The organism is Streptomyces antarcticus (genome assembly GCF_026627255.1).
Taxonomy (GTDB): Bacteria; Actinomycetota; Actinomycetes; order Streptomycetales; family Streptomycetaceae; genus Streptomyces; species Streptomyces antarcticus.
Map to the genome: position 1 here is coordinate 57672 of NZ_JAPNLM010000012.1, position 112958 is coordinate 170629.

103 protein-coding genes, 4 tRNA genes and 7 pseudogenes (2 of these 114 cut by a window edge) are annotated in these 112958 nt (G+C 71.4%); 56 read left to right on the forward strand and 58 right to left on the reverse strand.

The window, feature by feature from the left end; genetic code table 11:
- Positions 1–846, forward strand: partial view of a serine hydrolase domain-containing protein gene (locus OTB16_RS19340; RefSeq protein WP_267721497.1) — the 3' portion only. 540 nt of this gene lie to the left of the window's left edge; only the last 846 of its 1386 coding nucleotides appear in the window; its start codon lies off the left edge, out of view; it ends in the stop codon at positions 844–846.
- Between the two features lie 28 nt (positions 847–874).
- Here OTB16_RS19340 and OTB16_RS19345 read toward each other — a convergent pair whose 3' ends face one another.
- Genes OTB16_RS19345 through OTB16_RS19355 form a run of 3 tightly spaced genes read right to left on the reverse strand, consistent with a single transcriptional unit; the run spans position 875 to position 3493 of the window.
- Positions 875–2050 (reverse strand): winged helix DNA-binding domain-containing protein, encoded by a 1176-nt coding sequence (locus OTB16_RS19345; RefSeq protein ID WP_267721498.1) that lies wholly within the window; start codon positions 2048–2050, stop codon positions 875–877.
- Between the two features lie 58 nt (positions 2051–2108).
- Complete coding sequence (locus tag OTB16_RS19350) at positions 2109–2570, reverse strand: GNAT family N-acetyltransferase (RefSeq protein ID WP_267721500.1); 462 nt, start codon at positions 2568–2570, stop codon at positions 2109–2111.
- 17 nt (positions 2571–2587) lie between these two features.
- On the reverse strand, positions 2588–3493 hold the full coding sequence (locus tag OTB16_RS19355) for a GNAT family N-acetyltransferase (protein ID WP_267721501.1): 906 nt from the start codon (positions 3491–3493) through the stop codon (positions 2588–2590).
- Positions 3494–3584: 91 nt separating this feature from the next.
- On the opposite strand from OTB16_RS19355, the gene OTB16_RS19360 reads away from it, so the two are divergent.
- Together OTB16_RS19360 and OTB16_RS19365 are read left to right on the forward strand one after the other, a co-directional pair.
- A complete protein-coding gene (locus OTB16_RS19360) occupies positions 3585–4235 on the forward strand; it encodes an HAD family hydrolase (RefSeq protein WP_267721502.1) in 651 nt (216 codons plus the stop codon).
- A 229-nt stretch (positions 4236–4464) separates the two neighbouring features.
- Complete coding sequence (locus OTB16_RS19365; protein ID WP_420717743.1) at positions 4465–5559, forward strand: globin domain-containing protein; 1095 nt, start codon at positions 4465–4467, stop codon at positions 5557–5559.
- Between the two features lie 103 nt (positions 5560–5662).
- Here OTB16_RS19365 and OTB16_RS19370 read toward each other — a convergent pair whose 3' ends face one another.
- The 5 genes and pseudogenes from OTB16_RS19370 to OTB16_RS19390 form a co-directional block, all read right to left on the reverse strand.
- On the reverse strand, positions 5663–6142 hold the full coding sequence (locus OTB16_RS19370; RefSeq protein ID WP_267721503.1) for an NUDIX domain-containing protein: 480 nt from the start codon (positions 6140–6142) through the stop codon (positions 5663–5665).
- Positions 6143–6202: 60 nt separating this feature from the next.
- Complete coding sequence (locus OTB16_RS19375) at positions 6203–7108, reverse strand: LysR family transcriptional regulator (protein WP_267721504.1); 906 nt, start codon at positions 7106–7108, stop codon at positions 6203–6205.
- Between the two features lie 176 nt (positions 7109–7284).
- Positions 7285–8433 (reverse strand): cystathionine gamma-lyase, encoded by a 1149-nt coding sequence (locus OTB16_RS19380; protein ID WP_267721506.1) that lies wholly within the window; start codon positions 8431–8433, stop codon positions 7285–7287.
- Positions 8430–8920, reverse strand: a pseudogene (locus OTB16_RS19385) (low molecular weight protein-tyrosine-phosphatase). Before OTB16_RS19385 ends, OTB16_RS19380 begins: the two are co-directional and overlap by 4 nt.
- 11 nt (positions 8921–8931) lie before the next feature.
- A complete protein-coding gene (locus OTB16_RS19390) occupies positions 8932–9312 on the reverse strand; it encodes a phage holin family protein (RefSeq protein ID WP_267721508.1) in 381 nt (126 codons plus the stop codon).
- A gap of 89 nt (positions 9313–9401) precedes the next feature.
- On the opposite strand from OTB16_RS19390, the gene OTB16_RS19395 reads away from it, so the two are divergent.
- The 4 genes from OTB16_RS19395 (at position 9402) to OTB16_RS19410 (ending at position 11669) form a co-directional block, all read left to right on the forward strand.
- Positions 9402–9719, forward strand: coding sequence for a cupin domain-containing protein (locus tag OTB16_RS19395; protein ID WP_267721509.1), 318 nt, complete (start codon positions 9402–9404; stop codon positions 9717–9719).
- Positions 9720–9866: 147 nt separating this feature from the next.
- Positions 9867–10091: a DUF5326 family protein gene (locus OTB16_RS19400; RefSeq protein ID WP_267721672.1), complete on the forward strand. Its 225-nt coding sequence runs from the start codon at positions 9867–9869 to the stop codon at positions 10089–10091.
- 284 nt (positions 10092–10375) lie between these two features.
- The gene (locus OTB16_RS19405) at positions 10376–11122 is read left to right on the forward strand and encodes an IclR family transcriptional regulator (RefSeq protein ID WP_267721510.1); all 747 of its coding nucleotides are present in this window, start codon (positions 10376–10378) and stop codon (positions 11120–11122) included.
- 97 nt (positions 11123–11219) lie between these two features.
- Positions 11220–11669, forward strand: coding sequence for an SsgA family sporulation/cell division regulator (locus tag OTB16_RS19410; RefSeq protein ID WP_267721511.1), 450 nt, complete (start codon positions 11220–11222; stop codon positions 11667–11669).
- Between the two features lie 36 nt (positions 11670–11705).
- Here OTB16_RS19410 and OTB16_RS19415 read toward each other — a convergent pair whose 3' ends face one another.
- Together OTB16_RS19415 and OTB16_RS19420 are read right to left on the reverse strand one after the other, a co-directional pair.
- Positions 11706–11888, reverse strand: a complete 183-nt coding sequence (locus tag OTB16_RS19415) for a hypothetical protein (protein ID WP_267721512.1) — start codon at positions 11886–11888, stop codon at positions 11706–11708.
- 39 nt (positions 11889–11927) lie between these two features.
- Positions 11928–13295, reverse strand: a complete 1368-nt coding sequence (locus OTB16_RS19420) for a YibE/F family protein (RefSeq protein WP_420717744.1) — start codon at positions 13293–13295, stop codon at positions 11928–11930.
- A gap of 211 nt (positions 13296–13506) precedes the next feature.
- Between OTB16_RS19420 and thiC the strand changes: the two genes are divergently transcribed.
- Both thiC and OTB16_RS19430 read left to right on the forward strand, forming a co-directional pair.
- Positions 13507–15294: a phosphomethylpyrimidine synthase ThiC gene (gene thiC, locus OTB16_RS19425; RefSeq protein ID WP_267721514.1), complete on the forward strand. Its 1788-nt coding sequence runs from the start codon at positions 13507–13509 to the stop codon at positions 15292–15294.
- A gap of 69 nt (positions 15295–15363) precedes the next feature.
- Entirely contained in the window at positions 15364–15489 is a 126-nt protein-coding gene (locus OTB16_RS19430; protein ID WP_267721515.1) for a hypothetical protein, read from the forward strand.
- A gap of 131 nt (positions 15490–15620) precedes the next feature.
- Here OTB16_RS19430 and OTB16_RS19435 read toward each other — a convergent pair whose 3' ends face one another.
- The 3 genes from OTB16_RS19435 to OTB16_RS19445 all read right to left on the reverse strand — a co-directional run bounded on the left by OTB16_RS19435 (position 15621) and on the right by OTB16_RS19445 (position 19084).
- The gene (locus OTB16_RS19435) at positions 15621–16433 is read right to left on the reverse strand and encodes a hypothetical protein (protein WP_267721516.1); all 813 of its coding nucleotides are present in this window, start codon (positions 16431–16433) and stop codon (positions 15621–15623) included.
- 148 nt (positions 16434–16581) lie between these two features.
- Complete coding sequence (locus OTB16_RS19440; RefSeq protein WP_267721673.1) at positions 16582–17754, reverse strand: metallophosphoesterase; 1173 nt, start codon at positions 17752–17754, stop codon at positions 16582–16584.
- A 214-nt stretch (positions 17755–17968) separates the two neighbouring features.
- Entirely contained in the window at positions 17969–19084 is a 1116-nt protein-coding gene (locus tag OTB16_RS19445) for a LacI family DNA-binding transcriptional regulator (RefSeq protein ID WP_267721517.1), read from the reverse strand.
- Between the two features lie 361 nt (positions 19085–19445).
- Here OTB16_RS19445 and hisC point away from each other — a divergent pair, with 361 nt between their 5' ends.
- The gene (gene hisC / locus OTB16_RS19450; RefSeq protein WP_267721518.1) at positions 19446–20525 is read left to right on the forward strand and encodes a histidinol-phosphate transaminase; all 1080 of its coding nucleotides are present in this window, start codon (positions 19446–19448) and stop codon (positions 20523–20525) included.
- A gap of 137 nt (positions 20526–20662) precedes the next feature.
- Here the strand turns inward: hisC and OTB16_RS19455 are convergent, their stop codons facing one another.
- Complete coding sequence (locus tag OTB16_RS19455; protein WP_267721520.1) at positions 20663–21031, reverse strand: cyclophilin-like fold protein; 369 nt, start codon at positions 21029–21031, stop codon at positions 20663–20665.
- Positions 21032–21213: 182 nt separating this feature from the next.
- Here OTB16_RS19455 and OTB16_RS19460 point away from each other — a divergent pair, with 182 nt between their 5' ends.
- From OTB16_RS19460 to OTB16_RS19475, 4 genes are all read left to right on the forward strand, one after another.
- Complete coding sequence (locus OTB16_RS19460) at positions 21214–22719, forward strand: cytochrome ubiquinol oxidase subunit I (protein WP_267721522.1); 1506 nt, start codon at positions 21214–21216, stop codon at positions 22717–22719.
- Positions 22720–22737: 18 nt separating this feature from the next.
- A complete protein-coding gene (gene cydB / locus OTB16_RS19465; protein WP_267721523.1) occupies positions 22738–23739 on the forward strand; it encodes a cytochrome d ubiquinol oxidase subunit II in 1002 nt (333 codons plus the stop codon).
- 63 nt (positions 23740–23802) lie between these two features.
- The gene (cydD, locus tag OTB16_RS19470; RefSeq protein ID WP_267721524.1) at positions 23803–27354 is read left to right on the forward strand and encodes a thiol reductant ABC exporter subunit CydD; all 3552 of its coding nucleotides are present in this window, start codon (positions 23803–23805) and stop codon (positions 27352–27354) included.
- A gap of 23 nt (positions 27355–27377) precedes the next feature.
- On the forward strand, positions 27378–29114 hold the full coding sequence (locus OTB16_RS19475) for a sensor histidine kinase (RefSeq protein ID WP_267721526.1): 1737 nt from the start codon (positions 27378–27380) through the stop codon (positions 29112–29114).
- A gap of 57 nt (positions 29115–29171) precedes the next feature.
- Here the strand turns inward: OTB16_RS19475 and OTB16_RS19480 are convergent, their stop codons facing one another.
- Entirely contained in the window at positions 29172–30077 is a 906-nt protein-coding gene (locus OTB16_RS19480) for a Cof-type HAD-IIB family hydrolase (protein WP_267721527.1), read from the reverse strand.
- A 169-nt stretch (positions 30078–30246) separates the two neighbouring features.
- Here OTB16_RS19480 and OTB16_RS19485 point away from each other — a divergent pair, with 169 nt between their 5' ends.
- Entirely contained in the window at positions 30247–31152 is a 906-nt protein-coding gene (locus OTB16_RS19485) for an LLM class flavin-dependent oxidoreductase (RefSeq protein ID WP_267721529.1), read from the forward strand.
- Positions 31153–31201: 49 nt separating this feature from the next.
- Here the strand turns inward: OTB16_RS19485 and OTB16_RS19490 are convergent, their stop codons facing one another.
- The 3 genes from OTB16_RS19490 to OTB16_RS19500 all read right to left on the reverse strand — a co-directional run bounded on the left by OTB16_RS19490 (position 31202) and on the right by OTB16_RS19500 (position 36786).
- Positions 31202–34246: a tetratricopeptide repeat protein gene (locus tag OTB16_RS19490; RefSeq protein WP_267721530.1), complete on the reverse strand. Its 3045-nt coding sequence runs from the start codon at positions 34244–34246 to the stop codon at positions 31202–31204.
- Entirely contained in the window at positions 34243–36117 is a 1875-nt protein-coding gene (locus OTB16_RS19495) for an HSP90 family protein (RefSeq protein ID WP_267721531.1), read from the reverse strand. The genes OTB16_RS19490 and OTB16_RS19495 overlap by 4 nt, the downstream gene beginning before the upstream one ends.
- Positions 36118–36246: 129 nt before the next feature.
- Complete coding sequence (locus OTB16_RS19500) at positions 36247–36786, reverse strand: RNA 2'-phosphotransferase (protein WP_267721532.1); 540 nt, start codon at positions 36784–36786, stop codon at positions 36247–36249.
- Between the two features lie 133 nt (positions 36787–36919).
- On the opposite strand from OTB16_RS19500, the pseudogene OTB16_RS19505 reads away from it, so the two are divergent.
- Positions 36920–37636, forward strand: a pseudogene (locus OTB16_RS19505) (aquaporin); the annotation flags it as partial.
- Positions 37637–38013: 377 nt separating this feature from the next.
- Here OTB16_RS19505 and OTB16_RS19510 read toward each other — a convergent pair.
- From OTB16_RS19510 to OTB16_RS19525, 4 genes are all read right to left on the reverse strand, one after another.
- Complete coding sequence (locus OTB16_RS19510; protein WP_267721533.1) at positions 38014–38928, reverse strand: MerR family transcriptional regulator; 915 nt, start codon at positions 38926–38928, stop codon at positions 38014–38016.
- A 10-nt stretch (positions 38929–38938) separates the two neighbouring features.
- Positions 38939–39886 carry a metal-dependent hydrolase gene (locus OTB16_RS19515; RefSeq protein ID WP_267721674.1) on the reverse strand — a complete coding sequence of 316 codons (948 nt, stop codon included), beginning with the start codon at positions 39884–39886 and terminating at the stop codon, positions 38939–38941.
- Positions 39887–39975: 89 nt separating this feature from the next.
- On the reverse strand, positions 39976–41766 hold the full coding sequence (locus OTB16_RS19520) for an SDR family oxidoreductase (protein ID WP_267721535.1): 1791 nt from the start codon (positions 41764–41766) through the stop codon (positions 39976–39978).
- Complete coding sequence (locus OTB16_RS19525) at positions 41763–42620, reverse strand: M24 family metallopeptidase (protein ID WP_267721536.1); 858 nt, start codon at positions 42618–42620, stop codon at positions 41763–41765. Before OTB16_RS19525 ends, OTB16_RS19520 begins: the two co-directional genes overlap by 4 nt.
- Before the next feature lie 216 nt (positions 42621–42836).
- On the opposite strand from OTB16_RS19525, the gene OTB16_RS19530 reads away from it, so the two are divergent.
- The 5 genes from OTB16_RS19530 (at position 42837) to OTB16_RS19550 (ending at position 47154) form a co-directional block, all read left to right on the forward strand.
- Positions 42837–43880 carry an ABC transporter ATP-binding protein gene (locus OTB16_RS19530; protein ID WP_267721538.1) on the forward strand — a complete coding sequence of 348 codons (1044 nt, stop codon included), beginning with the start codon at positions 42837–42839 and terminating at the stop codon, positions 43878–43880.
- Positions 43870–44757 (forward strand): ABC transporter permease subunit, encoded by an 888-nt coding sequence (locus OTB16_RS19535; protein WP_267721539.1) that lies wholly within the window; start codon positions 43870–43872, stop codon positions 44755–44757. Before OTB16_RS19530 ends, OTB16_RS19535 begins: the two co-directional genes overlap by 11 nt.
- Entirely contained in the window at positions 44754–45665 is a 912-nt protein-coding gene (locus OTB16_RS19540; protein ID WP_267721540.1) for an ABC transporter ATP-binding protein, read from the forward strand. The genes OTB16_RS19535 and OTB16_RS19540 overlap by 4 nt, the downstream gene beginning before the upstream one ends.
- A gap of 14 nt (positions 45666–45679) precedes the next feature.
- Positions 45680–46399 carry an ABC transporter permease gene (locus OTB16_RS19545; RefSeq protein WP_267721541.1) on the forward strand — a complete coding sequence of 240 codons (720 nt, stop codon included), beginning with the start codon at positions 45680–45682 and terminating at the stop codon, positions 46397–46399.
- A 92-nt stretch (positions 46400–46491) separates the two neighbouring features.
- On the forward strand, positions 46492–47154 hold the full coding sequence (locus OTB16_RS19550) for a rhomboid-like protein (RefSeq protein WP_267721542.1): 663 nt from the start codon (positions 46492–46494) through the stop codon (positions 47152–47154).
- Between the two features lie 211 nt (positions 47155–47365).
- On the opposite strand, the gene OTB16_RS19555 is transcribed toward OTB16_RS19550, so the two are convergent.
- From OTB16_RS19555 to OTB16_RS19595, 9 genes are all read right to left on the reverse strand, one after another.
- Positions 47366–48178, reverse strand: a complete 813-nt coding sequence (locus tag OTB16_RS19555; RefSeq protein WP_267721543.1) for an HAD family hydrolase — start codon at positions 48176–48178, stop codon at positions 47366–47368.
- Positions 48175–49452: a serine--tRNA ligase gene (gene serS / locus OTB16_RS19560; RefSeq protein ID WP_267721544.1), complete on the reverse strand. Its 1278-nt coding sequence runs from the start codon at positions 49450–49452 to the stop codon at positions 48175–48177. The genes OTB16_RS19555 and serS overlap by 4 nt, the downstream gene beginning before the upstream one ends.
- Positions 49453–49977: 525 nt before the next feature.
- On the reverse strand, positions 49978–50913 hold the full coding sequence (pheA, locus tag OTB16_RS19565; RefSeq protein ID WP_267721545.1) for a prephenate dehydratase: 936 nt from the start codon (positions 50911–50913) through the stop codon (positions 49978–49980).
- 42 nt (positions 50914–50955) lie between these two features.
- Positions 50956–52314, reverse strand: a complete 1359-nt coding sequence (gene efeB, locus OTB16_RS19570; RefSeq protein ID WP_420717745.1) for an iron uptake transporter deferrochelatase/peroxidase subunit — start codon at positions 52312–52314, stop codon at positions 50956–50958.
- Positions 52239–54227: a copper resistance CopC/CopD family protein gene (locus OTB16_RS19575; RefSeq protein ID WP_267721547.1), complete on the reverse strand. Its 1989-nt coding sequence runs from the start codon at positions 54225–54227 to the stop codon at positions 52239–52241. The genes efeB and OTB16_RS19575 overlap by 76 nt, the downstream gene beginning before the upstream one ends.
- A gap of 22 nt (positions 54228–54249) precedes the next feature.
- Positions 54250–54717, reverse strand: coding sequence for a copper chaperone PCu(A)C (locus OTB16_RS19580; RefSeq protein ID WP_267721549.1), 468 nt, complete (start codon positions 54715–54717; stop codon positions 54250–54252).
- Positions 54714–55367, reverse strand: a complete 654-nt coding sequence (locus OTB16_RS19585; RefSeq protein WP_267721550.1) for an SCO family protein — start codon at positions 55365–55367, stop codon at positions 54714–54716. The genes OTB16_RS19580 and OTB16_RS19585 overlap by 4 nt, the downstream gene beginning before the upstream one ends.
- A 68-nt stretch (positions 55368–55435) precedes the next feature.
- Positions 55436–56161, reverse strand: coding sequence for a YcnI family copper-binding membrane protein (locus OTB16_RS19590; protein ID WP_267721551.1), 726 nt, complete (start codon positions 56159–56161; stop codon positions 55436–55438).
- Between the two features lie 114 nt (positions 56162–56275).
- Positions 56276–57100: a hypothetical protein gene (locus OTB16_RS19595; protein ID WP_267721553.1), complete on the reverse strand. Its 825-nt coding sequence runs from the start codon at positions 57098–57100 to the stop codon at positions 56276–56278.
- Positions 57101–57261: 161 nt separating this feature from the next.
- On the opposite strand from OTB16_RS19595, the gene OTB16_RS19600 reads away from it, so the two are divergent.
- Positions 57262–57609, forward strand: a complete 348-nt coding sequence (locus OTB16_RS19600) for an ATP-binding protein (RefSeq protein WP_267721675.1) — start codon at positions 57262–57264, stop codon at positions 57607–57609.
- Positions 57610–57774: 165 nt separating this feature from the next.
- On the opposite strand, the gene OTB16_RS19605 is transcribed toward OTB16_RS19600, so the two are convergent.
- Positions 57775–59241, reverse strand: coding sequence for an aminopeptidase P family protein (locus tag OTB16_RS19605; RefSeq protein WP_267721555.1), 1467 nt, complete (start codon positions 59239–59241; stop codon positions 57775–57777).
- Positions 59242–59333: 92 nt separating this feature from the next.
- Positions 59334–60863: a PP2C family protein-serine/threonine phosphatase gene (locus OTB16_RS19610; RefSeq protein ID WP_267721556.1), complete on the reverse strand. Its 1530-nt coding sequence runs from the start codon at positions 60861–60863 to the stop codon at positions 59334–59336.
- Positions 60864–61335: 472 nt separating this feature from the next.
- On the opposite strand from OTB16_RS19610, the gene OTB16_RS19615 reads away from it, so the two are divergent.
- Together OTB16_RS19615 and OTB16_RS19620 are read left to right on the forward strand one after the other, a co-directional pair.
- Positions 61336–62097 (forward strand): bifunctional DNA primase/polymerase, encoded by a 762-nt coding sequence (locus OTB16_RS19615; protein WP_267721557.1) that lies wholly within the window; start codon positions 61336–61338, stop codon positions 62095–62097.
- A gap of 110 nt (positions 62098–62207) precedes the next feature.
- Positions 62208–62780 (forward strand): hypothetical protein, encoded by a 573-nt coding sequence (locus tag OTB16_RS19620; protein WP_267721558.1) that lies wholly within the window; start codon positions 62208–62210, stop codon positions 62778–62780.
- A gap of 180 nt (positions 62781–62960) precedes the next feature.
- On the opposite strand, the gene OTB16_RS19625 is transcribed toward OTB16_RS19620, so the two are convergent.
- The 3 genes and pseudogenes from OTB16_RS19625 to OTB16_RS19635 form a co-directional block, all read right to left on the reverse strand.
- Positions 62961–63935 (reverse strand): DUF5926 family protein, encoded by a 975-nt coding sequence (locus OTB16_RS19625; protein WP_267721559.1) that lies wholly within the window; start codon positions 63933–63935, stop codon positions 62961–62963.
- A gap of 232 nt (positions 63936–64167) precedes the next feature.
- A pseudogene (locus OTB16_RS19630) lies at positions 64168–64772 on the reverse strand (ATP-binding protein).
- Positions 64773–64857: 85 nt separating this feature from the next.
- Positions 64858–65685, reverse strand: a complete 828-nt coding sequence (locus OTB16_RS19635) for a glycerophosphodiester phosphodiesterase (protein ID WP_267721560.1) — start codon at positions 65683–65685, stop codon at positions 64858–64860.
- Between the two features lie 199 nt (positions 65686–65884).
- On the opposite strand from OTB16_RS19635, the gene OTB16_RS19640 reads away from it, so the two are divergent.
- The 17 genes from OTB16_RS19640 to OTB16_RS19715 all read left to right on the forward strand — a co-directional run bounded on the left by OTB16_RS19640 (position 65885) and on the right by OTB16_RS19715 (position 81471).
- Positions 65885–67501, forward strand: a complete 1617-nt coding sequence (locus OTB16_RS19640; protein ID WP_267721561.1) for a S1C family serine protease — start codon at positions 65885–65887, stop codon at positions 67499–67501.
- Between the two features lie 90 nt (positions 67502–67591).
- Positions 67592–68497, forward strand: coding sequence for a LysR family transcriptional regulator (locus OTB16_RS19645; protein WP_267721562.1), 906 nt, complete (start codon positions 67592–67594; stop codon positions 68495–68497).
- A gap of 79 nt (positions 68498–68576) precedes the next feature.
- The gene (locus tag OTB16_RS19650) at positions 68577–69125 is read left to right on the forward strand and encodes a cysteine dioxygenase family protein (RefSeq protein WP_267721563.1); all 549 of its coding nucleotides are present in this window, start codon (positions 68577–68579) and stop codon (positions 69123–69125) included.
- On the forward strand, positions 69125–70174 hold the full coding sequence (locus OTB16_RS19655; protein WP_267721565.1) for a YeiH family protein: 1050 nt from the start codon (positions 69125–69127) through the stop codon (positions 70172–70174). Before OTB16_RS19650 ends, OTB16_RS19655 begins: the two co-directional genes overlap by 1 nt.
- Positions 70175–70389: 215 nt before the next feature.
- Positions 70390–71370 (forward strand): trypsin-like serine peptidase, encoded by a 981-nt coding sequence (locus OTB16_RS19660; protein WP_267721566.1) that lies wholly within the window; start codon positions 70390–70392, stop codon positions 71368–71370.
- A gap of 50 nt (positions 71371–71420) precedes the next feature.
- Positions 71421–71510 (forward strand) — tRNA-Ser (locus tag OTB16_RS19665).
- Positions 71511–71674: 164 nt separating this feature from the next.
- Positions 71675–71950 (forward strand): serine hydrolase, encoded by a 276-nt coding sequence (locus tag OTB16_RS39645; RefSeq protein ID WP_420717747.1) that lies wholly within the window; start codon positions 71675–71677, stop codon positions 71948–71950.
- Positions 71881–72072 (forward strand): hypothetical protein, encoded by a 192-nt coding sequence (locus tag OTB16_RS19670; RefSeq protein ID WP_267721567.1) that lies wholly within the window; start codon positions 71881–71883, stop codon positions 72070–72072. Before OTB16_RS39645 ends, OTB16_RS19670 begins: the two co-directional genes overlap by 70 nt.
- A gap of 429 nt (positions 72073–72501) precedes the next feature.
- Positions 72502–72918 carry a DUF6344 domain-containing protein gene (locus OTB16_RS19675; RefSeq protein WP_267721568.1) on the forward strand — a complete coding sequence of 139 codons (417 nt, stop codon included), beginning with the start codon at positions 72502–72504 and terminating at the stop codon, positions 72916–72918.
- Between the two features lie 666 nt (positions 72919–73584).
- The gene (locus OTB16_RS19680; protein ID WP_267721569.1) at positions 73585–73896 is read left to right on the forward strand and encodes a hypothetical protein; all 312 of its coding nucleotides are present in this window, start codon (positions 73585–73587) and stop codon (positions 73894–73896) included.
- Between the two features lie 202 nt (positions 73897–74098).
- The gene (locus OTB16_RS19685) at positions 74099–75271 is read left to right on the forward strand and encodes an acyl-CoA dehydrogenase family protein (protein ID WP_267721570.1); all 1173 of its coding nucleotides are present in this window, start codon (positions 74099–74101) and stop codon (positions 75269–75271) included.
- A complete protein-coding gene (locus OTB16_RS19690) occupies positions 75268–76335 on the forward strand; it encodes a bifunctional MaoC family dehydratase N-terminal/OB-fold nucleic acid binding domain-containing protein (protein ID WP_267721571.1) in 1068 nt (355 codons plus the stop codon). The genes OTB16_RS19685 and OTB16_RS19690 overlap by 4 nt, the downstream gene beginning before the upstream one ends.
- Entirely contained in the window at positions 76335–77360 is a 1026-nt protein-coding gene (locus tag OTB16_RS19695) for an acyl-CoA dehydrogenase family protein (RefSeq protein WP_267721572.1), read from the forward strand. The genes OTB16_RS19690 and OTB16_RS19695 overlap by 1 nt, the downstream gene beginning before the upstream one ends.
- Before the next feature lie 18 nt (positions 77361–77378).
- A complete protein-coding gene (locus OTB16_RS19700; protein ID WP_324290861.1) occupies positions 77379–77774 on the forward strand; it encodes a MaoC family dehydratase in 396 nt (131 codons plus the stop codon).
- Positions 77771–78937, forward strand: a complete 1167-nt coding sequence (locus OTB16_RS19705; RefSeq protein ID WP_267721574.1) for a lipid-transfer protein — start codon at positions 77771–77773, stop codon at positions 78935–78937. The genes OTB16_RS19700 and OTB16_RS19705 overlap by 4 nt, the downstream gene beginning before the upstream one ends.
- Positions 78938–79072: 135 nt before the next feature.
- Positions 79073–79606 carry a SigE family RNA polymerase sigma factor gene (locus tag OTB16_RS19710; RefSeq protein ID WP_267721575.1) on the forward strand — a complete coding sequence of 178 codons (534 nt, stop codon included), beginning with the start codon at positions 79073–79075 and terminating at the stop codon, positions 79604–79606.
- Between the two features lie 215 nt (positions 79607–79821).
- Positions 79822–81471 carry a long-chain fatty acid--CoA ligase gene (locus tag OTB16_RS19715; protein ID WP_267721576.1) on the forward strand — a complete coding sequence of 550 codons (1650 nt, stop codon included), beginning with the start codon at positions 79822–79824 and terminating at the stop codon, positions 81469–81471.
- 47 nt (positions 81472–81518) lie between these two features.
- Here the strand turns inward: OTB16_RS19715 and OTB16_RS19720 are convergent, their stop codons facing one another.
- The 3 genes from OTB16_RS19720 to OTB16_RS19730 all read right to left on the reverse strand — a co-directional run bounded on the left by OTB16_RS19720 (position 81519) and on the right by OTB16_RS19730 (position 85994).
- Positions 81519–82094, reverse strand: coding sequence for an antibiotic biosynthesis monooxygenase (locus tag OTB16_RS19720; RefSeq protein ID WP_267721577.1), 576 nt, complete (start codon positions 82092–82094; stop codon positions 81519–81521).
- Between the two features lie 13 nt (positions 82095–82107).
- The gene (locus OTB16_RS19725; RefSeq protein WP_267721579.1) at positions 82108–85443 is read right to left on the reverse strand and encodes a response regulator; all 3336 of its coding nucleotides are present in this window, start codon (positions 85441–85443) and stop codon (positions 82108–82110) included.
- 119 nt (positions 85444–85562) lie between these two features.
- Positions 85563–85994, reverse strand: a complete 432-nt coding sequence (locus OTB16_RS19730) for an SSI family serine proteinase inhibitor (RefSeq protein WP_267721581.1) — start codon at positions 85992–85994, stop codon at positions 85563–85565.
- 187 nt (positions 85995–86181) lie between these two features.
- On the opposite strand from OTB16_RS19730, the gene OTB16_RS19735 reads away from it, so the two are divergent.
- A tRNA-Ser gene (locus OTB16_RS19735) sits at positions 86182–86272 on the forward strand.
- 226 nt (positions 86273–86498) lie between these two features.
- Positions 86499–86571, forward strand: a tRNA-Arg gene (locus OTB16_RS19740).
- Positions 86572–86649: 78 nt separating this feature from the next.
- Here OTB16_RS19740 and OTB16_RS19745 read toward each other — a convergent pair.
- From OTB16_RS19745 to OTB16_RS39835, 4 genes and pseudogenes are all read right to left on the reverse strand, one after another.
- A pseudogene (locus tag OTB16_RS19745) lies at positions 86650–87906 on the reverse strand (site-specific integrase).
- A complete protein-coding gene (locus OTB16_RS19750; RefSeq protein ID WP_267721583.1) occupies positions 87903–88109 on the reverse strand; it encodes an excisionase family DNA-binding protein in 207 nt (68 codons plus the stop codon). The pseudogene OTB16_RS19745 and the gene OTB16_RS19750 overlap by 4 nt, the downstream one beginning before the upstream one ends.
- Positions 88106–88315: pseudogene (locus OTB16_RS19755) on the reverse strand (replication initiation protein); the annotation flags it as partial. The pseudogene OTB16_RS19755 and the gene OTB16_RS19750, both read right to left, overlap by 4 nt.
- A 323-nt stretch (positions 88316–88638) precedes the next feature.
- A pseudogene (locus tag OTB16_RS39835) lies at positions 88639–88827 on the reverse strand (hypothetical protein); the annotation flags it as partial.
- A gap of 222 nt (positions 88828–89049) precedes the next feature.
- Between OTB16_RS39835 and OTB16_RS19760 the strand changes: the two are divergent.
- Both OTB16_RS19760 and OTB16_RS19765 read left to right on the forward strand, forming a co-directional pair.
- A complete protein-coding gene (locus tag OTB16_RS19760) occupies positions 89050–89352 on the forward strand; it encodes a hypothetical protein (RefSeq protein WP_267721585.1) in 303 nt (100 codons plus the stop codon).
- Between the two features lie 484 nt (positions 89353–89836).
- Positions 89837–90202 (forward strand): PH domain-containing protein, encoded by a 366-nt coding sequence (locus tag OTB16_RS19765; RefSeq protein WP_267721587.1) that lies wholly within the window; start codon positions 89837–89839, stop codon positions 90200–90202.
- Between the two features lie 38 nt (positions 90203–90240).
- On the opposite strand, the gene OTB16_RS19770 is transcribed toward OTB16_RS19765, so the two are convergent.
- Positions 90241–91152: an SMP-30/gluconolactonase/LRE family protein gene (locus OTB16_RS19770; protein WP_267721589.1), complete on the reverse strand. Its 912-nt coding sequence runs from the start codon at positions 91150–91152 to the stop codon at positions 90241–90243.
- 107 nt (positions 91153–91259) lie between these two features.
- Between OTB16_RS19770 and OTB16_RS19775 the strand changes: the two genes are divergently transcribed.
- From OTB16_RS19775 to OTB16_RS19810, 8 genes are all read left to right on the forward strand, one after another.
- Complete coding sequence (locus OTB16_RS19775; protein WP_267721591.1) at positions 91260–91694, forward strand: Lrp/AsnC family transcriptional regulator; 435 nt, start codon at positions 91260–91262, stop codon at positions 91692–91694.
- Positions 91691–92575: a DUF2797 domain-containing protein gene (locus OTB16_RS19780; protein WP_267721593.1), complete on the forward strand. Its 885-nt coding sequence runs from the start codon at positions 91691–91693 to the stop codon at positions 92573–92575. Before OTB16_RS19775 ends, OTB16_RS19780 begins: the two co-directional genes overlap by 4 nt.
- Before the next feature lie 145 nt (positions 92576–92720).
- The gene (locus tag OTB16_RS19785) at positions 92721–93059 is read left to right on the forward strand and encodes an antibiotic biosynthesis monooxygenase family protein (protein WP_267721594.1); all 339 of its coding nucleotides are present in this window, start codon (positions 92721–92723) and stop codon (positions 93057–93059) included.
- Complete coding sequence (locus tag OTB16_RS19790; RefSeq protein WP_267721595.1) at positions 93043–93924, forward strand: amidohydrolase family protein; 882 nt, start codon at positions 93043–93045, stop codon at positions 93922–93924. The genes OTB16_RS19785 and OTB16_RS19790 overlap by 17 nt, the downstream gene beginning before the upstream one ends.
- Positions 93925–94086: 162 nt before the next feature.
- The gene (locus OTB16_RS19795; RefSeq protein WP_269288374.1) at positions 94087–94854 is read left to right on the forward strand and encodes a response regulator transcription factor; all 768 of its coding nucleotides are present in this window, start codon (positions 94087–94089) and stop codon (positions 94852–94854) included.
- A gap of 194 nt (positions 94855–95048) precedes the next feature.
- On the forward strand, positions 95049–96518 hold the full coding sequence (locus OTB16_RS19800; protein WP_420717748.1) for a sensor histidine kinase: 1470 nt from the start codon (positions 95049–95051) through the stop codon (positions 96516–96518).
- A gap of 25 nt (positions 96519–96543) precedes the next feature.
- On the forward strand, positions 96544–97818 hold the full coding sequence (locus OTB16_RS19805) for a bifunctional glycosyltransferase family 2/GtrA family protein (RefSeq protein WP_267721596.1): 1275 nt from the start codon (positions 96544–96546) through the stop codon (positions 97816–97818).
- Positions 97815–100088, forward strand: a complete 2274-nt coding sequence (locus OTB16_RS19810) for an ArnT family glycosyltransferase (protein ID WP_420717749.1) — start codon at positions 97815–97817, stop codon at positions 100086–100088. The genes OTB16_RS19805 and OTB16_RS19810 overlap by 4 nt, the downstream gene beginning before the upstream one ends.
- Positions 100089–100333: 245 nt before the next feature.
- Here OTB16_RS19810 and OTB16_RS19815 read toward each other — a convergent pair.
- Positions 100334–101902: pseudogene (locus tag OTB16_RS19815) on the reverse strand (MDR family MFS transporter); the annotation flags it as partial.
- Positions 101903–101989: 87 nt separating this feature from the next.
- Positions 101990–102427 carry a MarR family winged helix-turn-helix transcriptional regulator gene (locus OTB16_RS19820; RefSeq protein ID WP_383901123.1) on the reverse strand — a complete coding sequence of 146 codons (438 nt, stop codon included), beginning with the start codon at positions 102425–102427 and terminating at the stop codon, positions 101990–101992.
- A gap of 117 nt (positions 102428–102544) precedes the next feature.
- On the opposite strand from OTB16_RS19820, the gene OTB16_RS19825 reads away from it, so the two are divergent.
- A complete protein-coding gene (locus OTB16_RS19825; RefSeq protein WP_267721598.1) occupies positions 102545–102781 on the forward strand; it encodes a hypothetical protein in 237 nt (78 codons plus the stop codon).
- 178 nt (positions 102782–102959) lie between these two features.
- Here OTB16_RS19825 and OTB16_RS19830 read toward each other — a convergent pair whose 3' ends face one another.
- The 10 genes from OTB16_RS19830 to OTB16_RS19875 all read right to left on the reverse strand — a co-directional run bounded on the left by OTB16_RS19830 (position 102960) and on the right by OTB16_RS19875 (position 110109).
- Positions 102960–103790: a hypothetical protein gene (locus OTB16_RS19830; RefSeq protein WP_267721599.1), complete on the reverse strand. Its 831-nt coding sequence runs from the start codon at positions 103788–103790 to the stop codon at positions 102960–102962.
- A 49-nt stretch (positions 103791–103839) separates the two neighbouring features.
- Complete coding sequence (locus OTB16_RS19835; protein WP_267721600.1) at positions 103840–104679, reverse strand: RNA polymerase sigma factor SigF; 840 nt, start codon at positions 104677–104679, stop codon at positions 103840–103842.
- 230 nt (positions 104680–104909) lie between these two features.
- Positions 104910–105707: an RNA polymerase sigma factor SigF gene (locus tag OTB16_RS19840; protein WP_267721680.1), complete on the reverse strand. Its 798-nt coding sequence runs from the start codon at positions 105705–105707 to the stop codon at positions 104910–104912.
- Between the two features lie 504 nt (positions 105708–106211).
- The gene (locus OTB16_RS19845; RefSeq protein ID WP_167347253.1) at positions 106212–106373 is read right to left on the reverse strand and encodes a hypothetical protein; all 162 of its coding nucleotides are present in this window, start codon (positions 106371–106373) and stop codon (positions 106212–106214) included.
- A gap of 394 nt (positions 106374–106767) precedes the next feature.
- Positions 106768–107055, reverse strand: coding sequence for a hypothetical protein (locus OTB16_RS19850; RefSeq protein ID WP_267721601.1), 288 nt, complete (start codon positions 107053–107055; stop codon positions 106768–106770).
- A gap of 233 nt (positions 107056–107288) precedes the next feature.
- Positions 107289–107375: transfer RNA gene (locus tag OTB16_RS19855), tRNA-Ser, on the reverse strand.
- A gap of 48 nt (positions 107376–107423) precedes the next feature.
- A complete protein-coding gene (gene tadA / locus OTB16_RS19860) occupies positions 107424–107852 on the reverse strand; it encodes a tRNA adenosine(34) deaminase TadA (protein WP_267721681.1) in 429 nt (142 codons plus the stop codon).
- A gap of 107 nt (positions 107853–107959) precedes the next feature.
- Positions 107960–108511 (reverse strand): tRNA adenosine deaminase-associated protein, encoded by a 552-nt coding sequence (locus tag OTB16_RS19865; RefSeq protein WP_267721602.1) that lies wholly within the window; start codon positions 108509–108511, stop codon positions 107960–107962.
- 326 nt (positions 108512–108837) lie between these two features.
- Positions 108838–109032, reverse strand: coding sequence for a hypothetical protein (locus OTB16_RS19870; protein WP_267721603.1), 195 nt, complete (start codon positions 109030–109032; stop codon positions 108838–108840).
- A 135-nt stretch (positions 109033–109167) separates the two neighbouring features.
- Positions 109168–110109: a universal stress protein gene (locus tag OTB16_RS19875; protein ID WP_267721604.1), complete on the reverse strand. Its 942-nt coding sequence runs from the start codon at positions 110107–110109 to the stop codon at positions 109168–109170.
- A 179-nt stretch (positions 110110–110288) separates the two neighbouring features.
- On the opposite strand from OTB16_RS19875, the gene upp reads away from it, so the two are divergent.
- The gene (upp, locus tag OTB16_RS19880) at positions 110289–110924 is read left to right on the forward strand and encodes a uracil phosphoribosyltransferase (RefSeq protein WP_031141526.1); all 636 of its coding nucleotides are present in this window, start codon (positions 110289–110291) and stop codon (positions 110922–110924) included.
- Between the two features lie 183 nt (positions 110925–111107).
- Here upp and OTB16_RS19885 read toward each other — a convergent pair whose 3' ends face one another.
- Together OTB16_RS19885 and OTB16_RS19890 are read right to left on the reverse strand one after the other, a co-directional pair.
- The gene (locus tag OTB16_RS19885; protein WP_267721605.1) at positions 111108–111773 is read right to left on the reverse strand and encodes a LytR C-terminal domain-containing protein; all 666 of its coding nucleotides are present in this window, start codon (positions 111771–111773) and stop codon (positions 111108–111110) included.
- Between the two features lie 184 nt (positions 111774–111957).
- Positions 111958–112254: a type II toxin-antitoxin system VapB family antitoxin gene (locus OTB16_RS19890; RefSeq protein WP_017240525.1), complete on the reverse strand. Its 297-nt coding sequence runs from the start codon at positions 112252–112254 to the stop codon at positions 111958–111960.
- 88 nt (positions 112255–112342) lie between these two features.
- On the opposite strand from OTB16_RS19890, the gene OTB16_RS19895 reads away from it, so the two are divergent.
- Positions 112343–112958, forward strand: the beginning of a protein-coding gene (locus tag OTB16_RS19895; protein ID WP_267721606.1) for a helicase HerA-like domain-containing protein. 1064 nt of this gene lie beyond the right edge of the window; 616 of the gene's 1680 nt are visible here — the first part of the coding sequence; its start codon is at positions 112343–112345; its stop codon lies off the right edge, out of view.

A 112958-nucleotide genomic window follows, 5' to 3' on the forward strand; every position in this document is an offset into this window, starting at 1 on the left:
CGGGCCGAGGTGCTGGAGCCGCTCGGACTGGACCGTACGAGTGGGGCGCCGCAGGCCCCCCACGCCGGCGGCTGGGCGGTGCACCCGTGGGCGGACGTGATGATGCCGGAGCCGCTGGAGGACCTCGGGCTGATGGCGCCGGCCGGTCAGTTGTGGTCGACCACACGGGACTTGGCACGGTTCGCCGGTTTCCTGCTGCGGGGCGACGAGCGGGTGCTCGGTGAGCGGACCGTCCGGGAGATGCGTACGCCGGCCTCGCCCCCGGAGCCGGGCATCGCCGAGTCCGGTTACGGGCTGGGTGTGCAGCTGACGGTCGACGGCGGGCGTCGCCTGGCGGGGCACGGGGGCTCGCTGCCGGGGTTCCTCGCGGCGCTGTGGGTGAGCGAGGCGGACGACGTGGCGGCGGTGGTGCTGGCGAACTGCACGTCGGGCCTGCCGACCTCGACGGTGGCCGCGGAGCTGGTGGCGATCGTGGCGGCCGCGGAGCCGAGGTTCCCGGAACCGTGGCAGCCGTTCCGCGAGGCCGACCCGGTGGCGCTGGAGCTGTGCGGGCCCTGGTACTGGGGAACGTCGGCCCACGTGGTGCGGCTGAAGGCGGACGGGGCACTGGAGCTGGGACCGCTCGGAGCCACCGGGCGGGCCGCACGCTTCCGGGCGGAAGCGGACGGCAGCTGGACGGGGTTGTCCGGCTACTACGCCGGGGAGACGCTGCGGGCGGTGCGGCGTGACGACGGGTCGGTCGGCCACCTCGATCTCGCGTCGTTCGTGTTCACGCGGGAGCCGTACGACGCCCAGGCCCCGGTGCCCGGCGGGGTGGACCCGCAGGGCTGGCGGGGCATCGGCTGACGGTCCCGGCCGGGACGCGGCCCCTCGGTCAAGCGGCCAGTTCGCGTTCCAGGGGCGTACGGATGCGCGGGGTGATGCGGGCGTCGCCCACCCACCCGGCCAGGCGCGAGGCCTCCGCCGTGATCGCCGCCTCGGCGGCCCGGCCGGGGTCGCCCAGCAGCCGCCAGGCGATCCGGCCGTCCGACCGCTGGGCCCAGCCGCCGACGATCTCGCCGTTCCACCAGACGGTGGGGCCGATGTTGCCGGCGTAGTCGAAGAGAGCGGGCCGGTGGGCGGGATCGAGGTGGAAGCCCCGGTCCGCCCAGCCCATGCTGCTGGGATCGAGGGCCGGCAACAGGGCCGCCCAGGGTTCCGGGGCCGGTTCGGCGCCGGTGTCGCCCGGACTCACCAGCGCCGTCGTCCCGTCGTCGAGACGGACCCGGTCGGTGCCGGCGGCGGAGAGGGCCTTGCGGACATCGGTCAGACTCCAGCCTGTCCACCACTTGAGGTCGGCCTCGGTTGCCGGGCCGTACGCCTGGAGCCACCTTCGGGCGATCTCGGCGCGGGCCTCTGCCACGGGTACGGCGGGCCAGGGGTCGGTATGGGCCCAGCGGTACTGGCTGGAGGTCCACGATCCGCGCGGCCGGTCACGCCGGATCCTGCCGTCGGCGGCCAGCAGGCGGATGACCCGGGTGGCGACGCCGGTCTGTGCCTCGTACCGCTTGCCGCGGTCGATGGTGATCTTCTGGCGCAGGGTCGGCACGGCGGCCGACAGCTGGATTCCCGTGGAGGGGCCACCGGCATCGAGAGCGTCGAGTGCGGCGCTCTCCGCCCCGGCCAGCCAGTCGGCGTCGAGCCCCTGGCCGTCCTCGGCCAGTTGCCTGAGGAAGGTCCGGCGCTCCTTGGCCGCGATGCCACGGGCGGTGGATGCATCGACGTGCGGGGCCAGATCGGTGGAGACCACGAAGAGCGTGTTGCGCATGCTGAGCAACCGCACGAGGCTGACGTCCTCGTAGAGCGCCCGCTCGATGGCGTCGGGGCCGCAGTCGATCAGTCGGGCACGGGCGGAGAGGAAGACCGTCGCGGCGTCCGTGGCGTGCAGGGCGACCACGGCGTCCGCCGCCTGTACCACCGCCGAGCCCCGGGCCGAGGGCGCCAGCCGGTGGCGCCGGCCGAGCCGGTGCCGTCGCTCGGAGGTGCTGATGAGGGGAAGGCGTGCGCTCATCCTCCGGATCCTAGGCCGGGCCGCCGACAGGAGGCCCGGCCCGCCGGTGTGGGGAGCTTCAGAGGGAGAGCTTGAACCCGACGTGCGAAGCGGTGAAACCGAGCCGTTCGTAGAAGCGGTGGGCGTCGGTCCGCGTCGCGTCCGAGGTCAGCTGCACGAGGGCGCAGCCCTCCGCCCGGGACTGTTCGACGGCCCACTCGATGAACAGGGTGCCGAGGCCGCTGCCGCGCTCGTCGGCGTGCACCCGTACGCCCTCGATGATGGATCGGGTGGCCGCCCTGCGGGAGAGGCCCCGGACGATCGTGAGCTGGAGGGTGCCCACGACGCGGTCCGCTCGAACAGCGACGACCACGTGCTGGTTCGGGTCCTCGGAGAGGTGCTTCAGGGCCGTCAGGTACGGGGTGAGGTCGTCGGGGGATTCGCGTGTGGCGCCCAGGGGGTCGTCGGCGAGCATGGCGACGACGGCGGGCAGGTCGGCCTCGGTGGCCGGGCGGATGGTCAGTTCGGAGGCATCGGTCATCGTGGTGCGTTCCTCTCTCAGCCCGCGGCGACGGTGAGCGGCGCCCAGCGCCGGGTCCAGTCACCGGGCAAGCCGGGGATGTCGCGGGTCATGACGGCATTGAAGGCCACGGATTCCAGGCCGCGTTCCTTCAGCCAGCCGAGGAACTCCTGGTGCCGTACGTCGACATCGGTGCGCAGCGGTCGGTCGGTACCCGTGGCCAATGCGGTGACCAGGGCTTGGGCGGTGCCGGTGTCACGGGCGATCAGCGGGCCGATGACGTGGGTCTCCATGTTGGGCCATGCCGCGGCGTAGCCGCTGAGCGTGCCGTCGGTGTCCTCGGCTACGACCAGGCGGTCCGCGAAGGCCGGCAGCCGGGTGATCATGTGCGTGCGGTCGGTGCCGAAGACCTCGGCGTCCAGGCGCAGGATGCGCGAGAGGTCCTCGGCGCGCGCCGGACGGACGCTGGGGGCGCCCGACGGGCCGGGAGCATCCTCGTGCCGGAAGGTCCCGCGGAGCATCTCGGCGCGGCCCGTGGTGTCGAAGCCGAGCTCCTCGTAGAGGGGGCGGCCGAAAGGGGTGGCGTGCAGGGTGAGCGGCACGCCCTTGAATACGTCGTCACACACGTGCTTCATCAGGTGGCGGCCCAGCCCCCGGCGGGCGTAGCGGCCGGCGACGAGGACCATCCCGACGGCGGCGAGTTCCGGTTGCCCGTTCGCGTGGCCGTACCCGGTGACGACGCAGGCGGCGGCGAGCCCCTGCCCGTCCGGGGCATCGACGCCGTAGCCCTTCCCGGCCGCGAGCAGCAGTCTCCACTTGTGGTCCTCGCGGGGCCAGCCGCGATCCTCGGACAGGTCGGTGCACCGGCGGAGGTCGTCCCCGGTCAGCGCTCGGATCGGTAGATCGGTGAGATGTGGTGGTGTCACCGACTCAGACTGGATCATCAGTCGCCGACCGTCCAGAGGATTCGTGAGGTCGGTGTTTCACGTGAAACACGCTGTTTCACGGGAATCGGAACGGCTAATCTCGATGGTCATGACCACCCTGCACCTCTTCGACCTCGACGGAACCCTGATGTACGGATCCGCGGCGCCGGTCGAGATCTCCCGTCAGCTCGGGGTGAGTGCCGAGATCGCGGAACTGGAGCGGGCCTTCGGCGCACGGGAGATCGGACCGCACGACTTCTCGGTGGCCGCTCATGCGCTGTGGGCCGGGTTGACGCCCGCGCACGTCCGGGCGGCGTTCGACGGGGCCCCCTGGCTGGCCGGCATCCGGGACGTGTGGCGCGAGATCCGGGAACGCGGCGACTACTGCGCGGTCATCTCGCTGTCCCCCTCCTTCTTCGTCGAGCTCCTGCTGGAGTGGGGCGCGCATGCCGCGCACGGCTCCGTCTTCCCCGAGGTGCCGTTCACCCGGCCCGTGGAGGTGGCCGGCATCCTCACCCCCGAGGCCAAGGTCACCGTCGCGGACCGGCTGTGCACCCGGTTCGGCGTGACCCGGGGCGACTGCGTCGCGTACGGGGATTCGATTACCGATTCCGTGCTCTTCGAGGTGGTTCCGGTCTCGGTGGCGGTCAATGCGCGGCCCTATCTCGCGGAGCGCGCGACCCATGTCTACGAGGGCAGGGACCTCCGGGAGGCGTACCAGCTTGTAGGGGTGGCACGCCCGGGAGTTGAGGCATCTTAAGGGGATAGTGGGCTCGAAACGCAGATTTTCCGCATTTCCCCGCAGGGCTCAAGGTCGGCTGGCACGCTGTGAATCCCGGAACCACGGATGCACAGCCCGTGGCGTGTGCAGACCGACCGAGATGCTCGAAGCGAGGCACCGCATGGACGCTCCGCCCACCAGATCGGCCAGACGGGAGACGGCCCCGATACCCTCCGGGACCGGTACGGCCGAGCCCTCGTCGGATGCCGTGCTCATCCGCAGGACCCTCGGGGAGATCGGACCCGTCGCCGACAAGGTGACCTCATACTTCTACGCCCTGGTGTTCATAGGGCACCCGGAGCTGCGGAGCCTCTTCCCCGTGGCCATGGACGTACAGCGCGACCGGTTGCTGAAGGCGCTGCTGACGGCCGCCGAGCACATCGACAACCCGGACGTACTCGTCCCGTACCTGCGCGCGCTGGGCGCCGGTCACCGCAAGTACGGCACGATGCCCGGCCACTACCCGGCGGTGGGCGAGGCCCTCGTCGGGGCGCTGGCCCGATACGCGGAGGCGACGTGGGGGCCGGAGGCGGAGGCCGCCTGGGTCCGGGCGTACACCGCGATCTCCCAGATCATGATCGACGCGGCGGCCGAAGACGCGGCCCCGGCCTGGTGGCACGCCGAGGTGGTCTCCCACGATCTGCGTACCCCGGACATCGCGGTGCTGACGGTCCGCCCCGACCAGCCGTACGCCTTCCTGGCGGGCCAGTACACAAGCCTGGAGACCCCGTGGTGGCCGCGGGTGTGGCGGCACTACTCCTTCGCCTCGGCGCCGCGGGCGGACGGGCTGCTCTCCTTCCACGTCAAGGCCATCCCCGCGGGCTGGGTCTCCAATGCGCTGGTACGCCATGCCCGCCCGGGCGACGTACTGCGCCTCGGGCCGCCGTCCGGGTCGATGGTGGTCGACCACACCACGGACAACGGGATGCTCTGCCTGGGCGGCGGAACCGGAATCGCGCCGATCAAGGCGCTGATCGAGGACGTGGCCGAGCACGGCGAACGGCGTCCGGTGGAGGTGTTCTTCGGCGCGCGCAGCGACAGCGACCTGTACGACAAGGACACGTTGCTGGGCCTGCAGCGTTCCCACCCGTGGTTGTCGGTGCGCCCGGTGGTCGGCGACGGGCTGGCCGGGCAGCTTCCGCAGGCGGTCGGCCCGCACGGGCCGTGGAGCTCGTACGACGCCTTCGTGTCGGGCCCTCCCGCGATGATTCGCAGCGGAGTCGACGAACTCAAGCGGATCGGGATCCCCGACGAGCGGATCCGCCACGACGCGGTGGAGGAACTGGCCGGTGTCGCCGGCTGAGAGCGGCGGGGAGTCCGCCGGTCTCAGCCGGCGACCTGAGCGGCCGGCCGGTGACGCGAGAGGCCGGCCGGCGACGTAAGCGGTCAGCCGGGTGGGGTGGAGGTCAGCCCAGGTCGGCGGCGTGCATGGCGCGTACGCCCTCGATGTTGCCGTCAAGGTAGTGCCGGAGGGACAGCGGGACGAGATGGACGGCTGCGATGCCGACCCGGCTGAAGGGCACGCGGACGATCTCGTATTCGCCCGCGGGTTCGTCGATCTCGGGGCCGTGCCGTTGGCTGGGGTCCATCGATTCGAGGTGGCAGACGAAGAAGTGCTGCACCTTCACGCCGGTCACTCCACGCTCGGCGATGTGCTCGACCGTGTCGACGAAGCAGGGCACCACATCGATGATCTTCGCGCCGAGTTCTTCGTGTACCTCTCGGTGGAGGGCGTCGACGACGGTGGCGTCCGAGGGTTCGACTCCCCCGCCGGGGGTGAGCCAGTACGGATCGACGCCGGGCTTGGTGCGCTTGATGAGGATCAGGTCGTCACCGTCGAGCAGGATCGCGCGGGCGGTGCGTTTGACCACGGGACGTTCGGTCATGGGAGAAGAGTGGCCCATGGCTCCGCTTCTGAAACGCGCCACGGCCGGATCAATGCGCGCTCACCAGCGTGCGGCGGCGTGCAGCAGGCTGTCGTGGGCCCGCGCGAGGTGGGCGAGGGCGAGGCTGCCGGCCCGCACGACCAGGAACCAGGTGCGCAGCGGAGGGAGCGCGGGCTCGGGCAGGGCCACGATCCTCCCGGAGTCGAGGGCGTCCTGGCACAGGTACCGGGGGAGGACGGCGAGCCCCGCGCCGGCCCTGACGCATTCCAGGACGGCCCGCAGGTCGGGCGCGACCACGGTGGCCGCGGGGAGTCTGGCGTCGGGCACGGTGTCGAAGACGGCGGCCCAGTAGCGGGTGACGAGCGGCAGGGACTCGTGGACCTCGACCAGGGGGATGCCGTCGAGCGCCGCGGCGCCTTCGGCGCGCAGCCGTTCCGGGTCGACGAAGGCGGCCCAGTAGGGGGCTGCGACCAGGACGTGCTCCTCGTCGCACAGGGCGGTCGCGCTGAAGAGCTCCCTGCGGGGCTGGGCGGTGGTGACGACGAGGTCGTGGTGGCCGGAGGCCAGCCCGTCGAGGGTCTCCTCGGCCCCGCTCCGGAAGGTGGTGCGCAGGGAGTGGCCCCGCCCGACGAGGGGCGCGAGGGCCGGGAGCACGCGCAGGCTCAGGAACTCCGGCGGTCCCGCGAGGTGGAGGGTGCGCAGCGCGCCCGCGGCCTCCTGCTCGGCTTCGGTGATCCGCAGCAGGGCGTCGAGGTGGGGTGCTGCCTTGTGGGCGAGCTCGTCGCCTATCGCGGTGGGTGTGACGCCGCGAGCGCGGCGGTGGAACAGCGGTCTCCCGAGCTGTCGTTCGAGGGTACGGATCTGCGAGGTGACGGCCGGCTGGGACAGTCCGAGGAGCGCTGCGGCCCGGGTGAAGGAGCCGGCCCGGTGGACGGCGACGAAGGTGCGCAGTAGGGCCAGGTCCACGGCGGCACCTCTCGCTGGGGGCCTACAACTATAAATATCCGGATAGGCACCTGTCGTTACCGTGATTGGACTCTGACGAGGAGTCAACTAGCCTTGTCACGTGGTTCTTCGCGCGCGGAACCCGGGGCGGTCCGAGCCACTAGGGGGGAGGCTCGGACCGCCCTTCCTCACCGTCTTCAGCTGCCGTCACCTGCGAGGACGAGGGCTCTCAGGACGTCCGCGACCAGGTCCGAGGTGTCCTCGGCCCCGGCGGAGAAGCGGATGAACCCCTCCGGCACGGCGTCGCCGCCCCACCGCCCGCGCCGCTCTGCCGTGGACCGTACTCCACCGAAACTCGTGGCGTCCTCGACCAGGCGCAGAGCCGCCATGAAGCGTTCCGCGTGCCCGCGGTCGGGAAGCGTGAAGGAGACCACCGAACCGAAGCCCCGCATCTGGCGGGCCGCCGTCTTGTGGGACGGGTCCGTGGCCAGGCCCGGGTAGCGCAGTCCGGTCACGTCGGCGTGCCCGGCGAGTGCCTCGGCGACGGCCAGCGCGTTCTCCCATTGGCGGTGCGTGCGCAGCTGGATGGTGGCCAGGGAGCGGTGGGCCAGCCAGGCCTCCATCGGGCCGGGAATGGCGCCGACGATCTTCCGCCACTTCCGGACGCGCGCGGCGAGTTCCGGGTCGCGGCAGACGACGTACCCGAGGAGCAGGTCGCCGTGGCCGGTGAGGCCTTTGGTACCGCTGGCCACGGAGAAGTCCGCGCCGAGCTCCAGAGGGCGCTGGCCGAGCGGGGTGGCGAGGGTGTTGTCGACGGCGACCAGGGTCCCGCCGGCGTGTGCGGCGTCCGCGAGGCGGCGTACGTCGCAGACGTCGAGCCCGGGGTTGGACGGGGTCTCGATCCACAGCAGCCGGGCGCCGTCGAGGGCCTCGAGCTGGGCGTCCTCGCCGGTCGGAGCGGTGCGTACGAGGATTCCGTACGCCTCCAGTTGCTCCCGCAGCAGCGGGAGCGCCTGGTAGCCGTCATCGGGCAGGACGACGGTGTCCCCGGTGCGCGCGTGGGAGAGGAGGACGGCGGAGATCGCTGCCATCCCGGACGCGAAGACGACGGTGTGCACGTGCTGGCCGGGCGCCTCCAGTTCCCCGACGGCCTGCTCCAGCAGGGTCCAGGTGGGGTTGGTGTCGCGGCCGTAGGTGTACGGGCCCTCGACGTCGCCGGGCAGGTGGAAGTGCGCGGCGAAGACCGGCCCGGGGAGGGTCGGCTCGTTCTTGACGGGTTCGGGCAGCCCGGCGCGTACGGCGATCGTGCCGTCGCCCAGGCGCTGGTCCCGGTCGTGGTCGTTCACTCGGTGTGCTCCTTCACGGCCTCGCGGACGGCGGCCAGCAGGCCCGGACTCGCCGCCTCGAGCAGGGTCAGGCACTCCTCGAATCCGTCGAGGGAGCCGTAGTAGGGGTCTGGTACGTCGGTGTCCCAGGTCGCGGCCGAGGGGTTGTAGGACCTCAGCAGCCGGACCTTGGCCGCGTCCTCGGGAGTGGGCGCGAGTGCCTTGAGATCCCGCAGGTGCTCGGAGTCGAGCGCGATGACGAGGTCGAGGCGGGCGAACCAGGAGGACCGGAACTGCCGGGCGCGGTGTCTTGCGCGTATCCGGCGGTCTCCAGGACGGACACGGTGCGCGGGTCGGCGCCGTCGCCCTCGTGCCAGCCGCCGGTGCCGGCGCTGTCCACCTCCACCAGACCGTCGAGCCCGGCCTCGGCGACGCGGGCGCGGAAGACCGCCTCGGCCATGGGCGAGCGGCAGATGTTGCCCTTGCAGACGAAGCAGACGCGGTACATGGGCGGCCGGCTCAGTTCTTGTCGGGCAGGAGCATGTTCACGGCCCAGGAGACGACGGAGATGATGAAGGCGCCGAGGACCGCGGTCCAGAAGCCCTCGACGTGGAAGCTCAGGTCGAGCTGCTCGGCCAGCCATGAGGTCAGGAGCAGCATCAGCGCGTTCACTACGAGGGTGAACAGGCCCAGGGTGACCACGAACAGCGGCAGTGAGAGCAGCCGCACCACGGGCTTGACGATGAAGTTGACCAGTCCGAAGACCAGGGCGACCAGGATGAGGGTGAGGGTCCGCCGGCCGAGGCTGCTGCCGTCGTCCAGAGTGATGTCTGCAAGGAGCCAGATGGCGACGGCCAGTGCCGCCGCGTTGGCGAGCGTCTTGACTACGAAATTCGTCATGTGTCTGATCGTTGCAGAGAAGATCCCGGCGGGACATCCGCAGATCAGCGGATGCGACGGCGCGACTGACCACAAGGGGCACGAGGACGATGAAGGCCTTCCGGCTGGACGAGCTCGAAGCGGAGCGGGCCGCCAATGACGGCGCCTATCTCCAGTTTCTGCGTGAGCGGAACATGTCGGTCGGGCTGTACGCGCTCGACGCGGGGCGGAGCGACCCGCAGACTCCGCACCGTCAGGACGAGGTGTACTTCGTCGTGAGCGGCCGGGCATCGATCACGGTCGGGGAGGAGACGACGACGGTGGCACGCGGCAGCGTCGTCTACGTGCCCGCGGGAGTGCCGCACAAGTTCCACCACATCACCGAGGACCTGCGGGTGATGGTGGTGTTCTCCCCGCCCGAGAGCTGAGCGGACCGGACTGCTGAGGGTCGCGCCCCCTGATCCCCCTAGGGGTCGGATCAGGGGACTCCGGGGGCTCACGGCCCCCCGCCGGGGTCGTAGGACTCCTAGCATCGAGTGCAGGAAGTCAAGGACGAGGAAGAAGAGGTCGAGGACATGGATGGCATCCGAGAGACGTTCGCAGGCATGCCCTGGTGGGTTAAGTGGGTGGCCGTTCCGCTGCTGGCACTGTTCGTCTTCGGCGGTGTGATCACCAGCGTCCTCGGCGCGCTGATCGGCATCGTCTTCAAGCTGCTCTTCTTCGTCGCCCTCGTCGGCGGTCTCGTCTTCGTGGTGAAGAAAGTCGGCGGCGGGTCCAAGTCCTCCTCCCGGGAGTGGTAGGAGGACCCGGCCCGGGCCGTCCCGGGATTGAGCCAGGTGAGGGAACGTAAGACTCGAAACCGCTCACACCCCGGGAATCGGCGGATAGAGTGGCAATCTGTGCCGTTCCCTGGGCACCCGTAAAGCCGGTAGCACCGCTCTGACCAGCGGTGAAGTGAAGCAGTCGCCGAGCACGACCCCAGGAGCCACGCGGCACGCGCGGGGGCGGCCCCCGCAGGGCGGGTCTCCCCGGAAGCCCGCCGCCACGCCTGGGGGTGACCTTGTCTTCGGTTCACAACGGCGGTGTGCCGACGCTGATCGGTTCGGTGCAGCGGGCGCTGAGACTGCTCGAGGCCGTGGGGTCCCACAGCGGGGGAGCCCCGGCGAAACAGCTGGCGCGCGAGGCCGGACTGCCGCTTCCCACCGCGTACCACCTGCTGCGCACCCTGACGCACGAGGGCTATCTGCGCCGGGAGAGCGGGGTCTTCGTACTCGGCGACGCGGCGGCGCGACTGGCCCGCGGCGGACTCCAGCAGAAACGTCGCAGCATGATCCTCGACTCCCTCGCGCACTTCCGCGACGCGGTCGGTGCTCCCGTCTACTTCGCGGTCTACCGCGAGGGTGAGATCGAGGTCGTGGGTGTCTCGGACACCCCGGCCAGCCCGGCTTGCGAGGAGTGGGCCGACTTCCGCGCGACGGGCCACGCGCACGCCATCGGCCAGTGCCTGCTCGGTCAGCTCGACGAGAGGACGCGCAAGGACTACTACGACCGTCACCCGGTCGAGGCCATCACCCCTTATACCGTGCAGGATCTGCGCTCCCTGGAGCAACGGATCGGATCCCTCGAACGGATGCAGCCCGTTACTGAGCGTCAGGAATACTCCCTCGGCACCGTGTGCGCAGCCATCCCGATCACGGCGGGCGATGTGGCCGCGACGATGGCCATTTCTCTCCCTCTGCACCAGGAGAGTCAATTGCTGTCTGCAATCGATCGACTACGGAGTGAAGTAGGCGCGCTGTTGAGCACCCTCTCGTTCTCTATCAGTATCTGAAAACTCACTCCTTGTGATCTGCAAGCGCTTCCACCACTCTTGTCAAGAGGGCCCTGGGGGACCATTCCTGGCCACTTCCACAACAGCGGGGTAGTCAATGCGCGAGTCGGTACAGGCAGAGGTCATGATGAACTTCCTCGTTTCCGAGGAGCTCTCGTTCCGGATTCCGGTGGAACTCCGGTACGACGCTCGTGATCCCTACGCAGTCCGCCTTACCTTTCACCTTCCCGGAGACGCGCCCGTGACCTGGGCGTTCGGCCGGGAACTTCTCCTCGACGGCATCAACAAGCCCTGCGGCGAAGGCGATGTGCACATCGCGCCCTCCGAACCGGAGGAGCTGTCCGACGTTCACATCCGGCTACAGGTCGGCGGTGACCGGGCGTTGTTCCGTGCGAGCGCGGCGCCGCTCGTTGCGTTCCTCGACCGCACCGACCGGCTTGTTCCGCTCGGTCAGGAGAGGAATCTGGGTGATTTCGAGGAGCACCTCGACGAGGCGCTCGGAAAGATCCTGTCCGAGTCGCGGCAGAACGAGCAGAACGCCGGCTGAGGCAAGGGCTCAGCGCCGCGCGACGGTGACTGACAGTCAGCGGATGAGGGTGCCGATCGGTCGACGGCCAGCGTCGCGCGGGACCTGACCCGCCGGGTTGGCGTCGCGCGGGATCCGGCCCGCCGGGTTGGCGTCGCGCGGGATCCGGCCCGCCGGGTTGGCGTCGCGCGGGATCCGGCCCGCCGGGTTGGCGTCGCGCGGGATCCGGCCCGCCCGCACCCGCTCGCACCCGCCCCGCTCGCACCCGCCCCGCCGTCGTCAGCGCTTGCGCCGCCGGCCCCGGCCGCCGCGCCCCGGCCCGGCGGCAGGTGCCCCCGGACGGTCGGCCGAGACGACCAGGGCGGCAAGCACCGTCGTCACCGGGACCGAGGCCACGAGTCCGATCGAACCCACGAGGGTCCGTACGATCTCCGCCGCGACCAGCTCGCTGTTGGCCACGGCGCCCATGCTGCTGTTCGCGATCGAGAACAACAGGAGCAGGGGCAGAGCGGCGCCCGCGTAGGCCAGCACCAGAGTGTTGACGACCGATGCGATGTGGTCCCGTCCGATCCGGATGGCCGCTCGATAGAGGCCTCGCGGTCCCATCGACGGGTCGGCATGGTGGAGTTCCCAGACGGCGGAGGTCTGGGTGACCGTCACGTCGTCTAGTACGCCCAGCGATCCGATGATCACGCCTGCGAGCAGCAAACCGCTCATGTCGATGTCCGGGTAGAGCCCGTGGATCAGACCGGTGTTGTCGTCGGTGTTGCCGCTGAGGAAGGCCCAGTCGATGAACACCGAGCCCAGCAAACCGATCAGCAGCAGGGAGACGAGGGTGCCGAGGACGGCGACCGAGGTCCGGGCGGTCAGGCCGTGGCACATGTACAGCCCGATGAGCATGATCGCGCTCGCTCCCACGATCGCCACGACCAGCGGGTTCGAGCCCTGGAGGATGGCGGGGAGGATGAAGAGGGTCAGCACCCCGAAGCTGATGACCAGCGCGATCAGTGCGAACAGCCCTCGCATCCGGCCGACGAGGATGACCGCGACCGCGAAGATCCCGGCCAGCACCGCCATCGGGAACTTCCGGTTGATGTCGATCACCGAGTACTGGAGGTCGCGCGGGGCGTCCGGCGCGTACGCGACCACCACCTCCTGGCCGTCCGCCAACTGCCGTGGCGCGCCCGGCTGGACGATCTCCACGAAGGTCCGGCCCTTGTCCGGGCCGGTGCCGACCTCGATGGTGGCCTTCTTGCACTCGCCGGTCTCCGCGGCCTGCGCCTCGCGGCCCGTCGGCGTGGACGTGTCACCGGTCGACGGCACCTGGGAGGCGTTCACGGATTTGCAGTCGACGCGCGCCAGCGAGACGACCTTGCCCTGCTGCGTCTGCCGGTCGAAGCCGACCCCCGTGCGCTCGTGGCCGGGCGCGCCTCCCGGCCAGAGCACCACCAGGCCGACGAAGACGGCGGTGGCGAAGGGGATCAGCACGGCCGCGATGACCTTGCGCAGGTGCTTCGAGACGGGGGCCGCCGGGCCGTGGCCGTGGCTGTGGGAATGACCGGATGGGGCTTCGTGGCCCGCGTGTGCATGGCCTGCGTGGCCGGCGGGGTCTGTGGGCTCGGTGGGGGGCTGCGGCGAGGACGTCACTGGCTGATCATCGCAAGAGATGAGGGGGCCCACTGTTCAGCACGCCATAGATGACGCTAGCGTGGGGGCACCTTTGCACAACGCGGGAGCTCGGAGCACCGGGCTGAGAGGACGCTGATCACCGTCGCGCATTACCAATGCGTACGGGAAGAGGCTGCGTCGACCGCCGAACCTGTTACCGGGTAATGCCGGCGTAGGGAGATCAGGTCTCATGACCATTCAGGACGCACGCACGCCTGCCGTCAGCCAGGACGCCGACGGCCAGACCGAGCGCCAGCCCGGCTGGCACAAGGGCTACGTGGCGGGCTCCCGCCCCGACATTCGGGTGCCGGTCCGTCAGGTTCACCTCACCAACGGCAAAGACGTGACGCTCTACGACACGTCCGGTCCGTACACCGACCCGCAGATCGAGACCGACGTCCGCCGGGGCCTCGCCCCGCTGCGCGAGAACTGGATCATCGCGCGCGGAGACACCGAGGAGTACGCGGGACGCCCCGCGCGCCCCGAGGACGACGGGATCAAGCACACCTCGCCGCGCGGCGGCCTCAAGAACCTCGACGCGGTGTTCCCGGGCCGCCCCCGTCAGCCACGCCGGGGCCGCGGCGGCGTCGCCGTCACGCAGCTCGCGTACGCCCGCCGCGGTGAGATCACCCCGGAGATGGAGTACGTCGCTATCCGCGAGAACGTCTCCTCCGAGGTGGTCCGCGAGGAGATCGCCGCAGGCCGCGCGGTGCTGCCGGTCAACGTGAACCACCCCGAGATCGAGCCGATGATCATCGGCAAGCGGTTCCTGGTGAAGGTCAACGCCAACATCGGCAACTCCGCGGTCACCTCCTCCATCGAGGAGGAGGTCGACAAGATGACCTGGGCGACCAAGTGGGGCGCCGACACGGTCATGGACCTCTCGACCGGCCGCAACATCCACACCACGCGCGAGTGGGTGCTGCGGAACTCCCCCGTCCCGATCGGCACCGTGCCGCTCTACCAGGCGCTCGAGAAGGTCGACGGCCGTGCCGAGGACCTGACCTGGGAGATCTACAAGGACACGGTCATCGAGCAGGCCGAGCAGGGCGTCGACTACATGACGGTCCACGCCGGCGTGCTGCTCCCATACGTGCCGCTGACCGCCCGCCGCAAGACCGGCATCGTCTCGCGCGGAGGCTCGATCATGGCCGCGTGGTGCCTGGCGCACCACAAGGAGAACTTCCTCTACACGAACTTCGAGGAGCTCTGCGACATCCTCGCGACGTACGACGTCACGTACTCGCTGGGTGATGGTCTGCGGCCCGGGTCTATCGCGGACGCCAACGACGCGGCGCAGTTCGCCGAACTCAAGACGCTGGGCGAGCTGAACACGATCGCCAAGCGGCACAACGTCCAGACCATGATCGAGGGTCCGGGCCACGTCCCGATGCACAAGATCAAGGAGAACATCGACCTCCAACAGGAGATCTGCGAAGAAGCGCCGTTCTACACGCTCGGCCCGCTGACCACCGATGTGGCGCCCGCCTACGATCACATCACCTCGGGCATCGGTGCCGCGATGATCGCCTGGTGGGGCACCGCGATGCTCTGCTACGTCACCCCCAAGGAGCACCTGGGCCTGCCCAACCGGGACGACGTGAAGACCGGTGTCATCACGTACAAGATCGCCGCGCACGCGGCGGACCTGGCCAAGGGGCACCCCGGAGCCCAGGAGTGGGACGACGCGCTGTCGGACGCCCGGTTCGAGTTCCGCTGGGAGGACCAGTTCAACCTGGCCCTCGACCCGGACACGGCGCGTGAGTTCCACGACGAGACCCTCCCCGCCGAGCCGGCCAAGACCGCGCACTTCTGCTCCATGTGCGGTCCGAAGTTCTGCTCGATGAAGATCTCGCAGGACATCCGCCGACAGCACGGCGGAGACCTCAAGGCCGACGAGATCCAGGCGGGCATGGCGGAAAAGTCCGCGGAGTTCGCGGCCGCGGGCAACCGCGTCTACCTGCCGCTCGCCGACTGACGCACCAGCAGAAGGCGTCGCCCCATGGCTCTTCGGGCCGGGGCGGCGCCTCTCCACCCTGGCGCCTGGGTGAGCTCCGACTCCTGGAGCGCGGGCCCGGAGCTCAAGGGGTGGCAGGACGAGGTGTCCCTCGCCATGAACGTGCACTTCCACGGCCTGCCGTCCCGGCCCGCTGTCCCTGACCGCCGTCGCTGAACGATCCCGCCCGGCGGAGGCGGCCGCTGGGGAACGGCCGCGGGCCGGCGGGCGCGCCGTTCCCTCCAGGCCGGTGTTTCACGTGAAACAGGAGGCGTGGTGGGGGACGCCCGCGCGGGCGGGCGGACGCGTCACTTCGGGTCGTGTTCCGGTCCGCCGAAGTCCGGGCTCGTGAAGTCCGGAGGTGAGTAGCCGGGCGGAGGCCCCTGGGAAGGGGTGCCGGGACTGGTGAAATCGGGAGCCGTGTAGCCGAGGCTGGGTATCCGGCTGCCGCGCCCGCGCGGAGGCGGGAAGCCCGGCCCCGCACTCGGGTCGGCCAGCGCGTCCCTCAGGAACGGCATGATGCCGCGCTCCAGTAGGGCGTGGCGCCAGGCCTCGCGCGCCCGGGCGACCTCGTCGGGCACTGCCTCGGACTCGTCGGCCACCACCTCGGTCGAGCTGTTGCGGACTGCCGTCACCAGCAGGCCGATCACGGCGCACAGCAGGCCGGCCACGGTGAGCGCGCCGAAGAGCCAGCCAGCCGTCAGCATGGTCTTGGCGAAGGCGGGTTCGGGCTCGATCATCTTCAGGCTGTAGCCCACGAGCAGGAAGATCAGCATCGCGGTGCCCGCCAGTACCGGCGCGAGGACCGCGATGACTGCGCCCGCTCCCGCGCCGTCGCCGCCTTGCCCGCCGTTCTCCTCACCCGACGACCCCGGGGTGGACAGGAGCTCGTCGCGCCGCTCCCCGCGGACCTTCACGTAGTGGTCGTACTCGGCCGCTGCCGCGGCCGACAGCAACGCACTGGCTCCCATGGCCATGGTGCGCAGCTGTTCGGCGTTCAGCCGCTCGCCGAGGGTGGCGAGCTCGGGACGCTCGGGCGCTGTGCGAAGCGCCTCGTCGAGGAGGCGATCGAATTCCGGTCGGTCTTCGGTCAGCAGGTGCGGAGCGCTGGTCATGTGCATCCCCCGATGCTCCGTAGAAGCCGGTATGCCCGCGTAGACCCGGGCGCCGGCACAAACGGAGGAGAGCCTGCTACGGATAGAGCGATGGTAGAGCGCGCACGCCACCCGTTGACAGGGGCTTTCCGGAAATAGCCTGCTTCGGTAACAGTCAGTTGCTCAACGGAAGTTGCACGACCAGCAGTTTGCCTGCCATCGTCACCCCGCCGTCCATGGCGATGGCGAGCCCTTCCGCGTACACGTGCGGGCCGTCCACCGCCTCGGGGCCGCGTGCCGAGTCACCGTCCTCCGTGCCCACTTCACCGAGCAGGTAGGGGATCGGGCTGTGGCCGTGCACCACGCGGCTGCCGCCGTAGGTGCCGAGCAGTTCGCGTACGGCCTGGGGGCCCGTGTCCTCGTCGCGGAAGGCGAACCGCTTGGTGAACTTGCGGAACAGGTCCCAGGTGATGTCGGCGTCGTTGCGGTTGAGCAGCTCGTGGATGGTGTCGTTGACGTCCTCGATCGAGTCGCCGTAGTCGAGGTAGGCCGTGGTGTCGGAGTGCAGGAGCAGGTGGTCCTCTTCCAGGACGGCCGCGTCCAGCCGGGACATCCACTGAAGGTGTACGTCCTGCAGACGCTCCATGTCGGTGCGCTGGCCGCCGTTGAGCAGCCAGGCGGCCTGGAAGGTGGCCGTACCGGCGCCGGAGGCGACGGGGGTGTCGCCGAACCGCTTCGCCCCGATGAGCAGGAGCTCGTGGTTGCCCATGAGCGCCTTGCAGTAACCGCCCGCGGCGGCCGCCTCTGCGGACAGCCGCATGACGAGGTCGATGACGCCGATGCCGTCGGGACCGCGGTCGGTGAAGTCGCCGAGGAACCAGAGCCGGGCGTTGCCGGCGGACCAGCGGCGTTCGGCGTCGATCAGGCTCTGGGCGCCGAGTTCGGTGACGAGCTCGTCGAGGTAGCCGTGCACGTCGCCGACCACGTAGAGCGGCCCGGGGCCGCCGGGAGCGGTCTCTTGGGGGACGTAGTGGATCTGGACGGTGTCCCCGGGGCCACCGACCGCGCCGCGACCGATGACGGGCAGGTCGCGCTGTGTCGGCGTGTAGCCCTCGGGATCGTCCGGTTCGGGCTCGTGGCTCATCAGCGGGACGGGCGCGGTGTCGCCGGGCGCGGTGCCCCCCTCGTAGTACGCCGGGTACGAGCCGTACACGGGTGGCTCGCTGCCGAACCCCTCGGACACGCCGTACGGGGCGGGCTCGGTGACCGGAACTCGGAAGTCCCGCAGCGTCTCCGTCCGCATAGCGGGTCCCTGACCGGCCCCCTGAGTCATCGACCCCTCCACCACCGTCGCGCTGTCGTACACCTGCGGACCCTCCTGACCTCCGGGGAGGAGGGTCCGTGATGTCGTGCGCCCATCATAGGAATGCGGCTCGCGCTCTGTGACGCACCAGGGTGGTGAATCCTTTCCGGAGCCGATCCTTCCTGCTGTTTTCTCCCGATATCGGTGTTGCTGAAATCTTTGACGAGGCCTTCGGCCGCGTCGCGGGGTGGTGTGGAGGTCAGTCCTGCGCCGGTGAACGGGGTGGGCTGACGGTGGTGCGGGGCTGCCTGCGCTGCGAAGAGGTACGGATGATCAGTTCGGTCGGGACGACCTGTTCGACGGGGCGCCCGGTGTCGACTCCCTCGATCGCGTCGATCAGCAGCTGCACGACGGCGGTGCCGATGCGGCGCGGTTTGAGGGAGAGGGTGGTGATGGGCGGTTCGGTGGTGGCGTACACGGTGGACTCGCTGCAGCACACGAGCAGCAGGTCCTCGGGGACGCGCAGGCCGTAGCGCCGTGCGGCGGCGAGCAGGTCGGTGCCGTTGGGGTCGAAGAGCCCGTACACGGCGTCGGGCCGGTCGGGGCGGGCGAGGAGCCGGTCGGCGGCGACCGCGCCCGCGCACGGGTCGTGGGCGGGGTAGGACTCGTAGACGGGATCCTGGCCGACCCGCTCGCACCAGCTCAGGTAGGCGGTGGTCGAGAGCCGGGTGTAGGTGTCGGTGGTGGTGCCGGTCAGGAGTCCGATCCGGCGGGCGCCGGCGGCGGCGAGGTGGTCGAGCAGGTTGAGTACGGCTGCCTCGTGGTCGTTGTCGACCCAGGCGGTGACGGGGAGGGAGCCTGCCGGGCGGCCGTCGGAGACGACGGGCAGGCCTTGACGGACGAGTTCGGTGACGACTGGATCGTGGTCGGAGGGGTCGATGACGACGGTGCCGTCGAGGGCGACGTTGGACCACACGTCGTGTCGGGAGGTGGCGGGGAGGATGACGAGGGCGTAGCCGCGCGCCAGCGCCGCTGAGGTCGCGGCCCTGGCCATCTCGGCGAAGTAGGCGAATTCGGTGAAGGTGAAAGGTTCATCCCCGTACGTCGTCACGGTCAGGCCGATCAGGCCCGACTTTCCGGTACGGAGGGTGCGGGCGGCGGCGGACGGGCGATAGCCCAGCCGGTCGGCGACCTCGCGAACGTGGCGGCGGGTGGCGTCCGGCAGCCGCCCCTTGCCATTGAGCGCGTCGGAGACGGTTGTGATGGAGACGCCCGCTGCGGCGGCCACGTCCCTGATGCCGGCCCGGCCCTGTCGGCCGGCGGCCCGCCGGGTGGTCTCGGTCCGGCTCACCTGATGCTTCCCTGCTGCTGTCATGGCGAGCCGATAGTAGGGCTCGGCGGGGTGGGTGGTCCGGGTGCATATGCACGCGTTGACAGGCACGTTTCTGCATGGTTCGCCACCCTCAATGACCTTGGAAAGGAAGGTGTTTGAGGGATGTGAGGGGTCGGGGCGCTTGTCGGCGGGACCGGGCATGCCAAAACAGTGTGCTCTCGGACCGGTCTCAACTCACCTGCACGAGGGATGCGCGCCACGGCGCAGGCCACCGGCGCACGCATATATGCGCGCGCTCCCCCGCATTCCAGGCGCCCCCATTCTCGGGAGCGAGGAATCCTCATAAGGTGAGCAGTATTGAGTCGACGGCGACGTCGTACGGGACGGTCGAGGAGGACCTGCGGTGAGCGAGAACAGCCCGAAGCTGCGCGCCGAGCTGGACGGCATTCCGACATACAAGCCCGGCAAGCCGGCGGCCGCGGGCGGACCCGTCGCGTACAAGCTGTCGTCGAACGAGAATCCCTACCCGCCGCTGCACGGGGTGCTGGAGAGCGCCGTCGCTGCCGCGGGGAACTTCAACCGCTACCCCGACATGGCCTGCACCGGGCTCGTGAACGAGATCGCGGAGCGGTTCGGGGTGCCGGTCGGGCACGTCGCCACCGGCACCGGCTCGGTGGGCGTGGCGCAGTCGCTGATCCAGTCGACGGCCGGACCGGGCGACGAGGTCATCTACGCGTGGCGCTCCTTCGAGGCGTACCCGATCATCGTGCAGATCTCGGGCGCGACTTCCGTGAAGGTCCCGCTCACCGACGGGGACGTGCACGACCTCGACGCCATGGCCGCGGCGATCACGGAGCGGACCCGGCTGATCTTCGTCTGCAACCCGAACAACCCCACCGGTACCGCGGTGCGCCGTGCCGAGCTGGAGCGGTTCCTGGACCGGGTGCCCTCGGACGTCCTGGTGGTGCTGGACGAGGCGTACCGCGAGTTCGTGCGCGACACGGACGTGCCGGACGGCATCGAGCTGTACCGCGACCGCCCGAACGTCGCCGTGCTGCGTACGTTCTCCAAGGCGTACGGGCTGGCCGGTCTGCGCGTCGGCTTCGCGGTGGCGCACGAGCCGGTGGCCGCCGCGCTGCGCAAGACCGCGGTGCCCTTCGGGGTCAGCCAGCTCGCCCAGGACGCGGCGGTGGCCTCGCTGCGCGCCGAGGACGAGCTGATGGGCCGGGTCGGGGCGCTGGTGGGCGAGCGGGCCCGGGTGCACGAGACGCTGCTGGCGCAGGGCTGGACGGTTCCGGACACGCAGGCGAACTTCGTGTGGATGCGTCTGGGCGAGCGGACCGCCGACTTCGCGGCAGCCTGCGAGAGGGCCGGAGTGGTGGTCCGGCCCTTCGCGGGCGAGGGCCTGCGGGTCACGATCGGTGAGACCGAGGCGAACGACCTCTTCCTGCACACGGCGGGAGAGTTCTTCAAGGGGCTGTAGGGGGGACGCGGCCGGTTCGGCGGGACGCTGCGGGCGGGGTCGATCCGGTCCGGCGCGCTGGTTCGCCGGGCCGCGCCGCTCGGCCGGCCGGTTCGCCGGGCCGGCCAGTTGACCGGGTCCGTCGCCGGGCCGGTCCGCTAGACCAGTTCCACGCGGATCGGGTCGCCCTCGCGGACGGAGGACAGCAGGCGGGGGTCGCCGTCGAAGGAGCCGAGCACGTTGCAGGGGCTCGCCAGTCGGCTCTCGCCCGCGCGCGAGATGGGCGTGGGGCCGTAGGGGAGCGCCAGCGCGTCGCCCTCGGTCCAGAACGCGACGGTGCCGGGATCCACGACCTGCCGGGCGTCGTGCTCCAGGGCCACGGAAACGCCGGTGTCGAAGTAGACCTCCTCGCCCCAGAGGTTGGCGGAGGCGGAGATCGGAAGGGCCTCGGACAGCGCCTTGCTGGTCGGGGTCTCGTCCAGGGTCGCGGTGAGCTGGCCCGCGGGCCAGGAGATTCGTATCTGCATGGGCCGCATTCAACAATCTGTTGAAGTTGTTGGCTAGGGGTACCCCCCTTCAGAGATCCGAAATGCAGTAGGACATAATGCTTGTGAATGTGAACGCGTTCACAAGCGTGTCCCGCTTCCTCCCGAGTTGAGTGGGATACATCAGGCAATTGCCGCTGTCCCTCACGGCCGAAGGAGATGACGTGGACCTCGCTTTGGCGCCGGAAACCCTGGCGCGATGGCAGTTCGGCATCACCACCGTCTATCACTTCCTCTTCGTCCCGCTGACGATCTCGCTCGCCGCGCTCACCGCCGGCCTGCAGACCGCATGGGTGCGATCCGAGAAGGAGAAGTACCTCAGGGCCACGAAGTTCTGGGGCAAGCTCTTCTTGATCAATATCGCGATGGGTGTCGTCACCGGCATCGTCCAGGAGTTCCAGTTCGGCATGAACTGGTCCGACTACTCGCGGTTCGTCGGTGACGTCTTCGGGGCCCCGCTGGCCTTCGAGGCGCTGATCGCCTTCTTCTTCGAGTCGACCTTCATCGGTCTGTGGATCTTCGGCTGGGACAAGCTGCCGAAGAAGATCCACCTCGCCTGCATCTGGATGGTGTCCATCGGCACCATCCTGTCCGCCTACTTCATTCTGGCGGCCAATTCCTGGATGCAGCACCCGGTCGGGTACCGCATCAACGAGGAGCGGGGCCGGGCCGAGCTCACCGACTTCTGGCTGGTCCTCACCCAGAACACCGCGCTCACCCAGTTCTTCCACACCATCACGGCCGCGTTCCTGGTCGGCGGCGCGTTCATGGCCGGCATCGCCGCCTTCCACCTGGCCCGCAAGAAGCACATCCCGGTGATGCGCTCCTCGCTGCGGCTCGGCCTGATCGTCATGATCATCGCCGGTATGGGTACGGCCATCAGCGGCGACCTGCTCGGCAAGGTCATGTACAAGCAGCAGCCGATGAAGATGGCCGCCGCCGAGGCGCTCTGGGACGGAGAGGCGCCCGCACCCTTCTCGGTCTTCGCCTACGGAGACGTCGACAAGGGCCACAACAAGGTCGCCATCGAGATCCCCGGCCTGCTCTCGTTCCTTGCCAACGACGACTTCACCTCCTTCGTCCCCGGCATCAATGACGTCAACAAGGCACAGCAGGAGAAGTTCGGGCCGGGCGACTACCGGCCGAACATCGCCGTGGCCTACTGGGGCTTCCGCTGGATGATCGGCTTCGGCATGGCCTCCCTCGGCATCGGAGCGCTGGGGCTGTGGCTGACCCGCAAGAGGTTCATGCTGCCGCCGGGCCTGCGGACCGGTGAGGACGAGGTCCCGCACCTGGTCCTCTTCAGGAAGGCCCTGAGCCCCCGCTTCGCCAACCTGTACTGGGTCGTCGCCCTGTGGACGATGGGTTTCCCGCTCATCGCCAACTCCTGGGGATGGATCTTCACTGAGATGGGCCGCCAGCCGTGGGTGGTCTACGGGGTCCTGCGCACGAGGGACGCCGTCTCGCCGAACGTCTCCCAGGGCGAGGTCCTCACTTCGATGATCGGCTTCACCCTCCTGTACGCCGTGCTGGCGGTCATCGAGGTCAAGCTCCTCGTCAAGTACGTCAAGGCAGGCCCGCCCGAACTCACCGAGGCCGATCTCAACCCGCCCACCAAGATCGGTGGGGACGACAAGAACCCCGACCGGCCGATGGCCTTCTCGTACTGAGGCTGAGGAGTCCACACCATGCAACTCCACGACGTCTGGTTCGTGCTCATCGCCGTCCTGTGGATCGGCTACTTCTTCCTGGAGGGCTTCGACTTCGGAGTCGGGGTCCTGACCAAGCTGCTCGCCCGCGACCGCACGGAGAAGCGGGTCCTGATCAACACGATCGGGCCCGTGTGGGACGGCAACGAGGTCTGGCTGCTCACTGCCGGCGGCGCGACCTTCGCGGCCTTCCCCGACTGGTACGCCACCCTCTTCTCCGGCTTCTACCTGCCGCTGCTGCTGATCCTGGTCTGCCTCATCATCCGGGGTGTCGCCTTCGAATACCGGCACAAGCGCCCCGAGGACAAGTGGCAGACCAACTGGGAGCACGCGATCTTCTGGACCTCGCTGATCCCCGCGTTCCTGTGGGGCGTGGCGTTCGCCAACATCGTGCGCGGCGTGAAGATCGACCAGGACAAGGAGTACGTCGGGACCTTCCTCGACCTGCTCAACGTGTACTCGATCCTCGGCGGCCTGGTCACCCTCACCCTGTTCACCTTCCACGGCGCGGTCTTCACCTCGCTCAAGACGGTCGGTGACATCCGGGTCCGCTCACGCCGGCTGGCCACCCGGCTCGGTGCGGTGACCGCCGTACTGGCCCTGGTCTTCCTGATCTGGACCCAGCTCTCGCGCGGTGACGGAAAGAGCCTGATCGCGATGGCCATCGCGGTGGCGGCCCTGCTCGGGGCCGTGGGCCTCAACCTGGCCGGCCGCGAGGGATGGTCGTTCGCCCTGTCCGGCATCACCATCGCGGCCGCCGTGGCGATGCTCTTCCTCACCCTCTTCCCGAACGTCATGCCGTCCTCGCTGAACGACGCCTGGAGCCTCACGGTCACCAACGCCTCGTCCAGCGCCTACACCCTGAAGATCATGACCTGGTGCGCGGGAGTGGCCACTCCACTCGTCATGCTCTACCAGGGCTGGACGTACTGGGTGTTCCGCAAGCGGATCGGTACGCAGCACATCGTCGACGTGCACTGAGCCACCCGGAGCCCGGCTCCGGCCCACCTGCCTGACTGACCCTGCCCCTGGGGGATGTTTCACGTGAAACCGATCGACCCGCGCCTGCTCCGGTACGCCCGCTCCACCCGCCTCTTCCTCGGGGCGGTGGTGGTACTGGGCCTTGCCGGGGCGGGGCTGGTCGTCGGTCAGGCGATGCTGATGGCCGAGATCATCGTCGGCGCCTTCGAGGACGGCCTGGACGGAGCGGCGCTGAGGACCCCGCTGATGCTCCTGGCGGCAGTGGCCCTCGGGCGGGCCCTGGTGGCCTGGCTGACCGAGCTGGCCGCGCACCGGGCGGGCGCGGCGGTCAAGTCCGAACTGCGGGGCCGGCTGCTGGAGCGGGCCGCAGACCTGGGCCCCGGCCGGATCGACAAGCAGCGGACGGGCTCGCTGGTGGCGCTGGCCACCCGCGGCGTGGACGCCCTCGACGACTACTTCTCGCGCTACCTGCCCCAGCTGGGCCTCGCGGTGGTGGTGCCGGTGGCGGTGCTGGCCCGGATCGTCACCGAGGACTGGGTGTCGGCCGCCATCATCGTGGTCACGCTCCCCCTGATCCCCCTGTTCATGATCCTCATCGGTATGGCCACCCAGTCCCGGATGGACCGCCAGTGGCGGCTGCTCTCCCGGCTGTCGGGGCACTTCCTCGACGTGGTGGCAGGGCTGCCGACCCTGAAGGTGTTCGGCCGGGCCAAGGCGCAGGCCGAGTCCATCCGAGTGATCACCGACGACTACCGCCGCGCGACGATGCGGACCCTGCGCATCGCCTTCCTCTCGTCTTTCGCGCTGGAGCTGCTGGCCACCCTGTCGGTGGCCCTGGTGGCCGTGACCATCGGCATGCGGCTGGTCCACGGCGAGCTCGACCTCTACACCGGCCTGGTCATCCTGATCCTGGCGCCCGAGGCCTATCTGCCGCTGCGGCAGGTGGGCGCGCAATACCACGCGGCCGCGGAGGGACTGGCGGCCGCGGAGCAGATCTTCGAGGTCCTGGAGACCTCCGACGCGCAGCCGGGCGGCGAGACCGCCCTGCCCGCCGGCGCCCCCCTGCGGATCGAGATCGACGGGGTCGCCGTCCGGTACGCAGGCCGTGGCGAGGATTCGCCCGGCCCGGTCTCCCTGGCCGTCGGGCCGGGGGAGTGCGTCGCGCTCACCGGCCCGAGCGGCGCGGGAAAGTCGACGCTCCTCCAGGTGCTGCTGGGATTCGTGGAACCCACCGCCGGCCGGGTCCGGGTCGCGGGCGTGGACCTGGCCGAGCTGTCGCGCGCCCAGTGGCGCGAGCAGATCGCCTGGGTGCCTCAGCGGCCGCACCTGTTCGCCGGAACGATCGCCGAGAACGTACGGCTGGCCCGTCCCGGGGCTTCCGAAGCCGAGGTGGCGGAAGCGCTGCGGAACGCCGGGGCGGAGGAGTTCGTGGCCGCGCTGCCCCTCGGGGCGCGAACCGCGCTGGGCGAGGGCGGCGTGGGGCTGTCCGCCGGGCAGCGCCAGCGCCTGGCCCTGGCACGGGCGTTCCTGGCGGACCGGCCCGTACTGCTGCTGGACGAGCCGACCGCCGCGCTGGACGGGGAGACCGAGGCCGGGGTGGTGGACGCCGTACGGCGGCTCGCTGCGGGTCGCACCGTGCTGCTGGTGGTGCACCGGCCGGCGCTGCTCGCCGTCGCGGACCGGGTGGTCCCGATGGCTGCCGAGGCCGGCCCGGCCCGGCCCCTCCCCCGGACCGTAGCCCCCCCGGCCGCGGTCGGGACGGAGCTCCGGGCGGGCGCACCCGACCCGGACGCCGGTGAATGGATCCTCGGCGCCGCGCCCGAGCGGGCGCGGACCGGGGGCGGCACGGACTCGGGCGGGACGGACCCGCTGCGCCGGGTGCGGGCGGTGGCCAGGGCGTGGCAGGGGCGCTTCCGGCTCGGCCTGCTGCTCGGGGCCCTGGCCGTCGGATGCAGCGTGGGCCTGATGGCCGTGTCCGGCTGGCTGATCTCGCGGGCCTCCGAACAGCCGCCCGTGCTCTACCTGATGGTGGCCGTCACCGCGACCCGGGCCTTCGGTATGGGGCGGGCCGTCTTCCGGTACGCCGAGAGGCTCGTCTCGCACGACGCCGTGCTGCGGATGCTCGCAGACCTGCGGGTCTCGGTGTACCGGCGGCTGGAGCGCATCGCCCCGGCTGGGCTGCGCGAGCACCGGCGCGGGGACCTGCTGGCCCGGCTGGTCGCCGACGCCGACGCGTTGCAGGACTACTGGCTGCGCTGGCTCCTCCCGGTCGGTACCGCGGTGCTCGTGGGAACCGGCTCGGTCGCCTTCGCCGCCTGGCTGCTGCCCGAGGCCGGAGCCGTCCTGGCCGTCGGCCTCCTCGCCGCCGGGATCGGGGTGCCGCTCATCAGCGGGGCGACCGCCCGCCGGTCCGAGCGCCGGCTCGCACCGGCCCGGGGCGCGCTCGCCACCCGGGTGGCCGACCTCCTCACCGGCACCGCGGAGCTGACCGTCGCCGGCGCGCTGGAGGACCGCAAGGGCCGGGCCCGCGAGAGCGACGGCGTCCTCACGCGCATCGCCGCCCGGGGCGCTGCCGCGACCGGGCTGGGCAGCGGGTTGTCGGCCCTGATCTGCGGACTCACCGTGCTGGCCGCCGCGGCCGCCGCCGCGAACGCCGTCCACGACGGACGGCTGTCCGGGGTGGCCATGGCCGTCGCGGTGCTCACCCCCCTCGCCGCCTTCGAGGCGGTCAGTGGCCTTCCGCTCGCGGTCCAGTACCGCCAGCGGGTGCGCCGCAGCGCCGAGCGGGTCTACGAGGTGATCGACGCGCCGGTTCCGGTCGCCGAGCCGGAGCGGGCCTGCGAGCCGCCCGCCTCGCCCTTCCCCCTGCGGCTGTCGGGGCTCACCGCCCGGCACCCCGGTCAGGAGCGGGACGCGCTGCGTGGACTGGACCTGACCCTGGAGGCCGGGCGCCGCATCGCCGTCGTCGGCCCCTCCGGCTCCGGCAAGACCACCCTCGCCCAGGTCCTGCTGCGGTTCCTGGACCCCCGCGAGGGCGCGTATACCCTGGGCGGCGCGGACGTGCGCACGCTCGACGGCGACGACGTACGGGAACGCGTGGGGCTGTGCGCCCAGGACGCCCACATCTTCGACAGCTCGGTGCGGGAGAACCTGCGACTGGCCCGCACCGGGGCGAGCGAGGAGGACCTCAGGGAGGCACTGGCCGCCGCGCGTCTGCTGGAGTGGGCCGACGGCCTGCCGGACGGGCTGGACACCCTGGTCGGCGAGCACGGCGAGCGGATCTCGGGCGGCCAGCGCCAGCGTCTCGCCTTGGCCCGGGCGCTGCTCGCGGACTTCCCCGTGCTGGTCCTCGACGAGCCGGCCGAGCACCTGGACCTGGCGACGGCGGACGCCCTGACGGCGGACCTGCTGGCCGCGACCGAGGGTCGTACCACCGTGCTGATCACGCACCGGCTGGCCGGCCTGGAGGCGGTCGACGAGGTGCTCGTACTGGACCGGGGAGAGGTCGCGCAGCGGGGCGGCTACGCGGAGCTGGCCGCCGCGGAGGGGCCGCTGCGGCGGCTGCTGGAACGGGAGAGGGCAGTGGACCGGATGGCGGCCGACTTTCCACAGTAAAAGGGACTAACTAGTCTCAAGGGATGTCAGCGCAGGAGTCGCAGCAATCACCGGACGCATCACCCGGAACGCCGGACCCGCTGGAGGTCGCCACCCAGGCCACCAGGAGTCTGCAAGGCCTGTCCACGGAGCTCACCGCCCGGGTCCCCCAGCTGCTGGAGGCGATGAGGTCGGTCGGTACGGGTCTCGAGCTGCACTCCACGCTGGACCGCATCTGCGAGACGGCGGCCGAGCTCGCGGACGCCCGCTACGCGGCGATCGGCGTCGTCGACACGGAGGGGCGGGGCCTTTCGGACTTTGTCACCTTCGGGATCAGCGCCGAGCTGGCCCGGAAGATCGGCCACCGCCCGGACGGGAAGCGGGGGCTGCTCGGCGCCCTGATCTCCCACCCGGACACGGTGCACCTGCCCGATCTGACGAAGGACCCGCGCTCGGCCGGATTCCCGGCGCACCACCCGCCCATGAAGACGTTCCTCGGCGTCCCGATCCGGGTGCAGGGGGAGATCTTCGGCAACCTCTACCTCGCTGAGAAGAACGGCGGCGGCGAGTTCAACGATTACGACGTGCACATGGTCCGGGTGCTGGCCACCGAGGCGGGCATCGCCATCGGCAACGCCCGGCTGTACGAGGCCGCCACCCAGCGGGAGCGCTGGATCGACGGCTCGGTCGCCGTCACCACGGCGCTGCTCTCCGGCGGGGACGCGGACGACGCCCTCGCGGTGGTGGCCGAGCAGGCCCGTCGCCTGGCCGACTCCTCCGCCGGGATCGTCATGCTTCCCGCCGAGGACGGCGGGATGGAGATCGTCGCCGTCTCGGCCGAGAATCCGGCCACGTCCCTCGGCGTGGTGGTTCCCGCCGAGAGCCCGGTGGTGGACAGGCTGCTCCAGGGCGAGGCCGTCTTCGTGGACGACGCGGCCTCCGACCCCCGCATGATCAGCAAGCTGACCAGCCAGTACGGCCCCTGCATGATGCTGCCGCTGCACAGCGGCGGGCGGGTGCTCGGGGCACTGGTCACTCCCCGGGCCCGCGGCCAGCGCCCGTTCACCGAGGCCGAGCGGACCTTGGCCACGCAGTTCGCCTCACAGGCGGCGCTCGCGCTGATGATGGCCGAGGCGCAGCGTGACCGGGAGCGGCTCGCCGTGTTCGAGGACCGCGACCGCATCGCGCGAGACCTGCACGACCTGGTCATCCAGCGGCTTTTCGCCACCGGGATGATGCTGGAGGGAGCTCAGCGCAGATCCATCGTCCCCGAGGTCCGTGACGGTGTCGGCAAAGCCGTGGACGAGCTGGACGTGACCATCCAGGAGATCCGCACGGCGATCTTCGCACTCCAACAGGGCCCGGCGGAAGCGCCTTCGGGGCTGCGCACACGGGTGCTGAGAGAGATCAACATGGCCGCGGTGCCGCTGGGCTTCAAGCCCGCGCACCGGTTCCTCGGGCCGATCGACGCCATCGTCGGGGAGCTGGTCGGCAAGAACTTGATCGCCGCGCTCCGAGAGGCCCTGTCCAATGCCTTCCGGCACGCGGAGGCCTCCCGCATCGAAGTCGTCGTGGACTCCACGATCGCGTTGGCCGACGGGCGGCCGGGGGTGCGGCTGGAGGTCGCTGACGATGGTGTGGGCATTCCGGAGGGCGGGCGCCGCAGCGGCCTGCGCAACCTCCGCCGGCGGGCGGAGTCGCTGGGCGGCGCGAGCTCGTACGGTCCCGGCATCGGTGAGGACGGCGGCGGGACCACCCTGGTCTGGGAGGCCCCGCTCTAGCCCGGGGGCGTCACTCGCTCTTGGCGACGGGGACGGCACCCCGCCAGGCGGGTCCTCTCAGAAGCCCTGCTGCTCCGCCGCCATGATGGCCGCGGTGCGCTCGGCCAGGATGCGCTCGATGACGACCGCGACCCCGTCCTCGTTGTTGGCGGTCGTACGGCCGGACGCGGCCGCGATCACATCCGGGTGCGCGTTGCCCATCGCGTATGAGGTGCCCGCCCAGCCGAGCATCTCCACGTCGTTCGGCATGTCACCGAAGGCGACGACCTCGGCCGGTGTGATGCCCCGCTCGGCGCAGCACAGGGCCAGCGTGCTCGCCTTGGAGACGCCCCGGCCGCTGACCTCCAGGAGGGAGGTCGGACTGGAGCGGGTGATGGACGCGTACGCGCCGGCGGCGGTGCGGGCCAGGGCCAGGAACTCATCGGGGGCGAGATCGGCGTGGTGCGCAAGCAGCTTGAGTACGGGTGCGGCGCTGTCGTCCGTGTCCTCGTGCAGCAGTTTCTCGGCGCTGGCGACCTTGGCACCGGGGTCCTGGAAGAACGGCGGGTACTCGGGTTCGTAGTTGATGCCGGTGGTCAGCTCGACCGCGAACGACGTGCCGGGTGCGGCGGCCCGAAGGGCATGTACGACAGAGTTCGCCGCTGCCCGGGGAAGCGCCCTGACCTGTACGAACGCCGGTCCTGCGTGGAGGTCGACCACCGCCGCGCCATTGGCGCAGATCGCGAGTCCGTGGCCGTGCACGTGGTCACTGACCACGCCCATCCACCGTGCCGGTCGGCCGGTCACGAAGAACACCTCGATCCCGGCCTTCTCCGCGGCGGAGAGCGCGGCGACGGTGCGGGGCGATAGCGACTTGTCGTCGCGCAGCAGGGTGCCGTCGAGATCGGTGGCGATCAGCCGGGGCGTGGGGGTGGGCCCTTCCGGGCACTGGGGAGCCGAGGTCACGGCTCCATCTTCGCCCATGGCCCCGAGCCGACGGACCATGATCGGAAGGTCCTGCCGGGGCAGTCGGCGTTTCACGTGAAACCTCCGCCCAGCGGCTGCGTTTCACGTGAAACATGTCAGGCCCCCACGGCGGAGGCCGCTGCGGGTGACATGCGGCTCCCGTGTCCGGCCCCGTAGGCTCGATCGCATGAGTCTGCGTCTGAGTACGGTGATCCTTCCGGTACGTCGATGGCACGAGGGCGGCCGCGATCAGTGGCAGCGGGCCGAGCGCCTCGGATTCCACACCGCCTACACCTATGACCACCTCTCCTGGAGGGGCTTCCGGGACCTTACGTGGTTCGGCGCGGTGCCCACCCTCACCGCGGCGGCCGCCGTGACCGAGCGGATCCGCCTGGGGACGCTCGTCACCTCTCCGAATTTCCGCCACCCGGTGACACTCGCCAAGGACCTCATCAGCCTGGACGACATCTCCGGCGGCCGGATCACGCTCGGCATCGGCGCGGGTGGCAACGGCTTCGACGCGACCGCTCTGGGTCAGGAGCCCTGGACCCCGCGTGAACGAGCCGACCGCTTCGCCGAGTTCGTACCGCTGCTCGATCGACTGCTGACCGAGGGGGCCGTCAGCGAACGTGGCGCCTTCTACTCGGCCGAGGAGGCCCGCAACGTCCCCGGCTGCCTACAGTCGCCCCGTCTGCCGTTCGCGGTCGCCGCGACCGGGCCCCGCGGACTGAAGCTCGCCGCCCGGTACGGCCAGGCATGGGTGACCACGGGCGACCCGAAGCTCTTCGAGGACGGAACCCCCGACCAGTCACTGGAGGCACTCCGGGGCCAGACGGGAAAGCTCGACAAGGCGCTGGCCGAGGCCGGACGGAAGCCCGAGTCCATCGAGAGGATCCTGCTGACGGGCTTCACGCCTGAGCGCAACACCCTGCTGGAGTCCGTGGACGCGTTCGTCGACTTCGCGGGTCGCCACCGGGAACTGGGCTTCACCGAGCTGGTGATCCACGCACCGATCCCGGGATCCGACTTCGCCGCCGACGAAGCCGTCTTCGAGCGGATCGCGACCGAGGCCCCGGCCCAGCTGGACGGCTGAAGCCGTCGCCGGCGCCGCCCCGGGAAGGGCAGCGGCGCCGGTCACCGGGTCAGCGCGCCAGCTGCGTGAGCAGGTGCTCCGCCGAGGGCAGGAGCCAGTCGGGCGCGGTCCCCTCGGGCCAGGCACGCACCTCGTCGACCAGCGCCGAGACCCGGGCGGCGCCGGCTTCGGGGCGGCCGCGCTCCTGCTCTGTCCAGGCGGCGTTGTTCAGGCACTGGAACCGGTCCCGCAGGTGATCCTGTCCGAGTTCCGCGTAGAGCGCCGCGGCCCGGTCCCACAGTTCGATCTCCTCCACGCGCAGGGCTTCGATCCGGGCGTCGCTCAGTTTCTCCGTCGGCCCCGGGCGGGAGGCGGACTCGCCGACCGCGGTGTCTGCCCCGGTACCGGCGCTGTCCTCCGTGTCGTCGTCCGCCGCGTCCTCGCTGACCCGGCGGTCGAGGACCTGCGCCAGCTGGTGCCAGGTCTGGGCCAGTTCCGACCGCAGTTGGGGGTCCTCCGGGTCGGAGGCCAAGGCCCCGTCCAGCACCCCGACGGCGTCATCCATCAGCGTGCGGGCCCGGGCCACCGCCGCGTCGGTGATCTCCTCCCGCAGCCCCAGCCATGCCAGGGACCGCAGGACGCGGACCTCGGGGACGGGAGCGTCCCCGGTCAGGCGGTACAGCTCCAGGGCCCGCTCGTAGGCGGCGGTCGCCTCCACGGCCAGTCCCGCTCCGGCGAGGGCCTCCGCGGCCGAATGCGCCAGGTTCGCCTGAGGGCGCGGGTTCTCCCAGCCCTTGGCCGCCTCCGCCGCCAGCAGGTACTGCTCCGCCGCCGGACGGGACTCGCCGAGCTCGCGCAGCAGGTCGCCCAGGAACTCCCGCGCGGACACCGCCTGCTCTTCTCCGTGCTCCAGCAGATCGGGCAACGCCGACTGCAGGACCTCGGCCGCCTCGGCGGTACGGTCGTCCCGCGCGTACGCCCGCGCCAGCATCAGCCGCGCCTGTGCCCCGCCATCGGCGCTGAGTCCGGCCTGGTCGAACCAGTGGGCGCCGGACAGGGCGTGCTCGGCCGCCTCCCGCTCCGCGTCGCCGCGGCGCAGCAGGACGTCCGCGAGGGTCAGCCGGATGGCTCCCTGCGCTTCGGCGTCGGTGACCTCGGCGGCATGTTCCAGGCCCGACCGCGCGGCTGCCTCCGCCTCGTCCGGCCGGCCCAGCGACATCAGAACCCCGGCCCGCAGCGACAACGGGTCGACCGCCTCCCAGGGACGGCCGGCCTTGACCGCACGCGCGGCGGCGGACGCCAGCAGCACCACGGCCCGGTCGGGGTCGCCCTGAGACAGGGCGAGGCGGCCCAGCATCTCCTCCGCCTCCGCCGCGAGGTCGGGCACCGTGCCTTCGTACGCGTCGACGAAGTCGGTCAGCTCCGCCACGACCTCATCGTGGCCGTGCGCCCGGTCGTGTCCGTGGTCGTGCCCGTGGTCGTGGGGCGCTTCGAGCGAGCGCAGGTACGACTCCACGCGGATCACCGAAAGCTCCACCAGGGCGATCCGCCGGGTCCGCGACGGCTCGGCGGGGTCGAGCGCCTCGGCGGCCCGCGCCGCCACCCGGAACAGAGCCCGGATCTCCGCAGGCGCCGCCCCGGACCGGGCGGCCACGCCCGCCAGCCGCAGTTCCGCCAGGGCGGCGCGCTCCGTCCGGCCGAGGGCCCGGTAGGCATCCCGCACCGCCGCCAGCAGTTCGGGGGCCTCCTCGTCCCCGCGTCGCGCGGCCGCCAGCGCCCGGTGGTCCGCCAGGTCGGCCGAGACCAGTGGATCGGGCTCCGGCCGCGCGTCCAGCCGTACGGCCACCTCCGCCCACAGCGCGTCCATGCCCGGATGCCCCAGGTCGCGGGCCCGCCGGGCACGCTCCACCAGCTCGGAGAAGCCGGACGGGGACGCCAGTACGGTCGCAGCGGGATCGGGCAGCCGATCGGGCACGGGCGCGACAGCGGCCCTGTCGCGCGGCAGCACCGCGCTGCGCACCCCTAACGGGAGTACACCGAGCAGTGGTTCCCGCCCGATCCGGTCCTGGAACCGGTCCGAGATCCGGGTGGTGCCGTTGCGGTCGTCGAAGCGCCGGGCGATGTCGAGGGAGCCCGCGTACAGCACCGCGTACAGCTCGGAGACAGAGCGGGGGATTCCCTCGTAGGGGACGGCAGGACTCCCGCCGTGTCCCAGCTCCTCCAGGCGGCGCAGCAGGACCAGGATGCCGCCGTGGAAGGCGAGCTGGTCGTCGACGTTGACGAGCGGGCCGACGTGGCCCGCGTGCTCGGCCAGGATTTCCAGGCCGCGGGACTCGTTGCCGGTGAGCGCGCAGAACTCGATGTGCTTGCCGATCGTCGGCAGCAGGCTCTCGTTGCCGCGGGCCATGCGGTAGCCGCGCAGGTGGTGGGAACGGGCTTCGTCGCTCCGGCCGAGCCGGAGCAGCGGCAGCAGTGAGGTGGCCAGGACCCGGTGGGGTTCTTCCGCGCAGGTCAGATCGCCCGCGAGAACGGGCTTCCAGAGCTCCAGGGCCTCGGAGTCGTCGCCGTGCAGGACGGCGTACTGTCCCTGGCTGTTGAGCTCGCAGGCCTGACAGTCGCTCATGTCGTCGCGGTCCGCCGCCAGCCAGCGCCCGAAGGCCCGCTCGGCGCGTTCGTCGTCGCCGGTCATGTGGGCGAGCCACAGCTCGGCCTCGCGCACGGGCCGCTCGCTGTAGCCCGCGACCCGGTACCGGCGCTCCATCTCTTCCAGCCAGCCGACGGCCGACTCCAGCGGGATCCCCGGCGAGTCGGAGATCGCCGACGCCACCCACTTGAACTGCCAGAACAGTGAGTGGGCCTCCCATTCGGAGAAGGCGGCCGGGTCCTTGTCGTACTCCTGGAGCAGCCGGGCGAAGGGCACCAAGATCTTGGACGACTCGGAGCTGTAAAGGTAGGCGTTGATCAGGTTGTCGAGCGTCTCACGGAACAGGGCCCGGTCCCCGCTCGCCTCCGCGGCGCCGGCCAGGGCCTCGGCGTGCGCGTTGCGTGCGGAGCCGTTCGGCGATTCGCGGTTCTCGGCCAGCCCCTGCGCGATCTCTTCGCGGGTCGTCGTCACTTCTGGTCCTCCGCGGAGTCGGTCGAGTGGGTCGCCCATTCCAGGAGCCCGAGGAAGGCCCGGTTGAGCAGGGTGGAGTCGGCGGGTCGCAGCGGTCGCTGGGACATCAGCAGGGCCTGCCCGTACAGCGATTCGACGGCGGTTCCGGTCAGTTCCCCGTCGGGGAGCGTGGAGATCCGGCGGACCAGCGGGTTGTTGTGGTTGAGGACCAGCCGGGCACGGGGCGCGGAGCCACGCAGCGCCCCGAGGATGCCGCTCCACAGCGAGTCGGCGCTCTCCAGCGCGGCGGTCCGGTCGCGCTCCTGCCGTGCTTGGCGGTCGTCGAGGTAGAGCGCGGGTACGGAGACGGGCTGGAAGGCACGTAGCAGCACATCGCAGCCCAGGGGTTCCAGGCGGGTGCGTGCGGTGGCCAGGAAGGAGGCGAGCGCCAGCTCGGCGGAGGTCGGCACCTGGTCGAGGCGTTCGGTGACGGCTCCGGCGTCCAGCTCGCTGACCTTGAGCTCGGGGCGTACGGAGGGCAGGAGGGCCAGCAGGTCCGCGTCGTAGGTGTAGCCGGCGTTCACGACGCCGAGTCCGTGGGCCGAGGCGATCGGTGCGATCTGGCGGAACTCCTCGACGGTGCGCGTGAAGTGGATCTCCGTGTGGGCGGCCGTGAACTCCACGAGGCTCATCGAACCGTCGCTGGTCTCGAACGGCAGCCACGGCAGCATCAGGGCCAGCAGCTCGGAGTCGTGCCGCGCCATGGACTTCACACCGAGGTGGTGGACGCGCAGGAAGGCGGCCAGCCGCTCCGGGTCGCTCGCCGCGAGCTCGGCGAGCCAGCCGCGGATGCGGGTGCCCAAGGCGTCCCGTACGGCGGAAAGCGTCTCGTCGTCATAGAGGTTCTCGCGGGAGGCGGTGGGCCGCAGCGTGTCCGTGTCCAGGACGGCCCGCACGAAGAACGCCCAGTCCGGCAGCAGGTTGTCGGCACGGTCGGTCAGCAGCATGCCCTTGAGGTGGACGCGGTGTCCGGCCCGGTGGGCGGGGCTGGTCGGTTCGGGGAGGACGTACGCCACTCCGCGCACCCCGGCCACCGGCAGGTCGAGGTCGATGGTGTCGAGCGGGGTGAAGCCGAAGAGCTCCGCGCAGTGCCCGGCGAGCGCGACGCGGCGCGCGACCGGGGTCGGGAACGGCCGGTCCCACACGGCGGGCCGATCGGTGACGGTCCGGGGCTCGCCACCGAGGCCGTCGTCGAAGGTGATCTCGTAGGGCAGTAGGGAGCCGTAGTCGCGGGCCAGCTGTTCGACCTTGGCCGGAACGGTCCATTCGGCTGCCCCGGGACGGGCTTCCAGGACGACCGTGGTGCCGGGCTCGGGGCGCGCCGAGCGGGGCAGCTCGCGGATGGTGTACGAGCCGTCGTCCGTGGCCAGCCATTCGACGGGCGCGGCCTGAGGGTCGCGGGCGGACCGGGTGACGACGCGGATCTGGCGGGCGACGACGAAGCAGGCGAGCAGACCGATGCCGAACTGGCCGAGGAACTCCCGGCGGGCGGCCTCGAGGCCGTGCTCGCCGCCGCGCTTGGAACTGCGGCCGATGGTGGCGAGGAGGGAGTGGGCCTCGTCGGAGGTGAGGCCGATTCCACTGTCCTCGATGGTCACGCGCCCGTCAGATGCCGACAGCCGGATGCGGACCTTCGCATCAGGGTCGAGGGCGTTGCGGGCGGTGACCGCGTCCACGGCGTTCTGCAGCAGCTCGCGCACGTAGACGCGCGGACTGGAGTAGAGGTGGTGGGAAAGCAGGTCGACCAGGCCGCGCAGGTCGACTTGGAAGCTGTGGGGCGCGGGCGCGGCCGTGGACGGGGAGGGCGGTGTGGACGGGGACGTGGACGTCATAAGGCGTCACCTCGCGTGCGTTCAGGGGTGGTTCGGCGATCGCGAGGTTCCCCCCTCACAGATCCCGGAGTGGGAACAGAGTAGGGGGATGATCTGACAATTCCCCGGTGTTTTCATGCTGGGACAGTGCTATTGAAAACGGAGGAAGCCCGGCGGAACGGTTTCTACCAGCCACACGCCGTTAGCGCTGATCCGGAAGACGTGGCCGGCCGCGCGCATCGCCGCCGCGTCCACGCTGAGCACGACGGGCCGCCCGCGGCGCGCGCCGACCCGGGTCGCGGTCTCCCGGTCGGGCGACAGGTGCACGTGGTGGCGGGCCATCGGGCGCAGGCCCTCGGCGCGGATCGAGTCCAGGGCGGCGGTGACGGTGCCGTGGTAGAGGTACGCGGGCGGTTCCGCCTCCGGAAGATCCAGGTCCACGGCGATGGTGTGCCCCTGGCTGGCCCGGATGCGCGTTCCCTCGACCGCGAACCGCTGTTTGTCGTTGGTGGCCACGACGTGGTCGAGCTCGGAGCGGCTGACGGCGAAGCCGTGGTCGCCGGCCGCGCGCAGCAGGTCGTCGATCTCCACCCACCCGTGGGGGTCGAGCACCAGTCCGATCCGTTCCGGCTGGTGCCGGAGGTGCTTCGAGACGTATTTGGAAACCTTCACGGTGCGTCTGTCGTCCATGGCCCCAGCGTGCCCGGTCGGGCGCCCCCGCGGCAGCGATTTTCCGGGCGGCGGCAGGGGTGGACACCCTCTATCGCGATTCCAAGATACGGAATACATTTTCCGCTGCCACTTCTGCCCAAGGGGAGAAACCATGACAGCCCATACCTCTCTTCCACGCCGAGCGGCTGCCGAACTCATCGGCACCGCCGGTCTGCTCGTGGTCGTGATCGGTTCCGGAATCCAGGCCGCCGAACTCAGCCGCGACGCCGGTGTCGCCCTCATCGCCAACTCGCTCGCTTCGGCCATCGGCCTCGGACTGATCATCACGCTCCTCGGGCCGCTGTCCGGCGCACATCTCAACCCGGTGGTCACCCTCACGTCCTGGTGGGCCCGGCGTACCAGCGGCGAGGGTCTCGGCGGGCGGGAGGCGCTCGTCTACACGGCGGCGCAGACGGCCGGAGCCATCGGCGGCGCCGTCCTCGCGGAGGCCATGTTCGGGCGGATGCCGGGTACCTTCGCGACCCAGGTTCGCGACGGCGGCCATCTGCTGGTCGGCGAGGTGGTGGCCACCGCCGGGCTCGTCCTCGTCATCCAGGGGCTCGGGCGCACCGGGCGCACCAGGCTGATACCGGCCGCCGTCGCGGCGTACATCGCCGCCGCGATCTGGTTCACCTCCTCCGGCTCCTTCGCCAACCCGGCCGGCACCATCGGGCGAAGCTTCAGCGACTCCTTCACAGGTATCGCCCCGCAGTCGTTGCCCGGGTTCGTCGCCGCCCAGTTGCTCGGTGGGGCGGCCGGCCTGGCCCTCGCGGCCCTGCTGTACGGAAGGGCCCGGGCAACCGGCGGTACGAACGCACGCCCGGCCGCGGCCACGGAGGCGCCCACGGCGGTGGCGCTGGAAGCTGCGGTCGCCCGGGTGCCGGTCGTGGCGGCGGTCGTCGTGGGAGCGCCGGTCGTGGCGCCGGTCGTAGTGGACGTCGCGGTGGAGATGGAAGCCGTGGCCGAGTCCCTGGCCGAGACCGGAACGGTGGAGGGCACGGCCACCACCAAGGCGGATTACGAGACCATCGGTTGAGAAACGGTCCAGCCGTGGCCCGGTTGCCCACAGGAAGAGCCGGTTGTCCACAGCCGTTTGGGCATGTTTTGACGGCAAACGCGCGTTCGCCCTGTGGACTACCGGCCGAGCGGCACCGGACACCACCGGCCGCGCGCCACCCGGCGCCGCCGACCGATCGGCACCCGACTCTACCGCTCGCCCCGGCGCGCCAGATCGTTCATGGTCCGGGCCTGGAGCTCCCGCTCCGTCGCGGCCCGGACGAACTCCGCCACGTGCTCGGCGCCCACCAGCTCCTGCACGGCCCGCACCGTCCCGGCCGGCAGCGCCACGGGCGACGGCCCCGCCGGCTGAGCCGCTCCGGGAGTCCCGAGATGCCGCTGTAGGTGGCGGGTCGCGAACAGTCTCATCGCCCGCGCCAGTTCGGCATCGACCGTCTGCTGGGCCAGCGGCCGCAGCCGCCGTACCATCGTGGCCGCCTCCGCGGCGTCGGCGTCCGTGGGCGGTACCTCGCCGAGGTAGCGCGCGAAGACGTGCTCGGTGGTGAAATCCAGGAACCGCGAGGCTATGTGTTCCACCTGCCCCCGCAGCTCCCGCAGGTGCCCGGTGATCGCCGTCAGCGGCACCCCGGCCGCGTACAGCTCGGCGGCCACCGCCAGCTCCTGGGGGGAAGGCACCAGGAACTGGTCCGGCCGGTCGGGGATGCGCTCCAGCACTCCCAGCTCGCAGGCCTCGCCCACCGCGTCGTCGTCCGGCCTGCCGCCGAACCGCTCGTTCAGCTCCTCCCGGGATATCCGGGCGGCCTCCTCGTCGGTCCACGGCCCGTGCACCTCGGCGACGAGTCCCAGAACGCCGCCCAGCCCGCGCCCGGCGTCCCACGCCTCCAGCAATTCCTTGATGGAGGCCAGGGTGTAGCCGCGGTCCAACAGGTCCGCGATCTGGCGCAGGCGCGCCAGGTGCGTGTCCCGGTAAACGTTGGAGCGGCCCCTCCGCTCCGGCTTCGGGAGCAGACCGCGGTCCTGGTACGCCCGGATCGTGCGCACCGTGGCCCCACTGTGGTGCGCCAGATCCTCGATCCGGTACTCGGCTACCGTCTGCTCGGACAATCCCGGCTCCCTACGACATCGCGGCTCGGCCGACCGCGCCCGCCGCGGTCCGGGCGGCGGGCGAAGCCGCGAGGTACTCGACCGCCCTGCGCAGCGAGCCCTCCTGCGAGGGATGGTACGACCGCCGGAAGTAGCGGGGTATGGCCGTGCCGAGCTCTCTCCACGTGGGCAGCAGTCCCTTGGCTACCGCCTGGTTGTGCCCGCAGAGCGAATAGCCCGGCCGCCCGCCCGTCTCCGGGTCGTTGCGCATGAGGTACGAAGCGCCCCATACCCACAGCCAGGCCAGCATCGGCGCGACCACGACCATCCCCTCGATCCGCCGCGCGTACCGGGGCAGGCCGGAGCCGCCGCAGTGCTGGTACATGTCGAAGGCGACGGAGCGGTGCTCCACCTCCTCGGCTCCGTGCCAGCGCAGAAGGTCCAGCATGACCTCGTCCGCGCCGGCCCGGTCGAGGCCCTCCGCGCGCAGCACCCAGTCCCCGAGCACCGCCGTGAACTGTTCGATGGCGGCGACGATCGAGAGCCGGAAGCGCAGCCACTCCTGGGCGGTGACGGGCGCCCCGAACGGCGGCGTCTGGCCCAGCAGCCCCCCGAAGAGGAAGTCGACGTGCCGCGTGTACGCCTCCGTCGGCAACCCCTGCTCGGCGAGGTGGTCCAGTACGTAGGAGTGCTGCACGCTGTGCGTGGCCTCCTGGCCCATGAACCCCTTGACGTCCTTTCGCAGCTCCGGGTCGGTGACCAGCGGCAGTCCCTCCTTGAAGACCTGCACGAACCACCTCTCACCGGCGGGCAGCAGCAGGTGCAGCACGTTGATCACGTGGGTGGCGGCGGGCTCGCCGGGTATCCAGTGCAGGGGGGTGGACTTCCAGTCGAAGGCCACCCGGCGGGGAGTGATCGCGTACGGGCCCAAGCGCCGGCCCCCGCCCGTGCCCGAGAAGCCCACGGCCGAGGAGCCCATGGCCGCGGAGTCCGTGCCCGACGAGCCCGTGTCCGACGAGCCCGGGCCGGATCCCGCCGCCGGGCTCACATCCGCGCTCCCGTCCGGGTTCACAGCGGGGGCTCCAGCTTCGCGAAGGCCCGCAGGGTGCGCGGGGCGAAGCGGGACATCCACAGGGCCCCCTTGGACTCGGGGGTCACCGGTACCACGGCCTCGTTGCGCACCACGGCCCGCAGGATCGCGTCGGCGACCTTCTCCGGCGGGAAGTTGCGCAGGCCGTAGAGCCGCGAGGAGCGTTCCTGCCGGCGCTTCTCCTCGGCCTCGTCCACCCCGGCGAAGCGCGAGGTGGCGGTGATGTTGGTGTTGACGATGCCGGGGCAGATGGCGGAGACACCGATCGACTTCGCCGCCAGCTCCGCCCGCAGGCACTCGGACAGCATCAGCACCGCGGCCTTCGAGGTGCTGTAGGCGGGCAGGGTCTTGGAGGGCAGGTAGGCGGCCGCGGAGGCGGTGTTCACGATGTGCCCGCCCTGCCCGCGCTCCGCCATCTGCCTGCCGAAGATGCGGCAGCCATGGATGACACCCCACAGATTGACGTCGAGGACCCTCTTCCAGTCCTCGGCGCTGGTGTCGAGGAAGGCTCCGGACAGGCCGATCCCGGCGTTGTTGACCAGGACGTCCACGATTCCGTACTCGGCGGCGACCCTCGCCGCGAGCTTCTCCATCGCCTGCTCGTCGCTGACGTCCACGCATTCGCCCCAGGCTTCGGGGGCTCCGACGAGCCGGGCCATCTCGGCCGTCCGCGTCGCGCCCCCGCCGTCCCGGTCCACGGCCACCACCCGGGCCCCCGCCTCGGCGAACGCGAAGGCCGTGGCCCGGCCGATGCCGCTGGCCGCGCCGGTGACCAGGACGAGCTGGCCGCCGAAGCGGTCCGCGTACTTGCCCGGAGCCCGCTGCTCCGGCGCCCGCGCCGCGGGCTCCTCCCGGGTGGTGACGAAGTCGGTGATCCACGCGGCGAGCTGGTCCGGCCGACTCCGCGGCACCCAGTGCTTGGCGGGCAGGGTCCGCCGCACCAGATCCGGGGCCCATCGCTCCAGATCGTCGTACAGGCGCTCGGACAGGAAGGCGTCCCCGGTCGGGGTGATCAGCTGCACCGGCACGTGCGCGTAGGCGTCGGCACGCGGCCGGCGCAGGCGGGGCCGGACGTTGTCGCGGTAGAGCCAGGCGCCGCGCGCCGCGTCCGTGGGCAGCGACGCCGTCGGGTACGCACCGGACGGAACCTTCTCCAGGCGCTGGAGGATGGCCGGCCAGTGCTTGCCTAGCGGACCGCGCCAGGCGAGCTCCGGCAGCACGGGAGTGTGCAGCAGGTACACGTACCAGGACTTGGCGCCCTGGCCGAGCAGCTGCGCGGTCCGGCGCGGGGTGGGCCGCGTCATCCGCTTCTTGATCCAGTGCCCGAAGTGGTCCAGGGAGGGGCCCGACATCGAGGTGAAGGAGGCGATCCGGCCCTCGGTACGGGCGACCGTCGCGAACTCCCAGCCCTGAACGGAGCCCCAGTCGTGGCCGACCAGATGCACCGGCCGGTCGGGGCTGACCGCGTCGGCGACCGCCAGGAAGTCGTCCGTCAGCTTCTCCAGGGTGAACCCGCCGCGCAACGGCTGCGGCGCGGTGGAGCGCCCGTGGCCGCGTACGTCGTACAGCACCACGTGGAAGCGCGTCGCGAGCCGCTCGGCGACCTCTGACCACACCTCTTTGCTGTCCGGGTAGCCGTGCACCAGCACGATGGTCGGCCGCCCCGCCTCGCCGAGCTCGGCGACGCACAGCTCGACCCCGCCGGTGCTCACCCAGCGCTCGCGCGCGCCCGCCAGTCCCGCCGGTCCTGCCCCGCTCGTCCCGCTCATGCCGTCTTCTCCTCAGCCCAGCGCCGCACGTGCGGCAGATCGTCGTCCAGCCAGAACGCGCTCTCCTCGGGATCCCGGGAGTCGGTGACCACCAGGATCTCCTCGAACTTCGCGCCGGTGCCCCGGAAACCCAGGTGCGGTTCCACCGCCCACAGGCCGGGCTGGGGCGGGTGGTCGGAGAAGCGGTACGGGCTCCACAGCGGGGACCAGCCCTCACGGTGCCCGTGCAGGGCGTCACCCGCCAGCCCCTTCAGGGACTGGGTGCCGAAGCCGAACGCGGTGGGCGACCAGCGCCGCTCCTTGACCCGGTCGATCTTGTGCGCGATCACGCCGAAGGGGTAGGCGCGGTGACGGTTGGCGTAGCCCTGCCGCGTCATCAGCCGCTCGACGTTCTCGTAGATCTCGCGCAGGGGGCGGCGCTCGCGCACCTGCTCCAGGATCAGCACGCGGTGCGCGTGCAGATCGGACATCAGACGGTCCTGGACCGGGTTCAGCCCGAGGCTGCCCGAGTAGCCCACGTCGGCCGCGTAGCCCTTGAAGACCGGCGCCATGTCGAGGATGAACGGCATCCCCGGCTCCAGCTTCCGGTTCGTCGGGAAGAACTGCAGCGGGATCCTGAAGTTCGCGAAGGCGGTGCGGTCGCCGAACCAGGCGAAGGGGAGGTGGAACCAGTCGCGCACGCCCCGCTCGCGCAGCCATTCGCGCTGCATCCGCGCGGCCTCCCGCTCGGTCATTCCGGGCCGCAGCTGCGCGGCGACGGCCTCCGCGCACTCGTACGAGAGCCGTTGCACTTCCCTGAACCCGCGCAGTTCGGGGGTGAGTTGCGCGGTGCGTTGCTTGGTGTCCCCAGCCATGCCAGCAGTCCGTCCCTGTAGCCGTACGCGCCCGTAACTTGACACTGATGAATGTGACAATGACTGGAGATCACGTCAAGGCCCGTGCACGGACCTGTGGACAAACTTGTCCGGGTCACATCAGCCTCCAGTACGGGTATGTACGCCTGAAGGCGGAGACGGGAGCCAACTCAAGGTCTGACGATTCGCGGGGCCCGGACCACTAACGTCGAACCCGTGACTGTCATCGCGACCGAAAGCCTGAGCAAGCGGTACCCCCGAGTGACCGCCCTCGACCGGCTCTCCCTGGACATCGGGCCTGGTGTTACCGGCCTCGTGGGTGCCAATGGAGCCGGCAAGTCCACGCTGATCAAGATTCTGCTGGGACTGTCCCCCGCCACCGAGGGCAGTGCCGCCGTGCTCGGCCTCGACGTCACCACGCATGGCAGCGCCATCCGTGAACGCGTCGGCTACATGCCCGAGCACGACTGCCTGCCACCCGACGTCTCGGCCACCGAGTTCGTCGTCCACATGGCGCGCATGTCCGGCCTCCCGCCGACCGCCGCCCGTGAACGCACCGCCGACACCCTGCGCCACGTCGGACTGTACGAAGAGCGCTACCGCCCCATCGGTGGCTACTCCACCGGCATGAAGCAGCGCGTCAAGCTCGCCCAGGCGCTCGTCCACGACCCGCAGCTGGTTCTCCTCGACGAGCCCACCAACGGCCTCGACCCGGTCGGCCGCGACGAGATGCTCGGACTGATCCGCCGGATCTACACGGACTTCGGCATCTCCGTCCTGGTCACCTCCCACCTCCTCGGCGAGTTGGAGCGGACCTGCGACCACGTCGTGGTCGTAGACGGGGGCAAGCTGCTGCGCTCCAGCTCCACCAGCGACTTCACCCAGAGCACCGCGACCCTCGCCGTCGAGGTGACCGACTCCGACGAGCACCCGGACGGCACGGCCGCCCTGCGCAAGGCGCTCACCGGGGTGGGGCTCACCCTCCATGCCGGAGAGGAACAGGGCCTGCCCGGGGCCGGCCACGTCCTCCTCGTCGAGGCCACCGGAGACCAGACCTACGACACCGTCCGCGACACCGTCGCCGACCTGGGCCTCGGCTTGGTGCGCATGGAGCAGCGCCGCCACCACATCGCGGAGGTCTTCCGCGACAACGACCAGTCCGTCCCCGGCGGCCAACCCGTCCCCGGCGGCCAGCCCGTCCTCGGCGACCGGCCCGTCCACACCGCCCAGCAGAAGGGAGCCGGTTCCGATGGCGCCTGACACCTCGACCCAGATCCACAACATCGGCTACCGGTCCTACGACGGGGCCCGGCTCGGCCGCTCCTACGCCCGCAAGTCGCTGTTCTCGCAGTCCCTGCGCGGCGCGTACGGGCTCGGCCGCTCCGCCAAGTCCAAGGTCCTGCCGATGATCCTCTTCGCGGTGATGTGCGTTCCCGCGCTGATCCTCGTAGCGGTGGCCATCACCGTTCCCGGCAGCACCGAACTGCCGATCAAGTACACGACGTACGCCCTGACCACGCAGGTGGTCATTGGTCTCTTCCTCGCCTCCCAGGCACCCCAGTCGGTCTCCCGTGACCTGCGGTTCAAGACGGTGCCGCTGTACTTCTCGCGGCCGATCGAGCGGGTCGACTACGTCGTGGCCAAGTTCGCGGCCATGGCCTCGGCCCTGTTCATCCTCACCGCCACACCGCTGCTGATCATGTGGATCGGCTCGCTGCTGGCGAAGTTCGACTTCGGCGACCAGACCAAGGGATTCGGGCAGGGACTGGTGTCGGTACTTCTGCTGTCGCTGCTCTTCGCGGGCCTCGGCCTCATCATGGCCGCGCTCACCCCCCGCCGAGGGTTCGGCGTCGCCGCGATCATCGCCGTGCTTCTGATCCCCTACGGAGCGGTGACCGCCGTCCAGGGCATCGCCTACAGCACCGGCAACACCGGGGCCATCGACTGGATGGGCCTGTTCTCCCCGATCACCCTGATCGACGGCATCCAGACCGCGTTCCTCGGCGCCACCTCCGCCTTCCCCGGCGGTGAAGGCCCCACGGCCGGCACCGGCTTCGTCTACCTGCTCGTCGCCCTCGGCCTCATCGCCGGCTCCTACGCCGCTCTGATGGCCCGCTACCGGAAGGCCGGGCTGTGACCATCATCGACATCGACCACACGTCCCGCTGGTTCGGGAACGTCGTCGCCGTCAACGACGTGACCATGCGCATCGGCCCGGGAGTCACCGGACTGCTGGGCCCCAACGGCGCCGGAAAGTCCACGCTCATCAACATGATGGGCGGCTTCCTGGCCCCCTCCACGGGCACGGTCACGATCGACGGCACGCAGATCTGGCGCAACGAGCAGGTCTACAAGCAGATCGGCGTCGTGCCCGAGCGCGAGGCCATGTACGACTTCCTCACCGGCCGCGAGTTCGTCGTCGCCAACGCCGAACTGCACGGGCTCGACGATGCGGCCGCCCAGCGGGCACTGGCCACCGTCGAGATGGAGTACGCCCAGGACCGCAAGATCTCCACGTACTCCAAGGGCATGCGCCAGCGCGTGAAGATGGCCTCCGCCCTGGTCCACGACCCGGCCGTGCTGCTCCTCGACGAGCCGTTCAACGGCATGGACCCCCGCCAGCGCATGCAGCTCATGGACCTGCTGCGGCGCATGGGAGACGCCGGCCGCACCGTGCTGTTCTCCTCGCACATCCTGGAGGAGGTCGAGCAGCTGGCTTCCCACATCGAGGTGGTCGTCGCCGGCCGGCACGCCGCCTCGGGCGACTTCCGCAAGATCCGCCGCCTGATGACGGACCGCCCCCACCGCTACCTCGTCCGCTCCTCCGACGACCGGGTCCTCGCAGCGGCCCTGATCGCCGACCCGTCCACGGCCGGTATCGAGGTCGACCTGAAGGAAGGCGCCCTGCGCATCCAGACCGTCGACTTCGGGCGCTTCACCGAGCTGCTGCCGCGGGTCGCCCGCGCGCATGGCATCCGGCTGCTCACGGTCTCGCCCTCCGACGAGTCCCTCGAGTCGGTCTTCTCCTACCTCGTCTCGGCCTGAAGGAGCTGGCACCCATGTACAACCCCACCGTTGCCCGGCTCACCTACCGGGCCCTGCTCGGCCGCCGCCGCGCGCTGATCCTGTTCCTGCTCCCGGCCCTGCTGATCGTCATCGCCATCGCCGTCCGTGCCCTCACCGGAGTGGACGACAAGGTCGCCGCCGACCTGCTCGGCGGCTTCGCCCTGGCGACGATGGTCCCGCTGATCGGCGTCATCGCCGGCACCGGCGCCATCGGCCCGGAGATCGACGACGGATCGATCGTCTACCTGCTCTCGAAGCCGGTGAAGCGCCCGACGATCATCATGACCAAGCTGATCGTCGCCATCGCCGTCACCATGGCCTTCTCCGCGATCCCCACCTTGATCGCCGGCTTCATCCTCAACGGCAACGGCCAGCAGATCGCCATCGCCTACACGGTCGCGGCCCTCGTCGCCTCGATCGCCTACAGCGCGCTGTTCCTGCTGCTGGGTACCGTCAGCAGGCACGCGGTCGTCTTCGGCCTCGTCTACGCGCTGATCTGGGAGTCGCTCTTCGGCAGCCTGGTCTCGGGCGCCAAAACCCTCAGCGTCCAGCAGTGGGCCCTGTCCCTCGCAGAGAAGGTCGCGGGTGAGGGGTACGTCGACGCCACCGTCGGCCTGCCCACCGCCGTCGTCCTGCTCGTGGTGGTGACCGTCGGAGCCACCGTCTACGCGGGCCAGAAGCTGCGCCGCCTCACCCTGGCCGGCGAGGAGTAGGCCCCGGCCGACCCCGGCACACCGCTGTGACCTTGTGCCCCGCCCGGCCCACCGGCCAGGCGGGGCACAGCTGCGCGCGTCATCATCGGTGCATGATCGAGCACGCCGAGCCCGAGCCGTCCAGGCCCCTGCGGTCCTGGATACGCTCCTCGCCCGGAACGCACATCTGGCTGCTGATCATCGCCGTCACCAGCGTCGTCGTCGTCATCGCGCCCGACCGGGTGGACCACGTCCTGCTCCACCGCAACAGCAGCAATCTCCACCAGCTCGTCCAGCATCCGGTCCGGGCGCTCCTCAGCAGCGCCTTCTGGATCGAGAACCCTGCCTCGCTCCCGCTCTACGCACTGCTCTTCGAGGTCTTCCACGCCCCCGTCGAACGCTGGCTCGGCACCCTGCGCTGGCTCCTGATCGTCGCGACCGCCCACATCGTCGCCACCCTGGTCAGCCAGAAGGCCCTCCTGATGGCCATTCAGGACCACCGAGCCCCGCGAACCATGACCCATGTCGTCGACATCGGCGTCAGCTACGGCCTGGCGGCGGCCGCGGGCGTGCTTACCTACCGGCTGCCCGGTCCCTGGAAATGGTTCTACCTCGCCGGTGTGGTCGCCTTCTTCGGGCTCCCCCTCGCCACTGGCGGGAACTTCACCGACCTCGGTCATGCCATCGCCCTTGCGGTCGGCCTGCTGGCGTGGCCACTCACCCGCCGCCCTGTTTCACGTGAAACGCGACCCCTGTTTCACGTGAAACAGGGGTAGGCCGTCTCGTCGGCACGGGTTTTGGCTTCCCAGCGGCCGCGGCCTGTCGGCGTCGCCGCCGGATTCACGGCTGATGCGCGGAAATTCGCTGGTACGGGGCATCCGCCCGGGGCAGAGTGAGCCGTGCGGGGATCAACAAGAGGTCCGGGGCAGCCGCTTCGAGCGCGCCTTCCGGCGCGGGCCGCCCCGGACCTCTTCTCCCTCGTACCGGCTAAGCGGCACCCAGCAGGCGTTCCAGCACCACCGCGATGCCGTCCTCCTCGTTGGAGGTCGTCACCTCGTCCGCCACGGCCTTGAGCTCCGGATGGGCGTTGGCCATCGCCACCCCGTGCGCGGCCCAGCCGAACATGGGGATGTCGTTGGGCATGTCGCCGAAGGCGATCGTCTCCGCAGCCTTCACTCCCAGCCGGCGTGCGGCCAGCGACAGACCGGTGGCCTTGCTCAGGCCGAGCGGAAGGATCTCCACCACGCCCGGACCCGCCATCACGATGTCGACCAGGCTGCCCACGGTCTGCCTGGCCGCCTTGACGAGTGCGTCGTCGTTCAGGCCCGGGTGCTGGATGTACAGCTTGTTCAGCGGTGCGGTCCACACCGCGGTGGTGTCCTCCAGGTAGACGGCCGGGAGGCCCTCCTGCACCTGGTAGCCGGGTCCGATCAGGACTTCGCCGTCGACCCCGTCCCGACTGGCCGCCAGGGCGAGCGGACCGATCTCGGCCTCTATCTTCGACAGCGCCAGGCCGGCCAGCTGCCGGTCCAGCGTCACGGAGGTCAGCAGCCGGTGCGCACCCGCGTCGTATACCTGGGCGCCCTGCCCGCACACGGCGATCCCCTTGTACCCGAGGTCGTCCAGTACGTGCCGGGTCCAGGGCACGGCACGGCCGGTGACGATGATGTGTGCCGCGCCGGCCGCGGTGGCGGCGACGAGTGCTTCGCGAGTGCGTTCCGAGACGGTGTCGTCGCCACGCAGCAGGGTGCCGTCGAGGTCCGTCGCGACGAGCTTGTACGGGAACGGGGCCGGGCTCACTTGTTGATCGGCTCCAGGACCTCGCGGCCGCCGAGGTACGGGCGGAGTACCGGGGGCACCCGGACCGAGCCGTCGGCCTGCTGGTGGTTCTCCAGGATCGCGACGATCGTGCGCGGTACGGCGCACAGGGTGCCGTTCAGCGTCGACAGCGGCTGGGTCTTCTTGCCGTCGCGGTAGCGGATCGACAGACGGCGGGCCTGGAAGCCGTCGCAGTTCGACGCGGAGGTCAGCTCGCGGTACTTCCCCTGAGTCGGGATCCACGCCTCGCAGTCGAACTTCCGCGAGGCGGAGGCACCCAGGTCACCAGTGGCGACGTCGATCACCTGGAAGGGCAGCTCCAGGGCGGTGAGCCACTGCTTCTCCCATTCCAGGAGGCGCTGGTGCTCGGCCTCGGCGTCCTCCGGTGCGACGTACGAGAACATCTCGACCTTGTCGAACTGGTGGACGCGGAAGATGCCGCGGGTGTCCTTGCCGTACGTGCCGGCCTCGCGGCGGAAGCAGGGGGAGAAACCGGCGTACCGCAGCGGCAGCTTGTCGGCGTCGATGATCTCGTCCATGTGGTACGCGGCGAGGGCGACCTCGGAGGTGCCGACGAGGTAGTAGTCGTCCTTCTCCAGGTGGTACACGTTCTCCGCGGCCTGGCCGAGGAAGCCGGTGCCCTCCATGGCCCGCGGGCGGACCAGGGCCGGGGTCAGCATCGGGATGAAGCCGGCCTCGGTGGCCTGCGCGATGGCCGCGTTGACCAGCGCCAGCTCCAGCAGGGCGCCCACGCCCGTCAGGTAGTAGAAGCGCGAACCCGACACCTTGGCGCCACGCTCGACGTCGATCGCGCCCAGCGACTCGCCCAGCTCGAGGTGGTCCCTGGGCTGGAAGCCCTCGGCGGCGAAGTCGCGGATGGTTCCGTGCGTCTCCAGGACGGTGAAGTCCTCCTCGCCGCCGACCGGGACGTCCACGTGGACGATGTTCCCGAGCCGCAGTAGGAGCTGCTTGGCAGCCTCGTCCGCCTCGTTCTGTTCGGCCTCGGCCGCCTTGACGTCCTGCTTGAGCTGCTCGGCCCTCTTCAGCAGCTCCGCCCGCTCCTCCGGGGAGGCCTTCGGGATGAGCTTGCCGAGCGACTTCTGCTCATTGCGCAGTTCGTCGAAGCGCATGCCGGAGGACCTGCGGCGCTCATCGGCGGAGAGCAGTGCGTCGACGAGCTCGACGTCCTCTCCACGGGCGCGCTGCGAGGCGCGGACACGGTCAGGGTCTTCACGGAGCAGCCGAAGGTCAATCACCCCTCCAGGCTACCGGGCTGGAGTTCCGGGGATCACACCGATATTACGCTGCGTGTCACTATGTCCCAATTGCCGCTATTGGATAAGTCTTGACGCTCGACTGGAAGGGGCCCCTCTCCGGCGGTCGATAAATGTCGCGCCATTCCCTGAAATGGGGCATGAGGGTGGTGGCCGGGCGGGTTCTGAGCAGGGCGAGAGGCGGTTCTTTGTCCACAGGAATTGCCGCTGGGGCCAGCTTATCCACAGGCTGTGTGTCGCCTCTGTGGACACCGGAATAGATCAATCCCACTCGGCGGTCGGTCGGGTCGAATCAGGGTTCAAACCACCCTCACACACTCATTCGGGTGGGAATGCCTCGCCCCAAAGAGTTGATTCGCGATGTACGGGTGACGCCGTTCACCCTCCGCTCCCCAGCGCGAAACCTTAGTCTCCAGCCGATTTGTCGACCTTGTCGTCCTGTCCTGTCGACTTGTCCCCAGGTTGCCCCCCACCCTGTGGATAACTCTGTGGACAGGGGACGAAGTCCTACGCCCGGCCGTCGAGGCAGCGTGCCAGCCAGTCGGAGGCAGCCGTGAAGTCGCCTTCCGAGGTGCCCGGCCGGGCAGCCCGAACGTCACTCAGAGCGACGCCGGCCCGCGGGTAGGAACCGAGGAAGCGCACCTGCGGGCAGGTGCGCTTGAGGCCCATGAGGGCCTCGCTGACCCGCCGGTCGGAGATGTGGCCCTCGGCGTCGACGGCGAAGCAGTAGTTGCCGATGCCCTCGCCGGTCGGCCGGGACTGGATCAGCATCAGGTTCACACCGCGCACGGCGAACTCCTGGAGGAGCTCCAGCAGGGCGCCGGGGTGGTCGTCGGCGAGCCAGAGTACGACGGAGGTCTTGTCGGCGCCGGTCGGCGCGGCGGGCCGGGCCGGGCGTCCGACGAGCACGAACCGGGTCTCCGCGTTCTCCGCGTCGTGGATATCGGTGACCAGCGGGACGAGCCCGTACGTGGCGGCCGCGAACTCGCCGGCGAAGGCGGCGTCGAAACGGCCTCCCTGGACGAGCCTGGCGCCGTCCGCGTTGGACGCCGCCGACTCCCACACGGCGTCGGGCAGGTTCGCCCGCAGCCAGTTGCGCACCTGCGGCTGGGCCACCGGGTGCCCGGTGACCGTCTTGACGTCCGACAGGGTGGTTCCGGGCCGCACGAGCAGCGCGAAGGCGATGGCCAGCCGCACCTCGCGGTAGATGATCAGCGGCTCGCCCGAGGCCAGTTCGTCGAGCGTGGCGGTGACGCCGCCCTCCACCGAGTTCTCGATCGGGACGAGCGCGGCCGCGGCCTCACCGTTGCGCACCGCGTCCAGGGCGGCCGGCACCGAGACCATCGGGACCAGTTCCCTGGTTGCGGCTTCCGGCAGCGTGCGGAGGGCGGCCTCGGTGAAAGTGCCCTCGGGGCCGAGATAGGTGAAGCGCGTGGCCGTCATGTGATCAGCCTAGTGCCGGGGTGCTTCGCGCCGGGGTGCCGTTCACCCTTCGAGAAGCCGCTGCCCCACGTACTCCCCGGGACGGGGAGCGGGCGGTACGGCGTACAGGCCGCTGGACTCGTGCCGGATGAACTCCGATAGCGCGTCCCCCCGGTCGAGTTTGCGCTGGACCGGTACGAACCCGCGCAGCGGATCGGCCTGCCAGCAGACGAAGAGGAGGCCCGCGTCGGGGGCGCCGTCGGGGCCGATCCCGTCGTGGAAGGAGAACGGGCGCCGCAGCATGGCGGCCCCGCCGTTCTGTTCGGGCGCGGAGATCCGAGCATGGGCGTTGGCCGCGATAACCGGCTTCCCGTCGGCTCCGATCTTGGTGAGCTCCGGCTCGGTGGTCTCGCCGCCACCGGTCAGCGGGGCGCCGGTGGCTTTGGTCCGGCCGATCACCTGTTCCTGCTGGACGAGGGACTGCTTGTCCCAGTCGTCGAGGAGCATGCGGATGCGCCGGACGACCGCGTACGAGCCCCCGGCCATCCAGGCGTGCTCGGCCGGCCCGGGGCCCGTGCCGGGGACGAAGACGCGCCTGTCGAAGTCGGGCTCGGCCGGCTTCGGGTTCCCGGTGCCGTCGATCTGCCCCATGAGGTTGCGGGCGGTCATCGGGGTGCCGGTGGCCCCTGGAGACCGGTTGAATCCGTTCATCTGCCAGCGGACGCGGGCGGCCTGCCCGGCGTCCTTCTGCAGGGCTCGCAGGGCGTGGAAGGCCACGAGTCCGTCGTTCGCGCCGATCTGAACCCACAGGTCACCGTTGCTGCGCCGCTCGTCGAGCCGGTCGGAGGAGAAGTCCGGCAGCGCGTCGAGGGCGCCGGGGCGGCGGGCGGTGAGGCCGGTGCGCTCGAAGAAGGAGTGGCCGAAGCCGAAGGTGACGGTGAGGGAGGACGGCCCGGCGTCGAGGGCGATGCCCGTGTCCGAGTCCGGGGCGTTCTCGCCCGCCATGAGCATCCGTGCGGTGTCGGACCACCGCCGCAGCAGTGCGGCGGCCTCCGTGAGACCCGCTCCGGCCGTGAGGTCGAAGGCGACGAGGTGTCCCTTGGCCTGCAGCGGCGTGGTGATGCCGGCCTGGTGGTCGCCGTGGAAGGCGACCTGGGTGGAGCCGAGGGAGGACAGGGTTCCGGCGGAGCCGCCGGCGGAGGCTGTTTCTGAACCGGCCGCTGCCGCGTGCGCGAGGGCGCCGCCGGCGGCGCCGAGCGCGAGCCCCGCGGCGCCCGCGGCGCCGACGGTGCCCAGCAGTCGGCGCCGGGAGATCTCGATGTCGGGGTTGCTTTCGGTCACGCTGATCAGCCGATCTTCACGGTCTTGTGGACGGTCGTCTGGTCGATGTCGGAGGTACGGACGGTCACATCGATGCGCCATTCGCCGGTCAGCGGAAGCTGTACCCCGGAGGCCGTCCAGTGCCCCGGCGCGGCGCGGTCGGGAACGAGCGGCAGCGGGCCGACGTCCTTGGCAGGAAGAGTGAAGGCGACCTTGACCTCGGGGAGGTCGAGCGGCTGGCCCTCGGGGGAGTCGGCCCAGATGTGGAAGGTGTTGGCGCCCACCCGGCCCGGGTCGAGTTCGATCCGGACATCGCCCTTGCCGCTCGGGCCGCCGGTGTCGAAGGGAAGGGTGATCTTGACCGCGCGATCCGGCACGGCGGTGGAGGTGGAGCCACGTCCGGCCTCCCGCTCCACGGCGCGGCCCGGCTCGGTGCTGGTGAGCACCGTGGTGACGGCCAGCAGGACCACGGCCACCCCCGCCTCGGCGAGCACGGAGCGACGCAGCCCGGTGCGGTCCGGCTCGGCGTCGCGGACCCGCTTCGCGCGGGCCGTCTCGACTGCGGCCTGCTGACGGGCGAGCTGGGCGGCGCGCTTGGGGTCGGACGAGACCGTGACGGCCTCTGTTTCACGTGAAACAGAGGCCGTTTCACGTGAAACACCGTGGGCCGTTTCACGTGGAACATCGAGCGGTGCAAGGGCCTGCGCATCCTCCCGGACAGCGCCCACAGGCGTGTCGAGCAGTCGGCCGGTCCACCGCCGGGACACGTAGGCGATGCCGACGAGAACGGCGACGAGACCGACCTTGAGCAGCAGCAGCCGCCCGTAGTCGGTGCCGGTCAGGGCGGACCAACTGCCGAGCTGGCGCCAGGACTGGTACACGCCGGTGACGACGAGCACCACCACGCTGACGAAAGCCACCTTCGAGAACCGCCGCACCGCCTCGCGTTCGATCCCGGGAACCTTGTACAGGGCGACGAGCAGGGAGGTGAGGCCGCCGAGCCAGGTCGCGACGGCGAGGAGGTGCAGGATGTCGGCGGGCATCGCGACCCCGGGCTGGATACCGGTGGAGGCGTGCTCGGAGAGAGCCCAGGTCGCCGCGATGCCGCCCGAGACCACGGCGCCGCCGATGCCCAGGCCGAAGGTGAGGTCGCTGGTGTCCTTGTCTTCCTCGGCGGTGCCGGACGCCTGCTGGCGCCGGGCGTAGACACCGAAGAGGACGGCGATGAACAAGGCGGCCGCTCCGAGAAGGAGCAGGCGGGAGACGAGTGAGGCCCCGGTCTTCGTCTCCAGGACGGTCCTCAGCCCGGCGAGGTCGAAGACGTCGGCGAACTGCCCGGACCCGGTGTACGGAGTGCGCAGCACCAGCATCGCGAGGGTGGCTGCGGCGAGGGTGACCCACGCCCGCACGACGAGTCTCTGGAGGGGGCGCTCAGCGGCGCCCCGGCGCCAGCAGAGCAGGATGAAGGCGGCGCCGCCGACGAGGACGGTGAAGCCGGCGTAGGCGGCGTAGCGCGCGACCCCGTACGCGATGCCGACCGGGCCGCCGCCCGCTTCCCGGGTGGGGAGCGTGACATTGGTGGCCGAGGGCGCGCCGATGGAGAAGGTGAAGGCGCCGGAGATCGGGTGGCTGTCGGCCGAGACGGCTTGCCAGGCGACGGTGTAGGTGCCCTCGGGCAGACCGGAGTTCAGGGCGGTGCCGTAGCGGATGATGTGCCCGCTGCACATGTCCCGCAGCTCACCGGTGTCCACCCGCCTGCCCTGCGGGTCCAGGACGCGGATGGAGTCGTCGCCCATGGCGACCTGTTCCGAGAAGGAGAGCGAGACCTGCGCGGGCGCCGTGGCGACCACCGCCCCTTCCTTGGGGTCGCTCGCGGTGAGTGCGGCGTGCGCCGCGGCCGGGGAGGCCGCGGTGAACAGGCTTGCCAGCAGGGCTGCGAGGACCAGCGCGAGCCGTGGCAGGAGTGCCGTGGCATGGGCGCGGGACGCGGAAGGTGCGGGGGCGGTGGCCGTCATGGCGTGTCGGTTCCTCGGTCCGTCAGTGGGCGTTGGAGTTCTGCGCGGTGTACGTCCGCTCCTTCACGTCGAGTTCGACCTTCACGGGGCCGGCCTTCTCGAAGCGCAGCTCGACGGTGACCTTCTCGCCGACCTTCGGGGTGCCCTTGAGGCCCATGAACATGACGTGGTTTCCGCCGCGCTCCAGCCGGAGCTCACCGTTGGCAGGCACGTCCAGTGACGGGACCTGCTGCATCTTCTGGTCCTTCGTCTCGTGGATCTGGAGATCGTCCGAGAGCGGGGAGGACGCGCCGGTGAGCTTGTCGGCGGTCGCGGAGCCGTTCTTGATGACCATGAACGCGCCGGCCATCTTGTCGTTGACGGGCTCGGGAACGAAGCCCTGGCTGACCTTCATCGCGGGCTTCTCCGCGTCGGAGGAACAGCCGGATATGGCGAGCGCGGCCGTCAGGGAGAGGGCGACGGCAAGGATGCGGGTGGGGCGGGCGTTCACGGGTTCTCTCCCTTGACGATCTTCGGCAGGTCCTTGGTGTAGTCGTCGACGGTGGTGCCTTCGCCGTAGAGGACGTAGCCCTCGTCGGTCTTGGGCGAGAACGCGATGACCTGTGCGCCGTGCATGGAGACGACGCTGCCGTCGGCCTCCTTCGTGGCGGCCTCGATACCGATGCCGAGCGAGCGCGCGGCCGCCTGGATGGCGGCGAAGTCCCCGGTCAGGCCGGTGAAGGCCGGATCCTGGGAGCGAAGCCACGCGCCGAGGGATTCGGGAGTGTCCCGATCGGGGTCGGTGGTGACGAAGACGACCTGGAGGTTGTCCTGGTCCGCCTGGGGGAGCGCCTTCTTGGCCACGGCGATGTTGCTCATCGTCAGCGGGCACACGTCCGGGCAGTTGGTGTAGCCGAAGTAGATGAGCGTCGGCTTGCCCTTGGTCTGCTCGCGCAGGTTCCACGGCTTGCCGGTGGTGTCCGTGAGGACGAGGTCCGGCTTGCCGAAGGGGCGATCCAGCACGGTCGCGGCCTTGGTGGTGTTCTGACCGCCGGAGATCTGGGTGACCGAACCGGTCTTGACGGGCTCGCCGCCGCAGGCGGTGAGGGTGAGTGCGGCCGCCGTTGCGAGAACGGCAATCGTCACACGTGTGGTGCGCATCAGGAGGTGTCCCTGGGATCGGGGAAGGTATGGATGGTCCGAAGGGCAGTGCCCGCGGGCACGTCAGGTCAGGCGGAGCGGCGGCGTGAGGCGACGCCGAAGGCGACACCGCCGAGCCCGATGACGATGCCGGTGATGCCGAGGGCCCGCGCGGTCGTGTCGGAAGCGTGCTCGGACGCGGCCTCGTCGTGGCCCGCCGTGGCGTCCTTGTCGGTGTTCTTGGCCTCGTCGGCCTTCTTGTGCCCGCCGTCGTGGTGGTCATCGGCTTTGGCGGCGGTCAGCTTCAGGACGGGCGCGGGGTTCTGCGGTTCCGCGGCGCCTTCCTTGGCCTCTTCGATCCACCGGACGACCTCGCCGTTGTCGTAGGTCTGGATCGCCTTGATGACCATCTGGTCGGCGTTCTCGGGGAGCTTGCCGACGGAGAGCGGGAACTGCTGGAACTTGCCGGACTCGATCTTGCCGCCCGACCAGGTGACCTTGGTGACGGCCTTGGTGATCTGCTTGCCGTGCACGGTGAGCGGCTTGTCGAGGTCGCTCGTCTCGACCTTCACGGTCCAGCCGGGGATGTCCTGCGGCATGACGGACGTGAGCGGCTGGTCGACCGGGAAGTTGACCTCCAGCTGGGTGGTCGACGCGTTGTCGCGCTCGTTGGGGACCTTGAAGTTGATCGTCGCGTAGCCGCCCTTGGTGGCCTCGCCGGGCTGCACGCTGACGTGGGCGAAGGCGGAGCCCGAAAGGACCAGGACGGAACCGGCGGCGAGGGCGGCGGCGAAGGAGACACGAGAGGTCTTCACGGCAGAAACACTCCACGGAAGCAGGGGTGGCGTTGGCTCCGGGCGCGGGCGCGCACGGAGTTCGCAGCACCGGTGGTCCCGCCCCGTGCGCTGGGGAGGAGAGGGGGTGCCGCGTCAGGCTGCGAGGGCGAACGCCACGGGGGGTCCGCGCCTGATCACCGTGTGCTGGAGCGTTGCCCGACCGGTGGCCGGGGCGGGCATGGAGCCGCTTCGCGGAGCCTGCGGCGTACGGGAGGCCGCGCCCGCGAGCCCGGCACCGAGGGCGCGTACGAAGGCCAGCGCGGCACGCAGCGGGCGTATCGGGGCGGCTTTGCGGGACAGCCGGGAGAGGTCAATGAGCCGGAACAGCGCGGCGTCGCCACGGCCGAGGAGCCAGCCTGCGCCGAGCGCGGCCAGCAGGTGTCCGGCCATCATGGCCGGACTGAACAGGCCGGTGTCGGGCGCCGCCGCGGCGGCCTGGCTCAGGTGCGCGTGCGCGCCGTGGCCCTGCACCGTGGCCTGGGCGGCGAGGGCGGCCGGATCGAGACCGGCGGTCTCCAGGATCCGCCGGGCGTCGGCCGGGCTGACGGGTACGGAGTTGCCTCCACACACCAGGCGGGCGGCGAGCGCCGCGAGCGAGGCGTCGGCCGAGACCGGCGTGGGTGCCTGCGCCGCAGCGGAGGCGGCGCCGTGCTGGCCGAGGCCGAACAACGCGTGCAGGGCCAGCTGTCCGGCGGTGAGTCCGACGGCGAGTCCGGGCAGGGCGCGCCGACGCCCCGCGAGCGGGGCCGCGACCGAGAAGACCGCGACGAAGCCGATGCACAGCGACCACCAGGGCACGGTCGCGCAGGATGCCAGGGCGTGCCCGGCCGCAGACAGCAGGACACAGACCGCGGTGAACACCGCGGCCCGGATCAGCCGGAGTCCGACTCCGGCGTGCGTCGCGTGGGGGGCAGTCATGGCCCGGTCATCATCGCACTGCGCTCAGCCCCTCCATACGGCAGGTCCGGAAGGTCCCATCAGTCCCCCCTGTGCGGACGCCGCGCACGCGGCGCACGGACACCCCGGACCCCGGCCCGCACGCCGCCACCCCTGCGAGAACACCGCCGCACGCCCCCCGCATACCTCGCGGCCCCGGCGCGCCGCATCGGCTGAACGAGGCCTGTGCGAACGCGGTGGAGCACGGCGGACACGGCGATCTCCCGTATGACGGGGCCGAGGCGTACGACGTCACGGCCTACCTGGACGGGGACCGCTGCCGCATCGAGGTGACCGATTCGGGTCCGGGTTTCCCGGCCGCGACGGTGGCCCGCCGCAGAGCCGCCCTGGCCGAGCACGGCCGGGGCCTGCACCTGATCGCGGAACTCTCCGACCACGTGCGCTTCCGGAACCGACCGGGCCGCGGCGCGGTGGTGAGTTTCGACAAGATGCTGAAGTGGCGTGACGGGGCGCTGCTGAAGGTCTCCTAAGCAGCGCCGTCAAGGTCCCGTCCGGCCGGCGGGGTGCGGCACGCACGCTCGCCGACCCGGGTGCGCCGATGGGCGGGACCCGGTCGGGGTCCCGCCCATCGGCAGCAGGTCGCCATGGCGGCCGCACGGCGGTGAAGCCGGCTGCAGCCGGCCCAGTCGGCTCGGTCAGCCCTTGAGGCGCGCCATCCAGGCCTCGACGTCGACCGAGGTCCGGGGCAGCCCGGCCGACAGGTTCCGGTTGCCGTCCTCGGTGACGAGGATGTCGTCCTCGATCCTGACGCCGATGCCGCGGTACTCCTCGGGCACGGTCAGGTCGTCGGCCTGGAAGTACAGGCCGGGCTCCACCGTCAGGCACATGCCCGGCTCCAGTGTGCCGTCGACGTACGCCTCGGTGCGCGCGGCGGCGCAGTCGTGGACGTCCATGCCGAGCATGTGGCCGGTGCCGTGCAGGGTCCAGCGGCGCTGCAGGCCGAGTTCCAGGACGCGCTCGACCGGGCCCTCCAGCAGGCCCCACTCGACGAGCTTCTCGGCCAGCACGTGCTGGGAGGCGTCGTGGAAGTCGCGGAACTTCGCACCCGGCTTCACGGCGGCGATGCCGGCTTCCTGGGACGCGTAGACCGCGTCGTAGATCTGCCGCTGGATGTCGGTGAACGCGCCATTGACCGGCAGCGTGCGCGTGACGTCGGCGGTGTAGAGGGAGTGCGTCTCCACACCGGCGTCGAGCAGGAGCAGGTCTCCGGAACGGACATCGCCGTCGTTGCGGACCCAGTGCAGGGTGCAGGCGTGCGGACCGGCGGCGCAGATGGAGCCGTAGCCGACATCGTTGCCCTCCACGCGGGCACGGAGGAAGAAGGTGCCCTCGATGTAGCGCTCGGACGTGGCCTCGGCCTTGTCGAGGACCTTCACGACGTCCTCGAAGCCGCGGACGGTGGAGTCGACGGCCTTCTGCAGCTCGCCGATCTCGAAGTCGTCCTTCACCGCGCGGGCCTCGGAGAGGTAGACGCGCAGCTCCTCGTCGCGCTCCTTGGTCACCTTGTCGGTGAGAGCAGACTCGATCACGGAGTCGTGGCCGCGCACGTTGCGGACCGGGCCCTCGGCCTCGGTGAGGGCCTCGGCGAGCTCGCGGACGTCCCGCGCGGGAATCCCCAGCAGCTGCTCGGCCTCGGTGAGGGAGTGGCGGCGGCCGACCCACAGCTCACCCTGTCCGGACAGCCAGAACTCGCCGTTCTCCCGGTTGGAGCGGGGCAGCAGGTAGACGGCGGCGCTGTGGCCGGTCTCGCCCGTGGGCTCCAGGACAAGGACGCCGTTTTCGGTCTGGTCGCCGGTGAGGTACGCGTACTCGGTGGAGGCGCGGAAGGGGTACTCGGTGTCGTTCGAGCGCGTCTTGAGACGGCCCGCGGGGACGACGAGGCGCTCGCCCGGGAAGCGTGCGGACAGCGCGGCCCGGCGCGCTGCGGTGTGCGCGGCCTGGGGGATCGGCTCCAGCCCGTGCAGCTCGGTGTCGGCCCAGCCGGTGCGCATGCTCTCGGCAAGTTCGTCGCTGACGCCCGGGTACAGACCGTTCTTGCGCTGCTTGTGCTTCTTCTTGGGCTGCTCTTCTTCCGGGGTCTCCGGGGTGAGCTCGTCAGCCACGTCTTCTCCTCAGCTACGACAGGCACGGACCTGGGTGTGGACCTCATCCATCGTATGTGTGAGCGGAAGGCGCCCGGCGGGCATGTGCCATATCACTCAAATCGGGCAGCGAGCAGCACGATGTCCTCGGGAAGGTCGGCCGGCTCCCCTTCGGGCAGCACGGTCCGCAGGATGTGGTCGCACAGGGCCGCCGGATCGTCCCGTACGGCGCGGGGAACCCCTGCGGCCGCCGCGTGCAGCCGGGCGTACGCCCGGTCCATCGGGTCGCCGGTGCGGCGCAGCAGCCCGTCCGTGTAGAGCAGCACCGTTTCTCCGGGAGCGGGCTCGATCTCCACGCTCGGCGCCTCCCAGCAGGACAGCATCCCGAGCGGCGCGGAGAGCGAGGTCTCCACGTACTCGGTGCGCTGCTCGCCGATGAGCAGCGGCGGGGTGTGCCCGGCCCCGGCCAGAATGATCTTCCGCTGGGCGGGCTCGCAGTAGGCGAAGAGCGCGGTGGCCGAGCGTGCGGGCTCGGTCAGGCGCAGCAGCAGCTCCAGGTCGGACAGGACGGCGACGGGGTCCTCGCCCTCCATGACGGCGTAGGCGCGCAGTGAGGCGCGCAGCCGGCCCATGGCGGCGACGGCGCTGGGCCCGGACCCGGTGACGGAGCCCACGGCCAGGCCCAGGGCGCCTTCGGGCAGTGGCAGGGCGTCGTACCAGTCCCCGCCGCCACGCGGCCCCGTGTGGTGGCGGGCGGCGAGCTGGACCCCGGGGATCCGGGGGAGCCGGCTGGGCAGCAGTTCCTCGGCGACCGCGGCCAGGCTGGAGCGGGAGCGCTCCACCTCCAGCATCCGGGCCAGGTGCTCGGCGGCGTGCCGTACGTACAGTCCGGCGAGGTCGCGCTGTCGGTCGCTCGGCTCGGCCTGCTCGTCGTACAGCCACACGGCCGCGCCGAGTCGGCCGGTGGCCTCGGCGGTGAGCGGCAGCGCGTAGCTGGCGGCGTACCCGAGGCGGGCGGCGACCTCGCGGTGACGGGGGTCGACGGGGGCGGCGAAGCCACCGGTGCCCGCGGGCGCACCCGGTTCGGGAAGCACCTCGGAGCCCCCTTCGGCATCCGGGAGTCCGTCGAGGATGCGGCCGTACGAGGTCGCGCTGCGCGGCACGGTCTCGATGTGGCCGAGGTCGGCGTGGCCGAGGCCGAGGCCGATCGTCGTGGTGGGGCCCAGCCCGTCGGAGGGTTCCAGGACGATCAGACCGCGGCGGGCGCCGACGAGGGCGGCCCCGGCGCGCAGGAACTCGCGGAGGGAGGAGTCGAGGTCATGGGCCCGGGCCAGGCGCTCGGTGAGCTCGTGGAGGGTGGTGAGGTCCGAGACCATGCCCGCGAGCCGGTCCTGGATGATGCTGCCCGGGGCGGGCGCAGGCACCGCCGCGGGCGCGCTCCGGGCGGGTGCGGGCGCCGCAGTCTGCGGTGACGCGGTAACTGCCGGATCGATTCCAGCCACTTTCGGCAGATGCGGGGCGCTCATGGCGTCCGCCTTTCCACCTGGTGCGATTCGCCATATAGCATCGCAAACCCCCAGATCGTGCTGCGCCGCCATCAAGGAATCCACATCTACACGCACACGTGGATGCATGTCCAGCATTGCCCAGGTGCCAATTCTGGTGTTCGCGGAACGGCAACTCACGGTCGAGCCAAGGCTAGAACTTGGCCGGAAAAAGCTGGAACCCGACGGTTTTTGCGGTCGACTGGGCGAGCTCCACCAGGGGCCCGGGTACGTATTCGGCAGCGCCCGGGGCCAGTTGACGCCTCCCGACGGTCATCCGTCGGTCATCAGGCAGCGCCGCGGCCCCTTCGCGGCGACGGCCCGGCGGGCGTTGGGAACCGCCCGGCGCGGGCCGTCGTCCTCAACGGCGGCAGCCGGTCTCGGTACCGGTGTGGGGCGCGTTCCGTCCCCGCCGGACGTTCGACGGACCGCGAGGAAACCTGCGCGAACAGTGCGAACCCGCTTCTGGCGAACAGGGCGGACAGCGACGCGAAAACATGTACGTGTGGTGAGACATCGGTTACATGGTGTGATGTGGCCCTCGGCGTTCAACGGAAAGGAACGAGCGCTCATGCGCGAGATCCTCGGAAGGCGTCTCCAGCGGCTCCGCGATCGGCTCCCCTCCCTGCGCCCGGCCTCGGGAGAGAGCGGCACGCCGGCGCTCCTCGATGCCGCGCTGACCTGCGCCACCGCGTGGCGGTGGCCCGTACTGCCCGGCATCGGCCGGTCGGCCGCGGACGGATCGCGGTGTGCCTGCCCCGACCCCGACTGCGTCGTCCCCGGCGCACACCCCTTCGACCCGGGGCTTCTCGCCGCCACCACCGACCCCAGGATGGTGACCTGGTGGTGGACCAACCGGCCCACCGCACCCGTCCTCCTGGCCACCGGCGGCGCCGCCCCGTGCGCCGTGAGCCTGCCGGCGGGCGCCGCCGAGCAGGCCCTCGTACGGCTGGACGCGCAGGGCATGCGCCTCGGGCCGGTCGTGGCAACGCCCACCCGGTGGTCGCTGCTGGTGGCGCCGTACTCACTTGAGCGGCTCGGTGAACTCCTCTACGCCAAGGACCACGTGCCGTCCTCGCTGCGCTTCCACGGTGAGGGGGGCTACGTGCTGCTGCCGCCCTCCGCCGCGTCCAGCGGCGGTCAGGTGCGGTGGGAGCGGGAACCGCGTCCGACGCCGCGGCCCCGCACCCTGCCCCGGCTGACGCGCGCGGCGGTCTCGCCCGGCGCGGCCGCGCCCCGGTCCCTCTGGCTGCCCGAGGTCGAGGCGGTCGTGGACGCGCTGGTCGAGGCGAGCAGCGGCGCCCCGGGAGGCGGCAGCCGGCTCGCGTACTGATCCGTCCTGGATCGGGCGGATCACTCGTACGGGTGCCAGCGGAACGAGTTTGCAAGGGAATGGGGCGCGGAGCCCTCCGCGCCCCATTCCCGGATCGCTATCTTCGGCGAATGAATCTCCGCCTGATCGGTATCGGCGCCGGTGTGTTGATCATCCTGTCGCTTCCGCTCGCCGGTGCGATCGCCGGCCCGGATTTCGCCGGTCAGGACGATGGGAAAGGCGGCGGGCTGCTCTCGACGCTCGGGCTCTCGTACCCTCCGCGGACCGGTTCCGCGCCGCCCTCGGGTCCGGCGGCCGCCCTGGGCCGCGAGGGGCCCGGGCCGGCCGAGCAGCCCCGTACGGACTCCCGTTGCGGACCCGAGCTGTCCTCGCCCCACGGTGTGGAGGCGCAGACCTGCGTGCTCGTCGGCGAAGGGCTTACGTGGGGCCGTAGTTACTACCGGAACACGAGTGGTCGAGCCCTGGACGCCGTGCTCACCGTGATGGGGCCGGCCGGACGCACGGTGCAGATCCGGTGTGCGGTCGGGGCGGGCGACGAGCCGGGGCTGTGCGAGACGCCGAGGGAGGCCTCTGCCGGGACACCGGAAAGCTACTCGGCCGTAGCGGAGTTTGCAGTTCCGGATGATGAAGGCGACTTGCTGCTGCGGTCCGGGAGCAACTCACCGGCACCGTCCGACGGTTGAGTACCGCCGAAAATCAAGCGCCCGGTCGCTGGCGACGGGGGATGCACCAGCGACCGGGCTACAAGAACGGTAACAAGAGATCGCCTGTTCGCAAATTCGATCTCTGATATTCAGACAGCGATTTGCAGACGATTAGCGGGAGTTGTGACTCCGGTCACCGGTCCCGCACGGGCGCCGGGGTCAGCTGAGGGTCACCTGTCGGTTGGTGAGCCCGCCGCGCGCCCGGCGCTCCTCCGTGGTCAGCGGTGCGTCCGTGGCCAGAGCCGTGGCGAGCCGCTCCGCGAGCTCGGCGGCGGGCTTCTCGACGTCGTCGGCCGTGACCCCGGTGGGCAGGTCCCAGACGGGGACCATCAGTCCGTGCGCACGGAAGGAACCGACGAGTCGGGTGCCTTCGCCCAGCGAGGACGTGCCGGCCGCGTGCAGTCGGGCGAGCGCGTCGAGCAGCTTTTCCTCAGGGTGCGGCATGACCCAGCGCAGGTGGTTCTTGTCCGGGGTCTCGCACCAGTAGGCCGCGTCCACGCCGGCCAGCTTGACGGTGGGAATGGCCGCCGCGTTCGCGCGCTCGAGGGAGGCGGCGATCTCCGGGGAGGCACTCTGCGCGTTCTCCGATTCCGGAATCCAGAATTCGAATCCGGTGTGGACAACCGGCTCGAAACCGCCGTCGGAGTCCAGGAGGTCCTGAAGCCGCGGGCCCTCGGCGGGAACTCGACGGGCCGGAACGGGAGTGCCCGGTTCCGCGGCGAGGGCGCGCTCCAGGGTGTCGGCCATGTCGCGGCCGAGGTCCCCGGTGGAGGACTCGTTCTGCAGGCCCAGCAGGACGGACCCGTCCTCGCGGCGCAGTGCCGGCCAGGCCAGGGGCAGTACGGTCACCAGCGTGACGGACGGAACGCCCTCGGGCAGACCGGCCTTGAGGGTGAGCGGCACGGTGGCCGCGGGGACGAGCTCGCGCAGCGCGACCCAGTCGCACTCGCCGGGCAGGCCTTCGAAGGGGCGCTGCACGTGCTCGGTGACGGCGTGCGCGGCGGCCGCGCCGTGACACGCCTTGTAGCGGCGCCCTGATCCGCAGGGGCAGGGCTCGCGAGCGCCCACCACCGGGATCTCACCGTTGTTGAGCTGCGGCTTTGCAGTCTTGGCTGCGGGGCGCTTCTTGGCCATCGTGGGTGTCTCCCGGTTGCGGCGGTACGGCGTCGTGTCTGGGCGCGAGCCTAGCCGTTCGCACCGCCGGTACCGGTGGGTGCGGCCCGGGAGCACGGTCGGCGTGCGCTCCCGGACGGCCGCTTGTGTCGATGGCCGGACTGCTCTCCGCTCCGTTGACGGCGGGTTGTTGTCAGCTGCGGTCGGTTGTTGTCGTTTCTGACCGACTGCCGGCCGTCGGCCGATTCCGCGGTCAGGAGGAATCGTGCCGTCCGGTGGTCGTGCCGAAGTCGATCGCCGGGGGCGCAACGCGCGTAGCGAAATCGTCGTGCCGGGCCCCGCAGGCGATGATCACCCAGACGGTGACCTCACCCGCCGCTCCGTCCCGGACACCCCAGTTTTGTGCCAGGGCGCTGATGATGTTCAGCCCCCGGCCGCCGCGCGCGGTGACCGAGGGCGTGGCTGGAACAGGGCGAGTGGGCCCGCCCCCGTCCGTGACCTCCACCGTCAGCCGCCCCGCTTTGTCGACACGCCATGCGGCGCGTATCTCGCCGTCACCGATCTCCCGTGAGCCCAGCGGCCTGCCGTGTCGACAGGCGTTGCTGAGCAGTTCGGAAAGGATCAGTACGGCATCGTCCACGATCGATTCGGACACCCCGCCGAGGCGCAATTCCTCGCGCATCCGGTGTCTCGCCTCGCCCACGCCGACAGGGCCATGGCATACGACCATGCACGACGACGTGGGCACTTCTTGTGCCACCACCAACGCCACCCCCGGAACCTCCTTAGCCCCACGCATGGTCTGGATGCCCCATTGGCCTGGACCGGAAACCGCCGTAGCGGGGCCCTCTGACGCATTCGCGGCGATCGAATGCGGAGCGGATGCGCCGGGGCACAACCTGTGACCGGAGGGGTGGAGGCGGCAGGAGCGCAAAACGGGACGTCAGCGTCCCAGCTGGGACAGAACCTGACGGGGTCTGTTCGTGATGATCGCTTCTACGCCCAGATCAGCGCACAGCCGAACGTCTTCCGGATCGTTCACCGTCCACACGTGTACGGAGTGCCCCGCGGCCTGAAGCTTGCGGACGAAGGCGGGGTGGTTGCGCACGATCCGCATTCCGGGGCCGGCGATCTGCACCCCCTCGGGCAGCCGCCCGTCCCGCATGCGGGGCGAGATGAACTGCATCAGGTACACCGTCGGAACGGTCGGAGCGGCTGCCCGGACCCGGTGCAGGGAGCGGGCGGAGAAGCTCATGACCCGGACCGGGTGCGGGCCGGCGGCGGGCGGGGCGTCCAGGCCGAAGCGCTTGAGGAGGAAGAGGAGGCGCTCCTCCACCTGTCCGGCCCAGCGGGTCGGGTGCTTCGTCTCGATCGCCAGCTGGACCGGCCGCCCGGCGTCGGAGACCAGCTCGAGGAGGCGCTCCAGGGTGAGTACCGAGGTGCGATCGGGGTCGGCGTCCCAGTCCGGGGACTCCTCGCGGTCCTTCCAGGAGCCGAAGTCGAGTGCGGCGAGATCGGCCAGCTCCAGGGCGGAGACGGCGCCGCGGCCGTTGGAGGTGCGGTTCACCCGGCGGTCGTGGACCAGGACCAGATGGCCGTCGGCGGTGAGCCGGACGTCGCATTCGAGGGCGTCGGCGCCGTCCTCGATGGCCTTGCGGTAGGCGGCCAGAGTGTGTTCGGGGGCATCCTCCGAGGCGCCGCGGTGGGCGACGACCTGGATGGGGCGCGGCATTGCGTGGGTCACCGGGTCATGGTGCCATCGAGCGGGCATGGGACGCCGGGGCCGAGTCCTGCCAGGAGTCCGAAATGTCGGATATAAAGAATGCAGGGAGACTCACAGGTCCGGCTTACAGTGCTCTGACGGGTCATGGGAAAGGCTTTGCCCAGGAACTTGTACGGCACGTCGAACGTTCTGCCGGACCTATATCGCCAGAGATTGCCGAAGCCGTGTGTGACGAGGAGAGAGCGCTGTGAGCAACGAGAACGAGGGCACCGCGGCCCCCCAGCATCCCGCGGCCCCGTCCGTACCACCTGCTCCGGCCTCCGAGACGCAGGCCGGGGCTCCGCAGCCGCAGCCTGCTTCCGCGCCGGTTAAGCAGCCCGCTTTCGCGCCGGTTCCGCCCGTCTCCGAGCCGGCGACCCGGCAGTTTCCGCCGACGGCTCCTCCGGGGACCGAGCCGACGCAGCAGATCCCGCCCGCCCCGGCGTACCCCGCCCCGGCGTACGGTCAGGCGCCCGCTCCCGCGTACGACCAGGCCCCGCAGGGCCAGGACTACGGCCAGAGCCAGGGGCAGGGCCACTACGGCCAGGGTCCGGCCCAGGGTTCGGCGTACGGCCAGGGCCCCGGGTCCGCGCACGGCGCCGACGGCTGGCCGCCCCCGCCCCCCACCGTCCCGGCCTACAGCGGTGGCGGCCACGGCGGTGGCTGGGGCGCCCCGCTGGGCGCCGACGGCACTCCGCCGCCCAAGCCGAAGGGCAAGGGCGGCCTGATCGCGGGCGTCCTCGTCGCGGCTCTGCTCGCGGGCGGCATCGGCGGCGGCGTCGGCTACTGGGCGGCCGACCGCAGCAACAACGGCACCGGCTCGACCACGATCAGCGCGGGCAACACCCCCAAGGACCTCAAGCGCGAGGCGGGCTCCATCGCGGGGCTGGCGTCCGGCGCGCTGCCCAGCGTGGTCACCATCGAGGCCTCGGCCGGCGACGGCGAGGGCGGCACCGGAACCGGCTTCGTCTACGACCAGCAGGGCCACATCCTCACCAACAACCACGTCGTGGCCTCCGCCGCGAACGGCGGCAAGCTCTCCGCGACGTTCTCCGACGGCAAGAAGTACGAAGCCGAGGTCGTGGGCCGCGCCCAGGGCTACGACGTCGCCGTGCTCAAGCTGAAGAACCCGCCGGCCGGCCTCAAGCCGCTGCCGCTCGGCGACTCCGAGAAGGTGGCGGTCGGCGACTCCACCATCGCGATCGGCGCGCCCTTCGGCCTGTCCAACACGGTCACCACCGGCATCGTGAGCGCCAAGAACCGCCCGGTCGCCTCGGGTGACGGCTCCGGCGGCAAGAACTCGTACATGAGCGCCCTCCAGACGGACGCCTCGATCAACCCGGGCAACTCCGGCGGCCCGCTCCTCGACGGCCGCGGCGCGGTCATCGGCATCAACTCCGCCATCCAGTCGGCCGGCAACGGCGGCTTTGGCGGCGGCCAGGCCGGCTCGATCGGCCTCGGCTTCGCCATCCCGATCAACCAGGCGAAGAACGTTGCCGAATCGCTGATCAAGACGGGCCAGCCGGTGTACCCGGTGATCCTGGTCTCCGTCGACCTCCAGGCCAAGGTCGCCGGCGCCAAGATCTCCGAGCAGGGAGCGCCCGTCAACGAGCTGGTCGACCCGAACGGCCCGGCCGGCAAGGCGGGCCTCAAGCCCGGCGACCTGATCACCGAGTTCGGCGGCAAGCCGGTCGACAGCGGACCGACGCTCATCAGCATGATTTGGACGTACAAGCCCGGCGACACGGTGAAGCTGACCTACCAGCGCGGCGGCAAGCCGAACACGGTCGACATCACTCTCGGCTCGCGGGTCGGCGACAAGTAGCCGAATCGGGCAGTTCGGTGGCTCGTTGATGAGGGGTCGTAGGCGGGATTCCGCCTACGGCCCCTCCCAACGTCCGCTTATGCTTCGCTCGTGTTCGATTCCCGGCACATACGGACGTTCCACGCGGTCGTGGCCTCCGGGTCCTACTCGGCGGCGGCCCGCGTCCTGGGCTACACCCAGCCAGCCATCACCCAGCAGATGAAGGCGCTCGAACGCGCCGTCGGCACACCGCTGTTCACCCGGGTGGGCCGCGGGATGCGGCTCACCGAGGCGGGGGAGTCCCTGACCCGGCACGCCGAGACCATCCTCGGCAGCCTCTCCGCGGCCGAAGCGCAGCTGAAGGCGTACGCCCGCCTGCGCACGGGGCGGGTCCGGCTGTGCGGATTCCCCAGCGCCAACGCCACCCTGGTCCCCGAGGCGCTGAGCGGCCTGGCCAAGGACCATCCCGGCATCCAGGTGGAGCTGCTGGAGTGCGAGCCCCCGGATTCCCTGCGCAGGCTGGAACGCGGAGAGTGCGACATCACGCTGGCCTTCACCTACCCGGGGCTGCACGAGGAGATCCCTGAGGAGGTCGCCGAGGTCAGGTTGCTGGAGGACCAGCTGACGGTGCTGCTCCCGGCCGGGCACGCGCTGGCGCGGCGACGGGCCGTGCACCTGGCCGACCTGGCCGAGGAGCGGTGGATCGCGGGCTGTCCGCGCTGCCGGGCGAACCTGCTGCACGAATGCGCCGAGCTGGGATTCGTACCCGACATCCGCTTCGCCACCGACGACAATCTGGTGGTGCAGAGCCTGGTCGCGCAGGGCCTGGGCGTGGCGATGATGCCCGCGCTGGTACTGCCCTCCCTGTCCCTCAGCCGGGTCTGCGGGCGGGCGCTCCAGCCCGCCGCCCGCCGCCTCATCGCCGCCTACGTCTACCGGGACCACCTGCGCATCCCGGCGACGGCCGTGGTGCTCGACGCGTTGAAGCAGGTGGCCGCGAACCGGGTGGGCTGCTGACCGATCCATAAGCGGTGCTTGGGACTTCGGGTCATAACTGTCGTTGGACGTGATGGAACGTCCGCAGGACGCTGCCGACATGACCACCACCACGCCGGCCCCTCCCACCACGAGGATGGCCGCCCTCGTCAGTGAGATCCGTATGGTCGTGGACCGGGGCCTGGCTCCCGACCTGACCGCGTACCTCGTCGGCGAACGCCTCGCACCGCACCTGGGCGCGCCCGACCTGCTCACCCCGGCTCAGAGCGAAGGCTCCCCGGACCGGTACCGGCAGCACATCCTGCATGCCGAGTCCGACGGCAGCTTCTCCGTGGTGGCCCTGGTGTGGCTGCCCGGCCAGGAGACCTGCATCCACGACCACGTGTCGTGGTGCGTGGCAGGAGTGCACCAGGGCGAGGAGAGCGAACGGCGCTACCGGCTGGCACCCGGCGCCGGAACGGCCCGGCTGGTGGCCACGGAGGACGTGGTCAACGGCCAGGGCGAGGTCTGCGGGTTCGCTCCGCCCGGTGACATCCACAAGGTCCGCAACTCCTGCTCCGCCAAAGCCATATCCCTGCACGTGTACGGCGCCGACGTATCCCGTCTGGGCACCAGCATCCGCCGCTCCTACACGCTCCCCGTCGACTGATGGCGCTTCTCCACCGCCCTCAGGGAGCGGCGGCGGCCCGCACTGTTTCACGTGAAACACCGGCCACCTGGACCGGTGTGGCAGCCGCCGCCGGCGGGGCTCTGGCTGCCTGGCTCGTCCACCGGGCACTGCCCGTAGTGCCGATGCTCACCGCCGCGGTGGTGCTCGGCATCGCCGCGGCGCACCTGCCCGGCCTGCGGAGCTTCGTACGTGGACCCGCGCGCCCGGGACTCTCCCTGGCCGGACGTCGGCTCATGCGGATCGGCATCGTTCTGCTGGGCCTCGGACTGGGCCTGGACCAGGTGCTGCGGCTGGGCTGGGCCACGGTGGCCATGGTCGCCGGGGTGGTCGCGGCCACCTTCTTCGGCACGCTCTGGCTGGGCCGCAGGCTCGGACTGCCGGGAGACCAGCCGCTGCTGATCGCAACCGGCTACTCGATCTGTGGGGCCTCCGCGATCGGCGCGGTCAGCGAGGTGTCGGGCAGCGACGAGGAGGACGTGGCCGCCTCGGTGGCGCTGGTGACCCTGTGCGGCACGCTGGCCATCGCGGTCCTGCCGCTGCTCCAAAGCCCGCTCGGGCTCTCCGACCCAGCCTTCGGGCGGTGGGTCGGTGCGAGCGTCCACGACGTCGGCCAGGTGGTGGCGACCGCGCAGACCGCCGGCCCGGGCGCGCTCGGCGAGGCGGTCCTGGTCAAGCTGATGCGGGTGGCGTTGCTCGCCCCGCTGGTGGCCGCCGTGGCCTTCTCCGTCCGGGCCCGGCGGCGCGGGGTGCGCACCCCCTCGGGGCGCCGGCCCGCCCCCGTACCGCTGTTCGTGGCCGGGTTCCTGGCGGCGGCCGCGCTGCGTGCCACGGGCGTACTGCCCGCCGCGGCCCTGGAGTGGGCGCACACCGCGCAGGAGGCGCTGCTGGCGGCGGCCCTGTTCGGACTGGGTAGCGCGGTGCACCTGCCGACGCTGGCCCGTACGGGCGGGCGGGCCGCGGCACTGGGTCTCTGTGCCTGGGTGGTGGTGGCCGGGGCCTCGTACGTGGGCGTGCTGCTCACCGTATGAGCCGTGAACGGCGGGGACTTGGCCAATTGCTGGCCAGAACCGACCGAACGTTCCGACTGCCTCCTGACATCGACGCGCGGCCGTGCCACGCTGCCCCGGCAAGCCGCACTGCACCGCACCGCACCGCACCGCACCGCACTGCGCAGAGCCGATCCGCACCGACCGCTCTTCACCCCCACCCTGCCCCGGTCCGGGCACGGCCGAAGGAGTCCTGCGTGAATCGTCATCACACCGTCTTGTCCGTCGTCTTATCGGCGGGCGCCCTGATCGCGGGCGTCCTGACCGCCGCGGCTCCCGTGGCCGCCGCGGACAGCTCCACGCCCGCGTCCTTCCGGCAGCAGCACGCGCCGGGTTTCTGGACCGCGGAGCGCATGCGCGGCGCCACCGCGCTGGACATCACGGCGGTCCCCGGCCCGTCCGACGGCCCGCTCGTCTCGGCCGCCGCGTCGGTCCGCCCCACGGCCATCACGCCGACGGCCCCGTCCCCGGTGTCCCGTACGGCCTCCCCCACGGCGTTCCCGCAGGCGGGAGGGGCGTGGACGGGCGGCGGCGCGGTCGTGAAGACCTCGGGCCGGGTCTTCTTCACGATGGGAGGCCGGACCGCGTCCTGCTCCGGTGACTCGATCACCAGTGCCAACGGCGGCACGGTCATCACGGCCGGCCACTGCGTGAAGTACCAGGGGGCCTGGCACACGAACTGGGTCTTCGTACCCGCCTACAGCAACGGCACCGCGCCCTACGGCCAGTGGTCGGCGACCAAGACCTTCGCCACCGACCAGTGGGCCGCGAGCGAGGACATGAACATGGACGTCGGCCTGGCCGTCGTGGCCCCGCTGAACGGACAGACCCTCACCCAGGCCGTCGGAGCCCAGGGCATCCTCTTCAATGGCGGCTACAACAAGAGGATGTACTCCTTCGGCTTCCCCGCGGCAGCACCGTACGACGGCTCCAAGCTCGTCTACTGCAGCGGCAACAGCGGCAAGGACTTCCTCCTGACGAAGGATCACAGCCTGGCCTGCAACATGACGGGCGGCTCCAGCGGCGGCCCCTGGTTCCAGGACTTCAACGAAGCCACGGGCCTGGGGACCCAGGTCTCGGTGAACAGCTTCGGTTACACCTTCCTGCCGAACCGCATGTACGGCCCGTACTTCGGCAACGAGGCCAAGGCGGCCTACGACAAGGCCCAGACGGCCTGACTCCGCACCCGCCCCGGCGCCCGCCGCAGCCCGGTACTCTGTACCGGCCAGGTGGGTTGCCCGAGCGGCCTAAGGGAACGGTCTTGAAAACCGTCGTGGCAGCGATGTCACCGTGGGTTCAAATCCCACACCCACCGCCAGGTGAGTGAAGTAGCAGGTCAGAGGGCGCGACTCCGGTGGGGGTCGTGCCCTCTGCGGTTTGCCCTCGGCGGCCTGGGTGCTGCCCGTCGCTCGGACGGCGGGGCGAGCGCTCCTGCGGTGGGAGTGACGCCTTCGGGGGCTCGGTGACGTCTGACCGAACCCCATGCTGGTGGAGAAGGTCAGCGGGCAGGCCCTCGGCGACTACCTGCGGGACCATGTGTTCGCCCCGCTGAAGCTGAACAGCACCTGCTGCCCACGGACGGCGTCATTCCCGACCCGTACGCCCACGGGTACACCGACTTCACGCCCGGCGGTGCCGTCACCGACGCCAGCGACTGGAACCCCTCGTGGGGGTGGGCCGCCGGGGCGATGGTTTCCAGTCTCGACGACCTGCACTCTTGGGCGCCGGCGCCGGCGCTGGCGGACGGACGGCTGCTGACCGAGAAGACGCAGGCCGAACGGCTCCGGACGCTCCCGACCGGGGTCCCCGGGATCTCGTACGGACTGGGGATCCCCAACACCAACGGCCGGCTCGGCCCCAACGGGAAGATCCCCGGCTAAGAGTCCATAGCCGGCCAGCTCCCCGCCGCCAAGGCCGCGCTCGTCGTACTCGTCAATTCCGACGTGGACTACCAGGGCAAGAACCTGTCTTCGATCACCGGGAACGCCGTCACCTTCATCGTGCCCCCCGATCATCTCTGGCCCGCTCCGGTGCCCGTCGGGTCGGAGTAGACCCCCGCTCCGCCCCGCCCGCAAGTCGGCGCCGGCGCCCTTGAGGCCGGGTCCTGCGGCGGTGCGCCGGGAAGAGCCGTGCCTCCCAGGGGATGTCCCGGGCGGCTGCCCAAAGGGCCGTAAAAGCCTCTTTGAGCCTTTTGGGTGGTGTTTGTCGGAAGATCGGCGCGCGTCGTGGGGGTCGTGCGGTTGCGCCCACATCATGACGAATGTATTCAGATCCGCCCGTCAGAACATCGCGAAATGAGGCACCTCGTCATGGCTTACCGCAGCACCGTCACCTCGATCTGGACCGCCGTCCTCGCCGCACTCGTGGCGCTCCTCGCCTCCCTCGGCTTCGGCGGGAAGGCCGCCCCGGCGGTCCCCGGCGTCTCCGCCCCCGCCGTTCCGGCCCCCGCGGCCGCCACCACGCGCCGGGCGGCCGTCACGGCCCGGCGGACGTGGAGGGCCATGATGCGGGGCGGTTCGCTCCCGCCGACCATCAAGCAGCGGATCCGCGCCGAGGCGCACGGCAAGACCCCGTCCGTCCGCCGCTCCACCACCGCTGCTGCCATGGGTGCCGGATCGGGATCGTCCGCCGCGGTGCAGATCCCGGTCGGATCCCCCGCCGGTGCTCTGACCACGACCGGATCCCCCGCCGGCGCCGCCCGGGAAGCGCTCGCGCTCGCCGCGTAGTTCCCCGTGGCCCGCAGTGGTCGCAGATCCGATCCGGTGTCGCAGGCGTACACGCCGCCACCGAGCAGGAGCCGCAGTGCCCAGTACCAGTACCAGCAGGCGGCAGGCAGCAGGAGTACGCGCCGAATCCGGCGCGCGAGGACGTGCGTGAGCAGGAACGGCAGGATCGGCAGGAGTAGTAGGTAGGAAGCAGGAGCAGGTAGCGCGACTGGTAACAGGCGCTGGAGCCCGGTCATTCGTGGCCGTGGATCGCGCCGAGCGGTGCCCCAGGACTGGGGCACGGATGGATCACCCCGGCGGGCGCCGGGGGCGTGCAGGGGGCGCGAAGCTTGGTATCGCAGGGCCGCATGCCCGGGAGACGGTGGGGTTCCCGGACGACGCGGCCCTTTTCGGCATGTCCGGGACACGCTGATCTGACGGAACGCTTCATCCCTTGTGCGGCACGGGTTTGCCCGCGTCCGGGACGTTGACCCGGGGCATCGGGGGCGTGAATAGGGTTTATCCGATGTTGGTCATACTTGCGGGGGAATCGGGGGCTCCGGGACGGTTCGCCGGGGATTCGGTGGGCAGCTCTGGTGTCGCGACGTCGTCCCACACGGAACGACCGAGGCGGTCGGCCAACTGCCCCGGTGCAAGTCCCACTTCGGTTTCCTGGAGGATTCAGACATGGCAAGCATCCGTACCGCCCGCGTCATCGCCGCTGCCGCCGCTCTCCCCCTCGCCGTCGCCCTCTTCGGCGGTGTGGCCTCGGCCGACAACGGCTCCTTCGCGAACGACGGATCGAATGCGAGCGTCGCCAGCGTCATCGGCAGCGGCGTGGGCGGCAACAACCACGGCAACTCCTCCACCTCGCAGCAGGTGGCCACCGGCTCCGGCGCGTCCAACCAGAACAACACCGCCCAGGTCAACGGCTCGGCCTTTACAGCCATCCATCAGACCAACTCGAACGTCGCGGTCAACTTCCATCCCTGGTGGTGAGCGCGGCCTGAGCCGCTCCGACTGTTGAGGGCGCCCGTGCGACCGGACCGGCTGGGGTCCGGTAGCGCGGGCGCCCTCGCGCATGCCGGCCCGCCCTGAGCGCCCCGTGCGCATCGTTGCCACGCTTGCGACCTTGACACCACAGGTAGAACTGACGGACAGTCAGATTTACTCGATGATGTGATGCCGGGAGGCCAGCGCCGTGCACCTCGCTCCGACCGATGGTCAGTTGCGGCTCCGTACCGAACTGCGGACGTACTTCAAGGACCTGCTGCCGGACGGAGTGCCCGACGACCCCGCCGACCAGCGCGAACTGTTGCGCCGCATCGGCGCCGACGGGATGCTGGGCCTAGGCTGGCCCGCCGAGTACGGCGGCCAGGACCGTGGCCCCGCCGAGCAGTTCGTGTTCCTCGACGAGGCCTACCGGGCCGGCGCCCCCGTCTCCATGGTGACGCTCAACACCGTCGGGCCGACCCTCATGAAGTACGGGACGCGGGAGCAGAAGGACTTCTTCCTCCCCCGCATCCTCGCGGGGGAGATCGTCTTCGCCATCGGCTACTCGGAGCCCGAGGCGGGCACCGACCTCGCCTCGCTGCGCACCCGTGCCGTCCGCGACGAAGGCTCCGACGGGACCGGGGACTGGGTGATCGACGGGCAGAAGATCTTCACCTCGAACGCCCAGAACGCGGACTGGATCTGGCTGGCCTGCCGCACCGACCCGCAGGCCCCCAAGCACAAGGGCATCTCGATCATCCTGGTGCCCACGCAGGCCCCCGGCTTCGCCTGGACCCCCATAGAGACCGTCGGCGGGCTCACCACCACGGCCACGTACTACGACTCCGTCCGGGTGCCGGCCGGCAACCTCGTCGGACCCGAGCACGGGGGCTGGGGGCTGATCACCAACCAGCTCAACCACGAACGCGTGGCCCTCGCAGCCATCGGCATGCAGGCGGAGGACTTCTACGGGGCCGCCCTCGCCCACGCCCGCACTCCTGATCCGGTGACCGGGGAGCGCCCCGCCGACCTGCCGTGGGTGCGGTCCCGGCTCGCGGAGGCGTACGCGCGGCTGGCCGCCGTACGCCTCCTCAACTGGCGGCTGGTCCAGGACGTCGGCGGAGGCGACCTCGCGCCGGGGGACGCGAGCGGCGTGAAGTTCCTCGGCACCGAGTCCGCCGTCGAGGTGTACCGGATGTGCCAGGAGGTGGTGGGCGAGGAGGGCCTGATCCGGGGACCGGGGAGCGAGTCCTTCGAGGGCGGCGAGCTGGAGCGGATGAACCGGGCCGCGCAGATCAACACCTTCGGCGGCGGGGTCAGCGAGGTGCAGCGGGAGATCGTCGCCATGATGCGGCTGGGGATGAAGGGGAGGAAGCGATGACGGCAGACGCGGCCGGGAGGGTTGCGGCCGGGAGTTCCGGAGCCGGGAGTTCCGGAGCTGGGAAGTCCGGAGCTGGGAAGTCCGAAGCCGGGCGTGCCGGGGCGGCAGACCGGTTCCACGCGCTGCTGGCGGCCTTCGAGGGGCGACCGGCCGCCACAGCGGGCCGCGGCAAGGACACCGTGAACGAACCGATGATCCGCCACTGGTGCGAGGCGATGGGCGATGCCAATCCCGCCTACAGCGGACCGGACGCCATCGCCCCGCCGACCATGCTCCAGGCCTGGACGATGGGCGGGCTCTCCGGCCACACCGACCGCTCCTCCGCCTACGACGAGCTCTTCGCGGTCCTGGAAGGCGCCGGCTTCACCTCGGTGGTGGCCACCGACTGCGAGCAGGAGTACCTGCGTCCCCTCCGGCCGGGCCAGGCGGTCACCTTCGACGCCGTCATCGAGTCCGTATCGCCGCGCAAGACGACCAAACTGGGAACCGGTCACTTCGTGACCACGCGCACGGACGTCCGGGCGGACGGCGAGCTCGCCGGAACGCACCGCTTCCGCATCCTGAAGTACGCACCAGCAGCAGCCCCCGCCCGCGCGTCCGCCCCCGTGAAGCCCGTCGAGTCGGCGCAGCCCAAGCCGCGGCGCCCGCGCCCCGTGGTCAACCGCGACAACCAGGGCTTCTGGGACGGTGTCCGGGAGCACCGGCTGCTGATCCAGCGCTGCACCGCCTGCGCCACCCCGCGCTTCCCGTGGCTCCCCGGCTGCAACTCCTGCGCCTCGCTCGACTGGGACACCGTCGAGGCCTCCGGCGCCGCCACCGTCTTCAGCTACGTCGTCATGCACCACCCGTCCTTCCCGGCCTTCACGGCGCACGAGCAGTCCGCGGCCGCGGGCGGCGGACCGTACGCGGTCGCCCTCGTCGAGCTCGCCGAGGGAGTGCGCATGATCACCAACATCACCGGCGTCCCGTACGACGAGGTCCGCATCGGCCTGCCGGTCCACCTGGAGTTCCTGCGCGTCGACGACGACCTGGAACTCCCCGTCTTCCGCGGGAGCGAGGGCTGATGGACTTCCATCCCACCGAGGAGCAGGCCGCGGCGGCCGGACTCGCCGCCCGGATCTTCGGCGACCTCGCCACCCACGAACGCCTCGCGGCCGCGGGCAGCGGCAGCGACGCCGAGCTGTGGAAGGCCCTCACCACGGCCGGGCTGATCGCGGCCGTCGAGGACGTCGGCCTCCTGGGCCTGGTCCTGCTGCTGGAGGAGCAAGGCCGCACCACCGCGCAGGTTCCGTACGCCGCCACCTGCGCCTACGGCGTGCTCCCGGTCGCCGCGCACGGCAGCGCCGGACAGCGGGCCCGCCTGCTGCCCGCCCTGGCCACCGGCGAGGCCGTCGCCACAGGGGCCTTCCCGGCTCGCGGCCGGATCACCGCCGAGCGCGGACGGCTGTCCGGCACCGCCCCCGCCGTGCCCTGGCTGCGCGAGGCCACGCACGTACTGGTCCCGGACGCGGACCGGGCCCTTTGGCTCGTACGGACCGACGCGCCGGGCGTACGGACCTCCCCGGTGGAGACCACCGCCCCCTGGTCGGCGGGCCGGCTGACGCTGACCGGAGCCGAGGCCGAGCGGATCGGCTCCGCAGGCGCCTACGAGGACGTACTCGCGGGCGCCCGCACCGCCTTCGCCGGACTCCAGGCCGGCGTCTGCGCGGGCTCGCTCGCCCGTGCCGTGGAGTACACCGGCACCCGCGAGCAGTTCGGCAGGCCCCTCTCGACCAACCAGGGCGTCATGCTGCGCGCCGCCGACGCGTACATGGACACCGAGGCGATCAGGGTCACCGCCTACGAGGCGGCCTGGCGCATAGACCAGGGCCTGCCCGCCCGTGAACACGCGCTGACCGCGGCCTGGTGGGCCTCGGAGGCGGGCAAGCGGGTCGTGCACGCGGGCCAGCACCTGCACGGCGGAATGGGCGCCGACCTGGAGCACCCCGTCCACCGGCACTTCCTGTGGGGGCGCCAGCTGGACGCGTACCTGGGCTGCGGCAGCGAGCTGCTGGCCGAACTGGGCGCCGTACTGGCGCAGGAGGGCTGAGACATGAGAGTCGGCGCGATACGGGTCGGCGCGCAGCTGCCGCCCCTGGAGGTCCCCGTCACCCGGACCTTGATCGTCTCGGGCGCCATCGCCTCCCGCGACTACCAGGACGTGCACCACGACGCGGAACTCGCCCGCAAGAAGGGCTCCCCCGACATCTTCATGAACATCCTGACGACGAACGGCCTGGTCGGCCGCTACGTCACCGACCACCTCGGCCCGCGGGCCGTCCTGCGCAAGGTGGCCATCCGGCTCGGTGCCCCCAACTATCCGGGCGACACCATGACCCTCACCGGTACCGTCACCGCCCTCGACGGGGACACCGCCGAGATCCGGGTCTTCGGTGCCAACGGCATCGGCCACCACGTCACCGGCACCGTCACCGTCACCCTGGCCGCCGGGGGTGCGGCATGAGCGTGCGCACCCGCGACGAGCTCGGCGGCCGCGCCGCCATCGCCGGCATCGGGGCGACCGAGTTCTCGAAGGACTCCGGCCGCAGCGAGCTCACCCTCGCGGTCGAGGCCGTGCACGCGGCCCTTGCGGACGCCGGGCTCTCCCCCGCCGATGTCGACGGCATGGTCACCTTCACCATGGACACCAGCCCCGAGATCACCGTCGCCCAGGCGGCCGGCATCGGAGACTTGTCCTTCTTCTCCCGCATCCACTACGGCGGCGGGGCGGCCTGCGCCACCGTCCAGCAGGCCGCCCTCGCCGTCGCCACCGGGGTCGCGGAGGTCGTGGTCTGCTACCGCGCCTTCAACGAGCGCTCCGGCCGCCGTTTCGGCTCCGGCGTACAGCAGCGCGAGCCGTCGGCGGAGGGCGCGGCACTCGGCTGGGCGCTGCCGTGGGGGCTGCTGACCCCCGCCTCCTGGGTGGCGATGACCGCGCAGCGCTACCTGCACACCTACAACCTCACCCCGGAGGCCTTCGGGCACGTCGCGGTCACCGACCGCCGGCACGCCGCGAACAACCCCGCCGCCTATTTCCACGGCAAGCCCATCACCCTCGCCGATCACGCCGCCTCGCGCTGGATCGTGGAGCCGCTGCGGCTGCTCGACTGCTGCCAGGAGACCGACGGGGGCCAGGCCCTCGTCGTCACCACCGCCGAGCGGGCACGGGACCTGCGGCAGGTGCCCGCCGTGATCACCGCCGCCGCCCAGGGCGCGGGCCGCAGGCAGGAGGCCATGACCTCTTTCTATCGAGACGACCTCACCGGACTTCCCGAGATGGACGTCGTCGCGCGCCAGCTGTGGCGGACCAGCGGACTGCGGCCGTCGGACATCGACGTCGGGATCCTCTACGACCACTTCACCCCCTTCGTGCTCATGCAGCTGGAGGAGTTCGGGTTCTGCAAGCCGGGTGAGGCCGCCGATTTCGTCGCTGCCGACGCGCTTCCCCTCAACACCCACGGGGGCCAGCTCGGCGAGGCGTACCTGCACGGAATGAACGGCATCGCCGAGGCCGTCCGCCAGCTGCGGGGCACTTCGGTCAATCAGGTCACGGGGACGGAGTACGTGCTGGTCACGGCCGGTACGGGGGTGCCGACCTCCGGACTGATCCTCGGAGCCGATGGGTGAGATACCGGTCCCAGGGGCCTCGGTGGCCTCCACCTTCAGGAGGTGGAGGCCGCTCTGCCCCTACAACCTGAGGTGGACCCCCCTTAGGCACCTGCGGCCGATTGCAGGGGGCGCGCGCGCTCCTAGCGTGGAGACATGACCACGCCAGTGTGCACGCTCGCCTCGAATTCGACGCCGTACCCGTCGTTCTCGGCGTACGTCCGGACCCGCGGCACGGTCCTCATGCGCACCGCGCGCTCCCTCACCGCGAACCCGTGCGATGCCGAGGACCTGCTCCAGACGGCCCTCACGAAGACGTACGTGGCCTGGGACCGGATCGAGGACCACCGTGCACTGGACGGCTACGTCCGGCGGGCCCTGGTCAACACCCGCACCTCGCAGTGGCGCAAGCGCAAGGTCGACGAGTTCGCGTGCGACGAGCTCCCCGAGACCGAGGCGGCGCCGGCCGCCGACCCCGCGGAGGCGCAGGCGCTGCGCGACGCGATGTGGCGTGCGGTGACCCGGCTTCCCGACAGGCAGCGGGCCATGGTCGTCCTGCGGTACTACGAGGACCTCAGCGAGGTGCAGACGGCCGAACTGCTGGGGGTCTCGGTCGGCACGGTCAAGAGCGCCGTATCGCGTGCGCTGGTCAAGCTCCGTGACGATCCCGAACTCACCCCGGTGCGCTGACGACGGGGCCCGGAGGCCGGCGGAGCACCCTCGACCGGGTGTTTCACGTGAAACACCGGAGGCCGACGGACCCGCGGCGCGACCCGCTCTGCTGTTTCACGTGAAACAGCGGAGTCGTTTTCTACTCTCGGGTAGTGACATGCCGACCGGTACGTGCGCAGAATCGGCAGCATCCGTAGCCGCCGCAGCGCCGCAGCGCTCACTGGGAGGACGCTTTGCTGAGCACCATGCAGGACGTACCGCTCCTCGTCACCCGCATACTCCAGCACGGGATGACGATCCACGGGAAGTCCCAGGTCACGACCTGGACCGGGGAGGCCGAGCCGCATCGCCGCAGCTTCGCCGAGATCGGTGCCCGCGCCACCCGCCTCGCCAATGCCCTGCGCGACGAACTCGGAGTCCGCCAGGACGACCGGGTCGCGACCTTGATGTGGAACAACTCCGAGCACGTCGAGGCCTACTTCGCGATCCCCTCCATGGGCGCGGTCCTGCACACGCTGAACCTCCGCCTCCCTCCCGAGCAGCTCGTCTTCATCGTCAACCACGCCGCCGACCGGGTGGTGCTGGTCAACGGCACGCTGCTGCCCCTGCTCGTGCCGCTGCTTCCGCACCTGCCGACCATCGAGCACGTCGTGGTGTCCGGCATCGGCGACCGCTCCGCGCTCGAGGGCCTGGACGTGCGCGTGCACGAGTACGAGGACCTCCTCGCGGGCCGCCCGGACACCTATGACTGGCCCGAACTGGACGAGCGCCAGGCCGCCGCCATGTGCTACACCTCCGGCACCACCGGAGACCCGAAGGGCGTCATCTACTCCCACCGCTCGATCTACCTGCACTCCATGCAGGTCAACATGGCCGAGTCGATGGGGCTGAACGACAAGGACACCACCCTGGTCGTCGTCCCGCAGTTCCACGTGAACGCATGGGGCCTGCCGCACGCCACCTTCATGACCGGCATCAACATGCTGATGCCGGACCGCTTCCTCCAGCCCGCCCCCCTCGCCGAAATGATCGAGCGGGAGAAGCCCACGCATGCCGCGGCCGTCCCCACCATCTGGCAGGGACTGCTGGCCGAGGTCACCGCCAACCCGCGTGACCTGACCTCGATGAAGCAGGTCACGATCGGCGGCTCGGCGTGTCCGCCCTCCCTGATGGAGGCCTACGACAAGCTCGGAGTCCGCCTCTGCCACGCCTGGGGCATGACCGAGACCTCTCCGCTGGGCACCATGGCGCACCCGCCGGCCGGCCTGAGCGCCGAGGAGGAGTGGCCCTACCGGATCACCCAGGGCCGCTTCCCGGCAGGCGTCGAGGCCCGCCTGGTCGGCCCCGGCGGCGACCGGCTGCCCTGGGACGGCGAGTCGGCGGGCGAGCTGGAGGTGCGCGGTGCCTGGATCGCGGGCGCCTACTACGGCGGAGCCTCCGGCGAACCGGTCCGCCCCGAAGACAAGTTCAGCGCCGACGGCTGGCTCAAGACCGGCGATGTCGGCGTGATCAGCCCGGACGGCTTCCTCACCCTCACCGACCGCGCCAAGGACGTCATCAAGTCCGGCGGTGAGTGGATCTCCAGCGTGGAACTGGAGAACGCGCTGATGGCGCACCCCGAGGTCGCCGAGGCGGCCGTCGTCGCCGTCCCCGACGACAAGTGGGGCGAGCGTCCGCTGGCCACCGTCGTCCTCAAGGAGGGCGCGACCGCGGACTACGCGACCCTGCGCGCCTTCCTCGCCCAGTCGATCGCCAAGTGGCAGCTGCCGGAACGCTGGACGGTCATCGCGGCCGTGCCCAAGACCAGCGTCGGCAAGTTCGACAAGAAGGTGATCCGCAAGCAGTACGCCGACGGCGAGCTGGACGTGACGAAGCTGGACTGAGAGTCGACAGGCCCGTCCGGGACCTCACGAGCCCGGAGCGGGCGGGTTCAGCCCCTGGTGAGCCACGGCCGCAGCAGCCTGCTGATGGCGGGCATGGCCGCGTAGGTCATCAGGGTGCTGAAGACCACGGCGAAGGCGGCCGTCCGCAGCACGAAGTGCAGATCCACCAGGTACGGCCCGAGCAGCGCGTTGCCGACCAGCGAGATCGGGAAGATGGCGAGCCCCGAGCTGATCGCCATCTTCCACCGAGGCGGCGCGGGCCGGGTCGTACCCGGCTTGGCGAACCAGGTCTCCATGCCGTGCAGTTCCCGCCGGGCTATCTCCGTATGGTGGTGTCCCAGGCAGTTCGAGAACCACTCGGCCCGCTCGGCGGAGTCCTGCCAGCGCTGGAACGCCGCCTGGTTGCGGAAGCGGTGGACCAGGAACCATGGCCCGCCCTCCGCCGCGGGGCGGAACAGCCCGTACCCGAGGTGGTCCGGGAAACCGGCGGCCGTCTCCAGGATTCCGTGGGCCCAGGCCTCGAACGTCTCCTCGTGCCCCGGATCCACCTGTCGCGCGATCAGCAGGTTCACCTCCCCGCTGTCGGCGGGGACGGTCTGCTCGCTCGTGTTGATGATGGCCATCGGGCCAGGATTACTAGTTGGTCCCGATCTTGGCCAGCAGGTCCACGATGCGACCCTGCACATCGCCGGTCGTCGCCCGCTCGGCGAGGAAGAGCACGCTCTCCCCCGAGGCCAGACGCGGCAGCTCGGACGGGTTGATGCCGGTTGCCGTGTAGACGACCAGCGGCGTGCGGTTCAGCTGCCCGTTCGCGCGCAGCCAGTCCACGATCCCGGCCCGCCTGCGGCGCACCTGCATCAGGTCCATCACCACCAGGTTGGGCCGCATCCGCGTGGCCAGCTCCACGGCGTCCGTGTCGGCGCCCGCCCGGGCGACCTGCAGGCCGCGCCGCTCCAGGGCGGTGGTCAGGGCGGTCGCGATCTCGTCGTGCTCCTCGATCAGCAGCACCCGTGAGGGGTGCTGCTCGCTGTCGCGCGGCGCCAGCGCCTTGAGCAGGACCGCGGGGTCGGCGCCGTAGGCGGCCTCCCGCGTGGCGTGCCCCAGCCCGGCCGTGACCAGGACGGGCACCTCGGCGGCCACCGCGGCCTGGCGCAGCGACTGGAGGGCGGTGCGGGTGATGGGCCCGGTCAGCGGGTCCACGAACAGCGCGGCGGGGAACGCGGCGATCTGCGCGTCCACCTCCTCGCGGGAGTGCACGACGACGGGGCGGTAGCCGCGGTCGCTGAGCGCCTGCTGCGTCTGGACGTCGGGCGCGGGCCACACCAGGAGGCGGCGGGGGTTGTCCAGCGGCTCCGGCGGCAGCTCGTCGTCCACGGGGCGCGGTACGGGCCGGTTGACCACCTCGACCGCGCCGCCCGGGCCGTCCAGCGGTTCGGGGCCCTCGTCGGAACCCGCCTCGGGGGCTCCTATGGCGAACGCCCGTCCCTGCGGCGCCGGCTCGGCGAGACGGCGCCTCCGCCCGGAACCGGTACCGGTCGGGTCCACGGAGATCCCCTGGCCCAGCGTGCCGAGCGCGCGCACACTGATCGGCTGCGCGGCCTGGCCCTCGGCGGGGGCCTCCTGCGACTGCCGGGCCCCGGGGACCGCGGCCGGACCGGAGGCCCCGCGGTCCTCGGGAGCCGTCCGGGCCGCCGGCACCGGCCAGGCCGGGGCGGTCTGGAGAGCGCGCCGCCGCCCGGTGGGCTGTACGGGTTCCTCCGCGCCCTCGGCGGGCTGCGGGTCGGGAGCTTGGGACTCGGGCACGGGAGCGCCCAGCACCCGGCGCCCGCGCCGTCCGCCGGGCCCGTCGGAGTCCGCCTCCGCGGAAGGGGACGAGGGGGCGGAACCCACCGCGGCCGGGGTCTGCGGGGCGGTGGGGGCCGGGGTGGGCCCCGCGGGCAGCGCGAAACCGCCCTCGGGGGCGATCGGCCGCACGGGGGCCTGCCCGGGACCGGGCGCCGGCCGGAGCCCGGTCGCCGGCACGGGGCCGCCGGGCTGTGCCGGACCGGCCGCACCAAGCGCCCGGCGTCGTCCCGCGGGATGCTCGGTCACTGGAACGGGCGGTACCTGGGGCGCCGCCGGCAGCACCGGCACGGGCGCCATCGCGGGTACGGGGGGCAGCGCGGGCATGGCGTTGCCGCGCGGGGGCACGGGCCGGCCGGGGCCGCCCTCACCGCCGCTGCCGTCGCCGTCGCGCCCGCGACGGCGCCCGGTGCCGAGGCCCGCCGGGTTCACCGGGGACTGCGCGAGCTCCGGACCGCTGCCGCCGTCGGTCTCGCCCGCCCGGCGCCGCCCGGACGGGAGCGCCAAGGCGGCACCACCGCCGGTGGGCTTCGGGGCGCCGGAAGGCTCGGCGCTGTCGTCCAGGAACGCGTCGACTCCGCGCCGGGCCCGCCGTCCACCGGGACCGGAGGCGGTCGCGGCCGGCGCGCTCTTCTCGGCCGGGGCCTCCTCCTCCGGCTCAGGCAGGGTCACCGTCCCGGCTCCCGAGCCGAGCGGCAGTTCCAGCACGTAGGCCCCGCCGGGCGCGCCCGGCACCTCCACCGTCTGCAGCACACCTCCGTGCGCGGCCACGATGCCCCGCACGATCGGCTCGTGCACCGGGCTCCCGCCCTCGTACGGCCCGCGCACCTCGATCCGTACGACGTCGCCGCGCTGCGCGGCCGCCACCACGATCGTCGAGTCGCCGTACCCGCTGCCCTGGGCGGTCTTGCCGGTGGCGTCCACCCCGGCGACGTCCGCGACCAGGTGCGCGAGGGCGGTGGCGATGCGCTCCGCGTCCACCTCGGCCTCGATGGTCGGCGCGTGGACGGCGAACTGGGCGCGCCCCGGCCCGATCAGCTCGACCGCGCCGTCGACACCGGCCGCGACCACACCGTTGATCAGGACCTTCTTCTTCTGGAGCCGGTCGCCGCCGGAGTCCAGGCGCTGGAAGCCGAGCACGTTGTCCACGAGCGTGGTCATCCGCGAGTACCCGGCGGCCAGGTGGTGCAGCAGCTGGTTGGCCTCGGGCCACAGCTGTCCCGCGTCGTCGGCGGCCAGCGTCGCCAGCTCCCCGCGCAGCTCGTCCAGCGGCCCGCGCAGGGAGTCGCCGAGCACGGCCAGCAGCTGGGCGTGGCGCGCGGCCAGCGCGTCGTAGGGCCGACGGTCGGTGAAGGTCATCACGGCGCCGACGAGCTGCTCCCCGTCCCGTACGGGAGAGGTGGTCAGGTCCACGGCGACGGGCTGTCCGGCCTTGTTCCACAGGACCTGCCCACGCACCCGGTGCTTGCGTCCGCTGCGCAGGGTGTCGGCGAGCGGGGACTCCTCGAACGGGAACGGCGAGCCGTCGGCGCGCGAGTGCTGGACCAGGCCGTGCAGTTCACGGTTGCCCAGGTCGGTGGCGCGGTAGCCGAGGATCTGCGCGGCGGCCGGGTTGACCAGCACCACCCGGCCGTCGGTGTCCGTGCCCACGACGCCCTCGGCGGCGGCCCGCAGGATCATCTCGGTCTGCCGTTGGGAGCGGGCCAGCTCGGCCTCGGTGTCCACGGTTTGAGAGAGGTCCCGTACGACGAGCATCAGCAGTTCGTCGCCGGTGTAGGCGGGTTGCGGCTCGCGGTAGGCGTCCCGGCCGTCCAGGTGGGCGCTGGTGACCTCGACGGGGAACTCGCTGCCGTCGGTGCGGCGTGCGGTCATCCGGGTGGGCTTGGTGCGCCCGCCCTCGTCCTCGCCGGGCCGGCGCATCGAGCCGGGGATCAGCTTGGAGTCGAAATCGGGCAGGAGGTCGAGCAGACCGCGTCCGACGAGCCCGGTTCCCGGGCTCTCCATCACCTCAAGGGCGATCGAATTGGCGTTGACGACCGTGCCGTTGGCGTTGACGAGCAACAGCGCGTCCGGAAGAGCGTCGAGTATTGCTGCGAGGCGAGCAGCGCCTCGGGATGGCCTGCTGCTCACGACGAGCTTCCTCCCTGACCACAACTACCGGCAAGTCACGGGAGGAGTCTAAGGCCACAGCCCCGCGGCGGGGTGGCCGAAGTGCGGTGTATAGCGCCCATTCCGCGCATCCTCCCAGGTCAGGAACGCCCACTCGGAAGCAGAGGTTCCAACTCGTCCCACCGGCTGATTTCACATCCGTCGGTCCGCCGGAAGGTCGCGTCGACCTTGTGCCCCCGCCAGGTACCGGTGATGCGGGCGGTGGCCGGGCCCCCGTGCTGCATGGTGCAGAGCTGCCGCTTGGAGACGGGCGCGAAGGGGTCCCTGCCCTCCGAAGCGAGCTGGTCCAGCCGCGCGCAGGCCTGCTCCCTCTGGGGGTGGTCGCCGCCGACGGGATCGCATTCGAGCCGGTACTCGCGGTCCAACTGGCGGTTCCCGGTGTCGGCCATGGTGATGGCGAGCCGGTCGGGGGCGGCCTTCGTCAGCAGCCCGCCCAGGGGCAGCGGGGGCAGCGGCCCGGCCACCGCGGTGGCCAGGGCGGAAGTGACGGCGAAAGCGGCGAGACGCAGCATGGGGGCACTCCAGGTCGTCCGTACCTCGTACGCCTGACCAACGACAGGGCCGCGCGGACGTTGCGCGCGGCGGGGCCACTAAGGCTTTGCCCTCCGGCCGTGCGTCCTAGTACCGTGGGAGCGGATTGGTGACCGGCCCCGCGCCTGTGTCATCATCTGCACGCACCTTCGTACGCGAGGGTGTGCTGGAGGCGTCGCCTAGTCCGGTCTATGGCGCCGCACTGCTAATGCGGTTTGGGGCTTACCCCCCATCGAGGGTTCAAATCCCTCCGCCTCCGCACCTGACGAAGCCCCGGTCCTGATGGACCGGGGCTTCGGTGTTTCCCGGCGAGGCTGGCCGCCGATCCGGCCTGTGTGCGAACCGCCCGCGCCGAGCCGGATGATCTTCATTCAAGGCGTTTTCGCAGCTCAAGCATGGTGTGGCTAATGGATTTCGCGTCCCGGCGAGGTCCATGTATTGTTGTTCTCGCAAGGCCAACGGGGCGCAAAACCCCAGCAAGCCAAGCACTCGTAGCTTAACGGATAGAGCATCTGACTACGGATCAGAAGGTTGCAGGTTCGAATCCTGCCGAGTGCACAGCAGGCCAGAGGCCCCGGACGAAAGTCCGGGGCCTCTGCCGTTTCTGCCGTACAGCAGCGAAGTACAGCAACCGTCTCAGCCGCCGCTGCCCCCCATCGCTTCGGACAGCTTGACGATCGCGTCCCGCACCTCTTCCTCGCTCGCTTCGGCGTAGACCTCCATCGTCATGGCGATCTGTGAGTGCCGCAGGATGCGCTGGGCCACCTTCGGGTGGACCTTGAGTGCGACGAGGAGCGAACTGCACGTGTGCCGGGTGTTCCGGAGCGGGATCGCCCGGAGGCCGGCGCGGCGAGCCCGCAGCGCGAACATCCGGGTCAGGTTCCCCGGCTCGATCGGAGTCCCGTACTTCGTCGTGAAGACCAGGCCGTGGCTGTCCTGCCACAGCTCCCCGGCGGCCTTCCGGTCCCCGGTCTGCTGGGCCTGCCGCATCCGCAGCGCCTTGAGGCACAGGGAGGGCACCGGCAGGAAGTCGTCCGAGTCCTCGGTCTTGGTCTCCCGGTGCAGGATCTGCCGGCCTGCCCGCTGGATCTGGTGATCCACGTACAGCTCCCCGGCGTCGAAGTCGATCGACTTCCAGGTCAGCCCCAGCACCTCACCCCGCCGGAGCCCGAGGCAGAGGACGAGCATCCACGCGGCGAAGAGGTGATCTTCCCGGACGACCCCGTCCGCCAGGAACCGGCCCGCCTCGACCACGGACCAGGGCTTGATCCGCTTGCGGCGGGGCTTGGGCACCTTCACGAGGGAGGCGACGTTCTTGCCGATCTCCTCCTCGGTGACGGCGTGAGTGAGGGCGGCCCGCAGTGCGTCACGCGAGCCCTGGATCACGCGGCGGGACGGGTACGACTCGCAGCAGTCACCCACGGCGCAGCACCGGCGGCTTTCGGGGGCGCGCTTCGCATCCTTGCCCTGGGCGCAGCACTGGCAGATGGTCGCCAGCTTGGTCAGCCACTCGCGGACGTCGCGGACGTCGCGGACGTCGCGGACGTCGCGGACGGTCAGCTTGTCCAGGCGCGTCGTGCCGAGGTGCGGGGCGATGTAGAGCCGGACGTAGCCCTCGTACGAGACGTACGACAGCGGGGCCAGGTTGGGCTTGACGATCGAGTCCAGCCAGTAGGAGAGGAAGGCGGCAACCGTCCGGTGCCGAGTGGTGACGGGCCCCTTCTTCGCCTCCGCGTGCAGGTTGAGCCACTTCTCATGGACCTCTTCGCGAGTCTTGCCCTAGGCGTACTTGCGGGCGCGCTTGCCGTCGGGCTTCGTGACCCAGACGTAGGCGGCGTAGCCGTTCTTGTACGGGTAGATCGCACCTTCGCCGTTACCGCGCTTGCCTCTCACGCTGACCTCAATCCGGCGTCGGAGGTGACGCGCTGGATGTACTCGTCCACCCAGGACGGGAGGATGCGGCGGTTGCGGCCGACCTTCACCGAACGGATCTCCCCGGTGAGCACGAGCATCTTGGTCTTCGATAGGCCGAAGCCGAGCATTTCGGCAACCTGGGCGGTCGTGTGCCACTTGGGCTGAATTACGGTCGTGGTCATGCCGTTCCCTCCGAGGCGAGTTGGTCGTGCAGGGCTTCGCGGGCGGTCTGGCGGTTGAGCTGGATGTCTCGGGCGATGGTGGCGGCGAGGACGGATTCGCCGGGGGTGTGGCCGTGGCCGGCGTACTGCCAGGAGGCGAGGACGAGAACGGTGTCCGGCTCGGTGTCGGTGAGGCCGCGGGCTTCGCGTTCTTGGGCGGCGCGGTAAGAGTTTCCCTACTTCATCAAGGGCGCTTCCGCCGCCAAGGCGGCGTCGCGCGCCCGTCGCCCCGGGCCTGCGCTCCTGTCTGCGCCCCGCTCCAGCCCGGGGCGCCGGCCGCGCGCCACTGGCTAAGGACTTGATGGGGATGGGCCTGGCCTGATCGGCAAGCCGAGCGTTAGGACAGATGCCTCCGGCGGGGGCGCTCTGACTCTGGGATGCGGGGGCCAGTCGTGCGCCTGCGGCTTCGTTGTGGTTCGGGGTGGGGGCTGTCATCCCGCCTGCCGTCGTCCCCGGGCAAGCCGTAGCAGACCAGTCGCCGGGGGCCCTGCTACCACTCCGTGTGGGACGACGGCAGACGGGATGACAGCAGGGCGCGCTGTGGCTTGCGCCAACTGGGGTCCGAGTGTCCAGAACTGTTCAGGAGTCCCGCACCACTTGACTCCTCCTCGGCCTGCTCGGCGACCTTCTCCGAGGACTGGCCAGCGCGGGCCATCGTGTCCTTGAGCGTGGCCCCTGATCATGCACGACCCCAAACCGGGCAGGACACCGGCCAAAGCCGCGGAGCCGACCTAGGGGCGCCGCTCTGCACGTAGCCGGTCGGGCGGTTAGGACCTCGGGGGCTGGGGCGGTGGCTCCACGAATGGCCGATCCCGAAGTGCCCGACCGCCCTGACGCACCTAGCGTCGTCGTGCGGAGCTGCGCTGACTGCGCTACGCCAAGGCGATTGAGAGGAACCTCCATGGCCGTCGCGATGACACTCGTTTGGCCCGAGCTCACACCCGAGTTGTACGACGCGGTACGCAACAAGGTGCGTTGGGAAGAGGATGCTCCAGACGGGTTGGTGCTGCACGCCGCATGGTTCGCCGACGACGGCTTCCACGCGTTCGACATCTGGGAGTCGGAGGACCACTTCACCCGATTCATCGCCGACAGGATCGCACCCGTACTCAAGGGCGAAATGGGTGTGAAAAGCGACCCCCAGACGAAGATCTCCCCTCTGTACAGGCGCTACGTTGTCCCAGGCGTCAGTGGCGCCGCCTGACACTCCTGGGGGCCTCTGCCGCCAATCAGTTCGTAGGCTAGGCGCGACCTCGCCGCGTCATCGGCGGCCCTCCCTTGCTCCGTTGACCGCGTGGGCGTCAGGGTGACAAGAGCCCTTCGAAGCCGTTGCAGTACAGCATCGAAGTACCGCAACCGCAGCAACCGTCTCCGTCGCATAGCAATCCTCCAGGGCCGTGCAGCGACCGGAATGACCGTCACTGACCGATCCGGCTAGAGCTACGGATCAGAAGGTTGCAGGTTCGAATCCTGCCGAGTGCACAGCCTGAGAGGCCCCCCGGTTCGCCGGGGGGCCTTTGCGTTGCCCTGGCCGGGCCGGGTGTCCTGGCGGGACCGGTCTCCTCCTTGGTGGGGAGGGGTACCCCGGAGGATGTGGGGGGCGGGATGGCTCTGGCGGGGGATGCCGGTTACCCCGCGGCCTCGGTACGGTTTTGAAGATCGTTCGAAATCGGAACAAGGGGGCTCCCATGGGACTGTTCGGGAATGCGCACACCGTCGACCCCGTCTCCGCGCAGCGGGACTACGCGCGGCTGCTGGGGCAGGGGGAGCAGGTGCACGCCGCCTACCTGCTGATCCGGGACACGATCCTGTTCACGGACCGGCGGCTGGTGCTCATCGACAAGCAGGGGCTCACCGGGAAGAAGGTGGAGTACCACTCCGTCCCCTACCGGAGCATCACCCACTTCTCGGTGGAGACCGCGGGGCACTTCGATCTCGACGCCGAGCTCAAGATCTGGATATCCGGGACCCCGGCGCCGATCGAGAAGACCTTCACCAAGGGTGTCGACATCTACGAGGTGCAGGCGATCCTGACGCAGTTCGTCGCCAGGTAGCCGCATCCGCCTGTGGGGGCGGTCTGGCGGCCTGGCGGTCACGGGACGCGGGGGAGGCCCGTCACCGACATCACCAGGGAGTAGAGGGAGGTGGTCGCGGTGATGAAGAGGCGATTGTTCCGAGGGCCGCCGAAGGTGATGTTCGAGACCGGCTCGGGGACGCGGACGCGGCCGATCAGGGTGCCGTCCGGGGCGTAGCAGTGGACTCCGGACGCCATCACGGCCGCCCACAGCCTGCCTTCGTCGTCGAAGCGGATGTTGTCGACCGAGGGGCAGTCGGTGAACACGCGGTCGTCGGTGAGGGTGCCGTCGTCGGTGACCTTGAAGGCGCGGATGTGGCCGGCGCGGGTGTCCGCGGCGTACAGCTCGCCCTGGTCGGGGGAGAAGGCCAGTCCGTTCGGGCCCAGGAAGCCGTCCGCGACCATCCGGACGGTGCCGGTCGCCGGATCGGCGCGGTAGAGGTTGCAGGCGCCGATCTCGCCGGGGGCGCGCCGGCCCTCGTAGTCGCTGGTGATGCCGAAGTCCGGGTCGGAGAACCAGACCGAGCCGTCCGAGCGGACCACCGCGTCGTTCGGACTGTTGAGCCGCTTGCCGTCGAAGCGGTCGGCGATGACGGTGAGGCTGCCGTCCGGTTCGGTGCGGGTGACGCGGCGGTTGCCCTGCTCGCAGGTGATCAGGCGGCCTTCGCGGTCCAGGGTGTTGCCGTTGGGGTGGCCGGCCGGGGAGCGGAAGACGGAGACCGCGCCGGTCGACTCGTCCCAGCGCAGCATCCGGTCGTTGGGGATGTCGCTCCACACCAGTTGGCGCCAGGCGGGCAGGTAGAGCGGCCCTTCCGCCCAGCGGCAGTCGTCGTAGAGCCGCTCCAGTCGCAGGTCGCCGCCGGCGCAGCGGCCGGTCCGGAAGCGCTCATCCAGAATCTCGTACAAGGTGAGGTCGGCTATGGCAGACACAATTCCCCCTGAGGTCAGAATGCCGAATGAAATTCGGCCTGATAGTGAGATTGCAGGATCAGGTACTGTCTTCGCAAGGGTCGACGGGCCCATGGGAGGAAGATCGCGTGGACGACATCGACCGGGCGCTCGTCCTGCGCCTCCAGCAGGACGCGGGCCAGTCGTACGCGGCTCTCGGCGCGGCCGTCGGACTGTCGGCCGGAGCCACCCACGAGCGCGTACGGAAACTGCGCGAGCGCGGGGTGATCCGGCGTACCACCGTCGACGTCGACCCGGCCGCCGTCGGCAGCGGGGTGCTGGCCTACGTGATGGTCGACTCCAACGCCTGGATGGGGGAGTCCGGTGAAGCCTTCGCCGCGATCCCCGAGATCCAGGAGGCGCACATCATCGCGGGCAGCGCCTCGGTCATGGTCAAGGTGCGCACCGCCACGACCGGGCAGTTGCAGGACGTGCTGCGCCGCCTGTACGCCATCGACGGTGTCATCGGAACACACGCCACCGTCGTCCTCGACACCTTCTTCGAGCGGCCCCTGCCGCTGTGACCTGGTGGTGTACCGGCATCCGGTGGAGCGCGGGCCGGCCCGCCGTCGGCTGGTACGGGGAGGGGCGCGGGACGCGGGAGAGCGTGCTCGCGTACGGGCAGAGGCTGGCCTTCGTCGCGTGCGGGGAGCGGCGCTGCCTGGGTGTGTGGCGGGCAGGGAAGCGGACTCCTTGCCCCACGGGCGCCGGTGTGCCCGCCCGTACGGGGAGCGCCCAGTGCCCCGAGTGCGCACGCCTGGACCGGTCGTTCTCCGTGGCCGCCGACACCAATGCCGCCGATCCGCGGACCTACCGGGTCTACCTGGCCTGGTTCGGGCCCGGCCTGGTCAAGGTCGGCATCACCGCCGAGGAGCGCGGCTCCGCCCGGCTGCTGGAGCAGGGCGCCGTGGCCTGGGCCTGGCTGGGGCGCGGGCCGCTGATGGCCGCACGGCGTACCGAGGAGCTGCTGCGCGCCGCGCTCGGGGTGCCCGACCGGATCGCGTACGCCCGCAAGCGCGCCGTACGGGCCCAGCTGCCGCCTGCGCCCGAACGGGCCCTGGAGGTCGCCGAGCTGCACGCGCGGGCGGCCGCCCTGCGGGGATGGCCGGACTCGCTGGAGCGGGTCCGGTGCGAGGTCGTCGACCACGCCGTGGCGTTCGGGCTGGCCGATCTGCCCGTACCCGCCCGGGTGGTCACCGCGATGGTGGCCGGCGGAGCGGTGGCCGGTGTGCTGGCGGGCGCTGCCGGTCCCGATCTGCACCTCGCGGACGGGCTTGTCGTGGACACCCGGCTGCTGGCCGGATGGGAGCTGGCAGTCCCGGCGGGCGAGGCGGTGACGGTGGTGCCCTCGGCGGAGGTCCCGTTCGCCGTGCGTCCCGCGGCCGAGCAGGACGGGCTGTTCTGAGGACGTTCTGAGGACGTTCCGAGGGGTTCTGAGGGGTTCCGGACCGGGGCGCGCGGGCGGCGGCCAGGTCAAGACTTGGATCCCTTTGGCCGCCCGGGGCCGATTCCGGTGGACATGCGGGAGGGCTCCGCCGAGGGTGGTGACCATGACCCTTCAGCCCCTGCCGGCCTTCGAACCGCCTTACCTGATGGCCGTATTCAGCAGCGTCCGCGGCGCCGAGGAGAGCGGCTACGCCGAGACCCTCGACCGGATGAACGAGATCGTCGCCGAGAACCCCGGCTTCCTCGGACAGGAGTCCGCGGGCGCTCCCGGAGGGCTCGGCATCACCGTCGCCTACTTCCGCGACCACGCGTCCCTCACCCGGTGGCGGCAGGACGCGGAGCACCAGGCGGCCATGGAGCAGGGCCGCGCCCACTGGTACGAGAGCTACACCTTGCACGTCGCGACCGTAGAGCGGAGCCACGGCTTTGTCCGCAACGGCTGAGGCGGTCCTCGCCTTCCGCACCCGGCTCGGCCTGCCGGGGCTGGTCGACGTCCACACGCACTTCATGCCCGAGCGGGTGCTGGCGAAGGTCTGGGAGTACTTCGACGCGGTCGGCCCGCTGACCGGCGTCGAGTGGCCCATCACCTACCGCTACGAGGAGGAGCAGCGGGTCGCGCTCCTGCGGGAGTTCGGGGTGCGGGCCTTCACCGCCATGCTCTACCCCCACAAGCCGGCGATGGCCGCCTGGCTCAACGCCTGGTCCGCCGACTTCGCCGCCCGGACCCCCGACTGCCTGCACACCGCGACCTTCTTCCCGGAAGAGGGCGCGGCCGGGTACGTCCGCCGGGCCCTCGAGGCGGGGGCCCGCGTCTTCAAGGCGCACCTCCAGGTGGGCGGCTACGACCCGAACGACGACCGGCTCGATGCCGTCTGGGGACTCCTCGCCGAGGCCGGCACACCGATCGTGATCCACTGCGGCTCCGGGCCCGTCCCCGGGAAGCACACCGGGCCCGCGCCGGTCGCCCGGCTGCTGGCCCGCCACCCGCGGCTGCCCCTGGTCATCGCCCACATGGGCATGCCCGAGTACGCAGACTTCCTCGACCTCGCCGACCGCCACCCCGAGGTCCGCCTGGACACCACGATGGCCTTCACCGACTTCTCCGAGCAGTTCAGCGGCTTCCCGCGCGCGGAACTGGGGCGGCTCGCGGACCTCGGCGACCGCATCCTGCTCGGCACCGACTTCCCGAACATCCCGTACCCCTACGACGGGCAGCTCCTCGCCCTCGAACGGCTCGGCCTGGGGGACGCCTGGCTGCGCGCGGTCTGCCACGACAACGGGGTCCGGCTGTTCGGACTCGCCGGGTGAGCGACCGACCTGCCGACCGACCCGTCGGCCGACCGACCGTTCCCGTCTTCCGGGGCGGATCTGCGGCCGTCCGCTGCGGCCTTCCGGCCGGTGCGGTCGTTTCTCAGGAAATTCACAGGTAGGGGCAAGAACGCTCTCAGAGGCGCCGTACAGCGTGGTCGCATGACTGCGACGACCACCTCCCACGCGTCCACGTCCACCCATAACCCCACGGCCCTGGTGCGGCCCGACGGAGGGCCCTGCCGGGTGCTCGTGGTCGACGACGAGGCTTCGCTCTCCGAGCTGTTGTCCATGGCCCTGCGCTACGAGGGCTGCGAGGTCCGCAGCGCCGGGGACGGGGCCGCGGCGGTGCGCGCGGCGCGGGAGTTCCGGCCGGACGTGGTGGTCCTCGACGTCATGCTCCCCGACATGGACGGGCTCGCCGTCCTCGGGCGGCTGCGCCGGGAGATCCCGCAGGTCCCGGTGCTGTTCCTGACCGCCAAGGACTCCGTCGAGGACCGGATCGCGGGCCTCACCGCGGGCGGGGACGACTACGTCACCAAGCCGTTCAGCCTGGAGGAGGTCGTGGCGCGGCTGCGCGGCCTGGTCCGGCGTTCGGGGGCGGCGCAGGCCGCGCGCGGCGGTTCCGTCCTGGCCGTCGGCGACCTGAGCCTTGACGAGGACAGCCACGAGGTGGTCCGCGGCGGCCTGGAGATCCACCTGACCGCGACCGAGTTCGAGCTCCTGCGCTACCTGATGCGCAACCCGCGCCGGGTGCTGAGCAAGGCGCAGATCCTGGACCGGGTGTGGTCGTACGACTTCGGCGGCCAGGCCAACGTGGTCGAGCTGTACATCTCCTACCTGCGGCGGAAGCTGGAGAGCGGGCCCGGTCTGGCGCCGATGATCCACACCCGGCGCGGCGCCGGATACCTGATCAAGCCGGCCGAGTAGTGGTCCCGCGCGCCTCCCGGCCGGGACGTCCGCCGCGGTCCGGCCGCCCGCCGAAGCCGGGGCGCCCCCCGCGTCCGGCGCGTGCTCCGCATTTGGAGCGTGTCCCGCGGTCGCGGCGCGCGCCGTGGTGGCGCCTCCCGGCCCGGTCGCGTCGGCGGCCTTGGTCGCTGCGGACCCGGCTCGTCGTCTCGGCGGTGCTGCTGATCGCCGTGGTCGGCGCCTCCATCGGCACCGTCACCACCCTCGCCCTGCGCTCCTACCTGGTCGACCAGCTCGACAAGCAGCTGCGGATCTCCGTCGACATGGGCACCCGCGGCCCCGGCAGCGGAAAGGCCGCCCGGGAAGGGGGCCTTGGCTCCGTCCTCGGCCCTGGCACCCCCCTGGGCGCCACCGGAGTCCGGCTCGACTCCGACGGCACGGTGGCCGGCACCGCGCGCAGCGTCCGCGTCGAGGACCCCGAGCTCGGAAACCGCGAGCTCCTCACCCCCGCCCAGACCGCCGCCCTCGTGGCGGTCGCCCTCACCGCAGAACCGGGCCGCGCCGACCCGGTGGACCTGCGCCTGCCGGGGCTCGGCGCGTACCGGGTGCTCTCCGCCCCCGACGGGAGCCTCGTCCTGGGCTTCCCCCTGCACGAACTCGACTCCACCGTGGAGACCCTGATCGGGGTCGAGGTCTGCGTCACCCTGGCCGGGCTGATCGCCGCCTCCCTCGCCGGACAGGCCCTCGTCGGCGTCGCCCTGCGCCCGCTGCGACGGGTCGCCGCCACCGCCACCCGGGTCTCCGAACTGCCGCTCCACAGCGGCGAACCCGCGCTCGACGAACGGGTGCCGGACGCCGAGGCCGACCCCCGTACGGAGGTGGGACAGGTCGGCGCGGCCCTCAACCGGATGCTGGGCCACGTCTCCTCCGCCCTCACCGCCCGCCAGCAGAGCGAAACCCGGGTCCGCCAGTTCGTCGCCGACGCCAGCCACGAGCTGCGCACCCCGCTCGCGTCGATCCGCGGCTACGCGGAGCTGACCCGCCGGGGACGGGAGGAGCCCGGCCCCGACACCCGGCACGCCTTGGGCCGCATCGAGTCCGAGGCCACCCGGATGACCGGGCTGGTCGAGGACCTGCTGCTGCTGGCCCGGCTCGACGCAGGCCGTCCGCTCTCCACCGGCGACACCGAAACCGACCTGGCCCCGCTCGTCATCGACGCGGTCAGCGACGCGCGGGTCGCCGGGCCCGGACACCACTGGCGCCTGCACCTGCCGGAGGAGCCCGCGACGATCCTCGCCGACCCGGCCCGGATCCAGCAGGTCCTGGTCAACCTGCTCGCCAACGCCTGCACCCACACCCCGCCCGGCACCACCGTCACGGCGCGCGTTTCACGTGAAACATCCGCCGTCCGGCTCCGGATCGAGGACGACGGCCCCGGGATCGCGCCCGAGCTGCTCCCCCACGTCTTCGAGCGCTTCGCCCGCGGCGACGCCTCCCGCTCCCGGGGCGCGGGATCCACCGGGCTCGGCCTCGCCATCGTCCAGGCCGTGGTCGCGGCGCACGGCGGGCAGGTCGGCGTACGGAGCGAGCCCGGACGCACCTGCTTCGAGGTGCTGCTGCCCCCGGCTCCGGAGGCTCCGGCCGGGGACTCACAGACGGGTCACAGGCTCACCACACAGCGGTGACAGGGCGCCCCACGAGGCTCGTCGCATGTCAACCGACGCCTCTCCCGGGGCTCTTCCGGCACGGGCCCACCTCGCGCCCCTGCCTGGCGAGCCCGTCCTCGACGTGGTGATACCGGTCTTCAACGAGGAGAAAGACCTCGACCGGTGCGTACGCCGACTGCACGAGCACCTCACCCGCACCTTCCCGTACCCGTTCCGGATCACGGTCGCCGACAACGCCAGCACCGACCGGACCCCCGAGATCGCGGCCGGGCTCGCCACTGCCCTGGACGGCGTACGCAGCACCCGGCTGGAGGAGAAGGGCCGGGGCAGGGCCCTGCGCACCGTCTGGTCCGGGTCGGACGCGCCGGTCCTCGCGTACATGGACGTGGACCTCTCCACCGACCTGAACGCCCTGCTGCCGCTGGTGGCCCCGCTGATCTCCGGCCACTCCGACCTCGCCATCGGCACCCGCCTCGCCCGCTCCTCGCGGGTGGTGCGGGGCGCGAAGCGGGAGTTCGTCTCCCGCGCCTACAACCTCCTCCTGCGCTCCTCCCTCGCCGCCGGGTTCAGCGACGCCCAGTGCGGGTTCAAGGCCATCCGCGGGGAAGTCTCCGAGCGGCTGCTGCCGCTGGTGGAGGACTCGGGCTGGTTCTTCGACACCGAACTGCTCGTGCTCGCCGAGCGGGCCGGGCTGCGCATCCACGAGGTGCCGGTGGACTGGGTCGACGACCCCGACTCCACCGTCCACATCGTCCGGACCGCCGCCGAGGACCTCAAGGGCGTCTGGCGGGTGGGCCGCGCGCTCGCCATCGGGGCGCTGCCGCTGGACCGGCTCGCCCGCCCCTTCGGGGACGACCCGCGCGACCGGGGCGCCCTGCCCGGTGTGGACGGCGGGCTGGCCCGCCAGCTCCTCGGCTTCTGCGCCGTCGGCGCGCTGTCCACCCTGCTCTACCTGCTCCTGTACTCCGCGATCCGTACCGGGACCGGCCCGCAGGCCGCCAACGGCGCCGCCCTGCTGCTCTCCGCCGTCGCCAACACCGCCGCGAACCGCCGGCTCACCTTCGGGGTCCGCGGCCGCGACCGGGCCGTGCGCCACCAGGCCCAGGGGCTCGTGGTGTTCGCCATCGGGCTGGCTCTGACCAGCGGCTCCCTCGCCGCTCTCGCGGCGGCCACCGACCGGCCGGCGCACGGCACCGAGCTGGCCGTCCTGATCACCGCCAACCTCGCCGCCACCGTGCTGCGGTTCCTGCTCTTCCGCGCCTGGGTGTTCCCCGAGCGGCGCGGCTCCGCGATCCCTACGCCCAAGGACAGCCGATGACCACGGCCGCTTTCCCGCTCCTCCCGCCCGATGGGGCCGGTGCGCCCGACGCCCCCGGTGCGCCCGACGCGCCCGCGATGACCACCGTGGTACGGGCCCGTGCCGACCGGCCCCGCTGGGAGCGCCCCGCGCTCGCCGGGCTGCTCATCGCCACGGCCGTTCTGCTGCTGTGGGACCTGGGATCCTCCGGGTACGCCAACTCCTTCTATTCCGCCGCCGTCCAGGCGGGCAGCGAGAGCTGGAAGGCCTTCTTCTTCGGCTCCTCCGACGCGGGGAACTCCATCACCGTCGACAAGCCCCCGGCGGCCCTGTGGCCGATGATGCTGTCGGTCCGGCTGTTCGGGCTCGGCGCGTGGCAGATCCTCGTCCCGCAGGCCCTGATGGGCGTCGGGACGACCGCGGTCCTGTACGCGGCCGTCCGCCGTTCGTTCGGACCGGGGGCCGCGCTGCTGAGCGGCGCCGCCTTCGCGCTCACCCCCGTCGCGGCGCTGATGTTCCGCTTCAACAATCCCGACGCGCTGCTGACCCTGCTGCTGACGGTCACCGTGTACTGCGTGCTGCGGGCCCTCGACGGGGCGCGCACCCGCTGGCTGGTCTGGGCCGGGGTCGCGGTCGGCTTCGCCTTCCTCACCAAGACCCTGCAGACCTTTGTCATCCTGCCGCCGCTCGCCCTCCTGTACGCCGTCTGCGCGCCCACCCGGCTGCGCAAGCGCCTGGGGCAGCTGCTGCTCGCCGGAGCCGCCATGGTCGTGGCGGGCGGCTGGTGGGTGGTGGCCGTCGAGCTGTGGCCGGCGGGCTCGCGCCCGTACATCGGCGGCTCGCAGACCAACTCCTTCCTGGAACTGACCCTCGGCTACAACGGGCTCGGCCGGATCAACGGCAACGAGACCGGCAGCGTGGGCGGTGGCGGCCGGCCCGGCGGAGGCGGGGGCGGCGGCTGGGGAGAGACCGGCATCGACCGCCTGTTCGCGGGCAACATCGGCGGGCAGATCTCCTGGCTGCTGCCGGCCGCCCTGGTCCTGCTCGTGGTCGGCCTGGTGATGACCTGGCGGGCCCGCCGGGCCACCGACTCGCTGGAGAGCACGGCCCGGGCGGCCTTCCTGGCCTGGGGCGGTTCGCTGCTGATCACCGTGCTCGTCTTCAGCTACATGCAGGGCATCTTCCACGAGTACTACACGGTGGCGCTGGCGCCGTTCGTGGCCGCGCTGGTCGGCATGGGCGTCGCCGTGCTGTGGGAGGAGCGCGGCAGCCTGGCCGCCGCGCTCACGCTCTCCGGGGTCCTGGCCCTGACGGCGGTCTGGTCGTACGTGCTGCTCGGCCGGGCCACCGGGTACCTGCCGTGGCTGCGCTGGACGGTGCTGGTGGCGGGGCTGCTCGCCGCGGTGGCGCTGCCGTTGGCCGCGCGGGTGGGGCGCCGGGCGCTTCCGGCGGTGGCGGCGCTGGGGTTGGCGGCGGCGCTGGCCGGGCCGCTCGCGTACTGCCTGACCACCGTGGCGACCGGGCACACGGGCTCCATCGTGACCGCCGGACCGGCGGTGGCGGGAGGCCGCGGCGGCCCGGGCGGCACGATGCGGTTCGTGCCTGCCGGGGAGCAGGGTCCCGGCGGGGGCGGTGCGGCCGGTGGGGCCGACGGGGTCGCACCCGGCGGCGCGCCGCAGGTCGGCCAAGGCGGGCAGGCGCCGGGCGGCCAGGGCGGCCAGGGCGGAGCGGGCGGCCAAAACGGCCAGCGTGCCCAGGGCCCGGGCGGCCAAGGCGGTCAGGGCGTACCCGGCGGTCAGGGCGGTCTGCGTGCGCCGGGCGGTCAGGGCGTACCCGGCGGTGGCGGCCAGGGCGGTCCCGGCGGGCTGCTGGGCGGGACCAGGGTCGCGGCGGAGGCCACGACCGCCCTGCGCTCCGACGCGGGGAAGTACACCTGGGCGGCGGCCGCCATCGGCTCGCAGAACGCGGCGAGCCACCAGCTGGCCTCCGGCGAGCCCGTGATGCCGATCGGCGGATTCAACGGCAGCGACCCGTCGCCGACCCTGGAGCGGTTCAAGGAGTACGTGAAGGCCGGCAAGATCCACTGGTTCATCGGCCAGAGCGGCGTGAAAGGCGGCGCGGAAGGCGGCGCCGAGGACGGTGCTGCGGGTCGTACCAGTGGCGGCGGCGGTGGCCCGTCCGGCGCCACCGGTACGGCCATCGAGAACTGGGTCAAGGCCACGTTCAAGCCGTCCACCGTCGGCGGAGCCACCTTCTACGACCTGACGGCCCCGGTCTCCACCACGTCCTGACCTCCGGTCACCCTCGGCGGGCCCGCGCGGCGACACGGCGCGGTGCCCGCCCGGTGCCCGCCCGCGCGCCCCCGGCGGCGCTCCACCGCGCGCTCGTCGTCCTGATCGCCGGCACGAGGCGAAAGGCCACCGCCCGAACCCGTATGTCCGGGTTCGGGCCGTGGCCTTCGCAGGTGTCGCAGGTGTCGCGGGGTGTCGCGAGGAGCGGCGGAGTCCGGTCGCAGGGTGCCCCGGCGTCAGACCGCGGTCTGCGCGGGGGCCGGAGCCTCGGCGCCCGCCGCGGTGCCGGAGCCGGCTGCCGGGGCGTGGGCCGCCGGCTTCGACCGCAGCGCGACCTCCTTGATGAACAGCACCAGGACCAGTCCGAGGAGCGCGAACGGGGCGGCGTACAGGAAGACGTCGCCGACGCCGTGGCCGTACGCGGCTTCCACGACCTCGCGGAACGGCGCCGGCAGCTTGTCGAGGTCGGGGATCCCGCCCCCGGCGGTGCCGCCGTGGCCCATGGCCGCGGCCTTCGGGCCGAGCGCGGTGAGCCCGTCCTGGACGTAGTGGGTGACCCGGTTGGCCATGACCGCGCCCAGTGCGGAGACGCCCATGGCGCCGCCGAGCGAGCGGAAGAAGGTGACGACGGAGCTGGCCGCGCCCAGGTCCTCGGGGGCCACCTGGTTCTGGGTGGCGAGGACCAGGTTCTGCATCATCATGCCGAGGCCGAGGCCGGTGAGCGCCATGTAGATCGCGATGTGCCAGTACGGGGTGTCGTACCGCAGGGTGCCCAGCAGGCCGAGTCCGGCCGTCAGGAGCACGCCGCCGCCGACGAGCCAGGCCTTCCACTTGCCGGTCTTGGTGATCACCTGACCGGAAACGGTGGAGGAGACGAAGAGCCCGGCGATCATCGGAATCGTGAGGACTCCGGACATCGTGGGGGACTCGCCGCGGGCCAACTGGAAGAACTGGCTGAAAAAGACGGTCCCCGAGAACATCGCGATGCCCACGGACAGCGAGGCGGCCGAGGCGAGGGTGATGGTCTTGTTGCGGAACAGTCGCAGCGGGATGATCGGGTCGCTCGCACGGGACTCGACGAGGACGAAGAGCAGGCCGAGCGCGACGGCGCCGCCGGTCATCGTCCAGGTCTGCCAGGAGATCCAGTCGTACGAGGTACCGGCCTGGGTGACCCAGATCAGCAGCAGCGAGACGGAGCCGCTGATCAGCAGGGCGCCGAGCCAGTCGACCTTGACGTCACGGCGTACCACCGGAAGCTTCAGGGTCTTCTGGAGCACGACCAGCGCGATGATCGCGAAGGGGACGCCGACGTAGAAGCACCAGCGCCAGCCGAGCCACGGGGTGTCGGTGATGACGCCGCCCAGCAGCGGGCCGCCGACGGTGGCGACGGCGAAGACCGCGCCGAGGTAGCCGCTGTACCGGCCGCGCTCGCGCGGGGAGATCATCGCGGCCATCACGATCTGGGCGAGGGCGGACAGACCGCCGACGCCGATGCCCTGGACCACGCGGCAGGCGATGAGCATCTCGGTGTTCTGCGACAGGCCCGCGACCACGGACCCGAGGACGTAGATCACCAGGGAGATCTGGACCAGCAGCTTCTTGCTGAAGAGGTCGGACAGCTTGCCCCAGAGCGGGGTCGCCGCCGTCATGGAGAGCAGGGCCGCGGTGACGACCCAGGTGTACGAGGACTGGGTGCCGCCGAGGTCGCTGATGATCTCGGGCAGGGCGTTGGAGACGATCGTGGAGGACAGGATCGCGACGAACATGCCGAGCATCAGCCCGGACAGCGCCTTCATGATCTGGGGGTGGGTCATGGAAGTGCCGTCGGACGTGGTCCCCGACTGGCCGTCGCCTCCCCGCACACCGGTGGGTGTGGTCGTAGCCATGTGTTTCCTTACGTACTAGAAGCTCGAGCGGAGTCGGGCCAGCAGGGTGTTGAGTTCGTCGATGTCCCGGGCGGACCAGTCGGCCAGGGCTCTTTCCAGCGCGGCCGTGTAACGCGTGCCGAGCTCGGTGAGCAGCGCCCGTCCGGCCGGGGTCAGCCGCAGGATGCGGCAGCGGCCGTCCCCCGGGTCGGTCTCGCGTGCGATCCAGCCGCGGTCGGCCACGTGGGCCACGTGCCGGCTCGTCACCGAGACGTCGATCGCCATGAACGCGGCCAGTCGGCTCAGCCGCATCTCGCCGTGCCGGTCGAGCACGGTGAGGACGGCGGCGGCGCCGGCCGGACAGTCCGGGGGCAGGGTGCGGGCGAGGTCGCGCTTGACCGCGCCGATTCCCGTCAGCTGGCGGGCCAGCTCCTGGTACCGGGTGGATGTGCTCGGAACGGTAGGAGTGGTCACCGGGCAGCCCCTCATCTTGTTGCTTAGAGCAACCATAGAAGCGGATGGTTGCTACAGGCAAATGAATCGGGGGTCCGGGCGGTAAAGGAATCGGAAAACCGGCTAGGGTCCTGATCCATGGCTGCGAACCACAACTCACAGGGCCCCGAGGGCAACTACGACCCCGCGGGCAGCACTCAGATGTTCCGCGCGTTCGTCGACGAAGCCGCTCCGGCCCGGCAGGCGGGCCCCGGCGCCCGGCAGCAGCGCCGCGCCGAGCAGCAGCGGGCCGGCTGGAAGAAGGGCCAGTGGCTGGGCGTGGCCCTCGGGCTGGCGCTCGCCATCGGCGCCGCCGTGTGGGTCGTCCTGCACTGACGGGAGCCGGTACGGCTGACCCGACGGGAGCCGGTACGACTGCTCGGGAGCGGGTACGCCCGCCGGACGGGAACCGGTACGGCCTCCCTGCCCCAGGAGCCGGTACGGCCTCCCCAGCACCCGCCGCCGTCCGCACCCGCCGCCCGTCCCCGCGGGCGGCGGCGCGGTGCGGCGCGGGTCAGCTCCAGGCCGCCGTGACCTTCCTGGTCTCCACGCGCATGCCCAGCGGGACCCGCCAGGACTCCACGCACACGGTGTAGGTCTGCGTCCGCGCGGCGCCGCCCGCGATCGGCGCCGGCAGCGGCTGGGCGGTGGTGATCGTGGCCCAGTCGACGCCGAGGGCGCCGATGATGTGCGTCGCGAAGCTGACCGTGCCGGAACGGGCCGCGGTCGTGCCGGTGTTGGTGAACGTGACGGTGACCCGCTCGCACCAGCGGTCGGCCGCGGCCGCCCTGACCGGGGCGGACAGCGCCAGCCGCGCCGGAGTGGCCGGAGGCGGCGGCGCGGGCGGCGTGGTGCCGGGCTTGGTGCCCGGCGGGGCGGTGGGAGCGGCCGGCCCGGTGGACGGCGGCGTTCCGGGGCCGCCGGAGCCCCCGGGGGGCCCGGAACCGGGCGTCGAGCCGCCCGGGGTGTCCCGCGGGGCGGAGGTGCCGGGGGCGGTGGTGGTGTGCCCGGGTCCCGGCGGCGCTCCCGGACCGGATGCCGGGCCGCCGGGTGCGCCGGACGCGGCTGCGCCCCGGGCGGAGCCGGCCTGTGCCTGGCCCTCCGCGGCGCCGGTGGCCGTACTGGACGACTCGGCGGAGCCGCCCGCCGCGGACGGGCCGCCGAGCTGCTGGAACTCCACCGCGCCCTGCGGGGCGACGTTCTGCCCCGCGCCCCGTTCGGGGCCCGGGGCCGCGGCGCCCACGGCGACGTAGCCGTCCGGCGGGGGGCCGCCGCAGCCGGTGAGGCCGGCGGCGGCCGTGCAGCACAGGGCGAGCAGAGCGGCCGCGCGAGATCCCTTTCGCATCGCGCCAGTTTTGCTGACGCTCCGTCAATTGGGAACCGTGCGGTACGGGTTACTCGCCGATCAGGCCGACGCGCAGTTGCGCGAGGGTGCGGGTGAGCAGCCGGGAGACGTGCATCTGGGAGATGCCGACCTCCTCGCCGATCTGCGACTGCGTCATGTTCGCGAAGAACCGCAGCATGATGATCTGCCGTTCCCTGGGCGCGAGTTTGGCGAGCAGCGGCTTCAGCGACTCGCGGTACTCGACGCCCTCGAGCGCGGTGTCCTCGTAGCCGAGGCGGTCCGCGAGCGAGCCCTCGCCGCCCTCGTCCTCGGGGGAGGGCGAGTCGAGCGAGGAGGCGGTGTAGGCGTTGCCCACGGCGAGGCCGTCGACGACGTCCTCCTCCGACACCCCGAGCACGGCGGCGAGCTCCGGCACGGTCGGCGAGCGGTCCAGCTTCTGGGCGAGCTCGTCGCTGGCCTTCGTCAGCGCCAGGCGCAGCTCCTGGAGCCGCCGCGGGACGCGGACGGACCAGGAGGTGTCCCTAAAGAATCGTTTGATCTCGCCCACGACGGTCGGCATCGCGAACGTCGGGAACTCGACGCCGCGTTCGCAGTCGAACCGGTCGATCGCCTTGATCAGGCCGATCGTGCCGACCTGGACGATGTCCTCCATCGGCTCGTTGCGGCTGCGGAAGCGGGCGGCGGCGTAGCGCACCAGGGGCAGGTTCAGCTCGATCAGGGTGTCGCGTACGTACACCCGGTCGGGGCTGTCCGCGTCCAGGGAGGCGAGTCGCTGGAAGAGGGAGCGGGAGAGGGTGCGGGTGTCGATGGCTTCCGAGCGGTCGGACACTGCCGGTGTGGGGCTCTTGACGAGCGTGAGCACCTTGGAGCTGCCCTGGTCTACGGACATGCCACCCCCTTGAGGTCGCGGACGGTCGCGTGCGGCGCGCCCGTCAGAGGAACGCAGCCTCCACCTGAATACCGGAGGCGGGGCTGCGGCAAACGCGGTTCCAGCAGAATGTCACATGTCGGCAACACGCTGTAGCGCCAAGTCGACATATATCTCCAGCGACAGACCAGGTCAGAAGGGGATAAGACCGTTCTGCCCGGAATCAAGGGAATCGTCTCCACTCGTTCCGGTTACGCCTCGATCCTGTTTGCGGATCTCAGGCGGGCGAAGCTTCGTGCGAGGAGCCGGGAGACGTGCATCTGGGAGACGCCGAGCTCGGCGCTGATCTGTGACTGCGTCAGGTTGTTGTAGTACCGCAGGAGCAGGATGCGCTGCTCGCGTTCGGGCAGCTGTACGAGCAGGTGGCGGACGAGGTCCCGGTGCTCGACCCCGGCCAGCTCCGGGTCCTCGTAACCGAGGCGGTCCAGCAGCCCGGGCATGCCGTCGCCCTCTTGGGCGGCCTCCAGCGAGGTCGCGTGGTAGCTGCGGCCGGCCTCGATGCAGGACAGCACCTCGTCCTCGCCGATGCGCAGCCGCTCGGCGATCTCGGGGGTGGTCGGGGTGCGCCCGTGGAGGGTGGTGAGGTCCTCGGTGGCGGCGTTCACCTGCACCCACAACTCGTGGAGGCGGCGCGGTACGTGGACGGTGCGGACGTTGTCGCGGAAGTAGCGCTTGATCTCGCCGACGACGGTCGGCATCGCGAAGGTCGGGAACTGCACGCCGCGCTCCGGGTCGAACCGGTCGATGGCGTTGATCAGCCCGATGGTGCCGACCTGGACCACGTCCTCCATCGGCTCGTTGCGGCTGCGGAAGCGGGCGGCCGCGTAGCGGACGAGCGGGAGATTGGCCTCGATGAGGGCCCCGCGCACCCGGGTGTGCTCGCCGGTGCCCGGCTCCAGGTCCTTCAGCTGCCCGAAGAGCACCTGAGTGAGGGCCCGGGTGTCGGCGCCCCGGCTCTGCGGCCGCGCGGGGACCGGGGCGGGCGGCACGGCCGGAGGCGCCTCCGGCGACCCCTGCGCGGATCCGGCCGGCGATCGCTGCTGCTGCGCCTCCGACGGCGTCGGCGCCTCCGAGGGCTCCCGGCGGGTCTCCTGGCGGGGCTCTTGCTGGAGAGGCACCTGGGATTCCTGGTGGGGTTCGTGCGGCGACGCCTGCGGGGGCGTCTGCCGCCACGGCTGGGGCGATGCCTGCGGAGGCGTCTGCCCGGACACCTGCGAGAGGTCCTGCGAGAGGTCCTGCTGGGGGTCCTGCTGGGGTGGCACCTGAGGCGCAGTACTGGCCGGCACGGTCACGCCACCCCTTCAGTCAACTCATCCGTTAAAAGCGGTCATAGCATCACAAGAGATGTGCACTGTGTGCAAGCACCGCATAACGCCGTGTTGAGGGCAAGTTGGGTAAATAGGTGCAATATGCCCAATGTTGGGTATGCGAAAAACCCCCCACCCGTCGGAGTGGGGGGCCGGGGAGTCCGGAAACCGCTTCAGCGTACGGGTTCAGCGCACCAGTTCGGTCATGAACTCGCCGATACCGGACGCGGCATCCGATATGCCCTGGAAGCCTATTCCGACCATCTCGGCGGCCCGTTTGGGCTGGGTGATGATCACGAAGAGGACGAACACGGTGAGGACGCCCGTGATGAGCTTCTTGGTGTCCATGTGCGGTGACGGCCTCCCCAACCGGTCCTGCAAAGTCGGGTGAGTCTAACCGGTCGGGTTTCGACACTCACCAGGCCTTTAAGGACCAATGACCCGGCAGTCCGGGCCCTTTGCCGTCGGGGCGGCGGTCACGGCGGGCGCAGGATTGATGTGAGCCCACCGGTTCTGGCAGGAAATCGGTGGGTGAGGGACAGGACCTCACTGCGGGGTCCGAGCCGCAAGCTTCCCCCTGACTGCGGCCCGGACTGGCAGGTTCCGTCCTCATCGGGGGGAGTGGCTTGTCCCCCCGATGCCACTTCCCTCGTCCCAAGCGTCGAAGGTCCCGGTTCAGGCCGGGGCCTTCTTCGCGTTTCCGCGGGACCGGGCGGGCCGGCGGGGCCGGGGTGTCCGGTGTCTACTGAACGCCGCCGAGGAGGCCCACGACGGGCTCCACGGGGGCGATCACGGGCGCCAGGTGGTTCGGCACCTCCATCAGCTGGTTGAGCTCGTTCAGCTCGTTGAGCTTCGCGCCGATCTCCTGGACGGAGCCGGGCGTGGCCCCCGCCGGCATGCCCGGAGCCGCCGTCGGGAGGTCCGGCAGGGTGAGGGGGGCGATCGGGGCGGCCGAGGCGGCGGGTGCGGCGAGGCCCGCGGCGGCCCCCGCGAGGGCGAAGGCGGCGAGGATGCGCTGGGTCTTGGTCATGCCGTGACAACGGCCGAGGCGGCGGGCAGTCACGCGGATGCCCTCCGGACAGCCACGGACGGGCGCGGACACGGCCGAGCACGGCCGCCCCCGGACGGGCGCTGACAGGAACGGACCGGCACAGGACGGGCACAGGACCGGCACGGCCGGCCCCGGACGGGCCGCCGACGCGTCCCGGGCGCCGTGGAACGCCAAGAGCCCCGACCCTTGCGGGGCGGGGCTCTCGATCAGAGCGGTAGCGGTGGGATTTGAACCCACGGATAGCTTGCACCATCACACGCTTTCGAGGCGTGCTCCTTCGGCCGCTCGGACACGCTACCGAGAGAGAGCTTAGCCCAAGGTGAGCCGTGCTCTGAAATCCGTATCCGTCACAGGTTCCGGAAGAAGTCCGTGAGCTGACGGGCGCACTCCTCGGCCAGGACCCCGCCGACCACTTCGGGCCGGTGGTTGAGCCTGCGGTCCCGTACGAGGTCCCAGAGCGACCCGGCCGCTCCCGCCTTCTCGTCCGCGGCGCCGAAGACGATCCGGGCCACGCGCGACTGTACGAGGGCGCCGGCGCACATCACGCACGGCTCCAGGGTCACCACCAGGGTGCACCCCGGGAGCCGCCATTCCCCGAGCTTCGCGGCCGCCCGGCGCAACGCCACCACCTCGGCGTGCGCGGTGGGGTCGCCGGTCGCCTCGCGCTCGTTGTACCCGGTGGCGAGGAGCCCGCCGTCCGGGCCGAGCACGACGGCGCCGACCGGCACGTCGCCGGCCGGCACCGCCCTGGCGGCCTCCAGGAGCGCGAGGCGCATGGAGTCCCGCCAGGGGTCCCGTACGGGATCGGGGCCGGGCCCGGGGCCGGAGGCTTCGTGCCCTCCGTACGGGCCGGGCCCGGGGTGTCCGTCGTGCGTGCCGGTCACTAGCGGACGGCCTCCAGGACCTCGGTGGCGCCGAGCGAGTCGGCGATCTCCGAGAGGGCGTCCCCGTCCAGGTTCATCAGCTGCTTGTTGGTCACGCCGAGGTCGTCCAGCAGGGCGGGGTCGCCGAGCGGACCGGCCGTCACCGGCTCCGCGCCGGTCCCGCCCGGCTCGTCGGAGTCGTCGTCCGCGTCCGCGAACGCGGTGACGGCCTCCTCCTCGCCGTCCTCGGTGCCGTCCAGGTCCAGCTCGTCGAGTTCGTCGTCGTCCTCCTCGTCGCTGCCCAGCAGCTCTTTGGTCAGCATCGAGCCGTAGGAGCTGCGGGCGGCCGTCGCGGCGTTCGATACGAAGTACCGCGGGTCCTCCTCGCCGTCCACGCGGACGACGCCGAACCAGGCGTCCTCCTGCTCGATGAGGGCGACCACCGTGTCGTCGTCGACAGCGGCGGAACGGGCGAGATCGATCAGATCACTGAGGGACTCGACGTTGTCGAGTTCCATGTCGCTCGCTTCCCACCCGTCTTCGGTGCGCGCGAGCAGTGCGGCGAAGTACACCGTGACTCTCCCACTGGTCTTAGGCGTGCCGGTTGGAGGTCCCCCCCGGCCGGAGGATGGGGTGGAACGGCCGTTCTGCTCGCCGCCCGTGCCCCGCCCAATCGGCATCGTGGCAGAAACGGCGGCTTTGCGAGAGGTCTTCCGCGCTTGCGTCGCGCCGTGCCGTGCGCCGTGCGGCGCGTACGGGGGCCCCGGGGCGGTGGTGCCGTACGGGTCCGGGGGCTCCGGCGGGACCCCCGTCGGCGGTCCCGCGGCCCGGCGCGGCCCGGCCGTGTCGGTGGGCTAGGCGGGTGGGGCGGGCGCGGCCACCGGCGGAGCGGGCGCGCCTACCAGCGGAACGTGCGCATGCGCATCTGCTGCCGCATCCGGGCCGCGCGGGCGCGCCGGGGCTGGACGCGGTCGCGCAGCTCGCGCGCCTCGTTCAGGTCGCGCAGGAACTGCGCGCGCCGCGCTCGGCGCTGCGCCGCCGTCTCCGGCGTCCCGTAGTCGTCGGTCTCGTCGCTCGACTGCGTGTCGGGCATCGGCCACCACCCCGGCTGGTCCGGTCGTCCTCCTCCGCCGGCGCGAAGCAGACCCCCCGCAACCACCTTCCCCCGGTCGGCCCGATTGATGCCACCCCGGCGCAGGTCAGACCGGGTCGCCGGGTCTGGAGACGACTAGGGGGTGTCGTCCGTGAGGGTCGGTACGACGGCGACCGGGCCGTGCGCGTGCTGGAGCACCGCGTTGGCGACGGAGCCCATGAGGAGCGACATCGCGCCGCGGCGGGGGTGGTGGCGGCCCACCACGACCAGGGCCGCCGAGCGGGAGGTGTCGACCAGGCGGCCCGCCGGGTCCCCGGGGACGGCGGCCTGCTCGACGGGGACGTCCGGGTAGCGGGCCCGGAGGGGGGCCAGCCGCTCCGTCTGGGAGCGCAGCATCTCCCGCTCGGCCGGCACCGCGTCCCCGCCGTCGGCGAGTCCCTCCGGCGGGATCACCGCGAAGGGGCTGTCCACCACCATGGTCGGCGAGGGCGGGATCAGGTACGCGGAGACCACCTGGACGGTGGTCCCCCGTGCGGCCGCTTCCGCGAACGCGAAGGCCAGTACGTCCTCGGGCGTCTCGGCGGCGTGCAGTCCGAGGACCACCCGCCCGGCGGACGCCTCCGGCGCGGCGCCGGCACGGCGCTCCTCGTGCGGGACCACCACCACCGGGCACGGCGCCGTGGTGGACACGGCGCGGCTGTTGGAGCCGAGCAGCAGGGTGGCGAAGCCGCCGCGGCCCCTTGAGCCCATCACCAGCATCAGGCCCCGCGCCCCGATCACCCGCAGCGCCTCGGGCACGGAGCCCTCCAGGGCCTCGTAGCGCACCTCGGCGGGCAGTTCGGGGCCGCTGTCGAGCAGGGCCCGGATGCGGTCGCGGACCGGGTCGGCGAACTCTCCCGGCTGCGAGCCGTCGTGGAGGGCCGCCCGGCGGCCGGCGTACAACTGGGCGTGGTCGGGGAGTACATGGGCGATGAGCAAGCCCGTACGGTGCCGCAGGGCCGCGGCGCGCGCCCACTCCAGGGCCCCCAGGCTGTGCTCGGATCCGTCGACGGCCGCGATCACCGGTGCGCTGCTCATCCGTCCAGCGTGCTGGGCGTGCGCCCGGGCCGCATCTCCAGGAGGTGGCGGCGGCGTCCGCGCCTTGAGACGCGAAGCGCCCCCGGCAGCGCGTAGCCTTTTGGGTGCGGGTCGCTTATTGCGGCCGTTTTCGCAGGTCGCAGGTCGAGTACCCCGAATGTCGAGTCTTGGAGGATGTTGTGCGTTTGCAGGTCGTCGATCACCCCTTGGTGGCGCACAAACTCACCACGCTGCGCGACAAGCGCACCGACTCCCCCACCTTCCGCCGCCTCGCCGACGAGCTGGTCACCCTGCTCGCGTACGAGGCCACCCGGGACGTGCGCACCGAGCAGGCCGACATCGAGACCCCGGTCGGCCCCACCACCGGCGTGAAGCTCTCGCACCCGCGCCCGCTGGTCGTGCCGATCCTGCGTGCCGGGCTCGGCATGCTCGACGGCATGGTGCGGCTGCTGCCGACCGCCGAGGTGGGCTTCCTGGGCATGGTCCGCAACGAGGAGACCCTGGAGGCCTCCACGTACGCGACGCGCATGCCCGAGGACCTCTCCGGCCGGCAGGTCTACGTCGTCGACCCGATGCTCGCCACCGGCGGCACGCTGGTCGCGGCGATCCGCGAGCTGATCAAGCGCGGCGCCGACGACGTCACCGCCGTGGTGCTGCTGGCCGCCCCGGAGGGCGTCGAGATCATGGAGCGCGAGCTGGCGGGCACGCCGGTGACCGTGGTCACCGCCGCGGTGGACGAGCGGCTCAACGAGCACGGCTACATCGTGCCGGGGCTGGGCGACGCGGGCGACCGGATGTACGGCTCCGCCGAGTAGGCGTACGGAGCCGCGTACGGAAGCGTGCGCGGACGCGGACGCGGACGTGGACGCGGACGTGGACGTGGAAGCGGACGTGGAAGCCGGAAACGGAAGCCGGAACCGACGCCGTAACTGCCGCCGCGACGGAAGCCGGAACGGCGCAGGAGCCCCGGAGCCACCAGGCTCCGGGGCTCCTCGCCGTCAGCAGTTCTTGGCGGGCGCGGGAGCGGGGTTCGCCAGCAGGGCCAGCGCCTTGTCCGCGTCCTCCTTCGTGCTCAGCTCCTTGAAGGCGTCGCCGAGGATCAGGTCGATGTCGGCGCCCTCACGGGTGTCGTTCTGCTGCGTGGTGCCGGCCAGCTGGGTGCCGAGCACGGCGAAGGCCGCCTTGTCGGTGGCCGGGGAGCCCAGCAGTATGCCGGTGCCGGGGACCTTCTTGTCGAAGTCGGCCGGGGCGTTGCCGACGCTGCCGATGACGAAGCCGCGTTTCTTCAGCTCGTCGCCGACGGCCTTGGCCAGTCCGGCGCGCGGGGTCGCGTTGTAGACGTTGACCGTGATCTGGCCGGGCTGGGGCAGCACGACGGCTGGTTTGGCCGCGGTCGAAGCGGCGGCCGCGGGGCCGCCCTTCACGGCGGCGGGACGCGCGGTCGGACAGTCCCCGGCGCCCGCGGCCGTGTTCCGTTTGGGGCTGTCGCCCCGGAACACGTCGATGAGCTGCAGTGCCCCGTAGCTGATCACTGCGAGGGCAAGGACCGCGCCAAGTGCGGTGAGGACGATCCGGCGGAGACTCCGCTTACGACTCATGCGGGGGTAAGCCGCTCCCGTGACGCGGTACTTTCCGCCCAGGCCGGGGGGAGTGAGCATGCTCATGAGCGCAGCGTAGTGCCGCCCGTCGGCGATGCCCACTCGATGATGTGCTGATACGCCAAGGGCGACCCGAAAGGCGCAATCCGGTACGAAGCGTCAGGCCCCGGGCCGGGCACCGGCCGCCGGGTCGTCGGCGGACCGTGCGGTGGACCGTAAGGCGGACCGCCGCGGACCGTGCGGCGGGTCGTCAGTCCATTTCGAGGACGCGGGCGTGCAGCACCTGGCGCTGCTGCAGGGCGGCGCGCACGGCGCGGTGCAGTCCGTCCTCCAGGTAGAGGTCGCCCCGCCACTTGACGACGTGCGCGAAGAGGTCGCCGTAGAAGGTGGAGTCCTCGGCGAGCAACGTCTCGAGGTCGAGCTGCCCCTTGGTCGTCACCAGCTGGTCGAGCCGGACCGGGCGCGGCGCGACGTCCGCCCACTGCCGGGTGCTTTCCCGGCCGTGGTCGGGGTACGGCTTTCCGTTACCGATGCGCTTGAAGATCACACGGAAAGCCTACCGGGCCGGTGCCTGCGGGCGCAGCCTTGCGAGGTTGGTGCAAAAGTGGCAAACGGCACCAACTCGGGAGGGATGCATGAGCGAAAGCACCGACCCAGACGCCGCGACGCCCGTCGGCGAGGCCGGTCCGGCCGCGCGGATCGCCGCCGGGTACGCCTTCACCGGCCCCGCCCTCGACCTGGGAGCCCTGCTCTGGGACGGCGCGTGCCTGCCGGACCGGCAGATCCGCATCCCCCTGTCGATGCTCAACCGGCACGGGCTGGTCGCGGGCGCCACGGGCACCGGCAAGACCAAGACCCTCCAGCTCATCGCGGAACAGCTCTCCGCCAACGGCGTTCCGGTCTTCCTCGCGGACGTCAAGGGCGACGTCTCCGGGATCTCGGCGCCCGGCACCCCCAACGAGAAGATCGCGGAACGCGCCGCGGACGTCGCCCAGGAATGGCGCGCGACCGGGTTCCCCGTCGAGTTCTACTCGCTCGGCGGCATCGGCCCCGGGATCCCGGTCCGCTCCACCGTGACCAGCTTCGGCCCGGTGCTGATGTCGAAGGTGCTCCAGCTCAACCGGACGCAGGAGCAGTCCCTCGGCCTGGTCTTCCACTACGCCGACTCCAAGGGCCTGGAGCTCGTCGACCTCAAGGACCTGCGCGCGGTCGCCGCCTTCCTCGTCTCCGACCAGGGCAAGCCGGAGCTCA

Bases quoted from the DNA above. Each gene is read 5' to 3' on its own strand.
- OTB16_RS19545 (WP_267721541.1), top strand. From the start codon at position 45,680: ATGTACAACCCCACCGTTGCCCGGCTCACCTACCGGGCCCTGCTCGGC.
- OTB16_RS19810 (WP_420717749.1), top strand. From the start codon at position 97,815: ATGACCACGGCCGCTTTCCCGCTCCTCCCGCCCGATGGGGCCGGTGCG.
- OTB16_RS39645 (WP_420717747.1), top strand. From the start codon at position 71,675: ATGCTGGTGGAGAAGGTCAGCGGGCAGGCCCTCGGCGACTACCTGCGG.
- OTB16_RS19830 (WP_267721599.1), bottom strand. From the start codon at position 103,790: ATGCGAAAGGGATCTCGCGCGGCCGCTCTGCTCGCCCTGTGCTGCACG.
- OTB16_RS19480 (WP_267721527.1), bottom strand. From the start codon at position 30,077: ATGGGCGAAGATGGAGCCGTGACCTCGGCTCCCCAGTGCCCGGAAGGG.
- OTB16_RS19345 (WP_267721498.1), bottom strand. From the start codon at position 2,050: ATGAGCGCACGCCTTCCCCTCATCAGCACCTCCGAGCGACGGCACCGG.
- cydB (WP_267721523.1), top strand. From the start codon at position 22,738: ATGCAACTCCACGACGTCTGGTTCGTGCTCATCGCCGTCCTGTGGATC.
- OTB16_RS19870 (WP_267721603.1), bottom strand. From the start codon at position 109,032: ATGCCCGACACGCAGTCGAGCGACGAGACCGACGACTACGGGACGCCG.
- OTB16_RS19730 (WP_267721581.1), bottom strand. From the start codon at position 85,994: ATGCTGCGTCTCGCCGCTTTCGCCGTCACTTCCGCCCTGGCCACCGCG.
- OTB16_RS19475 (WP_267721526.1), top strand. From the start codon at position 27,378: ATGTCAGCGCAGGAGTCGCAGCAATCACCGGACGCATCACCCGGAACG.
- OTB16_RS19650 (WP_267721563.1), top strand. From the start codon at position 68,577: ATGACCACCACCACGCCGGCCCCTCCCACCACGAGGATGGCCGCCCTC.
- OTB16_RS19610 (WP_267721556.1), bottom strand. From the start codon at position 60,863: ATGCTGGACATGCATCCACGTGTGCGTGTAGATGTGGATTCCTTGATG.
- OTB16_RS19655 (WP_267721565.1), top strand. From the start codon at position 69,125: ATGGCGCTTCTCCACCGCCCTCAGGGAGCGGCGGCGGCCCGCACTGTT.
- OTB16_RS19410 (WP_267721511.1), top strand. From the start codon at position 11,220: ATGCGCGAGTCGGTACAGGCAGAGGTCATGATGAACTTCCTCGTTTCC.
- OTB16_RS19495 (WP_267721531.1), bottom strand. From the start codon at position 36,117: ATGACGTCCACGTCCCCGTCCACACCGCCCTCCCCGTCCACGGCCGCG.
- OTB16_RS19360 (WP_267721502.1), top strand. From the start codon at position 3,585: ATGACCACCCTGCACCTCTTCGACCTCGACGGAACCCTGATGTACGGA.
- OTB16_RS19760 (WP_267721585.1), top strand. From the start codon at position 89,050: ATGGCCGTCGCGATGACACTCGTTTGGCCCGAGCTCACACCCGAGTTG.
- OTB16_RS19535 (WP_267721539.1), top strand. From the start codon at position 43,870: ATGGCGCCTGACACCTCGACCCAGATCCACAACATCGGCTACCGGTCC.
- OTB16_RS19885 (WP_267721605.1), bottom strand. From the start codon at position 111,773: ATGAGCATGCTCACTCCCCCCGGCCTGGGCGGAAAGTACCGCGTCACG.
- OTB16_RS19805 (WP_267721596.1), top strand. From the start codon at position 96,544: ATGTCAACCGACGCCTCTCCCGGGGCTCTTCCGGCACGGGCCCACCTC.
- OTB16_RS19395 (WP_267721509.1), top strand. From the start codon at position 9,402: ATGAAGGCCTTCCGGCTGGACGAGCTCGAAGCGGAGCGGGCCGCCAAT.
- OTB16_RS19445 (WP_267721517.1), bottom strand. From the start codon at position 19,084: ATGACAGCAGCAGGGAAGCATCAGGTGAGCCGGACCGAGACCACCCGG.
- OTB16_RS19750 (WP_267721583.1), bottom strand. From the start codon at position 88,109: ATGACCACGACCGTAATTCAGCCCAAGTGGCACACGACCGCCCAGGTT.
- OTB16_RS19705 (WP_267721574.1), top strand. From the start codon at position 77,771: ATGAGCGTGCGCACCCGCGACGAGCTCGGCGGCCGCGCCGCCATCGCC.
- OTB16_RS19875 (WP_267721604.1), bottom strand. From the start codon at position 110,109: ATGAGCAGCGCACCGGTGATCGCGGCCGTCGACGGATCCGAGCACAGC.
- OTB16_RS19585 (WP_267721550.1), bottom strand. From the start codon at position 55,367: ATGCGCACCACACGTGTGACGATTGCCGTTCTCGCAACGGCGGCCGCA.
- OTB16_RS19850 (WP_267721601.1), bottom strand. From the start codon at position 107,055: ATGACCAAGACCCAGCGCATCCTCGCCGCCTTCGCCCTCGCGGGGGCC.
- OTB16_RS19625 (WP_267721559.1), bottom strand. From the start codon at position 63,935: ATGGCCAAGAAGCGCCCCGCAGCCAAGACTGCAAAGCCGCAGCTCAAC.
- OTB16_RS19680 (WP_267721569.1), top strand. From the start codon at position 73,585: ATGGCAAGCATCCGTACCGCCCGCGTCATCGCCGCTGCCGCCGCTCTC.
- OTB16_RS19525 (WP_267721536.1), bottom strand. From the start codon at position 42,620: ATGGCTGGGGACACCAAGCAACGCACCGCGCAACTCACCCCCGAACTG.
- OTB16_RS19390 (WP_267721508.1), bottom strand. From the start codon at position 9,312: ATGACGAATTTCGTAGTCAAGACGCTCGCCAACGCGGCGGCACTGGCC.
- OTB16_RS19675 (WP_267721568.1), top strand. From the start codon at position 72,502: ATGGCTTACCGCAGCACCGTCACCTCGATCTGGACCGCCGTCCTCGCC.
- OTB16_RS19400 (WP_267721672.1), top strand. From the start codon at position 9,867: ATGGATGGCATCCGAGAGACGTTCGCAGGCATGCCCTGGTGGGTTAAG.
- tadA (WP_267721681.1), bottom strand. From the start codon at position 107,852: ATGCGCCTCGCGCTCCTGGAGGCCGCCAGGGCGGTGCCGGCCGGCGAC.
- OTB16_RS19620 (WP_267721558.1), top strand. From the start codon at position 62,208: ATGAATCTCCGCCTGATCGGTATCGGCGCCGGTGTGTTGATCATCCTG.
- OTB16_RS19825 (WP_267721598.1), top strand. From the start codon at position 102,545: ATGGCTGCGAACCACAACTCACAGGGCCCCGAGGGCAACTACGACCCC.
- OTB16_RS19765 (WP_267721587.1), top strand. From the start codon at position 89,837: ATGGGACTGTTCGGGAATGCGCACACCGTCGACCCCGTCTCCGCGCAG.
- pheA (WP_267721545.1), bottom strand. From the start codon at position 50,913: ATGACGGCCACGCGCTTCACCTATCTCGGCCCCGAGGGCACTTTCACC.
- OTB16_RS19670 (WP_267721567.1), top strand. From the start codon at position 71,881: ATGGTTTCCAGTCTCGACGACCTGCACTCTTGGGCGCCGGCGCCGGCG.
- OTB16_RS19575 (WP_267721547.1), bottom strand. From the start codon at position 54,227: ATGACGGCCACCGCCCCCGCACCTTCCGCGTCCCGCGCCCATGCCACG.
- OTB16_RS19595 (WP_267721553.1), bottom strand. From the start codon at position 57,100: ATGACTGCCCCCCACGCGACGCACGCCGGAGTCGGACTCCGGCTGATC.
- OTB16_RS19720 (WP_267721577.1), bottom strand. From the start codon at position 82,094: ATGGCCATCATCAACACGAGCGAGCAGACCGTCCCCGCCGACAGCGGG.
- OTB16_RS19515 (WP_267721674.1), bottom strand. From the start codon at position 39,886: ATGGGCTCCTCGGCCGTGGGCTTCTCGGGCACGGGCGGGGGCCGGCGC.
- OTB16_RS19835 (WP_267721600.1), bottom strand. From the start codon at position 104,679: ATGTCCGTAGACCAGGGCAGCTCCAAGGTGCTCACGCTCGTCAAGAGC.
- OTB16_RS19615 (WP_267721557.1), top strand. From the start codon at position 61,336: ATGCGCGAGATCCTCGGAAGGCGTCTCCAGCGGCTCCGCGATCGGCTC.
- OTB16_RS19695 (WP_267721572.1), top strand. From the start codon at position 76,335: ATGGACTTCCATCCCACCGAGGAGCAGGCCGCGGCGGCCGGACTCGCC.
- OTB16_RS19500 (WP_267721532.1), bottom strand. From the start codon at position 36,786: ATGGACGACAGACGCACCGTGAAGGTTTCCAAATACGTCTCGAAGCAC.
- OTB16_RS19635 (WP_267721560.1), bottom strand. From the start codon at position 65,685: ATGCCCGCTCGATGGCACCATGACCCGGTGACCCACGCAATGCCGCGC.
- OTB16_RS19690 (WP_267721571.1), top strand. From the start codon at position 75,268: ATGACGGCAGACGCGGCCGGGAGGGTTGCGGCCGGGAGTTCCGGAGCC.
- OTB16_RS19435 (WP_267721516.1), bottom strand. From the start codon at position 16,433: ATGCACATGACCAGCGCTCCGCACCTGCTGACCGAAGACCGACCGGAA.
- OTB16_RS19455 (WP_267721520.1), bottom strand. From the start codon at position 21,031: ATGCAGATACGAATCTCCTGGCCCGCGGGCCAGCTCACCGCGACCCTG.
- OTB16_RS19550 (WP_267721542.1), top strand. From the start codon at position 46,492: ATGATCGAGCACGCCGAGCCCGAGCCGTCCAGGCCCCTGCGGTCCTGG.
- thiC (WP_267721514.1), top strand. From the start codon at position 13,507: ATGACCATTCAGGACGCACGCACGCCTGCCGTCAGCCAGGACGCCGAC.
- OTB16_RS19370 (WP_267721503.1), bottom strand. From the start codon at position 6,142: ATGACCGAACGTCCCGTGGTCAAACGCACCGCCCGCGCGATCCTGCTC.
- OTB16_RS19795 (WP_269288374.1), top strand. From the start codon at position 94,087: ATGACTGCGACGACCACCTCCCACGCGTCCACGTCCACCCATAACCCC.
- OTB16_RS19355 (WP_267721501.1), bottom strand. From the start codon at position 3,493: ATGATCCAGTCTGAGTCGGTGACACCACCACATCTCACCGATCTACCG.
- OTB16_RS19485 (WP_267721529.1), top strand. From the start codon at position 30,247: ATGAGTCTGCGTCTGAGTACGGTGATCCTTCCGGTACGTCGATGGCAC.
- OTB16_RS19350 (WP_267721500.1), bottom strand. From the start codon at position 2,570: ATGACCGATGCCTCCGAACTGACCATCCGCCCGGCCACCGAGGCCGAC.
- OTB16_RS19710 (WP_267721575.1), top strand. From the start codon at position 79,073: ATGACCACGCCAGTGTGCACGCTCGCCTCGAATTCGACGCCGTACCCG.
- OTB16_RS19845 (WP_167347253.1), bottom strand. From the start codon at position 106,373: ATGGACACCAAGAAGCTCATCACGGGCGTCCTCACCGTGTTCGTCCTC.
- OTB16_RS19520 (WP_267721535.1), bottom strand. From the start codon at position 41,766: ATGAGCGGGACGAGCGGGGCAGGACCGGCGGGACTGGCGGGCGCGCGC.
- OTB16_RS19785 (WP_267721594.1), top strand. From the start codon at position 92,721: ATGACCCTTCAGCCCCTGCCGGCCTTCGAACCGCCTTACCTGATGGCC.
- efeB (WP_420717745.1), bottom strand. From the start codon at position 52,314: ATGGCGCATCGATGTGACCGTCCGTACCTCCGACATCGACCAGACGAC.